Raw genomic sequence first — 98,845 nt, forward strand, 5'->3', positions numbered from 1 at the left:
AACAATTACGATACCAGAGTTTTCGCTTTTTTTATACCTATACATGGAAAAATATTCATTTTTATATTAACAACCCCAAGTTATGGTGATGAACCTATTAGAAGGAGGAATGAATACTTTTTTCCAGCACTTGTTTACTTGAAATCTATTTTATTCTTAATCAGCTAGAGAGGGGACATCTTATGAGAAAAAGGAAACGAAGAGTATACTCATTCATTTCTTACTTACTTGCTTTTACGATGACTTTTTCGACTCTCACTCCTTTTGCGGAGGCGGAGGAAAACACCCCTTCATCTGCTAACGTTCCTCAAGCAGAAACAACAGAAGGGGATGCGACCGTCACACCGAATGTGACAGAAAATGGTGGAGACAACCCTTCCACCACAGAGAATGTCGAACATACTGAGGACACCTCTACTTCTACTCCTGCCGAGACCTCTGAAGTAGAACCTGTGACCTCCTCGAATACAGAACAAGAGCCTGCCTCTTCTTATGCTCCTTATCCAAAAGAAAAGGAAGTAAAATCCCTTCGCACGGAGACGGCAAAGGTATATGAAAATTCGGATGGAACATATACCGCGGAAGTGTTCACGGAACCGATTCACTTCAAACAAAACGGCCAATGGGTCAACATTGATAATACATTGGTAGAAAATCAACAACAAGAATTGGAAAATAAAGCGAACCGGTTTAAAGTCAAATTTCCGAAAAAGCCAAAACAAAACGAACAAGCAAAACTATTTACCTACGAAATCGCTGGACATAAAGTGACAGTGGAATTGTCTGATGATTCTTCTACTAAACCAAAAGCGTATAAGGGAACCGTCGATGTAGCAGGGACGTTCAAAAAGAATCGTGCGCAATATAAACACCTCTACCCTGGCGTAACGTTTGACTATGTATTAGACGGCACGAAAGTAAAGGAAAATATCATTCTTGATTCCTATCAAGGGAAAAATACGTTTGAGTTTCATATCAAAGCGCAAGGATTAAAAGCCGAGAAAAAAGAGTCTGGAGTTATTGAATTTACAGATGTCAAAACAGGGAAGTTTTTATTTTACATCCAGCGTCCGTTTATGTATGATTCATCGAAGGAAGGCAATGTTTCGGAACAAGTGACTCAAGAGATTACTCCTGTCGATGATGGGTTTATCTTAACGGTCACGGCTGATGAGTCCTATTTAACCGATCCGAAGCGTGTGTATCCAGTCGTGATTGACCCGTGGATTGATGTGTTCCAAGCACAAGATACGTTTGTGGCGAGCGGAACGTCCAGCAATTACGGCAACTTAAATTACTTGTCGGTCGGGAAAGACCCGACACTTGGCAAAACGCGGACCTATCTAAAATGGACCTTGCCCCCGATCCCAAATGCAAAAGTCACAGGGGCAAGCGTTGGTGTGTACCAGTATGTTCCTAACTCCTCCACACCAGCCGGACCATCCATTTCCTTACATCAGGTCACAAGCGCATTTAACGCATCTATCATCAATTGGAGCACACAGCCAAGCTTTGATCCAACTCCGGTCTCCACCAAATCAGAAACAAAAGCCGGATATAACTATTTTGCTGTTTCGGAGTTACTACTATCAAGATGTACCGATTAACACGACGTTAGCGGACAAGACCTATACCGTAGCTGGATATATAAAAACGACAAATGTAACGGGGGCAGGAGCGCGAATTCGCGTTTATTTTAAGGATGTGAATAATCAGTATATCAAAGATCAAGCAGGGAATACGATTGTATACGGAAGTCCTTACGTGACAGGAACAAGAGACTGGATGCCAATTTCTTATTCCTTTACTGCCCCAAGTAATACCGCCTACATTCATATCGAATGTATCTTCACAGGAGCGGGAACAGCTTATTTTGATGGCATTCAGTTAGATCAAGGGGCTATCGTAACCGAGTACGCTTCGAATGAAAACGTCAGTATGGAAGCCGGAAGCGGAACGACGCTTGACAATTGGACATTAAATGCGTTTGGTACAGGGGATGGCAGAACGACCGAGCAGGCAAAAGCCGGACAATATTCGGTGAAAATCACTGGTTTAAGCAGTGCGAGTCGTTATGTCGGACAACAAGTGTCCATCAGCGGGAAAAAAGATGATCCGCTCACGTTATCCGGTTGGGCGTATGTGAAAAATCCAAATACTTCTGGCGAGTTTTCGTTGCAGCTATCGTTCGTCTATACGGATGGGACAACTGGAACGTTTACGATTCCGTTCAACAAAACATTAACGGATCAGTGGCAGTTTGTGAAAAAGACGTTCCGAGCGGCGAAAGATTTTAACCAAGCGAAAATTTATGGAGTCTATAACAACCAAGCCGGAACGGTGTATTTTGATAACATTAAACTCGAAGAAAAAGCTTCCACATCGACGACAACGTATAGTGCCGACGGAAACTTTGTCACTTCGGAAACCGATGAATTGAATCAAACCACGTCATACAGTTACGACGCAAATGGAAATCAAACATCGGTGACAACGCCAGGCGGACGAAACACGACGTACACTTATACTTATTTGGACCAACTGAAATCTGTTACACTTGTCGATCCATCCGGGCAACAAAGCATTACGACATCATATATGTACGATACGCAAGGAAACTTGAAAACACGGATCGATCCAAGAAATAACGTCACGACGTTCGATTATAACGCGATCAACTTGTTGACGCTGGAACAAGACCCATTAGGAAAATTCATTCGATACGATTATGATAATGCTGGAAACCTTCAAAAAGTGGAGCAAGGAAAAGGTACGACCGTTCTTGCGAAGCAGGAATTCAAATATGACAATAAGAATCAATTAACCGAAAAATGGGTCAACGGCCAGAAAGTCGCTTCGTATACGTACGATTATGCAGGAAACGTGACGAGCATTGATGCGAACGGCCAAACGTACTTGTACACTTATGACGCCTACAACCGCTTGAAAACGTCCCAAGAACCGAGCGGGTACCAGTTGCAAAACAACTACGTAACAGATGCGAACAGTCCATCGAATGGGTTGCGCAGTTCCTATGTGGAAACAACCGGTGGAAATTCGTATACAACGACATTTGGATACGACATCTTGCAGCGTTTATCGTTCATTCAAGTGCCGACGGGCCAAACGACTGAGTTTTACTACAATGAAAAAGGCCTGCCCATCCGTACAAGTTTGAAAAATAGTGCTAATACGTCTTCCTTCAATGTTTATTCATCCTATGATGATGGGGGGAGATTAGCCGCCCAGCGTGTTATCGGCGGCGACGCGTTGGATTTGACATACGGGTACGATGCGGATAGCAATATCGTGACGTACTTCGACGGCACCCATACACATACGTACACGTACGATTTCGCCAACCGTTTGAAGTCATGGACGTATCAAGGCAACACGGTTCAATACGACTATGACGCGTCCGGGAACTTGAAAAATCCGCACGGCAAGACGCTGACGTTTAATGCGGCCAACGAAATCGAAGGGTTCACATATGATGACGCCGGCAATCTTCTCGAGGACGACCGCTACCAATACACATGGGACGGAGAAGGACGCCTGCTTTCAGTCAAAGACGTAAACGGCAACATAATCGCCAGCTTCACGTATCGCCCAGATGGACTGAGAGAAACGAAAACGGTGAATGGCGTGACATACCATTATCACTATGACGGCTCGGACTTAATCCGCATCACAGGTGACAGCGGTCAAACGATATGGGCGTTCACATGGGCGAATGGCAAGCCAAACACGGTCACAAACCAAAACGGTAACACGTTCTACTATGTGACGAACTACCGCGGCGATGTTATCCGCATTGTCGACGAAAACGGAACGACGGTCGCGAATTATAGCTATGATCCGTGGGGAAAAGTGCTTTCGGTTTCGGAAAATGCGGCCGTGGCTGGACAGCCGCTAGGATATGCAGGATATTATTATGATAGGGAAACGAAGCTGCACTACCTACAGGCAAGGTATTACGATCCAGAGACGGCGAGGTTTCTTTCGAGAGATCCAGATCCGGGAGATTTAGATAATCCACTTTCACAAAATGCGTATATTTACACAGAAAATAATCCAGTTATGTACACTGATCCCAATGGTTATAGTAATAAATGGTATGATTTGGGGCAAGGCTGGAAGGCAAGAATTGATAGTGCGAAAGGCAGTACTCAAAAACATGTACACCTTTATGGACCAAAAGGCCAGCATTATTCTCAAAATGCAGACGGCTCTATTCACGATAAGCATAAAAATAGTAGTGGTGAGCCACCTAAATGGGTTAAAAAGGTGTTAAAGCAAAAAACAAAATGGGACTGGGATGCAAACGCTAAAAAATATGAAAAAAAACAAAAAGAAAAAAAAGCAAAGGATGCTGCCAAAAAAGCAGCAAAAGTTGGTGCAGCAGCTGGTGCAGGGTATATTGTATATAGAGGAGTAAGGATGGCGCCTTCTCTATTGCCACCATTATGGCCGACTTTGCCAGCCAACTTGGTTATACCATAAAAATTACATCAGCAAGGAGGAATATGTGGTGAAATATTACACTTTTGAGCTCTGGGGCGATCAATCCCCGGAGGCGGAGAAGCAATGGCTAAGGAACGATAAAGCCTATTATGAGAGGGTAAAATTTTTAAAAAAAAGAATATCTGATGAAGCGTATAAAATTCTCGTTGAAAAAGGATTTCATGACTATACTCTTAACGAATTTAAAGTGATTCAAGAAGGATATGATTTTAGAAAATGGAAAATAAAAGTTGAAATGGTCGTTACCAATGAAATAGAGACATGGAAAATAAAAGTTGAAAATGTAAAAAAAATATTTATTAATCATAATGGTACATCTGATGATACAGGATTTGATGATTGGGGATATGAGGAACTTCTTGATGTAGATGAAAGTACTTTGTCTTTTGAAATATTATTTGCCTCAGGTTCAACCATATTGTTGCATTTTCCTAATAATAATATTTTTGTAAAACAAATAAAGTAGTGCTATCTAGTCGAATTAGTTTTAGTGGATCTAGTCATTAACTAATCGCTAGGCAACTTGCTAGATTAAAAGATAGCTGCTTTGCAATCATATGAAATTGCCTTAAGAGAGCACATTTGCTCCTTCTTAAGGCTTTTTTTATAAATTTAAAGAAGAAATTGGATATATACATACAATGCAGAGAGCCAGATTGAAACGTATAATTGTAAATTAGCCCATTATTTTAGGCTGATTTTTTCAAATAATCGTGACGCAGGAAGATTAACGAGTTAGCATGTTGTCGGTATAGAAAATGCGTTGGATCTTCGCTATACATACGATGTGGATGGAAATATTGTAACGTGCTTTGATGGTGCAGATTCATATACGTACGATTTCGCCAACCGTTTGAAGTCATGGACGTATTAAGGCAATACGGTTCAATACGACTATGACGCGTCTGGGAACTTGAAAAATCCGCACAGCAAGACGCTGACGTTTAATGCGGCCAATGAAATCGAAGGGTTCACATATGATGACGCCGGGAACCTCCTTAAGGACGACCGCTACCAATACACATGGGACGGAGAAGGACGCCTGCTTTCAGTCAAAGACGTAAACGGCAACACGGTCGTCAGCTTCACGTATCGCCCAGATGGACTGAGAGAAACGAAAACGGTCATGGTGTCACGTACCATTATCACTATGATGGTCCGCACTTAATCCGCATCACAGATGACAGCGGTCAAACGATATGGGCGTTTACATGGGTGAATGGGAAACCGAACACGGTCACGAATTCAAATGGTGACACGTTCTATTATGTGACGAACTACCGCGGTGATGTCGTACGTATTGTCAATGAAAATGGCGCAACAGTAGCTTCCTACAGCTATGACCCATGGGGCAAAGTCCTGTCTGTTTCCGAAGATGCTGCGGTCGCTGGACAACCATTTGGGTATGCAGGGTATTATTATGATAAAGAAACCAAACTGTACTACCTCCAAGCGCGGTATTACGATCCGGAGACGGCGAGGTTTATTTCAAGGGATCCAGATCCAGGAGATAAAGATGATCCAATCACCCAAAACGGATATACGTATGCAAACAACAATCCGGTGATGATGGTGGATCCGGATGGGCACTGGGCTTGGTTGGCGATCAATGCGGCGTTTGCAGCTTATGATGGGTATAAGGCTTTTAAAAGAGGTGGTTGGAAGGCTGCGGCGATTGCGGCAGGTGTGGGGCTTGTTGGAGGAGCTGCATTTAAAGCATTTCGAGCAGCACAAGTAGCAAAGGGTCCCGCACGGTATTGGTATAAAGGTACCTTTAAAAATAGTATAGAATCGCTAGCATATCATCATAACAAACATGTGATTAGAAAAGGACGCTCCTATAGTCCAGAAAGATACACAAAACTAGCGAGAGCATTCTATCGTTCAAATAAACATTTGCGAGAAGAAGTGACACTATCTACAGGCAAAAAAGGATATAGGATTAAGAAAGGAAAGGTTGGAGGTTATTATACCAAAAGAGGGAAAATAGTGACATTTTGGCATAACGGTTGGAAACTCAAGAAAAAGTAGAAATATGAATATTATCATTTTTAACATAGTTAAAGAGAGAAAGAGGTGAACAATTTATGAAGGTTAATCACGATGTAATATTAGAGCTTGAAAAAATGAGTATATTATTAAACAATGATTTTCCCTTAGAAGATATAGAAAGAATTGAAGATACCATTCTTAAAGATAATGATAAATACTGTTTGACAGGGGACTTTGACAGCTTTTGTTCATTAATAAGTGGAAGTTTAAGTTATGTCCTTGCTCATAAAAAGATACCTAGGTATCAAAGAAAATTGTTGTATAAAGATTTTTTTGCTTTGTATCCTTATTACGAACCTTTAAGGAAACATTTAGAAAAATTCCCCCATTTTTCTGAAGAATTAAAAGTTCATGAAAGGGTTCGGGAATTACTTTTAGAAGTCGTTAAATCATACTAAGGTTTAATATTTCTATACTTTAATTTTTTCATTAATATTTGTTGAAATTTAAAGAATTTGAAAGAGGGTGTCCCAAAAATGATCATTTTTGGGACACCCTGTTTATTACCTGATCGCCCGTTATTACCACCCAGAGCATGGCGTGTTCCTTTCTTTGGATCCAGACCCAGGGGATGCGGATGATATCCTCACGCAGAACGGATATACGTATGCGAACAACAATCTGGTGATGTTGGTGGATCCGGATGGGCATTGGGTCTGGCTGGCCATCAATGCAGGGTTTGTGGTTTATGACTCGTATAGGTATACAAGTCAGGAAAAGGATGGAAAGGTGTCGCGGCTGCGGCGGCGTTCGGTTTTGTTGGGGGAGGCAAATTTAAACTTGTTAAAAATATCGGAAAACATGTTAAATATGTTAAGTATAAGAAAAGGAAAGCTGTTGCAGGTAAAATTACAGGTTACAGAAAACATGGGTTAGCTCAAGCTATGGCAAGAGATGGAGGAAGAGGAGTTTCTCCAAAGGCGATTTTAGATGCTGTAAGGAATCCAGTCAAAGTAGTTAAACAATCTGAAGGAAAAGTCAAGTATGTCGGGAAGTATGCAGTAGTAGTGCTAAACAAGCATGGTAAAGTTGTAACTACTTATGCCAAGGGGTCGAAAGGGATAAGGAGGAGATAGATAAATGTTGAACAAAATTAATAGTGAGATGTTGGATTTACTACGCCAATGTTTGGCAACCAATAGACCTGATCTTCTTTGGGTAGTAGATAGTGAAGAAATAGTTAGTATAGATGAACAACTAGGAAACGAACTAAGGGAGGCAGTAGCCGATGAACTTATAAGAATAGGTCTAAAAAACAACGATGAACCAAATGATCTAGGGAAGAAATTAGAAGAACTTATTGATCAGATAGGTAGATTATTTTTTTTAATTTAGATGATAATAGTAGAGACTTGGGAGAAGTACTATCTCCAAAGGCAATTTTTTTATTATTAAAACTTTGAACTTTTATTAAAATTAAATGAGGTGAAAGGTTTTACTACTTTGAAGCAGGAAACCTTCGCAAAAATGATAAATACATCTACGAGTGAGACGGAGAAGGCCGCCTGCTTACCGTCAAAGACTTAAACGGCAATACCATCGCCAGCTTCACGTACCATCCAGACGGCTTGCGGAAAACGAAAACGGTGAATGACGTCACGTACCATTACCACTATGACGGCTCGAACTTAATCCGTATCACCGATGATAACGGACAAACGGTGTGGGCGTTTACGTGGAATGATGGTGAACCTGTTAGCCTAACGAATCGAAATGGCGAAACATTCTTTTATATCACGAATCATCGCGGAGACGTTGTTCGAATTGTAGATGAAAACGGAACACCGGTAGCTTCATACAGTTATGATCCGTGGGGAAAACCTCTTTCTCCGGAGCCAACGGACGCTCGGATTGCAGGGTAGCCAATTCGCTATGCGGGATACGTATATGACGTTGAAACGCAATTGTATTATTTACAAGCAAGATATTATGATCCCGAAACAGCAAGGTTTCTTTCAAGAGACCCTGTCATTGGTACGGAAGATCTTCCGCTTACACAGAACCCGTACATTTACGCAGTAGATAATCCGGTGATGATGACCGACCCAGATGGTCAACATCCTTTAGTTGTTGCGGTCATTGTAGTGGGCGGACGTCAGGTTGTTATCTATTATGCGAAGAAGCAGATTAAGAAAAAAGCCTATAAGCTTGTTAGAAAGCAAGTTAAGAAGAAAGTTAAGGGTACGGGTAAAGTTAAGCTATTGCCTTCTTCTAAAGTACATGATGCAATAGGGAAACTTAACAGTAATCAGATAAAGCATATTATAAATGGAAGTAAAAAATCTAATCATCAATGGGAAAAACTTGTGCCTGATAAGAATTGGGGGAAAATAAAAGAAATTATCATCGATGTAATGCATAATGGTGCAGATATACCTTATAAATCTGTTTCTTCTAGAGTTAAAATGGTTAATGGACAATTGGTACAGGTGACATACAAAAAACTACCTGATGGAACAATAAGAATATCTGATGCGTGGGTGAAATAACTATGAAGGAAAAGATAAAGCAATTAATAACATCGGGTGATTTTCAAAAAGCAATAGAATATATTGAGAATGAAGATAGAAATATTTTAGAGCAAGTTGTTCTTGAATTAGGATTTGATGAAGAGAGTATAAGTGCTTATTCATTTGTCTGTTATTTGATAAATAATAATGAGACTGCATATTATCATTACTTAGCTTCAGAGTTATTAAGTACTGCATTGTGCCATTTACCAGACGCTTACGCAAGTGCATTATACCATGCTAAAAGAGCAGTTGAATTAAGCCCTGAAGATGTTAGCTTGAAAGAACATTTGTTGTTATTCCATGACATTCCAGAAAAGTTAATTAGTAAAGAAGAAGCTAAAGCAATTGCTCAAGAAATATTAAAGATAATGCCAAATAGCGAAGCTGCAAAAAATGTGTTACACAATGCATAAATTTAAAGACCTTGAAAGAGTATTATGACTCTTTCAAGGTCTTTTTTATAGGGTGTGTAGTGCCGAATAACTCCCTTTGTAGTACAACATATACAAATAACCCTTGAAACTCCTGCATGATAATTTTTAGAATTGCCTTGTACGCACAGGATGAGTTTGAAAAAGATGTCCAATTTTATAATTTTCATCAACAATAAACAGCTGAGAAATCATCAGTTATCGCCGTTTTTATCTCCAAAAACCTTACCTTTGTTTTCTCAGCGTTTAAAAAATTTTTTTCGAAACTTTTCTGCCTCTTATTCCGATTACTATAGCGAGAGAATTACTCTACCTCGATTAACTTCTGATCTAACACTTTACATATTTTTTTAATGTTGAGGGGTAGATTCTGTTTACTTGGTCTGAACAAAGATGGATGATGATGTTCGAGCGTAGCCCTGTAAGTCGAGCCAGTTCACGCTGAGAAATCCCACGTTCTTTACAGAATTTCTTTCAGTTTGATTTTAATTGGTATGATGCATCCCTTCCTCTGTTTGTATTACTTATACGATATATGAGAAAATTGTATCGGTAAAGGGATTGATTGTATTGGTTAAGCCGCCCAATACGAATGGGACGGAGAAGGAAGACTGCTTGCGGTAAAAGACTTAAGCGGAAACATAATCGCCAGCTTCACGTACCATCCAAACGGCTTGCGGAAAACGAAAACGGTGAATGACGTCACGTACCATTACCACTATGACGGCTCCGACTTAATCCGTATCACCGATGATAACGGACAAACGGTGTGGGCGTTTACGTGGAACGATGGTGAACCAGTTAGCCTAACAAATCGAAATGGCGAAACATTCTTTTATATCACGAATCATCGCGGAGACGTTGTCCGTATCGTGGATGAAAGTGGGACGACGGTAGCTTCATACAGTTATGATCCGTGGGGAAAATCTCTTTCTCCGGAACCAACGGACGCTCGGATTGTGGGACAGCCAATTCGCTATGCGGGATACGTATATGACATAGAAACACAGCTGTATTATTTACAGGCGAGATATTATGATCCAGAAACGGCGCGGTTTCTATCGAGGGATCCGGAAATTGGTCACGAAGATTTGCCGTTGACGCAAAATGCATATGTTTATGCAACAGATAACCCTATTATGTTCACGGATCCGGATGGGAATAATCCGTATTTAATTTATCTAGCTGTACAAATAGGTGGTAGGTTAGCTATTAAATATATTGCTAAAAAAGGTGCGAAGAAAGTTTTTAAGAAAGTCACTAAAAAACAGATTAAAAAGAGAGTTGCAGGAGCAAATACCTTAAAACCTGGACCGTATGCGAGCAAATCTATTAAAGCTAAAGGTAAAGGAAGAAAGTTTTCTAAAGCGGAACGTGATAAGATAGGATATAAGTTGTCACTCTTGTGGTTCTAAAAATCCTGGTACAAAGAGAGGGAATTTTATTCCAAACCATCAACCACCAAGTGCATTAGTAAGAGATGGGACACCACAAAGGCTATATTCACATTGTAAAACATGTAGTTCGATACAAGGTGGAACAATAAGTGCAATTAAGCGGAAAGGATGGAGTCCGTAATGGTATATAGAGGAATAACTATCAATAAGGATTCGAATTATATTATTACTCAAGGGTTGTCACAGGTGATGGGAAAAGAATTTAAAATTTCCACTCAACGCTGGACAAGCGAAGATTATTTACGTGTAATTAGATATTTAATCGATTATGTTTTGGACTATCAACCAATTATTAAAGGGGAACAAACGATTTCATATCACTCTTGGCTGTTAAAATTCAAACAAGTAACTAATTTATATTATGAGATTTGGGAAGCTAATAGTGAGGGAAATGGTTTCACTAAAGGGGTTGATTACTCTATAAAGGTTATTAAAGAGCAAGAAAACTTGTGCAAGCAATACGGAGTATCTCCGATTTTTCCAACTTTCAATCAAAATATTGTCATATCTAAGGGAGTTTATGAAGGTTTAGGGGTTGACGCTGTAAGATATCCTTCTCCCGAATATATGACTGGTTGGTGGATTACAACGGAGTTATATGATGACAATATTGATTCTTTAATGAATGTTCACTACTTTCATGTTGCTTTTAAAAGACCCGATTTAATTAAATATCTTGCCCTGCCTTATGGATTTAGATTCTATATAACAGAGCAAGAAAAAGAAATTTGGTTTGATAAAGAAGTGTTAGAAGAATGAGATGGAGAAAAACTTGAAATTCATGCAAATGAAAAAGGTTTGAGATACTTAAAAGAACAAATTGAAATACTTTTAGAACACAAACAAGGAATTCATTTGATGACACCAAGTTGGGGAGGAGAGGTGTTAACAGAAGAAAAGCAAGGAAAGGACAATACTCTAATACATCATGTGAAGATTTTTCACTGGGGCGATTAATTGTATCAAGCCTTGAGAAAGTATTTTCTTTCTCAAGGTTCTTTTTTATGAAGTGTAGTGCAGAATAAACTGCTAATTATACAACCTAAACACAACGAATAAGAGATGGATACAGCCCTGCCTACCAAGAAGATGAAATTAAAGCGTATTGTCGGGTACAAGAATACACTCTCTTAGATTAGGGTGCCAGGCACGTGTCGAAGTATTAGGAAGTTATCCATATTATGTGAATGAACCTCTCCCACCTACACGTTGTTTAGAGGTGGGAGATTTCTCGGTGAACATGTTGAATAAAAATCTTTGCGAACCAATCGTAAGGATTTTTAACTTATCTAAAACGCATAAGTCCAACGTCATCTACTCGCAAAAGAGATTTTGAAAGTTACTGCTAGACATTTATGCTTCTTTACGTCTTTACGATTCGATTAAAAAGCCTGCTTTTTTCAACGCATCGCAAGCAGCATCAAGCTTAGCGATGGAGTTGGCTTCTAATGTGTGAAGGTGTGTTCCATCGGTTAATTGCAGTAAATACGCTGATTTCGTTTCTTCAATTTTTTTAATAAACTGCTCGGCTTCTTGGCGGTTGCTTACCATAACAGAAGCGGTTAAATCGCCGTACACGGGGTGCTCAATTGTTACATCTTTTACAGTGACTCCGTGGTCGACAATTAATTGCAATTCTTCAAGTGTCTCTTCAGGAGTGTGATAGCAAGCAACGACCCGCGTATACGTTTGTTCTTGAGGTTGTGTCTGTAAATATAAATATCCTTGGCTTGTAGCGATAATTGGTTCGTTGCGGGCCTTCAGCAACGAAATATCCTGAACAATGACCTGCCTGCTTACATTTGTTTTCATAGCTAACTCTGCGCCTGTAAGGGGCTTTTGGCTTTCTTTCAGCCACTCTAAAATCAGCTGTCTTCTTTCCTCACCAAGAATTTTCTTCTCGTCTTTCATTCTTTTTCAGCACTCCTTTCTTTTGAAAATTGGCTGCAAATGTTCTTGAGCACAGAGATTACAGTTTCCATATCGTTTGCCGTTGTCCATTTGCCGAGAGAAATTCTAACAAATTGTTTTGCCACTTCATTGTTTTTTCCAATCGCGGTCATAGTCCTTGAGGGAGCTTGTTTGCCTACTTGACACGCGCTTCCAGTTAAAATCACACTTTTATGTCGATTGCATTCGAGCATCGTACAATAACTTTCAACGCTAGAAACAGCCACCCCGATAATGAACATTTCTTTGACATCTACATGTATTTTACCAAACGTTTGCACACAGTCACTATGAAATCGTACACGATGTTTTCGTAAAATTTGTCTCATCTTATAAATCAATTGAATTGTGCTGATTTCAGAATTCACATAGCGAATCGAAGCGAGAATGATTTTTGGCGCTATTGCTTTTTTCTAAACAAGACAGTGAAGAGGTAGAAAAAGGAGAAATTCATCGTCTAGAGGAGACAGAACTTTTTCTTGCGCCAGTCCTCATAATTTTTTATCATAAATTCATTTTTTGCATCATAAGTTGTGTTGAAGAATGATTGTGACAACTAGCCGAAGCTCAAATAGAACATATGGACTTTTTGTATAGGAGGGGAACCGAGTGAAAATCCATATTGTCCAAAAAGGGGATACCCTTTGGAAGATTGCACAAAAATACGGGGTCGATTTTGAACAATTAAAGAAAATGAATGCTCACTTAAGCAACCCGGATATGATTATGCCCGGCATGAAAATTAAAGTGCCATCCGAAGGGGTGCCTCTAAAAAAAGAGATACAAAAGAAGGAAGCGAATATAAATATTGCTCCAAAGAAAGAGATGCCAAAAAAGGAAGTACCAAAGCAGGAACACCCATTTGCCGAGCAGAAGCCGTTTATTTCCTTTGATATAGAGGCAGAAATGGTCACCGAGCCCACAAAAGAAAATGTGGTCCCTCAAATAAAAGAGAATATCGTTCCAACAAAAATAAAGGAAATACCGAAGGAAGAGCCGAAAGCTCCGATAGCGAAAATAGCTCCGAAGGACATACCGAAACCGATTGCGAAGGAAATTCCAAAAATGGATGATAAGGAAAATATAAAGACAATCGAAAAAGCGGTCCATGTTTCACCGCTCACTAATACGGTGGCGCCTTTTACGCCGCAAGTAAATGTAAATATGCCTAATGTCATGCCAAATATGCCAAATATACCAAACATTCCACAAAAACCGGCTAATATTTTGCCGGAAATTATGAAGCAGGAGCCGGACTTGGAAAGCCCGATGGAAGACAAAGACGTAAAGGAGCCAAGTATGGAGCAACCGCCGGAAATGCCGAAAATGCCATATATACCACCGCTGCCGCAAAATATTTTCGCCCAGCAGCCAATGCAGGTGCCACAACAGCCATGTGTGCCTGTCACTCCAGTCATGCCGGGATATGGATTTCACTATGAGCCGCCTGTAATGGCACCAACTGGTTATCAGCCAATGTATCCTAATCAGCCAGTGGCTATGCCGGGGATGGACGAAAGCGTGGGCGAATCAATCGAGTATATGCCGGAAATGCCAAATGTACCGCCGAATCTGGCTGAAGCGGACGTAAATAAGAAAGCGGTAGAGAATGTGTATCCAACAAGCCATATTCCACCGATGCCACAAGAAATTCCGGTTCAGATGCATCCGTATGCAAACTGCGTTCCAGTTACTCCGGTTATGCCCGGCTATGGCTTTCATGCACCGATTTATTACCAGCCTTATGTACCAGTGACTCCTTATAGTTATAGTCAATCAATGCCGCAAGCTTATCCAATGATGATGCAGCCAACACCAGGAATTTTTCCGGGACAGCAAGCAGCAATGCCGATGCAGCCAACGCCGGGAACTTTCCCGGGACAGCAAGCGCCAACATCAATGATGTATCATCCAGCGCAGGCACAAGCTCCATATTATCCAGTATCAAGTCCACCGTTTTTTATGATGCGGGAGCACGGAGAAAGCAGTGAGTATGAAAACTGGTGAGATGAGACAGTTCGAAAAGCAAAGTGTCAGACCTGACATATAGGACAATGCCTAAAAATACGATATACGATAGTTTGCACATGAGATCAGACTGGTATGAGCCAGCCTTCTTCCTTTTAAAAAAAGAATACGGATTCCAAGTAGAAAAAATTACTTTCATTAAACGGAATGTCTGGCTTATTGATACGACTGAAGGGATATACGTACTAAAAGGATATTCTTCTTTCAGGCAGGCAGCATTGCAAGTGATATTTATGAAGTCACTGAAACAAATGGAGTTTCAAGCTGTCCCTTGCTTAAGAACGAACACACTAAGGAGCGGAGTGGTTTATTTCCATTCCCTTTATTGGATTTTGCAAGACTATATCGCAACCCAAACTCCATTTTGTTTCACTTCTTTGCAAGACCGGAGCGATGGACTGAACTTGCTTGAACAGTATCATCATTATTCGGGGCGATTATTGGAACATCCATTTTTGTGCCTGTATTTGCCGCGTTACCAGCTTTATGAGAAATGGATTCAACGTTATGAAAGACTTCTTTATTTTTTGCCTTTTATAAGACGAAAAATACATGCCGAAAAAGTGGGGTTTATCTTATCTTCAGCACATCTTTCCTTAAAAAATTTAGCCCGTTTTTACCATTCATTCACCGAGGAAAACGACTCGATTATTCATGGTGATGTCGCTTCTCATAATTTTTTACGGACAGATGATAAGAAGCTTTATTTAATTGATTATGATTTGCTCGCTGTCGCACCAAAAAGCATTGATTATTTACAATATGCCAACCGAATTTTGCCGTTTTTGGAATGGTCATTTACTGAGTTGCAAAAATTGCCGCAAATAAACGAACAGCTCACGAAAAAATGGTTTTTAAGCGCGCTTATGTTTCCTGCCGATCTTTTGCGTGAATGGAATGCCGCACTGACAAAATATTCATCTGAATCCCGCTTTTTAATAAAAGCCGTCGAATATACGAATTCACAATTTGAAAGCCGCAAACAGTTTGTCGAAGAAATTTATCATATGGTAAGATAACATATATGTGATTTTTGGCGAAAGGGAGTTAGACGATGGAGCAAAAAATTGAAAAACTGATTGAATGGCTGCGTGAACAAGTAAAAGAAGCAGGATTAAACGGAGCGGTTGTCGGCATTAGCGGCGGCATTGATTCTGCGGTGGTAGCACATCTTATTAAGCGCGCTTTTCCTAATCATTCACTAGGGCTCATTATGCCTTGTAAAAGCAATCCGAAAGATAAAGAAGACGCTTTGAAAGTGGTTGAAAGCTGTGGAATCGATTATTATGTCATTGACTTAACGGAAACGCATCGTACGCTTTTCGGTGAAATTGAGCGCCAATTAAAAGAAAAAGGCGAATGGAATGAAAAAGCAGCGAAACTTGGTGATGCGAATACACGCGCGCGTCTTCGCATGACAACATTATATGCGGTTGCGAACAATTACGGATATGTCGTTGTCGGCACGGATAATGCGGCGGAATGGCATACAGGTTACTTTACAAAATACGGTGACGGCGGCGTTGATTTAGTTCCGCTTATTCACTTTACAAAAGGCGAAGTTCGTGAAATGGCGCGCATTCTTGGTGTTCCTGAAGAAATTATTACAAAGGCGCCAAGCGCAGGGCTTTGGGAAGGACAAACAGATGAAAACGAAATGGGTACAACCTATGAGATGATTGATAAATATTTAAAGGGAGAAGAAATTCCTGAGAAAGACCGTCAAATTATTGAACGGTTACATAACCGCTCCCACCATAAGCGCCGTCTTGCTGCGGCTCCACCGAAATTTTAACATGGGGAGTCCGCTAAAATATCCTAGATTTGCTTAGAAGTAGTACAGGCAGAAGAAGTTCATTTCTGCCGATAACTAACAGCCATAAACCCCTGTTTATTTGCCATGCTATAAAGTGAGGCTGACCTAATGGCAGCCTTGCGTCGAAGGCAAATAAGGGGGTTTTTCTGTTGAGAAAAGGAATGATGGCAGTCGGCGTACTTTGGTTAGCGGGCGGACTTTCAGCATGTGGCAGCTATGAAGGAGCGCTTGATGCCCGTTATGATGACAGTGCCCGTCCGATTGGATACGATACAACTGAAAACAATCGCGAAAATAACGGGAATGCCTACATCATGAACGATAATGATGGTCCGGTTACGGAATTTTTAGACAGAGGAGCACTGGATGGAAGAACGAACGTGAATCGCCGTGAGGATGCAAATCCGACTGTTCCTTATGCCGAGCGTGACCGTACATTTTTTGAACGCGATAACCGTTTCAAATATAATGACATCAATTATCACGGTCATTTAAACAGTATGAACGCAAAAACCCGTTCTTCTTATTACAACCGCTATAACGGTGAGCTGGCAGAAAAAATTTCTATGAAGGCTGCGAAGGTAGACGGTGTTTCTGACGCACGTGCACTTGTTTATCGCGATAGCGTACTGGTGGCGGTAAATACAACCGCTCGCGATACACAGCGCCTTGAAAATAAGGTAAAACAAGCGGTTGCTCCATACACGAAAAATAAAAAGGTGCGCGTCGTTTCGAATCCGAGCACATATCAACGTGTGCGTGTCATCGACAATAATATGCGCTACGGTCAACCATTTGAAGAAATTGAAAAGGATTTACAAACCATTTTTAATAACGGAGAAATAATCGAACGTCCGTTAAACCGCAGGTAGTCGCTGAGAAAGAACAGGGGAAATCTGCCTGTTCTTTCCCAGTTTTACATATAAAACTCTATTTTACCGTTTATCGTTTTTTTGATATAGTAGTATCGGAAATTTCGTTTGATGAGAGGGGAAATTTAGAATGGCTGGACATTCTAAGTGGAAAAATATTCAACGTCGGAAAAATGCACAAGATGCCAAGCGCGGTAAACTTTTTATGAAATTAGCGAAGGAAATATATGTAGCGGCAAAAACGGGCGGCGGTGATCCGAGCGCAAATCCAGGCCTCCGTCTCGTTATCGAAAAAGCAAAAGCAGCGAACATGCCAAACGAAAACATTGAGCGTGCCATTAAAAAGGCGACAGGTAATCAGGAGCATACAAACTACGAAGAAGTGAAATATGAAGGATACGGTCCTGGCGGTGTCGCTGTCATGGTGACATGCTTAACGGATAACAAAAACCGCACCGCTTCTAACGTACGGGTCGCTTTTTCGAAAAACGGCGGTAACTTAGGAGAAACAGGCTGTGTCTCTTATTTGTTTGACCGTAAAGGGCTTCTTGTCATCTCTCGCGAAGAACTTGACATCGATGAAGATGACATGCTTTTGCAGGCGATTGAAGCAGGTGCTGAGGAAATGGAAACAACAGATGAATCGTTTGAAATTTATACTGCTCCTGAAAACTTCGAGGAAGTGAAAAACAAGTTAGCGGAAAACGGATTTTCCTTTGTTACAGCAGAAATTACAATGATTCCGCAAACATATACAACGTTAACAGGCGACGATTTAACGAAAATGCTCAGACTCATCGACATGTTGGAAGATGATGATGACGTTCAGGAAGTCTACCATAATTTAGATGAGTCGGCGATTGAGTAAGAAGCCTTGATATATCAATGTTTTATGGCCTTATTTCTGCTGAATATGCACAAAAAACTTGACGGATGATGACATACATTCTAAAAATCATCATCTTGCGTTACGATATCCATCCAATGCATAAGAAATTGATTTTTTATGCAAAGGGTGGATTTTTTCATGTGATTAGATGATGTGCTTCAGAAGTTTTTTATCACATCCAAATCAAAAATTATACGGAATGGAACAAGGAATTGAAAGTTTTTTCTTAACGGCCTTTTTCCAGATTGAATATTGAGAAAAAGACCGAGTCTTAATTTATTCCTCATGGTCTGCTTGACAGGATTATGGAGCCCCCTTTTTGTTTTGAGCACAGCATCATTTGAAAAGAAACTTTGAGAAGAAAATCATCATTAATAGATTTTATCAAAATCAAAAAAATTCCATGATGTAAATTTTTTACACAAAATAAATACAAATAACTTTAGAGGGAGTAAAAGGGATGAATGCATGCCTCTATAAAAAGATTTTTTAATATTCGCTGCTAGGCATAATGGAAGAACAGCAATGAGAGCAGTTGAAGGAAAGTTTAGACAAATGGAAATAATATTTGTATACACCCCAAAACTATTTATACTAGATTGGACTAAAGGAATTAATGATTCAATAGAAATTGGATAAAACTTCTCTCATTGGTAAAAATAGAAACGAATAAATTTTTGCCTTGAGAGAGGTGAAGGTTCATGAAACGAATGTTTCAAATGTTTGCCGTTATCCTGTTCATATTGGCAGGAGAAACAAATGGTTTGGCGAAAGAGTCAAATGGAGTCAAAATGAATATCATTTTAGAGCGAATTTATTTAGATGGCGAAGTAAGCGAGGAAATAACGGAAGAAACAGTTGTTTCCATGAAAGACATATGGAAAAAATATAAAGGCTGGCAGCTTGTTGATATGGATGATGAACAAATCGTGTTTCAAAAGTCGGTCAATGACATTTCCGCACTTTCAAAAGCGAATGGATATTTCGGTTTAACGAAGGATGGTACGCTTTCCATTTTTGAAGGGAAACCGAATGAATCATCACGGGTTATCCAATCGTTTTTTCAAATCGATATCAAAAAGTTAGAGAGCCGCCAACGTGAACAATTGAAAAAAGGAATCCGTGTTGTTTCCAAAACGAGATATAAAGATATTATTGAAACATATCGGAACTTTGCGTTAATTCCTTAGAGGCTTATCAGTATAGATAAGTCTCTTTTCTTTAGTTATCAATCAGGCGGCAACATATTTAAATGCTGTGTATCTCGTTAAGCATATATGCTGCAAATTCAATTCAATCATTACTTATTCTCTAGATTGCTATGAGATATCCTGCTATATTTATTCAAGCATTCGATAAGTAAATGCAAATACCATAAAAAATGAATATAAAGAAGAATATACATTCGCAGTTTTATTCTTTTCTCGCTAATTATATGATACAATGTAAGGCAGTGAAGAAAAGGAGAGGGGTACTGTTTTGATTGAGTTTATTCGCGGCTATGTTGACTATGTCTGTCCCGAATATATTGTCATTGAAAATAACGGAATTGGGTATCAAATTTTGACACCAAATCCGTTTTCTTTTCGTAAAAGTAATGATACTATTGTCACTGTTTATACATACCAATATGTACGGGAAGATGTAATCGCTCTTTATGGATTTCATACTCGCGAGGAGCGGACGTTGTTTACGAAGCTTCTTCAAGTGTCGGGAATTGGCCCGAAAGGCGGCTTGGCGATTTTGGCGGCTGGAGAGCCGCGGCAGCTTGTCGAGGCGATTGAGGAGGAAAATGAAAAGTTTTTATGCAAGTTTCCCGGCGTCGGTAAAAAAACAGCAAGGCAAATGATTCTTGATTTAAAAGGGAAACTGCAGGATGTCATTCCGAGTGCATTTCCAAACCTTTTTACGCCAGAGGAGGAATATTCTGTTTCAGTGAACTCCAAAGCGTTGGAGGAAGCGGTTGAAGCATTAAAAGTGCTTGGCTATGCCGAACGGGAAATTCAGAAAGTGATGCCGGCGTTAATGAAGGAAAACTTGTCAACCGAGCAATATATTAAGCTGGCGCTGCAAAAATTATTAAAATAGGGGAGAAGCAGAATGGAAGAGCGTCTTGTTGCCAGTGACGCAAATAGCGAGGATATTTCGCTTGAATACAGTCTCCGCCCAAAGTTTTTAAGTGAATATATTGGACAAGATAAAGTAAAAGACAATTTAAAAGTATTTATTGAAGCGGCGAAACTGCGAGGAGAGACGCTTGATCACGTGCTGTTGTACGGGCCTCCGGGGCTCGGCAAAACGACATTAGCGGCGATTATTGCGAATGAAATGGGAGTCAATCTTCGTACAACTTCAGGTCCCGCTATTGAACGCCCTGGAGATTTAGCAGCGATTTTGACATCGTTGGAACCGGGAGATGTGTTATTTATTGACGAAATCCACCGGCTTCATCGTTCGGTGGAGGAAGTGCTGTATCCGGCGATGGAAGACTATTGCTTAGATATTGTGATTGGCAAAGGCCAGACAGCGCGCTCGGTGCGCATTGACCTTCCGCCATTTACACTTGTCGGGGCAACGACAAGAGCAGGAGCATTATCTGCGCCGCTTCGTGATCGCTTTGGTGTTTTAAGCCGTCTTGAGTATTATTTGCCGGCACAGCTTGCGCAAATTGTGAAACGAACGGCCGATATTCTCGATGTAGAAATTGAAGAGGAGGCCTCCTTTGAGATTGCCCGGCGCTCACGGGGGACACCGAGGATTGCGAACCGGCTTTTGCGCCGCGTCCGCGATTTTGCTCAAGTGCGCGGCGATGGCACAATCACGGTTGCTTTGGCGCAGGAAGCGTTACAGTTGCTTCAAGTAGACCGATTAGGTCTCGATCATATTGACCGAAAATTATTAAAAGGAATGATTGAAAAATTCCGCGGCGGTCCTGTCGGCTTGGATACGATTGCCGCGACAATCGGCGAAGAGGCACAGACGATTGAAGATGTATATGAACCGTATTTGCTGCAAATCGGCTTTTTACAGCGGACGCCGCGCGGGCGCGTGGTCACCAATTTAGTATACGAGCATTTTGGAATGGAGGTCCCAAAGTGATGAATAGCCTTCCAAAAATGATTATGACCATAGGAGTAGTATTAATTGTTATCGGTTTTGTCATGCAATTTATTAAGCTTGGCCGGCTTCCTGGAGATATTGTGATTAAAAAAGGAAACACAACCTTTTATTTTCCGATTGTTACTTCAATTTTGTTAAGCGTCGTTTTGTCCTTCATTTTTTATGTTCTTGGCCGGTTCCGTTAATTCAATAAAATAGAAACGGGTGAAGAAAAATATGAAAGTAGATTTATTTGATTTTTATTTGCCAGAGGAGTTAATCGCACAAACACCGCTTCCAGACCGGGAAGCATCAAGGCTGATGGTGCTTGATAAAAAAACGGGAAAAACAAAGCATGAAACGTTTCGGGCGATTTTATCGTATTTAAAAGAAGGAGATTGTCTCGTTTTAAATGATACACGCGTATTGCCGGCACGTCTTTATGGGGAAAAAGAAGATACAGGAGCAAAAATCGAAGTGCTCCTTCTAAAACAAACGGAAGGAGACCGGTGGGAGACACTGGTAAAGCCTGCAAAGCGCGTCAAGATAGGAACAACGGTTTCCTTCGGTGATGGAAGGCTTAAAGCAACGTGCATCGATACATTAGAGCACGGCGGACGAGTTTTAGAATTTGCCTACAATGGGGTTTTTTATGAGGTATTAGAGTCGCTCGGGGAAATGCCGCTTCCTCCTTACATAAAAGAGCAATTGGATGACCGTGAACGATATCAAACCGTATATGCCCGCGAGCGCGGTTCTGCGGCGGCGCCGACGGCCGGCCTTCACTTCACCGAACAGCTGCTTGATGATATTCGTGCAAAAGGTGTACATATCGCCTTTATTACGCTTCATGTCGGACTTGGAACGTTTCGCCCAATCAGCGTGGAAAATGTGGAAGAGCATGATATGCATGCGGAGTTTTATCAAATGACGGAAGGGACGGCGCGCCTTTTAAATGAAGTAAAGCAAAAAGGCGGGCGGATTATTGCTGTCGGTACAACCTCAACGCGGACTTTAGAAACGATTGCTTCCAAACATAACGGCACCTTTGTTGCCGAAAGCGGCTGGACGGATATTTTTATTTATCCGGGCTATGAGTTTAAAGCGATTGATGGCATGGTTACGAATTTTCATCTTCCGAAGTCCACATTAATCATGCTTGTCAGCGCGCTGGCCGGTCGGGAAAATGTGCTGCGCGCTTATGAAGAAGCAGTGAAAGAGCGGTACCGTTTTTTTAGTTTCGGTGATGCGATGTTAATCATTTAGAGGCTGCATAAGAAAGGAGTTATTCATTTGACACCGATTCGTTATGAGTTGATTAAAACGTGCAAACAAACAGGAGCGAGATTAGGAATTATCCATACGCCGCACGGCTCGTTTGAAACGCCCATGTTTATGCCGGTCGGCACGCTTGCCACGGTAAAAACGCTGTCTCCTGAAGAATTAAAAGAAATGGGAGCAGGCATTATTTTAAGCAACACCTACCATTTATGGCTTCGGCCTGGCCATGAAATCGTGAAAGAAGCGGGCGGCCTGCATCGGTTTATGAACTGGGACCGCGGCATTTTAACGGATTCGGGCGGCTTCCAAGTCTTCAGCTTAAGCGAGTTTCGCAAAATTGAAGAAGAAGGGGTTTATTTCCGGAATCATTTAAATGGGGATAAATTATTTTTATCACCTGAAAAAGCGATGGAAATTCAAAACGCTCTGGGCTCTGACATTATGATGGCGTTTGATGAATGCCCGCCATATCCGGCAACATACGAATATATGAAAAAGTCAGTCGAGCGGACAAGCCGTTGGGCAGAGCGCTGCTTAAAAGCTCATAAACGTCCAAACGAACAAGGACTATTTGGAATTGTTCAAGGCGGCGAATTTGAAGATTTGCGCAAACAAAGCGCGCAAGACTTAGTTTCTCTTGATTTCCCTGGTTATGCGGTTGGCGGTCTATCGGTGGGAGAGCCGAAAGATGTCATGAATAGGATTCTTGAGTTTACAACTCCGCTTTTGCCGGCAAACAAGCCGCGTTATTTAATGGGAGTTGGCTCACCGGATTCGCTCATTGACGGGGTGATTCGCGGCATTGATATGTTTGACTGCGTCTTGCCGACGCGCATTGGTCGAAATGGAACCGCGATGACAAGCGAAGGGCGAGTGGTTATAAAAAATGCGCAATATGCAAGAGATTTTACGCCGCTTGATCCAAACTGCGACTGTTACACATGCCGCAACTACACAAGAGCTTATATTCGTCATTTGATTAAATGTGATGAAACGTTCGGAATTCGTCTAACTTCTTATCATAACGTCTATTTTCTGATAAAATTGATGGAGCAAGTGAGACAAGCGATTCGCGAAGATCGTCTTGGCGATTTCCGTGAAGAATTTTTTGACCGTTATGGATTTAACAAGCCAAATGCAAAAAACTTTTAGAAAATTTGCTTTGAAAGGGGGGAAATAAATGCAAACGTTAATGAATATTCTACCGCTTCTTTTATTCTTTGCGATTTTTTATTTCTTGTTGATTCGTCCGCAGCAAAAACGCCAGCGTGCGATTCAACAAATGCAGGCGAACTTAAAAAAAGGCGACAAAGTCATTACAATTGGCGGCTTGCACGGCATTATCGATTCTGTTGATGAAGATAAAGTTGTCATTCGTGCTGGTGATGGTTCTCGTCTTACATTTGACCGTTCAGCAGTACGTGAAGTAGTTGCTGATAAATAATTGAAAAAGAGGCGGCTTCCCGAAAAGGCGGCCGACTCTTTTTATAATCACTGATTTCTTGAAACGCTTATATTCACACCAATGATTCCGCCGCACATGGCTGTAATAAGAAAGGCCAGATGATATAGCCATTGCTGGACGGTGAATAGCTTATCAACTCCTAAAAACTGAAACAAAAAGATGAGAAGGGTAAATAAGAGGCTTGTAAAGCCGCCGACTAACCAGCCTCTTTCTTTCCCTTTCCCTCCTGCGACAAATCCGCCGATAAAGACGGAAATGAGCGAACAAGTAAAAGCGACCCATGCAAATGTGGCCTCAGAAACATTTGTAAACTTCAAGATGAGCGACAGCACGAAGCTGACAATGAGGGCTGATACAAAAATGGTCGCCACTCCGTATAAAACCGCTTTTCCTAATCTTGCCATACCCGCTCCCCTTTCATGCAAAAAGCTGTCTTTACAAAAACATATTCTTATTAGGACACGTTTAGAAGCAGAAATTTGTTGTTTTTCATCGGAGGGAGCGAGATAAAAACGGACCGACTATTGGAATGCGTGAGACTTCTTCTTTTTTAATGAGCTTTAGCAGTAATAAGAAGAATAGATAGACAATCGTTGTGACCATGATGGCGAAAAGCGTTCTTACATTTAGCGAGGCGGCTGTCAGCACATGTTTAAACATCATATTTCCGGCTATTCCACATATCACTATGCTTATAAAAGCTTTTACATACTCTTTTATATACAATGAAAAAGAAATAACTTTTACGATGGTCGCAAAATGAAGCATTGTCACAAGAACGATTCCTGCCATAATAGCCAGCGCTGCTCCCATAATTCCGAGGCTTGGTCTTGTTGCCAGAACGAAAATAAAAACGGTTTTTACAACAGCGCCAATTAAGCTGTTCATCATTGCCGCTTTTGCTAAGTCAAGACCTTGCAGCACAGCCTGCAGCGGACCTTGAAAGTAGTAAAAGATGAAAAATGGTGCCATCACTTTAACAAAAATAGCGGCATTGCTTGAGCCGTACATGAACTGCATGAGCGGCTCGGCAAAGACGTATAGCACAACAACAGCCCATCCTCCTGTTACAAGCGACAGTCTCATCGCTTGTTGAAGACGGTGCTCAATCAGCCATGTTTGCTTGTTGGCAGCCGCTTCGCTAACCGCTGGAACAAGCGAAGTAGATAACGAATAAGTGATAAACGATGGCAGCATTAATAGCGGCAAGGCGTATCCTGTCAACTCGCCATACTGTTTTGTTGCTGAAGCAGTGGCGACTCCAGCGATCGCTAAGCTCTGTGCGACAACAATCGGCTCGAAAAACCAGGAAAGCGAACCAATTAAGCGGCTGCCGGTTGTCGGGAGAGCAATCCGCATTAAATCGAGAAATGTATCTTTTCCCGCTTTCACGCTTTTAAAAAATTGTTTTCTTACTTTAATGTGTTTTTTCAGCCGAAACATAAGCAATAAATAAATAAGCGAAGCAAGTTCGCCAATCACAGCGGAAAACATCGCTCCGGCTGCGGCATATTCGATTCCGTACGGCAATAGCGCTTTTGTAAAAACAGCAATCAAACTAATCCGCACCATTTGTTCAATAAGCTGTGAATAGGCGTATGGCTTCATTTGTTGTTTTCCTTGGAAATATCCCCGCAGCACAGAAGAGATAGCAACGATTGGAACAACCGGCGAAATAGCAAGAAGCGGATAGTATGTGCGCGAATCAGTAAACAACGTCTCTGACAAAACAGGAGCTAATGAAATCATCGCCGGGAAAAAAAACATGCTTAACGTTCCGGTAACTGTCAAAGAAACGACGAGAATTTTTTTCACTTTTTTTTGATCACCAACCGCTTCAGCCTCGGCCACCAGTTTTGAAATGGCAATTGGCAGCCCGATTTGCGTAATCGTAATAACTAAAACGAGTGTCGGAACAGCCATCATATATAAGCCAACGCCTTCTCCCCCAATCATGCGGGCGACGACAATTCGATTAATAAAGCCGAGAATTCTTGTGATGAGGCCTGTGATAATAAGAATGAGCGTCCCTTTTAAAAATTTGGACATACGGTTTCCCTACCTTCTCAAACAAGGTGATATTTTATACAATTAACTATATGCGGCTGGTATGAACAAGCATGACAAGTATTGTCGGGATGGAGGAGAGGCGGCAAATGGAAAAGGAGCAGATAAAAGCGTTGCGCGAGCAAGTAATGCCTGCTTTAGTATGTAAAAAAGAAGAATTTCAAATGCTTGGCTATGAACAAGTGACGATTGACGAGATATGGGATTGTTTATTTTATAAAAAATGGAAAAAACTAAAAGAGGAAAAAAAGTTGTTCGAAATCGTTAATGATATTCTTACACTCAGCGTAAACGAGTATATGACATATATCACTGTGCAATCTCATCAAGAAACAAATTGGTTCAATGATGACAATCTGGAAGCGCTGCAGGAACTGTTTTAGAATCGGAACATAAATTGACAGCGGGGGCAAACTGTTTCATAATGAGGTTATTGACAGAATTCTGGTTGTGTCAGCCAGATTTCTTTTATTGTATAAGGAGGATTTTTGCATGGTTAAACGAAGTCGCATCATTGCCTTTTTCTTGTTGCTGCTGCTTTTGGGCGGCACGATGGGGACAACGATTCAAGGGATTCTCAATAACATCAAACTCGGTTTGGACCTTCAAGGCGGGTTTGAAATTTTATATGAAGTAAAACCGGCAAACAAAGGGGACAAAATCGATAAAGAAGCTCTCGTTAGCACGGTTCAAGCTTTGAATAAACGCGTCAATGTGCTCGGGGTAAGTGAACCGAATATTCAAATTGAAGGAAAAGACCGCATTCGCGTGCAGCTTGCCGGGGTAAAAGATCAAAACAAGGCGCGTGAAATTCTGGCAACTCAGGCAAAATTGACGTTCCGCGATGTCAATGACAATGTTTTAATGGATGGAAGCGATCTCGTAGAAGGCGGAGCTAAGCAAACGTTCGATGAAAACGGGAAACCGAGTGTCGCAATCAAATTGAAGGATGCCGATAAATTTAGACAAGTGACGGAAAAGGTTTCACAAATGCCAAAGCCAAATAATTTGTTAGTGATTTGGCTTGACTTTGAAGAAGGCGTAGATTCTTATCAAAAGGAAGCCTTGAAAGAAAAACCAAAGTTTATTTCAGCCGCAAGAGTGGATCAAGTATTTGATCAAACAGATGTATCGATTGTCGGCAATTTTACCGTTGAAGAAGCGAAAGAACTTGCTGATTTGTTAAATGCAGGGGCATTGCCGGTTGAATTAAAAGAAGTTTATTCAACATCGGTCGGCGCTCAGTTTGGGGAAGATGCTCTGCAAAAAACAATCTTTGCAGGAATTGTCGGGGTTTCTGTTATTTTCTTATTTATGATTTTCTTCTACCGTTTACCGGGATTTATTGCTGTCATTACTTTAAGCATTTATATTTACTTAATTTTGCTTATCTTTGATTGGATGAACGGCGTGTTAACGCTGCCGGGTATTGCCGCCCTAATTTTAGGAGTCGGTATGGCAGTCGATGCTAATATCATTACATACGAACGGATTAAAGAAGAGATTAAGCTTGGCAGATCGATCATGTCGGCATACCGTGTCGGCAATAAGGGATCGTTTGCGACGATTTTTGACGCAAACATTACAACAATTATTGCCGGTGTTGTTTTATTTATATACGGGACAAGCTCTGTCAAAGGGTTTGCGACGATGTTGATTATTAGTATTTTGGCAAGCTTCATTACCGCTGTATACGGGACGCGGCTCTTGCTTGGCCTTCTCGTTCATAGCCGGGCGTTTAATAAAAAGCCGTGGTATTTTGGAGTGAAACAATCGGAGATTTTAGATATTGCCGAAACTGACGATGATACAGAAGTGCCGACGAAGTTTGATCGTCTTGATTTTGTAAAGCATAGCAAAAAATTCTTTATCTTTTCCGGTGTTTTAACAGTTATCGGGATTATTCTGCTATTGACGATGAAATTAAATCTTGGCATCGATTTTTCAAGTGGTACGCGCATAGAGGTATATAGCCAATCACCGCTTAACGCTGAAGAGCTGAAGGAAGAATTCAAAAAGTTTGATTTGGAACCGAAAGACATTGTGTTGTCAGGAAAAAATTCGGAAATTGGTGTTGCCCGCTTTATCGGGGTGTTAAACAAAAAAGAGATTTCTGACATAAAGGAACATTTTAAGCAGCTGTACGGCTCAGAGCCAAATGTGAGCACAGTTTCTCCAACAGTTGGAAAAGAATTGGCAAGAAATGCGTTTGTTGCTGTGTTAATATCGTCCATCGGTATTATTATTTACGTGACGATTCGCTTTGAAATATATATGGCGCTTGCGGCGATTATCGCTTTACTGCACGATGCGTTTCTTATTGTAACGTTCTTTAGCTTAATGCGCTTAGAAGTGGATTTGACATTTATTGCCGCTGTTTTAACGATTGTCGGTTACTCGATTAACGATACAATCGTTACATTTGACCGGATTCGTGATTTAATGAAAAAGCGGAAAGTAAAAACGGTCGATGATTTAAAATATATTGTGAATCGTGCGCTGCAACAAACGTTTACTCGCTCGATTAATACCGTCTTGACCGTCATTTTCACGGTTGTAGCCTTATTAATGTTCGGAAGTGAAGCCATTCGTAATTTCTCTCTAGCATTATTAGTCGGATTAATTTCCGGGGTCTACTCATCCCTATTCATCGCCGCACAGTTATGGCTCATTTGGAAAGGAAAGCAGTTGAAAAAAGGAAAGTTAAAGCGAAAAACAGAAAAAGATTTGGAACCGCAAGTATAAAGGGAAATTGCATCAGCGGGGGCTTCATCCCCGCTCATGTTAGTTGAACTTATCGGGTTTCTCAGCGTCTGTTATTTCCCGCCTGTAGAAGTGGGAGGTTTATGGACGATTAGAACGGGATAAAGCCGTGGTTTTTGCCGCGGCTTTTTTTATCGTAAACCACTGGGAAGCTCCTCGCTTCAACAACTTCAAACGATTAAGCGGGGAGGTCGAGATAGAGCATTATCAATTTGGACATTTGATTCATTGCTCCGCTTCTTTTCGTTTTGTATAATAGGAGAGTTGAGGTGTGGAAACGATGTTAACTTCGAAAACTCGCTGGGCTGTTAAAAGTCCTGATATAGAAAAAGTGAATAAAATTGCGGAAGCGTTAAATATTGCCCCGCTTGTTGCCGCGTTATTAGTGAACCGCGGTGTGGATACGGTTGAAGCGGCGGAGGCTTTTTTATATGTCGAAAAGCAGTCGTTTCATGACCCGTTTTTGCTCGATGGAATGGACCGTGCTGTCGAGCGGATTCACCAAGCGATTGCTGCGCAAGAAAAAATTCTTGTGTTTGGCGATTATGATGCCGATGGGGTTAGCAGCACGACGGTCATGGTGAGCGCTTTAAGAGAACTGGGTGCTTCTGTCGATTTTTATATTCCTAATCGTTTTACAGAAGGGTACGGCCCGAATGAACAAGCGTTCCGCTGGGCCAAAGAAGGCGGTTTTTCTCTGATTATTACAGTCGATACAGGAATTGCCGCACTGAATGAAGCGGAGTTAGCCCAACAGTTAGGAATGGATTTAATTATTACCGATCATCATGAGCCAGGACCAATATTGCCGGAGGCGTATGCGATTATTCATCCGAAAAAGCCGGGAAGCACGTATCCGTTTAAGGAACTTGCCGGAGTAGGCGTTGCCTTTAAAGTCGCCCATGCTCTTCTTGGCAGGGTGCCGTATCATTTATTAGATGTAGCTGTCATTGGAACGATTGCCGATCTTGTTCCGCTGCTGGGAGAAAACCGTCTGCTTGCTTCTTTAGGGCTGCGTGCGCTGCAAACAACAGAAAGAGTTGGCTTGAAAGCCTTGATTAAACAATGCGGTGTCAGCATGGACCAGTTAAATGAAGATACGGTCGGTTTTATGATTGGTCCCCGCATTAATGCAGCGGGAAGATTAGGAACGGCTGATCCCGCTGTTCATTTATTAATGACAGAAGATGAAGAAGAAGCCGAGATGCTCGCAGAAGAAATCGATGCATTAAATAAAGAACGGCAGCAGCTTGTCAATGAAATGGCGGAAGAGGCGATAAAAATCGTAGAAAGCCATTATCCGCCAAAGGACAATGCGGTGCTTGTCGTAGCGAAAGAAGGCTGGAATCCGGGAATTATCGGGATTGTGGCCTCGAGACTTGTCGAAGTTTTTTATCGTCCGACCATCGTATTAAGCATTGACAAGGAGAAAGGTCTTGCCAAAGGTTCAGCGCGAAGCATCCCTGGCTTTGATTTATTTGCCAGTTTATCGACATGCCGTGATATTTTACCGCATTTCGGCGGACATCCGATGGCCGCAGGGATGACGCTCAGCATCGAACATATTGACGAATTGCGAACGCGATTAAATTCATTAGCGAACGAGCTGTTAACCGAGGAAGATTTTACGCCGATTACGCAAGTGGATATAAAATGTTCGCTTGCTGATATTTCATTAAAAACGGTTGAGCAATTGCAAATGCTTGCTCCGTTTGGTATCGAAAATCCGAAGCCTAAAGTGTTGATTGAAGATGTCGCCATTCAAATGCTTCGCCGCGTCGGGGCTGCTCAGTCGCATTTAAAAGCAGTGTTTGAACAAGACGGAGCGACGATTGACAGCATCGGCTTTGGTTATGGTTATTTACAAGAAGAAATTGCTCCCCATTCTAAAGTTTCCATCGTTGGAGAGCTATCGATTAATGAGTGGAATCACTTCCGCAAGCCGCAGCTGTTGATTCATGATGTTTCGGTGAAAGAATGGCAGCTTTTTGATATCCGCGGCATGCGCCATATTCATTCTTTTCTTTTGTCGCTTCCGAAAGAAAAACGTATGCTGATTGCATTTCAGCAAGAAACAACGGAAGAATTGCCGCTGCGTGAATTAAAACAGGAAGTATGTTATATTGATTCATTGGAACATGCTAAAAAAGTCGAATTGAAAAATAAATATGCCGTCTTATTAGATTTGCCGCCGTCTTCGGAAATGATAAAAGTTTTATTAACTCCTAGTTTACCTGAACGAATTTATGCGTTATTCTATCAGAGGGAGAATCACTTTTTCAGCACGATGCCAACCCGCGATCATTTTAAATGGCTTTATCTGTTTTTAATGAAGCGGAGCCCATTTGATTTAGCAAGATATGGCGATGATTTGGCGCGATCGCGCGGATGGACAAAAGAAACGATTCACTTTATGGTGAAGGTGTTTTTAGAGCTCGGTTTTGTTACAATGGAAAATGGCATTGTCATGCTGACAAACAATCCGAATAAACGCGATTTAACGGAATCACCGACTTATTGTTTTAAGCAGGCTCAGCTTGAGCTTGAGAATATATTTTTATATTCATCTTACCAGCAATTAAAGCGCTGGTTTGATGAGATAAAAGGTTCGTTACATTATGAGGAGGCAAAAATCGATGGATTTAAAACAATACGTCACAATTGTACCTGATTTTCCAAAACCTGGTATTCAATTTAAAGATATTACGACGATTATGGATAAAGGTGAAGTGTATAAATATGCGACGGATCAAATCGTGCAGTATGCGCGGGAAAAAGAAATTGATATCGTCGTGGGACCGGAGGCGCGCGGCTTTATTATTGGCTGCCCGGTTGCCTATGCGCTTGGAGTGGGCTTTGCGCCTGTACGCAAAGAAGGAAAGCTTCCGCGCGAAGTCGTTCGCGTTGAATACGGTCTGGAATATGGAAAAGATGTGCTGACAATGCATAAAGATGCCATTAAACCGGGACAACGTGTTTTAATTACCGATGACTTATTGGCAACAGGCGGCACTATTGAAGCAACGATCAAGCTTGTTGAGCAATTAGGCGGAGTTGTCGCAGGGATTGCTTTCTTAATTGAGCTTACTTATTTAGAAGGACGCAAAAGATTAGAAGGCTATGATGTACTGGCGTTAATGCAATTTTAGTTGTTGAGGGCACTCTTAATGGGTGCTCTTTCTTATTTATCAATCCATTTCCTTTTTTTTGTGATTTACTGATTTTCTTTATGCTAGCTCTTTACATCTAAAAAAATTTTCATGATAATAGTGTCAATAATTATTTTTTTCGTACAATACGTACAATTGAACATAAAAGGTGATCATTTCATGGCCAATGAACAGGTGTTAACAGCAGAACAAGTAATTGAAAATGCAAGCCGTTATTTGTCTGCTAAAGATATTGAATTTATTCAGCGGGCATACGAATTTGCCAAGGAGGCTCACAAGGACCAATACCGAAAATCGGGTGAACCATACATTATTCATCCTATTCAAGTTGCCGGCATTTTAGTCGATTTAAAGATGGATCCAGCGACCATTGCAGCTGGGTTTTTGCATGATGTGGTCGAGGATACGGATGTTACGAAAGAAGATTTGCTCAAAGAGTTTGGCTCTGAAGTGTCCATGCTCGTTGATGGAGTAACAAAGTTGGGAAAAATTAAATATAAATCGCAGGAAGAACAACAGGCCGAAAATCATCGCAAAATGTTTGTAGCGATGGCACAGGATATTCGCGTCATTTTAATCAAGTTAGCGGACCGCCTTCACAATATGCGGACATTAAAGCATTTACCGCTTGAGAAGCAGCGGAGAATCGCAAATGAAACTTTGGAAATTTTCGCTCCGTTAGCGCACCGGCTTGGAATTTCGAAAATTAAGTGGGAGCTGGAAGATACCGCACTGCGCTATTTAAATCCGCAGCAATATTATCGAATCGTTAATTTAATGAAGAAAAAACGTGCGGAGCGTGAGCAATATCTTGAAGAAGTAATCCAAGAAGTTCGCGAGCGTTTAAATGAGGTGTCTATAAAAGGGGAAATTTCCGGGAGACCGAAACATATTTACAGCATTTATCGCAAAATGGTCATGCAAAATAAACAATTTAATGAGATTTATGATTTATTGGCGGTTCGCATCATTGTCAACAGCATAAAAGATTGTTATGCCGTACTCGGTATCATCCATACATGCTGGAAGCCGATGCCGGGCCGTTTTAAAGATTATATCGCCATGCCGAAGCCGAATATGTATCAATCGCTGCATACAACCGTCATTGGTCCGAAAGGTGAGCCTTTGGAAGTGCAAATTCGTACGTTTGAGATGCACCAAATCGCTGAATTCGGAATTGCTGCTCATTGGGCATATAAGGAAGGAAAAAGCGTAAAGCCGAACAGTTTTGAAGAGAAGCTTTCATGGTTCCGGGAAATTTTAGAATGGCAAAATGATATGACAAATGCCGAAGAGTTTATGGAAACGTTAAAGATGGATTTATTCTCGGATATGGTGTTTGTGTTTACGCCAAAAGGAGATGTCATTGAGCTTCCGTCCGGTTCGGTGCCGATTGATTTTGCCTACCGGATTCACTCCGAAATCGGCAACAAAACGATTGGTGCAAAAGTAAACGGAAAGATGGTGCCGCTTGATTATAAATTGAAAACCGGCGACATCGTTGAAATTTTAACTTCCAAACATTCTTATGGCCCGAGCCAAGACTGGTTGAAACTGGCGCAAACGTCCCATGCGAAAAATAAAATTCGTCAGTTTTTCAAAAAACAACGCCGTGAAGAAAATATCGAAAAAGGAAAAGAACTGGTCGAAAAGGAAATTAGAAACTTAGACTTTGATGTCAAAGAAGTGCTCACGCCGGAAAACGTCAAACGAGTGGCAGAAAAATTCAATTTCTCTAATGAGGAAGATATGTATGCCGCAGTTGGATATAACGGCATTACTGCTGCACAGATTGCTCATCGTTTAACAGAGAAATGGCGCAAACAGCGCGATTTAGAAGAGCAGCAAAAAAAATTGAAAGAAGCCGTTAACGAAGCGAAAAGCGTTTCACCAGGCAAAAAGCGCGATTATGGCGTGCGGGTGCAAGGAGTAGACAATTTATTAATCCGTTTATCCCGCTGCTGTAATCCTGTTCCGGGAGATGAAATTATCGGCTTCATTACGAAAGGAAGAGGTGTCTCTGTCCACCGTACGGATTGTCCAAACATTTCTTCGGAAGAGATGGCCGATCGCCTCATTCCTGTTGAATGGGAAAGCGATGCGAAAGCAAACCGCGAGTATAACGTGGAGATAGAAATATTCGGCTTTGACCGTCGCGGGCTGCTGAATGAAGTGCTTCAAGCGGTCAATGAAACGAAAACAGATATTTCGGCTGTTTCCGGCCGTTCCGATCACCGCAATAAAATTGCGACGATTCATATGGCGATATCGATTCATAACTTGAGCCATTTGCAAAAAGTAGTTGAACGAATTAAGCAAATTCCCGATATTTATTCCGTTCAGCGGGTAATGAATAATTAGAAAGGGTATGTCTGATGAGAATTGTTGTGCAACGTGCAAAAAACGCAAAAGTGATTGTCGAAGGTGAAACAGTAGGACAGATTGACTTTGGACTCATGCTGCTTGTCGGTGTCACTCATAGTGATACAAAAGAAGATGCAGCATTTGTGGCGGACAAAGTTGCCAATTTACGAATTTTTGAAGATGAATCCGGGAAAATGAATTTGTCCGTTTTAGATGTCGGAGGAGCGATTTTATCTGTATCGCAGTTTACGCTGTATGGAGACTGCCGCAAGGGAAGACGCCCGAATTTTATGGAAGCTGCCAAGCCTGATCATGCGCTAGAAATTTATCAAATTTTTAATGAAGAACTGCGGCAAAAAGGAATTAAAGTGGAGACCGGAAAATTCGGGGCAATGATGGACGTGCAATTTACAAATGATGGACCTGTGACACTAATTGTTGAAAGTAAACAAAAGGGCGAGTAACGAAACGGTTATTCGCCTTTTTGTTTGCTCGCAGCGATATTATTGGAAATCGTTTTTTAAACTTTCAACAATCGCATCTGTTACTTTTTCTTGATAATAAGGTGAAACAATGAGCTGTCCTTCCGTCGGATTGCTCAAATATCCGAGTTCTAATAAAACAGACGGCCGGTTGTTTTCGCGGAGAACATGAAAATCGCCAAAGCGAATTCCGCGCTGTTTCATATTGTCAATCGTTTTTAGCTGTGAATAAATCGATGCAGCGAGAGGATGATCCCGCTTGTTGTCATAATAGTAAACGGTGATGCCGTTTGCCGTTGCATCATGTGAACTGTCGTAATGAATGCTGATAAAAATGTCGGCTTCATGTTCGTGAGCGATTTTTACCCGGTTTGGCAAGGAAATGAATAAATCGTCATTTCTTGTTAAAATGACGTTTGCTCCGGCTTGTCCCAGTTTTTGCTGCAGCAATTTTGCTGTTTGCAGTGTTAATGTTTTTTCGAGCGTACCGTTTTTGCCGATGGTGCCGCTATCTTTTCCGCCATGTCCGGCATCGAGCACAATCGTTTTATTTTTGATCGAGCCGTTTTTTTTATTTACTGTCGAAACAACCCACTCTGCGATATAGCCGGATCGTTGAGCGGCAGGCTTAATATAATACCAGCTTCCTTCTTTACGAATGACGCGATACGTTTCACCGCGATTGGCTGTTGCAACGACAGGGGCGTCAAGCGATGGATTTTCTCGAATATTCGTTCGATTGTAGAGAACTTTAATATACGTATTTGCAGGATCTGGAGAAGTACGGTTTTGCAGTGAAATATATGTACTGGATACCCAGCCGGTCTGTTGATTTTCAAGAACGATTTTCAGCCAATTGTCTTGTTGCACGACGATATTTACATGATCGCCGCCATTCAGTTTCCGGATAATCTTTCCTTTTTCTGAAGGTTCCGCACGTACATTTAACTGATTCGTTGTGACGATTCCAATCAGATGTTTTTCCAGCGCAGTTTGTGGAGAAAGATAATCGGCAGAAACCCAGCCTGATAGGTTAGCTGAGTGGACTTTTGCCCAATTTTTTGTTTTTTCATATACCGCTACTGTCTGTCCTTGCTTTAAATAACCGATAACGGCATATTTTGTTCCTGGACCTGTGCGGACCCGAAGATAATCAACGGCTGAGACGGCTGTTTCTGTTGCGCTTGCTGAGCTGCTTGCATATGGCAGAGAAATCCATCCTGTTTCTTTCGCGTTTAGCCGAAGTTGAATCCAATCGTTTTTCTGTTCGATGACCGCATATGTTTCTCCTTTATTTACGCGTTTAATTACTTTGTAATGAAGTCCCGGGCCTTCGCGCACATTGAGATGAGCAACGGTGATGGTCGCCGTTCTTGTCTCGGCCCACACACTAGATACATGAATGGAGAAGAAAAGTAAGACAGCAAGAAAAACATATGTACCCTTTTTTATATCATCCACAGTTAAAAGTGGAGCCTCCTTTCTTGCAAATGAAAGCCCTAGTTTTTAAATTCGTTAAAAGTAAAAAAAATCCTTTTATTTTTAAAAATAACGGGAAAAATAAATAGAGAGTTTTTAAGCGAGAAAGGATGGGACGCGGTGAGAAACAGCGCAAAAGGGGAGTTTGCACAGGCGCGGGCAAGCGAATTGGTTCATATTGATTTTCATGAATTTATGAAACGGGAAGCAGATTTAACTGCATTTGAGCTTGCTTCAGAGTTTGGGTTAACTTTAAGAGAAGTCCAAAAGTTAAAAAAACAATTATATCGTTCTTAAATTGCTGCTGCATTCTTGACAAAATACGAGTTCATTCGTAAGATAAAAGAAAAATTCTTACATACAAAACCGATGATGGAGAAGAGTAGTTAAGAATACACATGAACAGAGAGGAAATGCCTTAGGCTGAAAGCATTTCTGCATGATGACTTAACGAACGAACACTCCGTAGGTTTCTCTTTGAACGAAAGTAATCTAGTAGAAGAGAACGCATTCCGGGCGTTAACGGATGAAGTGGAAGCACATGCGGCTTCAATTAGGGTGGCACCACGGGAATTTAGCTCTCGTCCCTATGTTTCATAGGGATGGGAGTTTTTTGCTTTTCCATTACATAAAACATAGAAACTAAACTTAGGAGGATTGAAGCATGGCGTTTCAAATTCCGAGAGGAACACAAGATATTCTGCCGGGTGAAGCAGAAAAGTGGCAGTATATCGAGCAAATGGCGCGCGATCTTTGCCGGCGTTACAACTATAAAGAAATTCGCACGCCGATTTTTGAGCATACGGAGTTGTTTTTGCGCGGTGTCGGCGATACGACCGATATCGTCCAGAAAGAGATGTATACATTTGAAGACCGCGGCGGCAGAAGTATAACGCTCCGTCCTGAAGGAACAGCTTCGGTTGTCCGTTCATTTGTTGAAAATAAAATGTACGGAGATCCGAACCAGCCGATTAAATTATATTATGTTGGACCGATGTTTCGCTATGAACGTCCACAGGCAGGAAGATTCCGCCAGTTCGTCCAATTCGGTGTCGAGGCGCTCGGAAGCAGCGATCCAGCGATTGATGCAGAAGTGATTTCCTTAGCGATGGAAATGTATCAAGCATTAGGATTGAAGAAGTTAAAGCTTGTTATTAATAGCTTGGGAGATAAAGAAAGCAGAATGGCCCATCGGGAAGCGCTTGTCAATCATTTTAAAGGGCGCATTCATGAATTTTGTGAAGACTGTCAAACACGATTGGAGAAAAACCCATTGCGCATTTTAGATTGCAAAAAAGACCGTGACCATGAGTTGATGGCAACAGCGCCTTCGATTATTGACTATTTAAATGATGAATCGCGTCATTATTTTGAAAAGGTTCAAATGTACTTAACAAAGTTAGGGGTAGAGTTTGAAGTAGATCCCCGCCTCGTCCGCGGCCTTGATTATTACAATCATACCGCTTTTGAAATTATGAGCAATGCGGAAGGATTTGGCGCGATTACAACATTGTGCGGCGGCGGCCGTTATAATGGATTAGTTCAGGAAATCGGCGGACCGGAAACGCCGGGAATCGGTTTTGCTTTCAGTATTGAACGATTACTGGCAGCGCTTGAAGCAGAAGGCATCTCGCTTCCAGTAGCGCAAGGGATTGATTGTTACGTTGTGGCGTTAGGGGAAAAAGCGAAAGATGAATCGGTTGTGCTCGTGGATAAGCTGCGAAAAGCGGGAATTGCAGCGGAGAAAGACTATCAAGACCGTAAAGTAAAAGCGCAATTTAAAGCAGCTGACCGTTTACAAGCAAAATATGTAGCCGTTATTGGAGAGGAAGAGCTGGAAAAGAATACGATAAACGTAAAAGAGATGGCTACGGGCGAACAAGTGGAAGTGGCGCTCGATTCATTTATCGAATATTTGCGGAAGAAATTGGTGTAAGGAGGAAGAAACATGTTTGGGCGAACGTACTATTGCGGTGAAGTGACGGAACAAGCAATTGGCGAAAAGGTAAATTTAAAAGGATGGGTGCAGAAGCGGCGCGATCTTGGAGGACTTATTTTCATCGATCTTCGTGATCGCACTGGTATTGTCCAAGTCGTATTTAGTCCGGAAGTATCAGAGGAAGCGTTAAAAATCGCAGAGACGGTGCGTGGAGAGTATGTTCTTGATGTAGAAGGGACTGTCGTTGCCCGTGAAGAAGGAACGATCAACCCAAATATCCCTACAGGCAAGATCGAGATTCAGGCTGAGCGTGTAACGATTATTAACGAGGCAAAAACACCGCCGTTTATGATTGATGATCGAACGGATGTATCTGAGGATGTGCGCCTTAAATATCGCTATTTAGACTTGCGCCGTCCCGTGATGTTTAACACGTTTAAACTGAGACATAAAGTAACAAAAGCGATTCGTGATTTTCTCGATGAAGAAGGATTTTTAGAAGTAGAAACACCGATTTTAACAAAAAGCACTCCGGAAGGTGCGCGCGACTATTTAGTGCCAAGCCGTGTTCATCCCGGTGAATTTTATGCGTTGCCGCAATCGCCGCAAATTTTTAAGCAATTATTAATGGTTGCCGGCTTTGAGCGTTATTATCAAATTGCGCGCTGTTTCCGCGACGAAGACTTGCGTGCCGACCGCCAGCCGGAGTTTACACAAATTGATATTGAAACATCGTTTATGAGCCAAGAAGACATTATGGCGATGGTAGAACGAATGATGGCACGTGTCATGAAAGTAGGAAAGGGAATGGATTTGCCAATTCCGTTCCCGAGAATGTCTTATGACGAAGCGATGAGCCGATATGGTTCTGACAAGCCGGATACCCGTTTTGCGATGGAGCTTGTAGACTTATCCGAACAAGTAAAAGGCTGCGGCTTTAAGGTGTTTGCAAGCGCGGTTGAAAACGGTGGACAAGTAAAGGCGATTAATGTAAAAGGAGCTGCAGATAAATATTCACGTAAAGACATTGACGGTTTAACGGAATTTGTTTCCCGTTACGGTGCAAAAGGACTTGCGTGGTTGAAAGTGGAAGAGGACGGCTTAAAAGGTCCGATTGCAAAATTCTTTACTGAAGAAGAGCATAAAGGCTTTAAGCAAGCATTAGATGCGGAAACAGGAGATTTATTGTTGTTTGTTGCCGATAAGAAAAGCGTTGTTGCCAATGCGCTTGGAGCATTGCGGTTAAAACTTGGCAAAGAGCTGCAGCTCATTGACGAAACGAAGTTTAACTTCCTTTGGATCACGGATTGGCCATTGCTGGAGTATGACGAGGAAGAAGGACGTTATTATGCAGCGCATCACCCGTTTACAATGCCTGTGCGCGAAGATTTACCGCTGTTGGAAACGGAACCTGACAAAGTCCGTGCACAAGCATATGACCTTGTTTTAAACGGATATGAACTTGGCGGTGGTTCATTGCGTATTTTTGAGCGCGCTGTGCAGGAAAAAATGTTTAAGGCTCTTGGATTTACCGAAGAAGAAGCGCGTGCGCAATTTGGCTTTTTATTAGAAGCGTTTGAATACGGAACACCGCCGCATGGTGGCATTGCCCTAGGACTTGACCGCCTTGTGATGCTGCTTGCCGGCCGTTCAAACCTTCGTGATACAATTGCTTTCCCGAAAACAGCAAGTGCAAGCTGCTTGTTGACAGAAGCGCCAAGTGCGGTTAACGAAGCACAGCTGGAGGAGTTGCATTTGTCATTAAATTTAGAAAAAAAAGAATAAAACTCTAATATTCCCTGCTTGAAATCGCTTTCCATTTATGCTATGATACGATCACAATAATTAGTCCTGATGTGTTCGTCGTATAACCTGTTGTTTTGACCGAACAATAAGTTATACGGGAGCCCGGGGTTTTCAAGCGGCGTACATGCCTCTGGCAGTGAGGACGTGCAAACCTTGAAACAGGGCACCCACCTGCCGAGCGCGGGTTCAAAACGAAGGCATCGCGACGGCACGATTGGGACTTATATGAGGAATGATTCCCCTATGTAAAGCTATGCTTTGCATAGGGGTTTTTTGCTATAAAAACCCGATTGAAATACTTATATTTATCGTGTAGTATAAATATCGGTTTTAAAAATGCTGAGTATGATAACGGAGGGTGCAGTTGTGTTACACCAATTTTCTCGCAACGAACTGGCCATTGGCAAGGAAGGTTTGGAAAAGCTGAAAAATACGACCGTCGCTGTATTAGGAATTGGCGGAGTCGGTTCATTTGCGGTTGAAGCATTGGCGCGTTCAGGTGTCGGCCGATTAGTGTTAGTTGACAAAGATGATGTCGATATTACGAATATTAACCGTCAGATTCATGCGCTTCTTTCCACGGTGGGCCGTCCGAAAGTCGATTTAATGAAAGAGCGCATCGCTGATATTAACCCTGAGTGTGAAGTGATTGCCTTAAAAATGTTTTATACGGAAGAAACATATGAACAATTTTTCAGCTACGGTCTTGATTTTGTGATTGATGCATCAGATACGATTACGTACAAAATTCACTTAATGAAAGAATGTTTAAAACGAAATATTCCGATTATTTCAAGTATGGGAGCGGCCAACAAAATGGATCCAACCCGTTTCCGCATTGCGGATATTTCAAAAACGCATACCGATCCAATCGCCAAAGTCATCCGTCAAAAATTGCGCAAGGAAGGAATTCGCAAAGGGATTCCAGTTGTGTTTTCTGATGAAAATCCAATTATTATTCGTGAAGATGTGCGAAAGAAAGTTGGGAATGATCAAGCGACAATAAGAAAAGCAAAGATGCCGCCGTCTTCCAATGCCTTTGTTCCATCGGTTGCAGGTTTGATTATGGCTTCCTATGTGGTGAGAGAAGTATTAAAGGATGTTAAAATTTACCGCGTTGGCGAGGAGTAAGAAGAGGCTGTCTCAAAGCCAAGGGTCAGACCCCACAGCACAATATATAGGGCTATAATATGGCATAAATGAACGATATATTGTGAAATGCATGTGAGGTCAGACCCTTATGGGACACCTTCTTTTTTATTACTGTGTTGCAACATGTTCCAAACTTCCGTTTTTGTCCATACAGAATATATGGGCCGGTTGTTGTGTTTCCATTTCTTCCATCAGCACCATTTTGCGGGCGCGATCCATAATTTTAATGAGTGCTTGGTAATCTTCTTGAATCGTCTCTTGTTGTTCCGTTAAATGGGAGAGTTTTTCCTCTAATTCTTTATTCCGCTGCTGCAGTTCGTCATTTTCCTTTTTAAGCCGGCCGTTTTCTTCTCTAAGTTTTTGAGACTGAATCTCTGTTTTATTTAACGATTGTAAAAAGGCAATACATTGCTCGAGTGTAATCGTATTTGGAGCAGGAAGAAGACAAGATGAATGTTGTTCTATTTGCTGAAGCTTCTTCGCAGTTTCTAATGCTCTTTTTCGTTCCTTTCTCTGTTTCTTTGCCAGTTCAATTGCCTCAACATATCTTTTTCTGATTTCTGCGTTCCAGCGAAAGCCGCAAGCTGCTGCTGTTCTATTAAGTTTATCTCCTACTTCCTCGAAAGCCTTCAGCTGAGTGCCGCCCTCACGAATGTAGCGCAGCACCGTCTCCGCCAATAATAAATCATCTTCATGCGTCCATGCATCTTGCCGTGTTTTCATTATGTCACTCCCTATCGAATCTTTTCAACAATGTTGGGAATAGGATAACCTAATTTAAAAGATTTTAAACTGGAATTAATGATGTAGAAGTCAGCGCGACATTCTTATTGCGAACTTTTAGCAATTCGTTTATATTCGTTGTAGCTGTATCAACCGTTCAGGCAGTATAACAAACTACCGAACGGTCGTAATATAGGTTTAGAAAAAAGGAAATCATGAATTTTTTAACATGCTCACCGAGAAGTCTCCCACCTCTAAGTGAAGTGTAGGTGGGAGAGGTTCATCAAGGTTTAGCTTAAAAAATGCGGTAGCTGTGTTTATTCTTTCCTTTCTACTTATTTCTTGGAGGATTATACTACTTTTCTTCCTTGAAGATAGATTTATTGCCGAATATCGAATTTCCGTAGCGTTTATCCGGGCGCCTCTCGGGAAGATTTGCCTTAGACTTTGTTGCGATGTTAATGAAATGTGATTTGTCATCGATAAAAAAGAAATTCATTTGGATAAGCTCGCACCATTTTTAACAGTTAGCTGCGATGATTCAAAGTTTAACAGACAAAGAAACTCCGCTGCTGACAGACGAAGTGATGAAAGACTACATCGATATCGGAAAAATGAGCAAGGAGAAGATTAGGAAACAAATCATTAGACAAATTGATGAAATGATTGAAAATTAGGAGATGAAAGTGACAAAAATCATGTTGTAAGTAGTTGATGTCGTTCATTCTTTAATTCAAGAAATGAGCAAGAGGTGCAAAAATTTATCGTGGAAGCATTATTGCTCTATCTGAAAAATTTGCAGCATAGTGGTTTAACTCGTTTTGTTAAAGCGCTAAAAGCAAAAGTGGAAGTTTATTTTACGAACTAAAAAGTTCTCTGACGTCAGAGAGCTTTTGCTTTTTCAGTGATAAAAAGGAGAGGTACGATTCATGTTGTTTGCAAGAGAACCTTTATCCGTAAGAATGAGACCGCGGAATATGGATGAAATCGTTGGTCAACAGCATATCATTGGTCCTGATACGTCTTTATATCGAATGATTAAAAACGGCCACGTGCCGTCGATGTTATTGTACGGCGAACCGGGGATTGGCAAAACATCGCTTGCTTATGCGATTGCTGGAACGGTTGAGCGGGAATTTTATGCGATTAATGCTACCGTTTCAGGAAAAAAAGAAATGGAAGAAATTGTAGCTCAGGCAGAGATGCTCGGAAATGTCATTTTGTTTATCGACGAAATTCATCGCTTTAATAAAGCGCAGCAAGATTATTTATTGCCGAATGTCGAAAAAGGCTTAATTACTTTAATTGGGGCAACAACCGAAAATCCTTTTCATGAAGTAAATCCGGCGATTAGAAGCCGCTGCGGTCAAATCAAGCAATTAAAAAGATTAACAAAAGAAGATATTATCACTCTTTTAAAGAGAGCGTTAACTGATAAGGAGAGAGGGCTAGGGGATATTCCCGTTCAAATCGATGAGCGCTTATTGGAAATCATCGCTTTATCGACAAACGGGGATGCCCGTTCGGCTTTAAATGTTTTAGAAGATGTTGTTTATGCCTCGGAGAAAAGAGACGGTCTCATTTATGTTGATGAGAAAACAGTGCTTGAATGTGTGGAAGGCAAAGGATTTCATCATGATAAAAATGGAGATGTGTATTATTCGCTTTTATCGGCTTTCCAAAAAAGCATCCGCGGCAGCGATGTCGATGCAGCGCTTTATTATTTGGCAAGACTTCTTGAAGGAGGAGACTTATCGGCGATATGCCGCCGGCTGGCCGTTATTGCCTATGAAGATATTGGTCTTGCGAATCCGATGATGGGAGTCAAGGTCATGGCGGCTATCGAAGCGGTGGAACGTCTTGGGCTGCCGGAAGCGAGAATTCCGCTTTCAGTTGTGACCATTGAATTATGCCTTTCCGCTAAGTCGAATTCTGCTTATAAAGCATTAGATAAGGCGATTGAAGATGTGCGAAATGGAAAAGCAGGGGAAATTCCTAGTTATTTAAAAGATGCACATTATCAAGGTGCAAAAGTGTTGGGGCATGGGAAAGGATATAAATATCCGCATGATTACCCGAACAGTTGGGTATATCAACAATATTTGCCGGATGAATTGTTAGGAGTGCAGTATTACGTACCGAAAGAGAGCGGTGAAGAGAAATATTTGGCAAAAGTGCACGGGCGTTTGGCAGAATTGAGGAGACAAGGAGCTGAAAAATAAAGAGATGAAGGTGACTTAAAATGAAGTTGCTAAAGATTTATGTTATAATGACATAGGTTTCTTATTTGACAAAGCTGTTTTGAGCTGTATATGGAGTGTTTATTTATATGACAGAAAATGACACCTCTTATAAATTTAGCGATCTTATGGTGCGGTGGGGAATATATTTTACCGGTTTGCTTGTTATGTGCTTTGGGATTGTGTTAATGATTAAAGCGAATTTAGGAAGCGCACCATGGGATGTATTGCATATTGGATTGTATCGTCAATTTGGATTAACGATCGGAACGTGGTCGATTATTGTTGGGTTGGCTGTGTTAACAGCGGCAGCGCTCATTTCAAGGCGTTTTCCACAAATAGGCGCCTTTGCAAACATGGTATTTGTCGGCTTGTTTATTGATTTGTATATGCTCATTCCTTGGATTCGCACACCAGATATGTTATGGTTAAAATTTATCATGTTTCTTTCTGGTATCGTCATCAACGGTTACGGAATGGGGCTGTATATTTCGGCAAAAATGGGGGCGGGTCCACGCGACAGTCTCATGCTTGCCTTAATGGAGTTGACTGGCTGGAAAGTGCAGTATATTCGGATCGGCATGGAAGTGCTTGTCCTCTTTATTGGTTGGCTGCTGGACGGGCCGGTTGCGATCGGCACATTCATTTTCAGCGTTGCGATTGGCTCTGTCGCTGGTATGGCCTTGCCGCAATGCCAATCTTTAGTTAACCGAATCTTGATGAGACAAGTTCCTATGAAAATGAACGGACTAAACAGGTAGGGGGAGTATCATGAAAATTTCAACAAAAGGCAGATATGGATTAACAATTATGATTGAACTGGCGAAAAAATATGGCGATCGCCCGATTTCATTAAAGTCGATTGCCAGGACGCATGATTTATCCGAGCATTATTTAGAACAACTTGTTTCACCGCTGCGAAATGCCGGTCTTGTGAAAAGCATTCGCGGCGCTTATGGCGGTTATGTATTAGCCGATCATCCAGCGAAAATTACGGCAGGAGATGTGATTCGTGTCCTTGAAGGGCCGATTAGCCCTGTTGAAGGATTGGAAGAAGAGGAACCGGCGAAACGAGAACTATGGATTCGCATCCGCGATGCCGTTCAAGAGGTGTTAGATAGCACAACCTTGGAAGATTTAGCGAAATACAGTAATGATGATAAAGATGCGTATATGTTTTATATTTAATCGTTGCAATAGAAAGGGGAATTTTGTTTGGAACGAATTTATTTAGATCATGCCGCTACGTCACCGATGCATCCCGATGTTGTCGAAACGATGGTACCGTTTATGACCGAGATTTTTGGGAATCCTTCAAGTATTCATTTCTTCGGCAGACAAAGCCGTCACGCCATTGATGAGGCGCGGGAAATGGTTGCCAAAAGCATCGGAGCAAAAGCGAACGAAATTATTTTTACGAGCGGCGGTACGGAAGCAGATAATCTTGCGTTAATTGGCACGGCAACGGCAAATCGCCAGAAGGGAAATCATATCATTACTTCATCCGTTGAGCATCATGCCGTTTTGCATACATGTCATTATCTTGAAAAACAAGGATTTGAAGTAACCTATCTTCCAGTGAACGAACAAGGAAAAATTTCGCTTGACGATTTGGGGAACGCTCTCCGTGATGATACAATCCTCGTTTCCATTATGTTTGGCAACAATGAGACAGGTGTGCTGCAGCCCATTAAAGAAATTGGTGAAATGTTAAAAGAGCATCAGGCATTCTTCCATACGGATGCTGTACAAGCTTACGGACTTATTCCGATCGATGTAAATGAGCTTCATATTGATTTGCTTTCTGTTTCCGCTCATAAAATCAATGGTCCAAAAGGTATTGGCTTTTTATATGCAAAGGAAACGGTAAAGCTCATTCCGCGTTTATATGGCGGCGAACAAGAACGAAAACGACGTGCGGGAACGGAAAATGTAGCGGGAATTGTCGGACTGGCGAAAGCGGTTGAAATTGCTCAAGCAACAATGAACAAGAAAGCAAGTATGTATCGTTCATTTAAAAAGAACATGCTGGAAATTTTTGAAAAGGAACGTATTCCGTACTTCGTGAACGGGGATGAAAACAATTCTCTTCCGCATGTGTTGAATGTCGCTTTTCCGGGAACGAACGTTGAGTCCATGCTTGTAAATTTGGATTTAGCCGGAATCGCTGCTTCAAGCGGCTCAGCCTGCACAGCGGGATCGATTGATCCGTCTCACGTTCTCGTTGCCATGTTTGGTAAAGAATCGGAACGAATCCGTTCTTCCGTCCGCTTCAGCTTCGGGCTTGGAAATACAGAAGAGCAAATCGAAAAAGCCGCTTATGAAACAGCAAAGATTGTCCGGAGGCTGACAAACAAATAAAATGGAGGTATAACCTTATGAACAAAGCACCAAAAGATACCCGCGTCGTCGTTGGAATGTCAGGCGGCGTCGATTCCTCCGTTGCGGCGCTTCTTTTAAAGCAGCAAGGATATGATGTGATCGGGATTTTTATGAAAAACTGGGATGATACAGACGAAAATGGAGTATGTACGGCAACAGAAGATTACAATGATGTTGTGCGTGTTTGCAATCAAATTGGCATTCCATATTACGCCGTGAATTTTGAAAAAGAATATTGGGATAAAGTGTTTACGTATTTCCTAGATGAATATAAAGCAGGCCGCACGCCGAATCCGGATGTCATGTGCAATAAAGAAATTAAATTTAAAGCGTTTTTAGAGCATGCGATGTCTCTCGGAGCGGATTATTTAGCGATGGGTCATTATGCCCGCGTAGAATACCGCGATGGCGAATATAAACTGCTGCGCGGCGTTGACCAAAACAAAGACCAGACCTATTTCTTAAATCAACTGGGACAAGAGCAGCTTTCAAAAATCATGTTTCCGATCGGAAATATGGAAAAAGCGAAAGTACGGGAAATCGCAAAAGAGGCAGGACTTGCCACAGCAACGAAAAAGGACAGCACCGGCATTTGTTTTATCGGCGAGCGCAACTTTAAAGAGTTCTTAAGCAACTATTTGCCGGCTCAGCCTGGAACGATGCAGACGTTAGACGGCGAAATAAAAGGAAAACATGATGGATTAATGTATTATACGATCGGACAGCGCCACGGTCTTGGAATCGGCGGAAATGGAGAACCATGGTTTGTTGTCGGCAAAAATCTGAAAGAAAATATTTTATATGTCGCACAAGGATTTGATAACGAATTGTTATATTCAGATGCCATTATTGCCACGAATGTCAACTGGATATCTGGCCGCATTCCAACTGAGCCGCTTGCATGTACGGCAAAATTCCGCTATCGCCAGCCGGATACAGGGGTAACCGTTCATGTCATTGATGAGAAGACTGTGAAAGTTGTGTTTGCTCAGCCGGTTCGTGCGGTGACACCTGGTCAAGCGGTTGTCTTTTACAACGGCGAGGAGTGCCTTGGCGGCGGAACGATTGATGAAGTGTTCCGTAATGGAGAAAAGCTCTGGTATGTTGGTTAATTTTTGTGAAAACCTCAACTCTTGGCTGAGTTGAGGTTTTATATATGTTAAACTAAAAAAGGGAGTTGAAGTGAAAAATGGAAGATAAAAACCGTTTAGGGATTCAATATATGCAGCAAGGAAACTATGAAGAAGCGGTAAAATGCTTTAATGAAGCGATTGAAGCAAATCCAAACGATCCGGTTGGCTACATTAACTTTGGAAATGTGTTGGCAGCTGTCGGCGAAGAAGAGAAGGCGCTCAAGTTTTTCCAGAAAGCAATCGAGCTTGATGAAAATGCAGCTGCTGCGTATTATAGCACAGGTTCCATTTATTATAACCGCGGGCAGTTTATGCAAGCGAAAGATATGTTTGAAAAAGCAATGAAAAAAGGCCTTAACGATGCCGATGTGTTTTTTATGCTAGGCATGTCGCTTATGTACTTGGAACAGCCAAAGCTTGCTCTTCCATATTTGCAGCGTGCTGCGGAATTAAATGAGAACGATGTGGAAGCGATTTTTCAGTTCGGACTTTGTTTAGCGCAGTTGGAGTTCGTTGATGAAGCGATGAAGCAATTTCATAAAACTATTGAGTTAGATGAAAATCATCCAGATGCTTATTATAATCTAGGAGTTGCTTATGCTTATAAAGATGACGTTCAGACAGCGCTAAGCATGTTTACAAAAGCGCTTGACATTCAGCCTGACCATTTGCTTGCCGGGCATGGAAAAAAGTTAATGGAAAAGGCACTAAAGCAACATTAATGGAAAAACGGGGGGAAAACTGGTGCAACAACAAGAGACTTTCGACTTCTCTGAAAAATCGTTTATTAAAGGAACGCATATTGCGACGATTTTTCATAATGAAAGTAATTTGTATTCCGTCGTTCGCATTCGAATTGATGAAACAAATGAACCTTTTGATGAAGCAGAAGTTGTTGTAACTGGATATTTCCCTCGGATGTATGAACATGACACTTATATATTTTACGGCGCATTTAAAGAACATCCGAAATTCGGCCGGCAATATGTCGTCCACCATTTTCGCAAAGACTTTCCGCAAACGAAGCAGGGAGTGATTCAATATTTATCGAGTGATTTGTTTAAGGGAATCGGTAAAAAAACGGCGGAAGCGATTGTCGAAACTCTAGGAGAAAACGCGATTTCTGTCATATTAGCAGATCCGGAAAGTTTACATAAAGTGCCGAAGCTTTCAAAGGCAAAGGCTCAGGAGCTGTATGAGGCGTTAAAAGAGCATCAAGGCTTAGAGCAGATTATGATTGCCCTTTCCCAATTTGGTTTTGGCCCGCAGCTGTCGATGAAAATTTATCAAGTGTACAAAGATGAAACACTCGACATCATTCAACAAAACCCATACCAACTCGTTGAGGACGTTGAAGGAATCGGATTTGGGCGTGCTGATGACTTAGGATACCAGCTGGGGATTTCGGGAAATCACCCTGATCGCATTCGTGCGGCTTGCTTATTTGTTCTTGAACGAGATTGTTTGCAGGAAGGACACGTTTATTTGACGAAAGAACAGCTGATGGTCAATGTCAAACTTTTGCTTGAAGCGAAACGGGACGAGGAGATCCCGGAAACAGCCATTTCTCAGCAATTATTAATGCTGACTGAAGAAGGGAAATTGATTGAGGAAGATGCCAAGTTTTATATTCCGTCGCTTTATTTTGCGGAAAAAGGGATTGTCACGAACATCAAACGGCTGTTACAGCAAACAGAATCGGTGACGGTTTTTCCTGAATCGGAATTTTTGCTGGCGCTCGGAAGGCTCGAGGAACGTCTTTCCGTTCAATATGCCCCTTTGCAAAAAGAAGCGATCCAAAAAGCGCTTGCTTCTCCCGTTTTTATTTTGACGGGTGGACCGGGCACAGGAAAAACGACCGTCATCAAAGGAATCGTAGAAATTTTTGCCGATTTGCATGGCGTTTCCCTCAATCCGAAAGACTATAATAAAGACAATCCGTTTCCCATTTTATTGACGGCGCCGACTGGGCGGGCGGCAAAACGAATGAGCGAATCGACAGGTTTGCCGGCGGTGACGATTCACCGTTTGCTCGGCTGGAATGGTGTAGAAGGTTTTGCGCATGATGAAGATGAACCGATTAACGGTAAGATGCTGATTGTCGATGAAATGTCGATGGTTGATACGTGGCTGGCGAACCAGCTTTTTAAATCGCTTCCTGATGGCATTCAAGTTATTCTTGTCGGCGATGAAGACCAGCTGCCATCGGTCGGACCGGGGCAAGTATTGAAAGATTTGCTGCAAACAGGCGTCATTCCGACCGTCCGCCTTACAGAAGTATACCGCCAGGCTGAGGGCTCCTCGATTATTGATTTAGCCCATCATATTAAAAACGGTACACTTCCCGTTGATATTGCCGCCCCGAAAGCGGACCGCTCCTTTATTAAATGCAACGCTTCACAGGTATTAGAAGTGGTCCGCCAAATTGCTGCCAATGCCAAAAGCAAAGGCTACAGCGCAAAAGATATTCAAGTGCTGGCTCCGATGTACCGCGGACCGGCAGGAATCGATAATTTAAATAAAATGCTTCAAGAGCTGTTTAATCCAAAGACCGAACAAAAACGCGAGCTTGTAGTTGGTGAGGTTGTCTACCGCGTTGGCGACAAAGTGCTGCAGCTTGTCAACCAGCCGGACCAGAACGTCTTTAATGGAGATATTGGCGAAATTGTCGCGGTTTTTTATGCAAAAGAAAATACCGAAAAGCAGGATCTCATTGTTGTGTCTTTTGATGGAAATGAAGTGACGTACACGCGCCAGGATTTAACGCAAATCACCCATGCCTATTGCTGTTCGATTCATAAATCACAAGGAAGCGAATTTCCGATTGTCATTGTGCCGATTGTTAAAAGCTATTACCGCATGCTGCGGCGCAACTTAATTTATACAGCGGTAACAAGAAGCAGACAATTTTTAATTTTATGCGGCGAGGAAGAGGCGCTGAAATTAGGAGTCGCCCGCTGCGATGACGGAGCCCGCCAAACGACATTGGCACATAAGCTGAGCGAAATCGTAAAACCGCTAGAAGAGGGAGAACTTCCGCTTGAAGATGCACATGTTGGCATGGAAAACGTTTCACCGTATGACTTTATGGACGAAAGCGCAACATAAAAATGTTCGGAAAGGTGGCGAAACTCTTTGCGAACATTTTCACTCATAAAAGGATTACCCGTTTATGAACGGGAAACGGGCAAAGTGCTTGGAAAAGTAAGTGATCTTTATTTTACGAATACGGGAAAAATCGAAGGGCTAATCATGGAGTGCAAAAAATTTTTTGGACGCCGTCGTTATATCCCGATGCCAGCCATTACAGCGATAGGAACAGACGGTGTGATCATTGCCGTTTCTTCTGCCATTAAGCATATAAATCTTTCCGGACAAAGCTACTCTCTTTATACGCACCGGGGGATTGCCGGCAAACCGGTCATTACTTCTGAAGGGGAAAAACTTGGGTTATTAGATGATGTATATTTTCATGAACATTTGGGCACAATCGAAGGATATGAGATAACAGAAGGTTTCTTTGCGGATATAACGGAAGGGAAAAAGCGGATTCAAACGGTCCCTATTACAGTCGGCGAAGAAGCGATTATCGTGAACACCATTGTTTAAGGAGAGTGGCCCCGGTGCTTAAGTGTCCAAATTGTCAAAGCAAAAACTTAGGAAAAATCGGCGTCAATCAGTATTATTGCTGGAATTGCTTTATTGAACTTTCCGTTTCTAATGGAATGATTTACACTCACCAGGTGGAAGAAGACGGTACTTTAAGCTCTCTCGATGATTTATTCGATGAAAATGATCGCACCATTCACTTTTAGGAGGGAAGCAGCATGAACCGTACCGTTACCTCTTTGTTGGCGCTTGGTTTAGGTGTTGCCGCCTATCAATATGCCCAGCGCAATAACTTTATGAACGGCAGAAAAATGAGAAAAATGGGAAGACGCTTGACAAAAGCGATTTTCTAGAGCATCATCAGCGGCTGACTTATTGCCTTTAAGTCAGCCGTTTTTCGGTGCTCGGGAACTGTCGAATGATTACACAAATGGAAGCTGTCCGAAACAGACTACACAACACAATATATAGGACGTGATATGTGATAAATATGCACTATATATTGTGAAACGAACGTGAGGTCAGCCCTTGACCGTTTTTTCTTTTTTCGCATAATTGCCGCTGATTCTCTCACACTAATAATGTGGGAGGGATATTTTTTGCGCGAACAACAGTTGTTGTCATTTGTCCGATTAGGGAAAATTCTATTAATGATTGTTATTGTTTACTTCATCATTCATCTTAAAGCGATTTGGCTGCCGATATTCGATTTATTGTTTACGGCCATCATTCCTTTTGCGATCGCCGGGTTTATTACCTATTTGCTGCACCCGCTTATTGAAAATATTCATGAACGCGGAATTCCGCGGGCTTTAGCGGTTTTAATCATTTACATTATTTTTTTTGGCGGCATTGGCTATGGACTGTATAAAGGGATTCCTTTATTCATTCAGCAATTAAAAGATTTAAGCGGCAGTTTACCGCAGCTGGCCGAAACATATCGGGACTGGACGAAGCAAATCCATAATGAAACTTCCGCGTGGCCGGAAGAGATTCATATGCGTGTCGAAACACTGTTGACGCAGGCTGAACAGTCCATTGGAAACTTGCTGACAAAGGTTTTAAACGGCTTAAAGGGCTTTATTAATTCAGCTATCGTCTTTGCTTTAATTCCTTTCATCGTCTTTTACATGTTAAAGGACATTGAGCAAATGAAGAAAGCGGTATGGTATATGACACCGAAACGCTGGCGTTCTCGCGGGCTGGCGTTTTTAAAGGATGTGGATGAATCGCTTGGCAATTATATTCGCGGACAGCTATTTGTTTGTTTAGTGATTGGGACAATGGCGACTGTTGCCTTATGGATGGCCGGAATGAAGTACCCGCTTTTGCTTGGCATGGTGATCGGGGCAACGAATATTATTCCCTATTTCGGGCCGGTTATTGGAGCGGTTCCTGCTGTGATTTTAGCGGCAACGATTTCGCTCAAGATGGTGGCGATTGTCGTTGTCATTATTTTTGGACTGCAATTTTTAGAAGGCAATATATTGTCTCCTTTTATCGTTGGAAAAAGCCTTCACATGCATCCGCTCGTCATTATGCTTGCTTTGTTTATTGGCGGAGAAATCGGCGGTGTAACAGGATTGATTTTAGCGGTTCCTGTAGCAGCTGTTTTAAAAGTTGCTTTATTACACGCCAAGGTGCATTTCCGCACGCATTGACAAAATAATCGTACTTGTCTATAATCTGAATGAAAATGTATACATAAACGCGATGAAGGATCGAGTATGTTACAGTCCATCTTAAAGCGCATTGGAGCGCACAGAGAGGAATTTCCGCGGCTGAAAGAAATTCCAGATGAAGGGTAACAGAACGCTAATCCAGAGCGCAGGCAAAAACTGCCGGGGAAGTCACGTTACGACTTTTGAGGTGATGAACGTTTTTACGTTCATAAACAGGGTGGTACCGCGAGCATAACTCTCGTCCCTGAGCAGGGATGAGAGTTTATTTTTTTAAATAAAGTAAAGGGGAGGAAAGAATATGAAAAAGCTGACGTCTGCGCAAGTTCGTCAAATGTTTCTTGACTTTTTTAAGGAAAAAGGTCATGCTGTTGAGCCAAGCGCGTCTTTAATTCCGGTTGATGATCCATCGCTATTATGGATTAACAGCGGCGTTGCAACGTTAAAAAAGTATTTTGACGGCCGCGTTATTCCAGACAACCCTCGCATTTGTAATGCACAAAAGTCGATTCGGACAAATGATATTGAAAATGTCGGTAAAACAGCGCGCCATCATACGTTCTTTGAAATGCTCGGCAATTTTTCGATCGGCGACTATTTTAAGCGGGAAGCGATTCATTGGGCATGGGAGTTTTTAACGAGCGATAAATGGATTGGTTTTGACCCAAACCGCTTATCTGTCACGATTCATCCTGAAGACGATGAGGCGTTTGAAATTTGGCATAAAGAAATCGGCATTCCAGAAGAACGCATTATTCGCTTGGAAGGCAACTTCTGGGATATTGGTGAAGGCCCAAGCGGACCGAATACAGAGATTTTCTATGACCGCGGCGAAGAATTCGGCAACGACCCGAACGATCCGGAATTATATCCAGGCGGGGAAAACGAGCGCTATTTAGAAGTATGGAACCTTGTGTTCTCGCAATTTAACCATAATCCAGACGGTACATATACGCCGCTGCCAAAGAAAAATATTGATACAGGCATGGGCTTGGAGCGCATGTGTTCTATTTTGCAAAACGTGCCAACGAACTTTGATACGGACCTTTTTATGCCGATTATTAAGGCAACAGAAGAAATTTCTGGCGAGAAATATCGCGTTGATGCCGAAAAAGATGTGGCGTTCAAAGTGATAGCCGACCATATTCGTACGGTGACATTTGCCATCGGTGATGGAGCATTGCCTTCCAATGAAGGCCGCGGTTATGTATTGCGCCGTTTGTTGCGCCGTGCAGTACGCTATGCGAAAAAATTAAACATTAACCGTCCGTTTATGTATGAGTTAGTTCCAGTTGTTGGCGAAATTATGGTTGATTACTATCCGGAAGTAAAAGAAAAAGCGGAGTTTATTCAAAAAGTGATTAAAAACGAAGAAGAACGTTTCCATGAAACGCTTCATGAAGGTCTTGCGATTTTAGCAAGCGTGATTCAAAAGGAAAAAGAACGAGGAAGCGATACAATCTCCGGTGAAGATGTGTTCCGATTATATGATACATACGGATTCCCGGTTGAATTAACGGAAGAGTATGCGGAAGAAGAAGGAATGAAAGTTGACCACGACGGCTTTGAAAAAGAAATGGAGCGTCAGCGTGAACGTGCCCGCGCCGCTCGTCAAGAAGTGGATTCGATGCAGGTACAAGGAGGCGTTCTTGGCGACATTCGAGTAGAAAGCCAATTCGTTGGTTACGATCAGCTTCGCACGGAGTCTGTTGTGGAAGTCATTGTGAAAAACGGCGAATTAGCTGATGAAGTCAGCGAAGGAGAAGAAGCGCAAATTATTCTCGATGTCACGCCATTCTATGCAGAAAGCGGCGGACAAATCGCTGACCAAGGCTGGATTGAAAACGATACAACGAAAGTGTATGTCAAAGACGTACAAAAAGCGCCAAACGGGCAGCATTTGCACTATGTAGTTGTCGAAAAAGGAACGCTTAAAAAAGGCGAAACATATACAGCGCATTTAAACGAACAGAAGCGTGCCAATATTATTAAAAACCATACAGCGACTCACCTTTTACATCAAGCATTAAAAGATGTGCTCGGCGTTCATGTTAACCAAGCCGGTTCTTTAGTGACTCCGGAGCGTTTACGTTTTGACTTCTCGCATTTCGGCCAAGTAAAACCGGAAGAATTAGAACAAATCGAAGCAATTGTTAATGATAAAATTTGGCGCAGTCTCGCTGTTGAAATTGATTATAAACCGCTTGAAGAAGCAAAAGCGATGGGAGCAATGGCGCTGTTTGGCGAAAAATACGGCGATATTGTCCGTGTCGTGAAAGTTGGCGACTACAGCTTGGAGCTTTGCGGCGGCTGCCATGTGCCAAATACGGCGGCAATTGGCTTGTTTAAAATTGTTTCCGAGTCGGGAATCGGAGCAGGTACGCGCCGCATTGAAGCAGTTACCGGGGAAGCAGCATATCGCTTAATGAATGAGCAAATTGCCTTATTGCAGGAAGCGGCACAAAAATTAAAAACAAATCCAAAAGATATTGTCGCCCGGATTGATGCGCTCATGAACGAAATCCGTGAATTGCAGCGCGAAAATGAATCATTAGCTGCCCGCTTAGGAAACATGGAAGCAGCGAACCTTGTGAGCAAAGTAAAAGAAATAAATGGTGTCAATGTGCTTGCGAGTAAAGTAAATGCAACAGATATGAATAACTTGCGCACAATGGTTGATGAATTAAAACAAAAATTAAGTTCCGCTGTCATCGTATTGGCATCCGTACAAGGAGAAAAAGTGAATCTCATTGCCGGCGTGACAAAAGATTTAGTTGGCAAAGGATATCATGCCGGTCAATTAATTAAAGAAGTAGCAACGCGATGCGGCGGCGGTGGCGGCGGCCGTCCGGATATGGCACAAGCGGGAGGAAAAGATCCGAATAAAGTGGACCAAGCTCTCCAATTCGTCGAAGAATGGGTAAAATCCGTTTTATAATTCACGAAGATGGTGTACAATGGATGTAAGATTGGATATGCCAGATTCTGCTGAATCTGAGAGCGAGGTGCGAAGCGATGAGCTCATTTGATAAAACGATGCAATTTAACTTCTCAGAGGAGCCGGTCGAAACAGACATTAAGGAAGTGCTTTTTACCGTGTATGAAGCGCTGCAGGAAAAAGGATATAACCCGATTAACCAAATTGTTGGATACTTATTATCTGGCGACCCAGCTTACATCCCGCGCCATAAAGATGCAAGAACGCTCATTCGAAAAATTGAACGGGATGAATTAATTGAAGAATTAGTGAAATCCTATTTACAAAAGTACCGAGAGGACTAAATATGCGCGTACTTGGTTTGGATTTGGGAACGAAAACACTAGGAGTCGCTATTAGTGATGAGCTTGGCTGGACAGCGCAAGGACTTGAAACAATAAAAATTGATGAAGAACAAGGACAGTTTGGTCTTAAGCGGCTTCGTGAGCTTATCGAAGAGTATCATGTCAAAGCGATCGTACTCGGCTTTCCGAAAAATATGAACGGAACGGTTGGGCCGCGCGGTGAAGCAAGTCAGCAATTTGCCGAAATCTTAAAACAAGAGTTTGGTCTTCCTGTGATTTTATGGGACGAGCGCCTTTCGACGATGGCAGCGGAACGGATGTTAATTGCCGCCGATGTCAGCAGAAAAAAGCGAAAGCAAGTCATTGATAAGATGGCGGCGGTGATGATTTTGCAGTCTTATCTTGATAGCAAAAATTAAATTGAGGTGAACATAATGGAACATGGAGATAAACATATTACAGTAGTCGATGAAAATGGAAATGAACAATTATGCGAGGTACTTTTTACATTCGAGTCTGAAGACTTTGGAAAATCATACGTTTTTTATTATCCAATCGGCGCGGAATATGATGAGGAGGAAGAAACAGAGATTCACGTTTCCGCTTTCATCCCGGGCGAAGGGGAAGAAGAAGGAGAGCTTCAGCCAATCGAAACAGAAGAAGAATGGGATATGATTGAAGAAGTTTGGAATACGTTCTGTGCTGAACAAGAAGAGGAAGAATAATTTAAGCAAAAAGGGTGACCGCCTGCTGACGGTCACCCTTTTTTAGGAAATGAGAGATTAAATCGCGAAAAATGTGAAAATTTGTAGTATAATATCACGAGTGAGAGGAGGCTTATGAGTTAAAATGGAAGATAAGTTTACTGAGCGGCAAAAAGACGCACAGCTTGTCAGGAAAATTGTATTGATTGTTTCTGCAGTGATGCTGCTTTGTTTGATGATTGCTGTAGGTGGAAGTTATTTATATATAAAGTCGGCATTACAACCAGTTGACCCTAAAGATAAAAAAGCGATTCATGTATCGGTTCCAATCGGTTCTTCTGTCAGCGAAATCGCAGCGATTTTAGAAGAAAAAGGAATTATTAAAGATGCAACGGTTTTTCGCTATTATGTGAAATTTAAAAATCATGCTGATTTCCAAGCTGGAGAATATAAACTCAATCGGGCGATGACGCTGGAAGAAATTATTGCTTCATTGAAAACAGGAAAAGTATCCAAAGAAACAAAATTGAAAATTACGATACCGGAAGGGAAGCAGTTGACACAAATCGCGGCAATCATTGCGAAAAAGACAGGTTACAAACAAGAGGAGTTTATGGCTAAGATGAATGACCGAAACTATATTAACCAACTGATCAAGAAATACCCATCGATTTTATCTGAGGAAATTTTTAATCAGCATATTCGTTATCCGCTTGAAGGGTATTTATTTCCGGCTACGTATTCATTCCACGAAGAGAAACCGTCCATGGAAACGATCATTGAAGCGATGCTCGATAAAACGGAAGAAGTCCTAATGAAATATGAAGTAGAAATGGGAGAAATGGAATTTACGCCGCATAAACTGTTAACGATGGCTTCGCTCATTGAGGAAGAAGCAACAGCAAAAACAGACCGCGAAAAAATTGCGAGCGTATTTTATAATCGCCTGCGGGTAGGCATGCCGCTGCAAACGGATCCAACGGTTCTTTATGCGCTCGGCAAGCATAAAGACCGCGTTTATTATAAAGATTTAAAAGTGAACTCGCCTTATAATACTTACATTCATAAAGGCTTGCCGCCCGGTCCGATTGCCAATGCCGGTGAAATGTCGATTCAGGCAGCATTAAAGCCGGCAAAAACGGATTATATGTATTTCCTTGCAACGCCAATGGGAGAAGTGATTTTTACAAAAACGTTAGAAGAACATAATCGCGAAAAAGCGAAGTATATTGGCAAACAGTAGAAAAGTGAGGAAATGACTAGAAAAGCGAAAAAAATTTCGCATTCTTATCTTATTTATGATAGTATATATAAAGTTATGAATCATTTTTTCACAAGAGTTCAGTTATTGGACTCTTATTTTTTCGAGGAGGAACTCGATTTGTTATCACCTGAGGTCACAAGCTATTTAGAAGCGCTTATTCCAAAACGTGAACGCGAAATAGAGGAAATCGAACAATACGCCAAAGAGCATAACGTTCCGATTATGGAGCTAGTCGGCATTGAAGCGATGCTGCAAATATTGAAATTAGTGCAGCCGGCAAAGATTTTGGAAATCGGTACAGCGATTGGCTATTCGGCGATTCGAATGGCTAAAGCGCTGCCAAATGCAAACATTGTGACATTAGAACGTGACAAAGAACGATATGAACGAGCGCTTTTCTATATAGAGAAAACGAACACGGCAAAACAAATTCATGTACTCTTTGGCGATGCGCTTCATCTGTATGAAGAAGTCGCCGATTATGGGCCTTTTGACGCTATGTTTATCGATGCGGCGAAAGGACAGTACCTTCGCTTTTTTGAAATGTATGAGCCGCTGCTAAGCAAGAACGGGATTATTATTACCGATAATGTGCTGTTTAAAGGCTTGGTTGCCCGCGCTGAACAAATTGAAACGAAGCGGCTTCGCAATTTAGTAAAGAAGATATGTGCGTATAATGAGTGGCTTATGGATCATCCGCGCTATGATACCGTAATTTTACCGGTTGGAGACGGAATGGCGATATCTAAAAAAAGAGGTGAATAAGGATGAAAAAACCAGAATTGCTTGTAACGCCAATCGATGTAGCGCACATTCGCGACTTGGCAGAAGCAGGTGCGGATGCCGTAATGATTGGTGAACAGCGCTATGGATTGCGCTTGGCGGGAGAATTTAAACGTGAAGATATTGTTGAAGCAGTAAAAGTTGCCCGCGAGCATAACATAAAAGTATATGTGGCAATGAATGCCATTTTCCATAATGATAAAGTGGACGAGTTAGGCGATTATGTAAAGTTTTTAGCGGATACGGGCGTAGATGCGATCGTGTTTGGAGATCCGGCTGTGTTAATGACCGTGCGTGAAGTCGCCCCGCATATGAAATTGCATTGGAACACAGAAACAACAGCAACAAACTGGTATGCGTGCAACTATTGGGGACGCAAAGGAGCAAAACGCGCCGTGCTTGCCCGCGAAATTAACATGGATGCGATCATTGAAATCAAGGAACATGCCGAAGTCGAAATCGAAGTGCAAGTTCACGGAATGACATGTATGTTCCAATCAAAGCGTTCGCTCATTGGCAACTATTTTGAATATCAAGGAAAAGTAATGGAAATTGAAAAACGCAAATATGACAAGGGAATGTTCCTTTACGATAAAGAGCGCGATAATAAATATCCGATTTTCGAAGACGAAAACGGAACGCATATTATGAGCCCGAATGATATTTGTATTATTGATGAATTGGAAGACATGATTGATGCCGAAATCGACAGCTTTAAAATTGACGGCATCTTGCATGAACGTGAATATATTACCGAAGTAACGAAAAAATACCGCCTAGCCATCGATTTATGCGCAGAAAACCGTGAAGAGTATCGAAAAGTAAAAGATCAATTGTTAGCGGAAATCGAAGCAATACAGCCAGTCCATCGTCCGTTAGATACAGGCTTCTTCTTTAAGGAGACGGTTTACTAAATCTTAAAGAAAAGGAGGAGAAAAATGATGATCGCAAAAAACGATAAAATTTCCGAAATTATTAACGGAAAGCGCGTCATTGTGAAAAAGCCCGAACTGCTTGCACCTGCAGGCAACTTAGAAAAGCTGAAAGTGGCGATTCTCTATGGCGCGGATGCTGTGTTTATCGGCGGCCAAGAGTATGGCCTTCGTTCCAATGCTGATAACTTTACATTGGAAGAAATCGCTGAAGGCGTGCGTTTTGCCAACAAATATGGCGCGAAAATTTATGTAACGACAAATATTTATGCCCATAACGAAAACATTCCAGGATTAGATAAATATTTAAAAGGGCTGGAAGAAGCCGGTGTTACCGGAATTATCGTTGCTGATCCGCTTATTATTGAAACAGCACGCCGCGTCGCACCGAAGCTGGAAGTACATTTAAGCACGCAGCAGTCGCTGACAAACTGGAAAGCGGTCCAGTTTTGGAAGGAAGAAGGATTGGAGCGCGTTGTATTAGCACGGGAAACAAGCGCGGAAGAAATTCGCGAAATTAAGGAGAAAGTCGATATTGAAATTGAAGCCTTTATTCATGGGGCGATGTGTATTGCTTATTCAGGCCGTTGTGTGTTAAGTAACCATATGACAGCCCGCGACTCCAACCGCGGCGGCTGCTGTCAGTCATGCCGTTGGGATTATGATTTATATAAATTAGATTCCGGGAAAGAAATCGCTTTGTTTGATGAGAATGACGCACCGTTTGCGATGAGTCCGAAAGACTTAAACTTAATTCAATCGATTCCGAAAATGATTGAATTAGGCATTGACAGTTTAAAAATCGAAGGACGGATGAAATCGATTCACTATGTGGCAACGGTTGTCAGCGTATACCGTAAAGTCATCGATGCATATTGCGCCGACCCTGACAATTTCGTCATTAAAAAAGAATGGCTTGAGGAACTTGACAAATGTGCCAATCGTGATACGGCACCGGCCTTCTTTGAAGGAGTGCCTGGTTATAAAGAACAAATGTTTGGTGTTCATAGCAAGAAAACCACTTATGATTTTGCCGGGCTTGTGTTAGATTACGACAAGGAAACAAAAATGGTGACGCTGCAGCAGCGCAATTTCTTTAAACCTGGCGATGAAGTGGAATTTTTCGGCCCGCAAATTGACAACTTTACTCAAGTTATTGAGAAAATTTGGGACGAAGATGGAAATGAGTTAGATGCAGCGCGTCATCCGCTGCAAATTGTGAAATTTAAAGTGGACAAAGAAGTCTTCCCGTACAACATGATGAGAAAGGGGCATTAAGATTAGCATGGGGAAGAAACCGGTTGTCATCGGAGTCGCCGGCGGCTCCGGCTCGGGGAAAACGAGCGTAGCAAAAGCGATTTATGAACATTTTCAAGGACATTCCATTTTAATGCTCGAGCAAGATTATTATTATAAAGACCAAAGTCATTTGCCATTTGAAGAGCGGTTAAAGACGAACTACGATCATCCGCTTGCTTTTGATAATGACCTGCTTATTGAGCATCTTGAAAAACTGCTTAATTATGAACCGATTGAAAAACCGGTATACGATTACACTTTGCATACCCGTTCAGATGAAGTGATTTATGTCGAACCGAAAGATGTGATCATCTTAGAAGGAATTCTCGTATTAGAAGATGAACGGTTACGCAATTTAATGGATATTAAAGTATATGTGGATACAGATGCAGATATCCGCATCATTCGCCGTTTGCTCCGCGATATTAAAGAGCGCGGCCGCACGCTTGAGTCAGTGATTGAACAATATGTTTCTGTTGTTCGGCCGATGCATAACCAATTCATTGAGCCGACGAAGCGGTATGCCGACATTATTATTCCGGAAGGCGGGCATAATCATGTCGCGATTGATTTAATGGTTACAAAAATTCGCACAATTCTTGAACAAAAAGCAATTTTGTAATAACATAACATAAATATAAAATATATTTCCAGCTTTGATATGTTAACCGTACGAACAACCGTTTTCGTTGTTCGTACATTTTACATATATCGAAAAACTAAAGGAGTGAAGGAATATGGCAGTAGAAAAAGAGTACCCGATGACGAAAGCGGGAAAGGAAAAGTTAGAACAAGAACTGGAATATTTAAAAACGGTAAAACGCAAGGAAGTAGTTGAGCGCATTAAAATTGCTCGCAGCTTTGGCGACCTTTCTGAAAACTCTGAGTATGATGCGGCAAAAGATGAACAGGCATTTGTCGAGTCGCGCATTCAAATGCTTGAAAATATGATTCGTAACGCAAAAATTATTGAAGAAGATACAGAAAATCCACATGTTGTTACATTGGGCAAATCTGTAACCTTTATTGAATTGCCTGACGGTGAAGAAGAAACGTATACAATCGTTGGAAGCGCGGAAGCCGATCCGTTCGAAGGAAAAATTTCAAACGACTCTCCAATTGCAAAATCCCTTCTTGGAAAACAAATTGGCGATGAAGTAACAGTACAAACGCCTGGCGGCGAAATGCTTGTAAAAATTGTAGCGGTAAAATAGGTTTTAAATGGCGGCACCTCGTCGAAAATGAAGACGAGGTGTTTTTTATGTTAACGAAAAGAGTCTGGCTCATTTTATTTACCATTCAACTCGGTATCGCTTTATTAATTGGAAGAATTGTACAAATCCAACTTGTCAGCACGGAGTCTTTTTCGAAAGAGAATGTGAATCTCATTGAAGCAAGCGTCGCGCAAAGAACGCAGGAAATGGTGCTTGATGATGGCCGTGGAGCATTTGTTGACCGAAATGGCAAACCGTTGACGCATGAATACACTCCAACTTTAGTTTTATTTCCATTTTTAAAAAAAATGAATTGGCCGATTGAAAAACTAGCTGCGATCATAAATGTTTCTGAAAATGTGATCCAGCAAGCATTACAAGAACAGAACAAACCATTTATTTTTATGATAAATCATGAGCCTTTGCAATTAACGGAGAGGCAAGTGAAGAAGATTAATCAGCTGCGTATTCCCGGGGTATTTGCCGTAAAAAAGCAATATCCGCTCGAAAAGACATATGCAGGACATTTGATCGGATTAGTAAGAGAAAATCCTGAATTGTTACGGTCGCGTTATCCTGATAAAACTCATTTATCTCCGAAGACGAAAATCGGTATTTCCGGATTGCAAGGGGCGTTTGATGAGTTTTTAATTCCCGATGGCGAAACGCGTCTGTTATATCATGTCGATGGTGACGGAGGGCCTTTATTCGGGCTTCAGGTGAAGTATGATGAGCCGGCGAATCCATTTTACCCTGTTTCCGTTCAAACGACGATTGATCGTGATTTACAAAAAATTGCCCAAGATGTGATAAAGAAACATCGTCTTAAAAAAGGCGGACTTGTCTTATTGGATATTGAAACAAATAACATTTTAGCGATGGTTAGCGTTCCGGAAATGAATTCAGAAAACCCTTACGGAGATTATGGCGCCGACAATCACATGATACTTCCGCAAATTCCCGGCTCGATTTTTAAAACGGTGATCGCCGCGGCAGCCATCGAGCAAGATCTCGTCTCTCCTTATCGAACGTTTGACTGCAGTAAAGCAATCGATGGAAAACCTGAAGAAAACCGCGACTATGGAATGCTTCATTTTGTTGATAGTTTTGCCTTAAGCTGCAACAATACATTTGGAACGTTAGGAAAAGAGCTTGTTGAGCAAGATAAAAAAATCATCGAGGAATATGCACGGAAACTTGGATTATATCCACTAGTCGGTTGGGAAGGAAATGTTTATCATTTTGAAAATTTTAAACAGTTGCCGGAAGAAAAAAAGGGAATCATTTGGCATGATGATAAGGACAAATATGTTCCGCTGGCGGTAGCCCAGACAGCCATTGGACAAAAAGATGTTCGTGTTTCACCGCTGGCGGTAGCTAATATGATGGCAACGATTGCGAGAAAGGGGAAAGCAAAGAAAGTGCGGGCAGTAAACAAAATTCTTTATAAAAATGGAACAACATTTATTTCTTTTCCTGAACAGAAATTTTCAAATGAAACGATTTCATACGATACGGCTCTAACATTACAGAAATTATTGAAAAGCGTCGTGACTCATGAAAAAGGTACAGGAAGAAGGTTTCAAACGCTGCCTTATGAGGTTGCGGGGAAATCTGGAACCGCAGAAACAGGAAAAATAACGGCTCATGATGAAGAACTTATTAATAAGTGGTTTGCAGGCTTCTTCCCTGCTGATTCGCCTAAATATTCACTTGTTGTCGTAGAATTAGAACAAACAAGCAATCAAGCTGTGACCAATGACGTCTTTTACGATGTTGTCAAGAGGATATATGAGTTCGATGAACAACATTCGTAAATGAATAAATAGGACATAAATATGGAATTGCTGCGAAATAGTTTATAAGGAGAGATACAAATGATAAAATAGAAACCGATTTAAAAAAAGGAGGTATGTTGTTGGCAAAGCAAAAAACATCTTTCCAAGGAGCCCGCTATGAGCAACGGGCAAAACGAAGAAAAGTAAACCGCATTTTAAATACATTAATTGGTTTCGTATTCGCTCTCATTCTCTTTTTTGGCTGGCAATTAATCTTTTCTAATGGTAATGAACGAGAGGCGGCGAACGATTCCGCAGATGTGAAAAAAGAAGAAACAGTCGAACAAGAGGAAATAGAGAATAAAGAAAGCGTAAACGTCGAATTCAATGACAATGCAGAAAACGGAAATAAAGAAGAAAAAGAAGAAGTAGTAGAGGATGAGAACGAAGAAGTAACGGTCATTGAAGGAGATCCGAATTCAAATATTATTCAAGAAATTGTCAATCCATCATGGCAGCCGATTGGTACAACGCAATCAGAGCCGCACGTAACCACCTTTGATAAAAACTCTGTTGACTGGAAAGAGATGATTGATGCGATCAGCTATGCCACCCGCTTATCGCCATCGGAAATGATCGTTTGGTTTATCGGCAACAATGGGCCGAACAAAGCGGTCGCGACCATTTCCACGAAGGATAAAAAGCAGCATTATAAAGTGTACATTGAATGGGTGGAGCAGCAAGGGTGGAAGCCGACGAAAGTGCAGCAATTACGAAATAGAGAGTAGAGGCAAGTCTAAGTGTCTGACCTCATTATCGATCACGGACTGCTCAAACGTGTGTATGATCGATTAGAATGGAGAGGTCTGACACTTTGCTTTAGCCTCTTACTTTTTTGCTTTAAAGTGAACGACTGCGCTGTAAAAACGTTCTCCGTTTGGTCCGACATGCATTTGATGAGAAACGTGATGAACTTCCAGCAAAATCGCTTTATTATGTTCAATTTGTTCATTAATTTTTTTCTCTAACGTTTTAATGTCAGCGGCTTCAAAAAATTCAATTTTATCTTCGATGATATCCAGTGTAAAATTCATTGTACTTCCCCTCGCTTTTTGTCGTTTTACAAGCAAAGTGTAGCAAATTTACTGCCTGAATTCCAATAGAGAAAAGAGGAACCAATTGAATAAATTTAAAACTTATGATACATTGAGAACAGATTTATTATTAATTCATACTATATCTATACGAATTATCATATTTATGGAGTGAGACATCATGGGAAGAGAATTTCTTGAGTTGTTTGAAACATGGGCAAATTCGTATGATGAGTCCGTTGGGGGGCATGACGAGCAATATCGCGAAGTGTTTGAAGGATATGAAGCGATTTTAAATACAGTCGTAAACAAGTCAGGAAATGTCGTATTGGAGTTTGGTGTCGGCACCGGGAATTTAACAAAAAAACTTCTTGATGCCGGAAAAACAGTGTACGGCATCGAACCTTCAAAAGCGATGAGGAAAAAAGCATTCGAAAAACTAGGGGGAAGCGTGTCGATTCATGACGGCGATTTTTTACGATTTCCTGTTCCAAAAGAGCCGGTTGATACCATTGTCAGCACATATGCGTTTCACCATTTAACAGATGAAGAAAAGGCGCAGGCCATCGAAGCCTATGGAAAGTTGCTTCGTAAAGGTGGTAAAATAGTGTTTGCTGATACGGCGTTTGCAACCGATGAGGCGTTCCGGCAGACGATTGATGAAGCGCTTGAGCGCGGATTCCATGACCTTGCGGAGGATTTGCAAAGAGAGTATTATACAACGCTCGATGCGCTTGAGCGCATGTTTAAAGCGGGTGGTTTTTCTATTGAGTTTACCCGCTTAAATAAATTCGTCTGGTTAATGGAGGCTGTAAAACAGTAGGAAAGAGGTAGAGGAAATGAAAATTGCAATTATTGGCGCAATGGAAGAGGAAGTAACCATTTTACGCGAACAAATCGCGAACCGCGAAGACACAGTGATCGCGAATTCCGAGTTTTACACAGGAACGATTAACGATGTGGATGTTGTTTTGTTAAAGTCAGGAATTGGAAAAGTGAATGCCGCCATGTCAACGGCGATTTTGCTTGAGCGCTTTAAGCCGGATTATGTCATTAACACGGGTTCTGCGGGCGGATTTTTACAAACATTAAATGTCGGTGATATCGTTATTTCTACGGAAGTTGCTCATCACGATGTCGATGTAACCGCATTTGGCTATGAATATGGTCAAGTGCCAGGGATGCCGGCGCGTTACACAGCAGATAAGAAATTGGTAGAAGCGGCAGAGAAAAGTGCGCAACAAATTACAAATATTCAAGTCGTGAAAGGACTTATCGCAACAGGAGACTCGTTTATGAGCGATCCGGCGCGTGTCGAGTTTGTGCGCACGAAATTTGCCGACTTATATGCAGTAGAAATGGAAGCGGCGGCGATTGCGCAAGTTTGTACGCAATTTAACGTACCGTTTGTTATTATTCGTGCATTGTCGGATATCGCCGGGAAAGAGTCAAACATTTCCTTCGAGCAGTTTTTGCACAAAGCGGCGCTTCATTCCTCCAATTTAGTGTTATCGATGTTAACCAAATTGAAGAACTAATATCCTGTTAAAGAGGCTGACCGGAAAGCCAAGTGTCAGACTACGCAGCATCATCATATTCGATAAATGGAGAAATTTGCGGGGGCAGACACTGGTCGGTCAGCCCCTTTCCATGTACACCTATAAGGAGTGACATCATGAAAGTATATAAAAATGTTCATGAATTAGTCGGACATACACCAGTTGTTGAAATTACGCAGTTTCCGTTACCGGATGGAGTGCACTTGTTCGCTAAACTTGAATATTTTAATCCGGGCGGCAGCATTAAAGACCGCTTAGGCCAGGAATTGTTACGCGATGCGTTCGAGACAGGAAAATTAAAAGAAGGCGGTACGATTATTGAGCCAACAGCGGGAAATACGGGAATCGGCTTAGCCTTGGCGGCCATCGGCAAAAATGTGAACGTTATTTTTTGCGTTCCGGAAAAATTCAGCGTTGAAAAGCAGGAGCTAATGAAAGCGCTGGGAGCGAAGGTTATCAATACACCGACGAGTGAAGGAATGAAAGGCGCTATCAAGAAGGCGCAAGAATTATTAAAAGAAATTCCGGATTCCTATTGTCCGCAGCAATTTGCCAATCCAGCTAATCCGCGCACATATTACAAGACGCTTGGACCTGAGCTTTGGGAACAGCTCGACGGACAGATTGACATTTTTGTCGCTGGAGCGGGAACAGGCGGCACATTTATGGGAACGGCGCAATTTTTAAAAGAAAAGAACTCAAAAATTAAAACGGTTATCGTTGAACCGGAGGGCTCGATTTTAAACGGCGGCGAGCCGGGACCGCATAAAACGGAAGGGATCGGCATGGAGTTTCTTCCGGAATATATGGATACAAGCTACTTCGATGCGATTCACACGATATATGATGAAGACGCTTTCAAACGGGTAAAAGAGCTGGCGGCAAAAGAAGGATTGCTTGTCGGCAGTTCTTCCGGCGCAGCGTTTCATGCGGCGCTCATTGAAGCGGAAAAAGCAGAACCGGGAACCAATATTGTTGTGATTTTCCCGGATAGCAGCGAACGCTATTTAAGCAAAAAAATTTATGAAGGTGGGATTTAATCATGAGACGCAAGACGAAATTAATTCACGGCGGCATTTCCGGAGACCCGCATACAGGGGCTGTTTCCGTGCCGATTTATCAAGTAAGCACATACAAGCAGGAAGGAGTCGGCGGCCATAAAGGATATGAATATTCGCGCACAGGAAATCCAACGCGCCATGCGCTTGAACAATTGATTAAAGACCTCGAAGAAGGATATGCAGGATTTGCGTTCGGCTCAGGAATGGCGGCGATTACAGCGGTTATGATGCTATTGAACAGCGGAGATCATGTCATTTTGACAGATGATGTATACGGCGGCACATACCGCGTTATGACGAAAGTGTTAAACCGCTTGGGAATCGAATCAACGTTTGTCGACACAAGTGATTTAACAAACATTGAAAAAAATATGAAGCCAAACACAAAAGCGATTTACATTGAAACGCCAACAAACCCGCTTTTAAAAATTACCGATATTCAAGAGACGGCGGAACTCGCGAAAAAACACGGCTTACTAACGATTGTTGACAATACATTCAGCACACCATACTGGCAAACACCGATTGCGCTTGGCGCTGATATCGTTGTTCACAGCGCAACAAAATATTTAGGCGGCCATAGCGATGTCGTTGCCGGTCTTGTTGTCGTGAATTCCGAACAACTGGCGAAAGACTTGCATTTTATTCAAAATTCAACAGGTGCGATTCTCGGTCCGCACGATTCATGGCTGTTAATGCGCGGAATGAAGACGCTTGGAATCCGCATGGAAGAGCACGAACAAAATACAAGAAAAATCGTCGAATTCCTTGTGAATCATCCAGCGGTGAAAAAAGTGTATTATCCCGGGTTAGAAACGCATCCAAATCATGAAATTGCGAAAAAGCAAGCGCGCGGCTTCGGCGGTATGGTTTCTTTTGATGTCGGCAGCGCCGAAAAAGCAGACCGCCTGTTAAACAGCGTAAAATATTTTACGCTTGCAGAAAGCTTAGGAGCTGTGGAAAGTTTAATTTCCCTTCCGGCGAAAATGACGCATGCTTCGATTCCGAAAGAGCGCCGCGAAGAGCTTGGCATTACGGACGGATTAGTGCGCATTTCGGTTGGATTGGAAGATGTAGAAGACCTAATTGAAGATTTAACACAAGCGTTAAATGGTTAAAATTACAATCCCCTGTTTTCCACCATATATGTTACAGTTAAGAATGGAAAGTGGGGGAATGCGATGCAGCACGAACAAAAGCAATGGAAAGAAAAAGCAGCCGACTATCAAACGTATGCAATGGTGTTACTGGCATTTAGCGTCTTTTTCTATATCGGTCTGTTCATTCCGGCTGACCAATCAATGATGGCGCTGGAAAAGAAACCGTTTTTGCTTGGCCTGATTATCATTTTCTTAATCGGCGCTTTTTACTTTTACAAAAAAGCGGTCAAATATATTCGCCTATTGCGCGAATTGGACCAATAACCCTATCCGTTGAACTGTCACGGATAGGGTTATCTATTATTTGGCTGCCTTGAAAATAAGTGATAGGGCCTATATGGACAATACCGCTTATTTTAATGCATCGTTGTGCCCCAAAATGGCATGAGTCTCTCTGTTAAAATTCATTGTTGATTTTATGAAGGTACAAAAATTAACGCTGCAACAACAAACCGCAGTTCTGAAACGAAGAATACAGCGAATTTCAAGATAACAAGTTTGCCGACAACAACGAAATTCCTACAATAGTCATGTTATATAGGCTAATAAAAGTATATAAATGCAGTCCGACATAAGTCTCAACAGCTCTTTTGCCTAACTTAAACGTCTTATTTATGTCTGTTTTTTCAGTCTGAAATTAGTATTAGGTACTAATATTCCGTAATTGCTCTCTTAAAAAGTCGATAAAAATACGAGCTTCCTTTGTCTCTATTTTTGTGACTAAATAGGTGGATGATTTAGGCGGAGTAATTAATGTTGGGGCAATCTCAATGATTTTTTTCTGTTTTATTTCTTCTTTTACCATTGTTAATGGTAAATAGGATACTCCAAGCCCTTCTTCAATAAACCGCTTTGTTACCTCTACTTGATTCACTCTCATTGTTCGAACGGTTGGATAGTGTTTTTTTATTTCGAACAATAGACTTTCCCAATAATCAGGGTGGTTATGAGTGAGCAGTCTATATTTACGCAACATTGTTTCTTCATCGAGTATACTGTTTCCTTTTTCATTAGGTCCGACTAATGTGACAGATTCTTCATATAGAACTACACTATTTACATTCGTTTGAACCGGTCTCATTTTTGTTAACCCAAGATCCGCCCTTCCTGCGCTTATTTCCTCTCCTATTTCGTAAGACTTAACGACATTGATAATCATTTCAATATCTGAATGGTTATTAATAAAACGGCGCAATAGCGAAGGTAAAATGGATGATGCCAGTTGTGGCGCGATAGCTATGACTAATTTATGACTGTACCCCTGCTTCCATGATTCAAACTCCTCTATCCCATTTTCATACTTCGACATCATTTCTCGTGCATAAGGAAGAAATTTATAACCTGCCGGTGTGAGACTGACCTTTCTTCCGTGCCTCTTAAACAATTGAATTTGCAGATTTTCTTCAAGCTTTTGTATATGTTTTGTAACAGCTGGCTGAGTAAGAAACAGTTCCTCTGCGGCTTGCCGGAAATTTTCATATTTAGCTGCAATCAGAAACGTCTTGAGCCATTTTAAATCCATACATGTATGCCTCCCGTTTTTTAATAACTAATTGTTATTAAATACTTTATTTTTAGTTAATTTCAATTATAAACATTATTCTGTATAATCCAATTAACAAAGGTATTAAAGGGGGAGTTAACAAATGCCTTGCAATGACTCAAGAGACTGCATTGCGGAAAAGTTTAATGAGAATGCAGCACAATATGATCGTCAAAGAAGAAAATTAATTCCGTGTTTTAATGATTTTTACTCTATTCCTGTGTCAGTGATGAACACTGCGAAAACAGTACCAGCGATACTTGATATGGGAGCAGGGACTGGATTATTTACTTCTTTTATTTTAGAAAAGTATCCCAGAGCGAATATTACCTTGATCGATATTTCGGAGAAAATGATGGAAATCGCCAAGAAACGGTTCGCCAACTATCCAAATGTAAATTATATTGTAGATGACTATACAAAGCATGAATTTAATACAAAGTTTGATATGATTGTTTCGTCATTATCGATACACCATCTGACTGATGATGAAAAGAAGAGTTTATATCGACGTGTTTATTCTTTATTAAATGAAGATGGATTATTTCTAAATGCAGATCAAGTGCTCGGGCACACTCCTTTTATTGATGCACTTTACAAAAACGATTGGCAAAATAAGATTGAAAATAGTGGTTTAACGCGGGAAGAAATCGATTCTGCCTACGAACGGACGAAGCTGGATAAAATGTCTACTTTACACGACCAGTTAAACTGGTTAAAGGAAAGCGGGTTCGAGGACGTTGACTGTATTTATAAATATTTTAATTTTGTTGTATTGTTTGGAAGGAAAATCAATCGACTGGTTTAGAAGTTATGCAAAAGGTGAAAGAACATCCATGATTGCTTGTTCTTCACCTTTGGTTTTTATTTTGGCATCATTCTTTAACAGAAACATTATTTGCAAAATATAAAATGTATTAATTTTTTCACAAACGACAAAGCTTAAGCATCTTGTTTTCATAAATTGTTCACATCCCGTGCCATCCATTCGTTCATTCCCGATGTAAAATAAAAGTAAAGAAGCATAAGGGAGGAAAACGGGATGTTCGCAATGGTGATGGGGCTTATTATTACAGCAACAATTGGTCTAATTATTGGCACAGAAGTCAGCGTGGCAGCAGAAAAATAAAGAAAAAGGGGCAGTCACTAAAACGATTGCTCCTTTTTCTTTATTCTCCGTTTTTCTTTTTCGCTTCGATAAAGCTCATTGAACAGAGACATAGCTTCTGAAAACATTTCCCACTGCAAATCAACCGGCTAATCATTACTTTTTTCATGTTTATCGAGAATGCTGGTTTTGTTTTTTCTAAAGATTCTATCTCAATGATATACAAGTTTTTGTCGTCGACCCCCAATCGTGCAGAAATCCCGGGGGATCGACGACAATTTGCTTTTGAAAGAAAAGGGGAGAAAAGAGAAAGAAATAAATGAAAAAGAAAGCATTGATAAAATATTCCATCTGCATTAAAATGGAAACAACATGATTTTCATTTTTATTAAAACGCTATTATATCAGCTTTTTTGGGGGTTTTTATCTTAACTATGAGGAATTGAAACTACGCGGCTTCCCGGGCTGTACCTTTTGGAAAATAGTTTTTATCTTAACTATGAGGAATTGAAACTGTGAACGGACATCATCGTGTGTCCAACCTTCCACTAGTTTTTATCTTAACTATGAGGAATTGAAACCTAACACGACGGCAATTGAACCATTTTCCACTTCGCGTTTTTATCTTAACTATGAGGAATTGAAACTGCCAGCGCAATGGTCTTTGTGTTCGTGTGTAATCGTTTTTATCTTAACTATGAGGAATTGAAACAACAATGGACAAAATCATCGGGAATACCATTTGCGCTACGTTTTTATCTTAACTATGAGGAATTGAAACCTATTCCGTTCGAAACAAGCTCACAGAACTAAATGCAGGTTTTTATCTTAACTATGAGGAATTGAAACTTCAACAAGGAAACGATTGAACGCAGAAATGCGGGTTTTTATCTTAACTATGAGGAATTGAAACTTGCGGTTGCTCTACGCTAACAAGCGTAAGAGCACAGTTTTTATCTTAACTATGAGGAATTGAAACCGGTGACATCGTATCCAGTTGGTGGGGCGCTTGGGATGAGTTTTTATCTTAACTATGAGGAATTGAAACAAATATATGAACAACGGAAATTCCGCCAGGAAAAGAAGTTTTTATCTTAACTATGAGGAATTGAAACATTTTCAATGTCACGTAGCACAAGGTCGTGACGTTGTTTTTATCTTAACTATGAGGAATTGAAACAGAATCTTCTTCCTTGGTAATCCTGCCTTGGTGAGAGTTTTTATCTTAACTATGAGGAATTGAAACTTCTGACGACTATATAGATTCTTCAAGAATTGCAAAGTTTTTATCTTAACTATGAGGAATTGAAACGGTAATAGTTTAGCTAATTTTTCAGCCGCTTCTTTGTTTTTATCTTAACTATGAGGAATTGAAACACTCGCGGTACAGACGGATGACACCCTGCGCACCCAGTTTTTATCTTAACTATGAGGAATTGAAACATAGGTGAGAATATGAAACGTATTTCTATCATTTTTTTGTTTTTATCTTAACTATGAGGAATTGAAACCTTAACAAATTTGATGTGTGTATCTAAATAAAATCAGGTTTTTATCTTAACTATGAGGAATTGAAACTCAGTTTTTCGCCAATACGGTACAATGGACGCCGCGTTTTTATCTTAACTATGAGGAATTGAAACGAGTAATACCCGGCTAATATTTGCGTAAATCTTTAAAGGTTTTTATCTTAACTATGAGGAATTGAAACTTTAGTTTGACATATGGCGAATTAATGATAAAAGCGGTTTTTATCTTAACTATGAGGAATTGAAACTCTCGATACATCTATAGAATTAAATGAACTTGGAAAGTTTTTATCTTAACTATGAGGAATTGAAACTAAACATTCCAGAAGAAGAGATAAACGATTTTTACGAAAGTTTTTATCTTAACTATGAGGAATTGAAACAAGGAGGCTGAATAATGGTGATTCTCCACCAAAAAGGTTTTTATCTTAACTATGAGGAATTGAAACTCTCGTGTTCTGTAAAGTCTGCTAATTGCATTAGCGTTTTTATCTTAACTATGAGGAATTGAAACATGAGAAAAAAGCGGAGTATGAGCTGATGAGATGGGAGTTTTTATCTTAACTATGAGGAATTGAAACCTCTTCGGATAATGTCTCCTGCTGACCCTTGGATTGGCGTTTTTATCTTAACTATGAGGAATTGAAACCCATTCGATACAAACATTCACTTCTATTTATTTTTTGTTTTTATCTTAACTATGAGGAATTGAAACCTCGTTCCAAAGAGTTCGATCAATTGTTTTACGGTTTGTTTTTATCTTAACTATGAGGAATTGAAACGCAAAGGCTTGTGCTGTATCAATTTGGTCTGTCGAAGTTTTTATCTTAACTATGAGGAATTGAAACTTGCGGACTTCCGTTTCAATTTTCTTTTTCATTTCTTCCGTTTTTATCTTAACTATGAGGAATTGAAACGTTCTTCTAACAATATGTTTTCTATATTGTTATATGTTTTTATCTTAACTATGAGGAATTGAAACTCGCTTTAATCCGCTTCATAATAAACGCTTCACGAAGTTTTTATCTTAACTATGAGGAATTGAAACAGTAAGATTTTCCTTGTGGAACGCCCTGATATTCATGTTTTTATCTTAACTATGAGGAATTGAAACTGTGTTTGTGCCCATTCTTCAATAGATAGTACAGGAAGTTTTTATCTTAACTATGAGGAATTGAAACGAATTGCCAGTTTCATTCTTTTTCCTCCTCCTTTTCAGTTTTTATCTTAACTATGAGGAATTGAAACAATCTTCGAGACGATCTTCTAACCATTTCAAAGCAGTTTTTATCTTAACTATGAGGAATTGAAACTCGTTTCTTGCTCTACTTCTTTTGCTTGTGTCTGCGTTTTTATCTTAACTATGAGGAATTGAAACGAACAATTAGAAAATGAACAAGGATGGTTATCGCCGTTTTTATCTTAACTATGAGGAATTGAAACTAAAATTCTTCTCTTCCCTCTGGTGTAATGTCCTCGTTTTTATCTTAACTATGAGGAATTGAAACGGCATGAATTCGAACTGATAGCCACCATCTTTAAGTTTTTATCTTAACTATGAGGAATTGAAACCGCCAACTCGATGCTCTTCAAAGAATGGAAGTGAAAAAGTTTTTATCTTAACTATGAGGAATTGAAACAAAATATCGCGGATCCGAACACCGATCCGAAGAAGCCAAGTTTTTATCTTAACTATGAGGAATTGAAACATGAAACCAAAGGGAGCAGTTCTTTCTGCTCCCGAGGTTTTTATCTTAACTATGAGGAATTGAAACTCGCAAGGGCTTTTTATCCCCTGCTTCCGGAGGTTGTTTTTATCTTAACTATGAGGAATTGAAACAGGAAAAGGGATACGAGGTATATGCGGAAGTAGAATTGCGTTTTTATCTTAACTATGAGGAATTGAAACCTATATCCGACCAAGACATTTACACAGGAGGCTCATACGTTTTTATCTTAACTATGAGGAATTGAAACTCAAATAGATAATCTAAATATTCAAATAAAAATAAGTTTTTATCTTAACTATGAGGAATTGAAACGTTCTTCACAAAAAAACAACAAAAAAACAACAAGGAGAGTTTTTATCTTAACTATGAGGAATTGAAACTTTGACCAACTTCTTGTTCAAACTGAATTCGATTGACTGGTTTTTATCTTAACTATGAGGAATTGAAACTGTGATTTCCTGCTGTATCGTGTAGATGATGGCCGCTCGGTTTTTATCTTAACTATGAGGAATTGAAACTTTCTTGAGCTGTTATAAATGTACGGTGTTTTTCCGTTTTTATCTTAACTATGAGGAATTGAAACGTATAATAAGAATATGGTGAGTGTCAAGGGTATTTGTAGTTTTTATCTTAACTATGAGGAATTGAAACTGTTTTAGTTAGATTTTTAGTGTTTTATCCTGTTCAGTTTTTATCTTAACTATGAGGAATTGAAACAAGCTTGCGCAGAAGAAATAAGAAAAAACAGAAAAGCGTTTTTATCTTAACTATTGATGTTAGTCTAAAAAGTGGACACAGAGAACAGAGAGATTATAATAAACTTAATTACAATCGGTTCGAGGTGTCCAATCATGAAAAAGAGAACATTTGATCAAGAATACAAGATTCAAGCCGTTGAGTTATGCTTGGAGGGGGACAAGTCCATCGCCCGAGTGGCAAAAGAATTAGGTTTGGCATACAACACTCTTCACCGTTGGGTCAAAGAATACAAAGAAAGCAATGGCACAAGCTTTGTAGGTTCAGGAAACATCAAGCCACAAAATCAAGAAATCATCGAGCTACGCCGTCGCAATCAAGAGCTGGAAGAGGAATTAGCGATCTTAAAAAAGGCGTTAGGCATCTTCACCAGAAACCAGAAGTAATTTACGCGTTCATTTTTCAACATCGAAATGAATTTCGCGTGGTGAAGATGTGCCAAGTTCTCGGTGTTTCTAAAAGTGGGTATTATGCATGGCTGAAACGCCCAAAAAGCAACCAAAAAGAGAAAAAAGAACAACTGACCCAACAGATTCGGAACGAGTATCTCAAGTCACGCAAGATTTACGGAAGTCCGAAAATTACGCAAGAACTACGCAAACAAGGAATTCGTGTGTCTCAAAAGACAGTCGCTCGTATCATGAGCGAAGAAGGATTGAGATCAATTACGGTGCTTAAATACAAGGCAACGACCAATAGTAATCACCCTTACAACGTGTATGCGAATCTGTTGGAACAGAACTTCCAAGCAACGGCTCCAAATGAAGTATGGATGGCCGATATCACGTACATTCCTACTGATGAAGGATGGTTATATTTAGCGAGCATCATGGATTTATATACACGAAAGATCGTAGGTTGGTATATCGATACACGAATGACGAAAGAGTTCGTCATCAAAGCCTTACAACGAGCGTTAAACAACGAGAAACCAACAGGAAGAGTGATTCACCACTCGGATCGTGGAAGCCAGTATGCGTCTAATGATTATCAACAACTGTTACAAGAGCATCATTTCCAAGTCAGTATGTCGAGACGTGGGAACTGTTACGACAACGCTTGTATGGAGTCGTTTCATAGCTTAATCAAGAAAGAATGCATCTATCCAAATCGATTCCGTACGCGAAAAGAAGCGAAACAAGCCATTTTTGAGTACATCGAATGCTTCTACAACCGCAAGAGAAGTTATTCATCTCTTGAATATGTATCGCCATGTGAATTTGAGGCTGCTTACTACGCTAACCAGAGAAAAGTAGCTGCTTAAGTTCAGCTATTTCTCTCTGTTTAACGTGTCCATTTTCTTGACATAACACCACTATGAGGAATTGAAACAAATGCTTTTAAAATAATGATGTTTCGCAGTAGACACGTTTTTATCTTAACTATGAGGAATCGAAGAGATGTTGGATATTTAGACGGCAAAGTTTGCAAGGGGGTAAACAGAAGGTTTCGAGCGTTTGGGCGGTGTTTATAATGAGAATAGTTATCAGTGCTGTGCGGATGGGAAAAATGAAATTCCGAGAATACATGCAGTCCTTTTTTCTACTTAGGATTTTCTCCTTTGATTCTTTCCGGATATAATGAAATCGCCGCTGCGGTTTGAAAAGTTTTTCAATCTTCTGTCATGAGCCGCACAGCGGCAGTTGGGGAAAAACGAAAAGCGTCTAATGGACTCAACTTGATTCATTATCCCACATTTGGATTAAATCTCTGCGGACAAGAGGCGCTCTAAAAAAACCGCTTTCCCTAAGCTGTTCATGAGAATCCTTTACCTATCATGAGATATAAGATTAAAACAGGAAGCAGTGTTGCAATAGTTCCGAATATCATCCAGAGCAATGATGCTCGGCGGTACTCTTCCGTGTTGAACTCATTTTCCGCCGTTTGAGCGCTGAGCCGTATCATCTTGCGCTGTAAGGGGATCAGCACCCCTGCCCAAAGAATTCCTGTCAATACAAACAATACGAATGACAAGGTCAGCCAATTGAACCCCGAAATGAGATACCCCGCCCGAACGGCCATCCAAACACCGGATGTGATGATGAGCAGCAGTCCCGGAATCGTGAAAACGAAATCGGCAAGCATGACGTTTTTTGCTGCACTGTGGATTAATTCAAGATTCCCTGTTTGATCTGCCCGTACTTTCCAAAAAGCAGTAATGATAATGTTGCCTAAAAAAAGGACAACTCCGACAACATGCAAAAATAACAGAAACTCCATATGTCGACCCCTACCTTTCTTCCTTTGGCTGAAGCATGCTAGACATCAGCTCAGCAAAATCCTTGTTATGAAAGAAATAGCTATTTGAATCAATGGCGCTGCGCATTCGCAGACCAAATGAAATGAGCATAAACAATTCTGCTGTTTTGTCGGCATCGATGAACTGTGGGATTACCCCTGCCTCTTGTCCAGCAACTATCCACAATTTGGACATGTGGACGGCTTGTTCATAATACTGTTGAAGTATTTTCTTAACAACAGGCTGATCGCTTTTTCCGAGAAGATACATTAGTACTTGATTGCCGGGATCTTTCGGATTTTCCAGATCCGACAATCGGGCGGTGATTTCATGCATTGGCTCTTCAAATGATTTTCTTTGCGAAGCCGTATTGAAAAAACGCTGGTTGATTTCTCCCAGCCTTTCTTTCAACACCCAGCTGAAAAGCTCGTCTTTGCTGTTTACATAATGGAAAATGGCACCTTTAGACAAGCCGGAGCGTTCCATAATGTCATTGAGTGTCGTATTGGTGCACCCTTTTTCACCAATCAAATCTTTCACAGCATCCAGCAGCAATCGTTTCGTTTGTTCCCGTTTTTGTTTCCGCTTCATCATGTTTCCTCCCAATGTTATTTATAATCAATTATAAAAACCGACTGTCGGTTTGTAAATAGGGTTCATTCATATTTTGATTTAGATAGAAATGTATGTTTTTAGATGAATGAAGTGTGGGATATCGTTCGACATCGGGCTGACTGTTTGCAGCTTGTTTTTCTATTTTCTATCGTTACTTGATAGGGAAGACAACATGACGATGTTGACATTCACACAAAATTCATTGAACAAAAAAGGAATTTTTCTTTGAGTGTAGAATATGGGAATTATAATCGGGAAATGGGGAATTTTGTCTCGGAAAGAACTTTTGGCTGTTAGATATTTCGATATATAATTAACGTGAAATGTGGTAAAGGATAGAAAGATTTCTCAATATTAATAAATATTGTTTAGAATAAAGCAGATATTTTTAACGGCTCTAAAAAATTGAAACAGAAGATCGAAAGGGGAATTTTCATGGATGTAGAGCTTTTTACTGTCAGTTCTAATCCGCTGTCTGTTTATATTGATGATTGAGATGATCTTCATGGCAAGATATTTAATATGCACAACATAAAAAATAGTGCATTTGTTCTATAATATTTATGCTGATGATAGGACGGTTTATAAGATGATTGTTGAAAATGGTATGGTTTTCATTCCTGATGTACAAATGAAATGGTATTTAAGGAAATACGTATCGAAATTAAAGAGTATGGATGACTCATGCGATCATTCCATTTTTGACAAATTGTTCTATCTATCAGATAGAGAAGCGATAATTTCAAAAAGATCTATTGCTGAGTATGAAAGAATTGTTCAAAAACTTGGGGAGGTCGTTCAAGGGGAAAGATGCAAATCGTATTTAAATACTGCTTTATTTTATGATTTACAAATATTGAAGTATAGAAGTAATCGCTAAAAAGTCTGATTGAAAAATGACAGCTTGGAATCCAACTGTATTCCATACTAAAAGAAAGAGATGTTTTTCTCTTTTTAGAAGATTTTTTTGTCATGTGAATTACTCAAAGAAACTTATTATATCAAGGAGCATTCAAAATTATTATTTAAGATGGTGAAACTATGAATAAAAACCCTAATTTTCAATACGTCGAAAAAGCCTTAATCAAAATATTAATGAATCGTTTTTCAGCGTTTCTTCCTCAAGATGATTTACGTAAAATTAAAGAGTGTTTAAGTATGTCGAACTTCTCATATGACTTAATAGAGGATACAAGCTTATTTGAATTAATTGAAGAGGGAACAGGTCGATTCCCTTCACCATTACGCTCTATTTTTAGTCAATTATCTCTTTCCCATGAGAAACCTATCCCATCTTATTATGCTCCAATGCCATTACACGAACCTTTTATGACACCGAGTGAAGTTCCACCAAGTCTGAACACCCTAGAGAATTACTGGAAAACAATTGCGAAAGAGTTTTGTCGATTTTGGTCTAATTGCCCTGATGATGCTCAAGTTCGTATTAGTTACTTTCTTTATTGGGCAGATCAATGGCTCTCGAATATACCAGTAGGGAGTAAAAAGGAATCAGTCCCATTATCTGTATATATTCGTTTAGTTGCATCCATAGCATCTGTTATTCAAAAAGGTGAACATTTGACTTTATTAATGGGTGATATCTCAGGCATCCAGCGTTATTTATTTGATATTTCCAGAATAGGTGGTGGAAGTGTCGCAAAACTTCTTCGTGCTAGAAGCTTCTCATTAGGACTTATTGCAGACGCTGCCGCTTACGATTTACTTGAACGTTTAGGTTTACCAGTATGGAACTTAGTTTTATCAGCAGGTGGTGTTTTTTATCTACTTGCACCAAAAGGCATTGATACATTTATAGAGCAATGGAAAAAAGAAATCAATCAAAATCTTTATGAAAAATATCACGGTACCATTGTTCTTCACACAAGTAAAACTGAGGTCTCTCTTCATCATCTAGAAAATGACTTTCCTTCTTGCTTAACGAACCTTTTTCAACAAATAAGAAAATCGAAGAGTCGTAGCTTTGAAGAAATATTGATTCAAGATGGAAAATGGAATGAAGATGTTTTTATCCATCCTGTTAATACAACAGAAGAGTTTTGCAAAAGTTGTCGTCGTTACCCAGCTGATGCTGGGAATAAGGAGAGGATCTGTAAGTATTGTCAAGAAGATGAAAAAATAGGAAAGTTAATTCCTAAAACAAAGTATATTGTTTTTCATCAAAGAAATGGAGATATATCCATATTTCCAAATGTATCTGTTTCTCTAATACAGGAAGAAGAGGACATTCCAGCCGACTCAAAATGGATAGTCATTATAAATCAACACCCAATTCCTCAAAAAGGAGTTCCTATTCAACAACGCTGGATGACTAACTATATTCCTACAGCTCCAAAAGGAGGTTGTAACCATTGCAAGGAACAAGGTTTGTTCACAGAAGAGGGAACACCTTTAAGTTTTAATTGTCTAGCTTCACTAGCAAAAGGAAAAGAAAGAATAGCATATTTAAAGGCTGATGTTGACCGGCTCGGAATGCTCTTCTCATTCGGATTAAGAAACAAAGATGAACGCTATACATTGGATGAAATAATGACTCTAAGCCGTTACTTAGAACGATTTTTTGCCGGTCATGTGAACGAGATGCTTGAAAAAAAATATCGAAACATCTACACCGTTTTTTCAGGCGGGGATGATTTGTTCCTAATTGGTCCATGGAACGAAGTTATTGAGTTTGTGAAAGAAATTCATCAACAGTTCGTTACGTATGTAGGTGGAAATACGGATGTAACGCTTTCAGCAGGAATAGAAATCGTCCGTTCGAGAATACCGTTACCACATGTAACAAAAATGGTAGAAGAACAGCTCGAGTTCGCGAAAGAAAAACCGGGTTACAACCGAAAACTTGAAGGAAGAAATCAAATAGCTATCCGACGTAAACCGGTTGAATGGGGAGATTTTGAAAAGATTCTTAGCGAAGCTAAAAGATTAGGAAAATGGTGTCTTAAAGGGTGTATTTCATCGTCGTTTTTACACAAGCTGTATTACTTTGCTAATATGTACCAATCGCTACAAAAAGGACAAGGGAGTGCTTTTAAACTAGTTCCATTATTAAATGACCAAATCCAAAGGAATATTACAGGAACATTCGAAAACAAGCAACAAGAGATCGAAAATTGGTTTTCCCAATTACTACAAATAGATGTAGCCGAAGTCCGATGGAAATGGGCACATATGAAGCTCATTTTAGAGGTAGCACAACTTTATCGAGAAAGCGAGGAGGAAGACTCATATGGAAATCAAAACATATCTTAATACAGGTTATTTCGATGAGTCAGGAAATTATAAAAGAGAAATATACATTGACTGGGCAAAAGCGATCGCATCCAAACTTAAACAAGATAAGATGACAAGTGCTTCCATCCGCCGCTTTTATGGTCGTGTACGCGCCTTATCGACAATGTTCAGAGATGAAGAAACATTTCAAAGAAATAAACACGAACTACAAAAATTAATTCCTCTTGTTTACTATTCATTGCAACGCGATCAAGCAAATGTTCCAGAATCTTTTAAAGACTTTCTGGAAGTAAATGTGCGGCTTGCGGAACAAAGTTTGAAAGATTTTAAAGCGTTTGTTGATCATTTTCAATCGGTAGTTGCCTTTTTTCCAAAAGAAGATCAAAAAGGAAGAAACTAATACAGAAAGGAGAAATGATACATGAAATTAAATAAATTCATTCAAGTGCAAGCTATTATGAAATGTGAAACGGGGTTACGTATCGGCGGATCTAATGAGTCGATTGAAATTGGCGGAGTAGACAACCCAATTATTCGAGATCCAATCAGTGGATTACCATACGTTCCAGGTTCTTCACTAAAGGGAAAAATGCGTTCTCTTTTAGAATCGATATACGGTCGGTTTGAAACAAAAGAAGGAAAAAGAGTAGAGAGGAGAAATGGACAACCGTGTGGATGTGCTGCACGCTTTTGCACTGTATGTAAAGTATTTGGCCCACACAAAAATCCACGACATCATCTAGGACCTTCTCGTTTAATTGTTCGCGATGCTCACCTTACAAAAGAATGGGAAGAAAAGTTGTCACAACTTCAACTAGAAAAAGGGCTGAATCTTGCTGATTATAAATGGGAAAATACAATTGATCGCATTAAAATGAGCGCTACACCAAGAGGACTTGAGCGAGTGCCTGCTGGGACTGAATTTACAGTGGAGTTCGTTTTAAAAGTATATGACGGTGACGACGAACAAGAAATGATTGAATTTTTTGCTCACGGATTAAAGCTACTAGAACATGATTATTTAGGGGGATCTGGAAGCAGAGGATATGGAAAAGTTTCTTTCAATTTTATTAAAAAGCTTCAAAAAGATGCAAAAACATTGAGAGAATTAGAGCTTGTTTAAGGATGTGAGTGTTTTGCAAATTTATGAAATAACCGTTCGCTTGCAAAGCCCGTTCCTTACACCATGGCATGCTGATACCATTTTTGGGCATTTAGCGTGGGTTTACAAAGAGTTAAATGGAGAAGAATCGTTTGAGGATTGGCTCCTTCTTTTTAAGGAGGGAAGACCGCCGTTTATACTTTCGGATGCATGGATAAAAGGGTTATACCCTAAACCAATGATTCCGCCACCAGAAAGAGCAGCGCATACATTTGAGGAACAACTTGAACAAGCAAAAAAAGGTAAAATGCTCAAAAAAGTTAAGTATTTTACGGAAAATATGTTTTTAAAAGTCATTACCGGTAATTACGAAACTATACTTCATGAAGAACACGAAAGAGACTTATTAGTAGATTATAAGCGTAGTGTATCTCTGCATAACACCATTGACCGCGAACTAGGGCACTCTCTTCAAGAAAACGGGGTTTATGAACTGGAGTCAATGTACCTTCAAGACTTTCAATTACTTTCAATATTTGTAAGAGCAGAAAGCGAAAGTGTTATTAAGGAGCTCTTACATCTTTTTGAAATAGTATCAGTAGAGGGATTTGGAAAGAAAAAAAGCATTGGGTTCGGCCGTTTCTCTATACTTGGAATGAAACAACGTTCAGACTTAGATACGGCGCAATCTGGCGGGGATGCGGTTTTGTGGCTTAGCCATGGAGTTCCTAAAAAATTAGATCCCGTCAGCGGATGGTACCAAATCGAAACAAAATACGGGAAGGTTGGAAATACATATTCTTTAGGAAACACCCCATTTAAAAAACCGTTTACCCGAATTAAACCAGGTGCCGTTTTTCGTGTAGACAAGCCATTTCCTTTTTATGGACGGATGGTCGAAAATATACATCCATATTTACACGAAGTTGTTCAATATGGATACGCATTTGCCATTCCTATTAAACTGCCAAAATATATAAAAAAGGAGAAAAGCTCGATATGAAAATACTGCTTAGTTTCGTTGGAAATAGAGATCCTTTGGCGAACGATGGCACAGAGGGAGCGATAGTTGCTGCTTTTAAGGCATTACAACCGGATTGGGTGTATTTATTTCCAACGGTGAAAAGTCCAACAAGTAAAAGTGATACAGAAGAAAATGCGGAGGAAACAAAAGAGTATATTCTTGGTTTAGCAAAAGAAATGGGAAAAGAGGTTCATATCTCCATAATCCCTATTCAAGTAATGAATCCAACAGATGTGCAAGAAATTATTGAAGAAATGCGTCAAATCATTCGTAAAATTGTTCAAGAAACGAGTCGTGAACATGTAGAGTACCTTGTTTCAATTTCTTCTGGTACTCCTCAAATGCAAATGTGTTGGGCGTTACTCGTTTTTTCACGCATCATTCAAGGGAAATTGTATCAAGTTGTCGCTCCCCAATTTGCTGAGGAGAAAGAGCGAGTAAAGGAAGTAAATATAGCTTATTTAGAAGAAGAAAATATACTTAGACAGATTCAGGATTTACTAAATAAATATCAATTTTCTACAGCTGCAGATCGCCTTTCTTATTTAGCGAAAGAAGTAACACAATATGGAAGTCGGCAAAAGCTTGCGGAAACTTTAACACATCTAGTACAGGGATATATGTATTGGGACATGCTTCGGTATGAAGACGCTTATAATAAATTAAAGGAAGTAAAGGCATCGATTAAAAGAGAGTTTATTGAATTGGAACCGATAGTAGATGAACAGCTCAAAGTGTTGGGTTCTTTACGTGAGATTTATGAAGTTGTGACTGAGGATGGTCAATACAGTAGTAAGTTAGACATTGGGTTAATTTTAGTAGATTTATATCATAATATGCTGCGTCGTTATGTAGAAGGAAATTATGCGGATGCACTTGCTCGCTTCTGGAGAATTTATGAAGAAGGGTTATTTTATGTTTTAAGAAGAATCGGCGTAAATCCCAAAAATCTTAATAAAAGTTCAAAAGAAGACTATAAAGCAGTAGCCATGAAGCACTCATCTAATGGACAATTAACATTAAGTTCAGCAGCTAAAGTTTTAAAAGAAATCAACCTACAATATGTGAGAGAGATGGATCAAATTGTAGTTGAAGTAGCAGGCAAAAAGAAACAATCGCTATCCAACAATTTAGAATATCTTCGCAAGTTACGAAATAGTTCTTATGCGGCTCATGGATTATTACCAGTTAAGGCAGATGATGCAGAATTGGCAGTGAAATCCGCTGAACATTTTTTACACTTCATTTTACAAAAGCATAATATGCAATCAAAAAGTTACTTAGATTTCTATCCTTTCGATCGGTCTTTCTATGGCAGTAAGTTAAATAAAGTGTTAAGTTCTTCATAAGATATCTCTGCAAATTCAATGCGATTTGTGCACCAGAAAGAAGGTAGATTTTTATATGAGAATTACGTTGAAGTTGAAACCTTCAACTTCAGAAATATCATTGCCTCTTCATTATCAATCAACTGTTCAAGGCATGTTATATCACTCAATGCGGTCGCAATATTTGTCCGATTTCATCCATAACAAAGGGTATCAAAAAGAAAAACGGACATTCAAATTGTTTACGTTTAGCCGATTGCTTGGAAAACATGAATTGCAAATAGATAAAAAGCAAATTGTATTTTACGATGAAGTCACTTGTCACATCGGGACCGCTATTACTGAAATGGGAAAAGAGTTAATCGATCGCTTCACAAATCAAACCGAACTGGAATTAGGGAACAATCGATGTTTAATCCAAGGTATTGAAGTTGAAAACAAAAAAGTTGAACGAGAAGAAGTCATCATTGAAATGCTTTCACCAATAACTGTTTATTCTACTTATTCCTCTTTAGATGGCAAAAGAAAAACACACTATTTTCAACCGTTGGATCCTATGTTCTCCCAATTGGTTGAAAGAAATTTTGTGAATAAATACGAAGCGGCTTATCATCAAAAACCACTATCACGATTAATCATCGAGCCGCTGGAAGTAACTCGTAAAGATAAAGTGGTTACTAAATTTAAAGATTTTTACGTTACGGCTTGGTTAGGAAGATATCGTTTGAAATCATCTCCAGAGTATTTGACGTTTTTATATAATACTGGTTTGGGTGGACGGAACTCCCAAGGGTTTGGCATGTTCCGCATTATTGATTAAAACGTTTCAACTGTCGTCACTCTCCAATCACACAAAAGTGCTTAGGGGATTGACGACATTTTCTTTTTTCAGTTTACAATCCTCTTGGTATTGTGGTTTTTTAGAGTTTATAGGTTTATAAATTAACTTTAAAACAAAAGTTTATTGACTGAGACAATAAATTAAACTAGAATAAATTTATATTGGCCAAGACAATTTTTCCCTAGGGATGTGGTTCATTGATTGGATTGGAGTATATTTTAAGCTTATACAATATGCAGCATATTGAGCTTGCGGAAAGGTTAGGAATAAAAAAACAAAATATTAATTTATGGATTAAACGAAAGCAAAACATTCCTAAAAAATATTTGCCCATTTTAAAAGAAATGTTTGGAATTGAAGAAGAATATTTCACTAAAGAATTAACAGAAGTTGAAAAATTAGAAATCCAAAAAGAAAAGCTAAAGCGGGATTTAAAGCCGGTCATTAAAAATTATGAACAGCAATTTATGATTGGTGATATGAACGATATTATTGAAGTGCCGATATACGATAAAGATGAAATCAACGCGATTGAGCGGAGCATTGAAAAAGCGAAATTAGTATCAAAGTTTAAACAAGCAATTGAAATCGTTGATGATCACCCATATTTAGATACGTTTAAATTAATCGTGGAGCTATTGGAAAAAGCGCAGCACGAACCAATTTTACATAAAACGGTTGAAGCATTGGCACATTATTGTGAAGTTTTACCGGATTGGGTTTCTTCCGGTCCGGAGCAGGACGAATTCGAGAGTGAACTGTTTGAAGTTTTTGATGATCATAATTTTTAGAAAGGGAGAAAATACAAATGGCAACAGCAAACATCGGCTTCGAAGAAACACTATGGAAAGCAGCGGATAAATTAAGAGGCAGTATGGACTCAAGCGAGTATAAACACGTTGTGCTTGGTCTTATTTTCTTGAAATACATCTCTGATAAATTCGAAGCAAAATATAATGAGCTTGTCGAAGAAGGAGAAGGCTTTGAAGAAGACCGCGATGAATATACAGCGGAAAATATATTTTGGGTTCCGAAAAAGGCAAGATGGAGTTTCATTAAAGACCACGCGAAAGATCCAAAAATCGGACAATATATCGATGAAGCGATGATTGAGATTGAAAAAGAAAATCCAAGCTTAAGAGGGGTTTTAGATAAGCGATATGCACGCCCTGAATTAGATAAGCGGCGTCTCGGCGAGCTAATTGATTTAATCTCGACGATTAAATTGCATGATAAAGATGAAAAAGACTTGCTTGGAAGAGTATATGAATACTTCCTTGGCAAGTTTGCCAGTGCGGAAGGAAAGGGAGGCGGAGAATTCTATACTCCGACAAGCGTCGTTAAAACATTAGTCGAAATGATTGAACCGTATAAAGGAAGAATTTACGACCCGTGCTGCGGCAGCGGCGGGATGTTTGTGCAAAGCGAAAAGTTCGTCGAAGAGCATCAAGGGAAAGTGAGCGATCTTTCCATTTATGGACAGGAACTAAACTCAACGACTTGGAAACTTTGCAAAATGAACCTTGCGATTCGCGGGCTGGATGGCAACATCGGCGAACATCATGCCGACACATTCCACGATGACCTGCACAAAACATTAAAGGCAGACTACATTTTAGCCAACCCTCCTTTTAACGTCAGCGATTGGGGCGGCGACAAATTAACCGATGACGTTCGCTGGAAATACGGCATCCCGCCTGCAAGCAACGCAAACTACGCGTGGCTGCAGCATATCATCTACCATTTGGCGCCAAATGGGGTTGCGGGGGTTGTTCTTGCGAATGGTTCATTAAGTTCCAACACGTCGAATGAGGGCGAAATTAGAAAGAACTTGTTAGAAGCGGATTTAGTCGACGCAATTGTCGCTCTTCCAGATAAGCTGTTTTACTCAACAGGTATCCCTGTCTGCCTATGGATTTTAAACCGCAATAAAAAAGACAATCCGAAATTTAGAAGCAGGGAAAAAGAAATTTTATTTATTGATGCGAGAAATCTTGGAGTGATGGTAGACCGGACACATCGGGAATTAACGGATGAAGATATTAAGAAAATAGCGGAAACGTATCATAACTGGAGAAATATAAACGGTCAGTATGAAGATATAAAAGGCTTTTGCAAGTCGGCAACATTAGACGAAGTACGTGAGCATGAATATGTATTAACACCGGGTAGATATGTTGGGATCGTTGATATGGAAAACGATGATGTTCCTTTTGAAGAAAAAATGGCGGCCTTGACGAGTGAACTAAGTGAGTTATTTGCAAAATCAAGGCGTCTAGAGGATGAGATTAGAAAGAATCTGAGGATGATTGGATATGGTCTGTGAAAGCTGGAAAACTTATAGGTTAGATGAAGTATATGAATTTAGCTCTGGTTTATCCAAAAAAAGAGAAGAGTTTGGATTCGGTTATGATTTTTTAACTTTTAAAGATGTATTTAACAATTATTTTGTACCAAATGAACTATCAGAACTTGTTAATTCAACAGATAAAGAAAGAGAAAAATACTCGATAAAAAAAGGAGATGTCTTCTTAACAAGGACAAGTGAAAAACAAGATGAACTAGGTATGAGCTCTGTTGCTTTAAAAGATTATCCGAATGCGACATTTAATGGATTCACAAAAAGATTAAGGCCCAAAAATAATGTTGAAATACTGCCAGAATATGCTGGCTTCTACTTTAGGTCTCCACAGTTTAGAAGCCAAGTTAATAGTATGTCATCAATGACCACTAGAGCAAGTTTAAATAATTCTATGCTAGCTTCATTAAAAATCGTACTACCTTCAATAAAAGAACAAGAGAAAATAGCTAATATATTGCTATCTCTACACAAAAAAATAGAAACTAATAATGAAATTAACACAAAACTCGAAGAAATGGCACAAGCTATTTTTAAACATTGGTTTGTTGATTTTGAATTTCCGAATGAAAATGGCGAGCCTTATAAATCAAGTGGCGGAGAAATGGTTGAAAGTGAGATAGGGATGATTCCAAAAGGATGGAAAATACAAGGTTTGGATGAAATTGCTGATTTTTTAAATGGATTAGCGATGCAGAAATTTAGACCACAAGAAGATGAAAAATGGCTACCAGTGTTGAAAATTAGAGAGTTAAGACAAGGATTTACTGATAATAATAGTGATAAATGTTCAGAAAATATCGAAAGGAAATATATTGTTGATGACGGTGATATTATTTTTTCATGGTCTGGCAGCTTATTAGTAGATATATGGTGTGGTGGTAAATGTGGATTAAATCAGCATTTGTTTAAAGTAACATCCAAAAACAACGAAAAGTGGTTTTATTATCATTGGATTCGAATTCATTTAGAACGGTTTATAAGGATTGCTGAAAGTAAAGCAACTACAATGGGGCATATAAAAAGAAAAGATTTATCAGATGCTAAGGTTTTAATACCATCAGAAGACATCTACCTTAAAGCAAACAAAATATTCAAGCCTATATTTGAAAAAATAGTAAATATAAAAGTTGAATCAAAGAAACTTAGGGAAATAAGGGACATTCTACTCCCAAAACTCATGTCAGGCGAAATCCGTGTGCCTTTAGAATCGTAAGGCGCTGTTTTAATGAAGTTGGAAATACGGTAGCCAAGCTTGAGGAAAAGAATTCTAGCAGGAACAAGAACAAGCGGCAAATCATTCACAGTGCGGAACCCAAGATTGCACAACTCTAAGAGCTATTCAGACAATCGTTATTGGGGAGAGGATAGGTGTGAGTTTGTTGGAGAATTTTACAGAAGATAAGTTAGAAGAAGCGGCGATTGAAATCCTTCGGGAATTGGGGTATGAGTATGCTTTCGGGCCGGACATTTCATGCGACGGCGGGTATCCTGAAAGAAAAGATTATAGAGAAGTCATCCTCGAACAGCGTGTAAAAGATGCGTTATTTAAAATCAACCGGGACCTCCCTGAAGAAGCTTTAGAAGAAGCGTATCGCAAAATCATTACGTTTAACAGTCCTATATTAGAAGAGAACAACCGTTATTTTCACCGCTTGCTCGTTGATGGGATTGAAGTAACTTTTCGCGAGAACGGCGAAATAAGAACAAAGAAAGCGTACATTGTTGATTTTCATCATCCTGAAAATAATGAGTTTTTAGCAGTTAATCAATTTACTGTCATTGAAAAAGAAGAGAGACGGCCTGATTTAGTTATATTCATTAACGGCATACCTTTAGTAGTTGTGGAATTGAAATCGGCCAGCGATGAAAAGGTCGGCATTGAAAATGCGTATACGCAAATTCAAACATATAAAAGAGATATACCATCATTTTTTTACTATAACGCATTTTGTATTTTATCCGACGGGATTAATGCTAAAGCAGGAACGATTACTTCTGATTATGAGAGATTTATGAATTGGCGCACGATGGATGGCGAGACGATTGAGCCTCTCCATGTTCCGCAATACGAAGTAATGTTCCGTGGAATGCTGGCGAAAGAACGGCTGCTTGACATTATTGAAAACTTCATTTTTTTTCAAGAAGTGAAAGAAGAGGAAAAAGATGCAGAGGGAAAGAAAATCGGCGAAAAAAAGACAATTATTAAAATTCTTGCGGCTTATCATCAATATTTTGCCGTGAAAAAAGCAGTCGAAAAAACGAAAGAAGCCGTCAGCGAAAAAGGAGACAGAAAAATCGGTGTCATTTGGCATACACAAGGTTCGGGAAAAAGTTTTACAATGGTTTTTTATACAGCACAATTAGTAAAGCAATTAAATAATCCGACGATTGTTGTTATTACAGATCGAAATGATTTAGATGACCAGTTGTACAGCACATTTGCAAAATCAGAAGAAATTTTACGGCAAACTCCGAAACAAGCGCATGTTCGAAGATTAACAGACGAGCAGAAAAAGAAACAAGCGAAAGAAAAGGCAAAAGAGATAAATGGGCTGTATGATTTGTTAAACGGCAGAGAATCAGGAGGAATCATTTTTACAACGATTCAAAAATTTATGCCTGAAGAAGGTGAAATGCCTGTTTTAACAGAGCGAAGAAATGTCATCATTATTGCTGATGAAGCGCATCGCAGTCAATATGGGCTCGAAGCGAAGACAAATACGAAAACGGGAGAAGTAAAGTATGGCTTTGCCAAATATGTGCGAGATGCCCTCCCTAATGCTTCTTTTATTGGCTTTACCGGAACACCGATCGAGCTGGAAGACAAGTCAACTCCAGCGGTATTTGGAAATTATATCGATATATATGACATGACAAGAGCGGTAGAAGATGAGGCAACGGTTAAAATTTATTACGAGAATCGAATTATTAAACTGGAAACAGATGATGAAGAACTAAAGAAAATTGATGATGAGTTTGAGGAAATCACTGAAGGGCAGGAACAAACTGAAAAAGAAAAATATAAATCAAAGTGGTCACGTCTTGAAGCGGTTGTCGGTTCGCCTAATCGTTTGAAAAAGCTTGCTAAAGATATCGTCGAGCATTTTGAAGAAAAAGCGAAGACGATTGACGGCAAAGCGATGATTGTTTGTATGAGCCGAAGAATATGTGTCGACCTTTATGACGAAATCGTCAAGCTAAGACCAGAATGGCACAGTGATGATGTAAACAAAGGAAAAATTAAAGTCGTGATTACGGGCAGCGCCGGCGATGAAGACAAACTTCAACCACATATTGGCGGCAAGCAGAGAAGAGATATATTGGCGAAACGAATGAAAGATAACAGCGATGAACTTAAGATTGTCATTGTGCGTGATATGTGGCTCACAGGCTTTGATGTTCCGTCGATGCATACGATGTATATTGATAAGCCGATGCAAGGGCACAATCTCATGCAGGCCATCGCAAGGGTCAATCGAGTCTTTAAAGATAAACCGGGGGGAGTAGTTGTTGACTATTTAGGCATTCTTGAAAGCTTAAAGAGGGCGTTGCGTCAATATACAGACAGTGATAAGAAAAATACAGGCATTGATACTTCCGCAGCGGTTGCCGTTATGATGGAGAAGCTGGAAGTTTTAAGAGGAATGATGCACGGGTTTGACTATACAGATTATATGGGAACTTCCCAAGCGGCCAGAATTCGGGCGATTACAGGCGGAATGAACTTTATTTTAGGCAAGCCGGAAAAAGAGCAGAAAGATTTTAAGCAGTTTGCGGTCGAATTAGCCAAAGCCCATTCGCTGTGCGCGGCAACTGAGGAAGGGAAAAAATATGCGCTGGAAGTCAGTTATTTTAAAGCCGTAAAGGCAAGTTTAACAAAGCTTGACATAAAAGGACCGCCAAAGAAATCGAAAAAAGAAATTGAAGCGCGCGTTCAACAAATGCTCGAACGTTCTATCATATCTGAAGAAGTCATCGATGTATTTGATGCATTAGGAATAAAGAGACCTGATATTTCCATCTTGTCAGAGGAGTTCCTGCAAGAAGTAAAAGAGTTAAAGTATAAAAACCTTGCCGTTGAAATGTTGCGAAAGCTTTTGGAAGGCAATATTAAGTCAATGGAAAAAAGAAACTTAGTAAAGTCCGAAAAATTTTCCGAAAAGCTCAAAAAAGCTCTTAACAAATACAAAAACCAAGCGATTACGAACGCAGAAGTGATCGAAGAGTTAATTCAAATGGCAAAAGAAATGAAACGAGCAAGAGAGCAGGAAAAAGATTTAGGCTTAACTGAAGATGAAATTGCCTTTTACGACGCTTTAACGGCTGATGAAGCGGTAAAAGAGTTCATGACGGATGAAACATTAAAGAAAATTGCCCAGGAGCTTACAAGCTCAATCAGGGCCAATATCACCATTGACTGGAGCATTAGAAAAAGTGCCCAAGCTGGAATGCGGCGGATTATTAAACGGCTTCTTAAAAAATACGATTATCCGCCAAAGCAAGCAAAACATGCATTAGATATCGTAATGCGGCAGGCAGAGTTAATGTGCGGCCATGTAAGTGTCGAAGATATCGTATACGACCGGGCCGCTGAGAGCAGGGAAGATTATACAGTTTAAAGACTTGATTTTCATCGACTGTTTGTTAAATGGGTTATCTGATTCTCTCCGAATCAACAAAAGGGTGGCGAAAGGAATTAAGAAGTCGGGAACGAAAACATATAAATAATGAACGAACTGCATGGATGAAACCGCACCATCGATCAAGCATTAGTGGTGCGGTTTTTTGTTGAGATAAGTGGATGATTTCTTGTGGACAGTTTGCATAAACATTTGAGCGTTAAAGGCAGAGAAGTGGTGATTATTAAATAAACTTATGAAACTTCAAATCATGAAGAGGCTATACCGGAACGCTGCTGTTGTACAACTGCTTGCCGATAGCTGTTGGACGATCGGGCTCGTTCATCCTGTCAGATAAACTTGTATATCTGTTGACTTAAGTAAATATCTAATGGTATTTTATATATTGAAATCTCATGGACTGGTATTATATTTGGTATCATTTTCAACGTTTATGCATATAATAAATTTAGGAGAGATAACCTTGTCTAAGATAAGGAAGAGATTCGAAAGGATACTTATCAATCCCAATGATATAAAATGGGATGAACTTAGAACGATTGCAGAACATTATGGTTTAACAGTTAAACCGCCGAGTAGAGGAAGTCACTACAAAGTTTATTATGAAAATGATACAGAAAATACCATGGTAACTGTCCCGGTCCATCATAACAGAGTAAAACCAGTTTATGTTAAAAGGATTATCTCGCTCATTGAACAAAATACAAGTGAGGAGGATTCATTATAAATACTATGAGTGCTATAGAATATTATATGGGGTTAGCATATAAGATTCATTTAGAACCTATTTCAGAAGAAGATGGCGGGGGATGGTTAGCTACAATTCCAGAGTTAAAAGGTTGTATGTCAGATGGTGAGACTCCAGAAGAAGCGATAAAAAATTTAGAGGATGCAAAATTTGAATGGTTAACAGAAGCGATTGAAAGGGGAATAACTATTCCTGTTCCATCTAAACAGCCTGATGATGAAGAATATAGCGGAAAGTTTACGTTAAGATTACCGAAAAGTATGCACAAACAGCTAGCGCAAGAAGCCAAACAAGAAGGTGTTAGTCTTAACCAGTATATTTTACATTTACTTTCATACAATAGCGGTCAAAAAAATACGATTAATAGATTACTGAAAGAAATAGAAAATTACAAAAAAAATTAGCAAAGCAATCAATGTGGCGAGAATTATCTTCTACAAGAGAAGCGTTGGTGTAAGTACTTGTAGTTATATATCGATGGAGGATGATTTCGTTGCCTTCCTCATCCTGACCAATTGGGCGTGAAGGGAGACATCTTTTTTTGTTTTTTTTAAGGAACGAAGATGCATCAATATTTCGTTTTCAATACATCGGGCCGCATAGGTGGCAAGTTTTGTTAATAGCTTTCAATCGCCTTAATAAGGCCAATCGTACAGATGAAAATTAAATATTCCTTATCTTCTCCGGTGTTTTCAAATGTTTTGATATTGTAAGAAAAGTACAGCGTAAAATTATTATCTATTCAGCAGGGCTTTTACTCGAAGAAAAATGTAACAGCTTTTGGAGAGGTTCTGTTATCATTGGCTGTTGATTTTTCACCCATCTTATCATAAGGTGACTGTTTTTATACTTAGTCAACTATCAATAAAGTTCTATAGACTGTTATGCTTATTGAACAATCGAATTCCGTTACTTGAATCAGGGAATTTCTTTTTTAAGACATTTTACCTAACTGTGTTTTATATTCGTTTACCAGTTTTTCAATACTTCTTAAATTTCCTCTACCTAGTTTTCCATAATAATCTGTATGTTGCTCGACTGCTTTCAAAGCTATTCGTAATTGATCTACACCATAATCTTTATATATATTCTCTAAATAGTAACGAGTAGCTTCGGTATTAATCGTTCGGGTATATTTTTTGCCTTGCATCATCGAACAAAATGCTTCAATATAATGATAAGCACTGCCTTGGTGCATTCCAATTTCTCTATAGAGACTATTAGCAGCAGATGTTTTATCGATTTTTTTATGGTAGACTTTTTTTGCGTAATCATAACTTTTTTCGATCATTTCTCTGGTTATTTTCATAGATATCCCCTCCCTATTTTATGGAATCATTTCTCTTGCTTTCTAAAGTATAGCACATTTAGATGCAGTTGCGGTTTAGCAAATTTTCAGATTGACATCATATTTAAACATATACGGTTATTAATAGTTGCAACGTATTAAATATGGATTTTTTTCTTTATAAGAGTACCAAAATTAAGGTTAATTTTGATGACGGCTGGTTAAACAGAAAAATGAGTAATCACTGTGAACGATTGTTTCCTTATTTTACATAGTTGTTTTTATTCCGCTTTTCTTTTTCGTTTCGATAAAATTCGGAAGCATTTTTATCAGTGCTCGCTTTTCAATCAGTTAGACGTAGCTTCTTTGAAATGCCAAGTTCTTTGGCGGTTTCCCGATGCAAATCAAGGTCAAACCGTCTGATAATCACTTTTTTTCATGCTCATCGAGAATGCTGATTTTGTTTACCTTCTCCTTCTAAAGCTTCTATCTCAATGATATACAAGTTTTTGTCGTCGACCTCCAATCGTGCAGAAATCCCGGGGGATCGACGACAATTTGCTTTTGAAAGAAAAAGGGAGAAAAGAGAAGGAAATAAATGAAAAAGAAAGCATTGATAAAATATTCCATTTGCATTAAAATGAAAATAACATGATTTCCATTTTTATTAAAACGCTACTATATCAGCGATTTCTTGGGTTTTTATCTTAACTATGAGGAATTGAAACCCTCTAGTTACTCGAATTCCGGAAATCGCCTAAGTGAGTTTTTATCTTAACTATGAGGAATTGAAACTATACAACATTCGACAAATTTTTTGGTTGTTTTGTGTTTTTATCTTAACTATGAGGAATTGAAACTTAAAACTTCTAAATATGTTTCAGTCATGAAATCAGTTTTTATCTTAACTATGAGGAATTGAAACTGTGGAAGACTCTTGGGGAATTGCGGTGTGGCATTTGTTTTTATCTTAACTATGAGGAATTGAAACTTTCACCTGTTTAACGTCGCGACCGAATCGAGCGAGAAGTTTTTATCTTAACTATGAGGAATTGAAACTCCTCGTCAAGAGGCTCAAGCTGTTGTCCCAGCTGCGTTTTTATCTTAACTATGAGGAATTGAAACATGAAACGGTAAAGGTCTTCATCTTCCCAAAGTGTGTTTTTATCTTAACTATGAGGAATTGAAACCTCTTACGAGCGCCGGTATTACATCAGCACTTGGATTCAGTTTTTATCTTAACTATGAGGAATTGAAACTTTTGTTCCGATTGGGCAAATGATGTCTATTACTGCGTTTTTATCTTAACTATGAGGAATTGAAACTTCGGCGATTTTTCGAATTGCACCGAGATTTTCAGTGAGGTTTTTATCTTAACTATGAGGAATTGAAACTTTTCACAAATTCCAGAGGACAGTCGGTGGAGCTGAAAGTTTTTATCTTAACTATGAGGAATTGAAACACACTCAAAAAATTTCTAGAAAAAACAAAACAATAATCGTTTTTATCTTAACTATGAGGAATTGAAACTCGTGATTTGTTGAAGTGATTTTTTCACCTTCAACGTTTTTATCTTAACTATGAGGAATTGAAACATAGATATTTATAAAAAAGGAATAGCCGAGAAATTTTTGTTTTTATCTTAACTATGAGGAATTGAAACATCGGAAAATTCGCAATGACATGCTTGCCCTTCGAGGTTTTTATCTTAACTATGAGGAATTGAAACTTGTGCATTTCATCAACAATTTTCTTTTTCATTTCTGTTTTTATCTTAACTATGAGGAATTGAAACCTGCTTGATATTGTTTTAATTGTTCGGAAACCGTGTTTTTATCTTAACTATGAGGAATTGAAACAATCCCGAAGTAAAGTTACCGATATTCACTTTATTAAGTTTTTATCTTAACTATGAGGAATTGAAACTGAGCAGAACTTTGCTCGCCAAATCCTACAATTTCGTTTTTATCTTAACTATGAGGAATTGAAACAGAATCGCTATTTTTTTCATTCTTTTTCCTCCTCCTTTGTTTTTATCTTAACTATGAGGAATTGAAACTGGGAGTTGTTGGAGTCGTTGGAACCTTGACTGCAGCTGTGTTTTTATCTTAACTATGAGGAATTGAAACTATCTTTACTCAACGCTTCATCCTCAAAGATTGAAGAGTTTTTATCTTAACTATGAGGAATTGAAACTCCAGCATGACGACCACTATCCCGCTGGATTCGCGAACGTTTTTATCTTAACTATGAGGAATTGAAACGAGGACTTCGAAGGAATTCCCCACTATCCGAGGCACTTGTTTTTATCTTAACTATGAGGAATTGAAACCAGCACACAAGCTAACGAATAAAGGAAAAGTATTCGTTTTTATCTTAACTATGAGGAATTGAAACTGAAAGATAATAACGGGCAATTTTTATGGCAACCGGGTTTTTATCTTAACTATGAGGAATTGAAACGTGATCCGAAAACGAAGTTAATACAGTATGACGCGCGTTTTTATCTTAACTATGAGGAATTGAAACTGTATGGTGTTTCGTTGTGTCCCTCTTTTCGTTTGTGTTTTTATCTTAACTATGAGGAATTGAAACCGGTTTTTGGTTGTTTGTTTTCTTCGTTCATTTAGGTTTTTATCTTAACTATGAGGAATTGAAACAAAAATACGCCGCCAAAAAAGTTGGTATAAAAGTGTTTTTATCTTAACTATGAGGAATTGAAACTAATTATAATCAGAAAGAGGAAATAAAGTTAATAAATGTTTTTATCTTAACTATGAGGAATTGAAACGTGACTTTCAATATTGGGACGAACAAGAAAAAGTGGCGAGTTTTTATCTTAACTATGAGGAATTGAAACTAACGTCAATGAAAACATCCATGCAGACCCCTCCATCGTTTTTATCTTAACTATGAGGAATTGAAACTTGTGGTTTTTGGTTTAAATACTCCAGTTAATTTTCGTTTTTATCTTAACTATGAGGAATTGAAACAACGGATCGGCAGCAACCGCGGAGCCGGTTTTAGATAGTTTTTATCTTAACTATGAGGAATTGAAACAAAACGGTTATCAATATAAACAAATTGATCGTATCAGTTTTTATCTTAACTATGAGGAATTGAAACAAAAATTAAACGATCGCATTAGCCAATTGTAAACTAGCACATTATTTCAGAATCCCTTTTTCAAATTATTTCAGGCGGATTCGGAAATAATGTGCAAAATTTTTGCGGATTGTTCCGGA

Annotated in this window: 91 protein-coding genes, 1 other RNA gene, 3 pseudogenes, 2 CRISPR repeat arrays and 2 other annotated features; of the genes and pseudogenes, 81 read left to right on the forward strand and 14 right to left on the reverse strand. The window is 40.1% G+C overall.

Features of this window, described 5'->3' with window-relative positions:
• The first annotated feature begins 182 nt into the window (after positions 1-182).
• The 11 genes and pseudogenes from B0I26_RS18095 (at position 183) to B0I26_RS12840 (ending at position 9,502) form a co-directional block, all read left to right on the forward strand.
• Positions 183-1,607 (forward strand): DNRLRE domain-containing protein, encoded by a 1,425-nt coding sequence (locus B0I26_RS18095; protein ID WP_146612809.1) that lies wholly within the window; start codon positions 183-185, stop codon positions 1,605-1,607.
• Positions 1,567-4,503, forward strand: a complete 2,937-nt coding sequence (locus tag B0I26_RS12795) for an RHS repeat-associated core domain-containing protein (protein WP_146612810.1) — start codon at positions 1,567-1,569, stop codon at positions 4,501-4,503. Before B0I26_RS18095 ends, B0I26_RS12795 begins: the two co-directional genes overlap by 41 nt.
• Positions 4,504-4,531: 28 nt before the next feature.
• The gene (locus tag B0I26_RS12800) at positions 4,532-4,990 is read left to right on the forward strand and encodes a hypothetical protein (protein WP_111645823.1); all 459 of its coding nucleotides are present in this window, start codon (positions 4,532-4,534) and stop codon (positions 4,988-4,990) included.
• Between the two features lie 557 nt (positions 4,991-5,547).
• Positions 5,548-6,555, forward strand: coding sequence for an RHS repeat-associated core domain-containing protein (locus tag B0I26_RS12810; protein WP_409991435.1), 1,008 nt, complete (start codon positions 5,548-5,550; stop codon positions 6,553-6,555).
• Between the two features lie 56 nt (positions 6,556-6,611).
• Positions 6,612-6,974, forward strand: coding sequence for a YxiJ-like family protein (locus B0I26_RS12815; RefSeq protein WP_111645825.1), 363 nt, complete (start codon positions 6,612-6,614; stop codon positions 6,972-6,974).
• Between the two features lie 100 nt (positions 6,975-7,074).
• Positions 7,075-7,359 (forward strand): annotated as a pseudogene (locus B0I26_RS19020) (RHS repeat-associated core domain-containing protein); the annotation flags it as partial.
• 101 nt (positions 7,360-7,460) lie between these two features.
• Positions 7,461-7,652: a hypothetical protein gene (locus B0I26_RS18660; protein WP_245934791.1), complete on the forward strand. Its 192-nt coding sequence runs from the start codon at positions 7,461-7,463 to the stop codon at positions 7,650-7,652.
• Positions 7,653-7,656: 4 nt separating this feature from the next.
• The gene (locus B0I26_RS12825; RefSeq protein ID WP_111645826.1) at positions 7,657-7,911 is read left to right on the forward strand and encodes a hypothetical protein; all 255 of its coding nucleotides are present in this window, start codon (positions 7,657-7,659) and stop codon (positions 7,909-7,911) included.
• Positions 7,912-8,162: 251 nt separating this feature from the next.
• Entirely contained in the window at positions 8,163-8,438 is a 276-nt protein-coding gene (locus B0I26_RS12830) for a hypothetical protein (protein ID WP_111645827.1), read from the forward strand.
• A gap of 3 nt (positions 8,439-8,441) precedes the next feature.
• Entirely contained in the window at positions 8,442-9,065 is a 624-nt protein-coding gene (locus B0I26_RS12835) for a polymorphic toxin type 35 domain-containing protein (protein WP_281268709.1), read from the forward strand.
• Between the two features lie 2 nt (positions 9,066-9,067).
• Entirely contained in the window at positions 9,068-9,502 is a 435-nt protein-coding gene (locus tag B0I26_RS12840) for a hypothetical protein (RefSeq protein ID WP_111645829.1), read from the forward strand.
• A gap of 322 nt (positions 9,503-9,824) precedes the next feature.
• Here the strand turns inward: B0I26_RS12840 and B0I26_RS19025 are convergent.
• Positions 9,825-10,016: pseudogene (locus B0I26_RS19025) on the reverse strand (helix-turn-helix domain-containing protein).
• Between the two features lie 196 nt (positions 10,017-10,212).
• On the opposite strand from B0I26_RS19025, the gene B0I26_RS18875 reads away from it, so the two are divergent.
• The 3 genes from B0I26_RS18875 to B0I26_RS18880 all read left to right on the forward strand — a co-directional run bounded on the left by B0I26_RS18875 (position 10,213) and on the right by B0I26_RS18880 (position 11,934).
• Positions 10,213-10,935, forward strand: coding sequence for an RHS repeat-associated core domain-containing protein (locus B0I26_RS18875; RefSeq protein WP_146612811.1), 723 nt, complete (start codon positions 10,213-10,215; stop codon positions 10,933-10,935).
• A gap of 162 nt (positions 10,936-11,097) precedes the next feature.
• Positions 11,098-11,736 (forward strand): immunity protein Imm33 domain-containing protein, encoded by a 639-nt coding sequence (locus B0I26_RS18475; RefSeq protein ID WP_220084982.1) that lies wholly within the window; start codon positions 11,098-11,100, stop codon positions 11,734-11,736.
• Between the two features lie 18 nt (positions 11,737-11,754).
• On the forward strand, positions 11,755-11,934 hold the full coding sequence (locus B0I26_RS18880; protein ID WP_111645830.1) for an Imm32 family immunity protein: 180 nt from the start codon (positions 11,755-11,757) through the stop codon (positions 11,932-11,934).
• Between the two features lie 414 nt (positions 11,935-12,348).
• Here the strand turns inward: B0I26_RS18880 and B0I26_RS12875 are convergent, their stop codons facing one another.
• Positions 12,349-12,888: a transcription repressor NadR gene (locus tag B0I26_RS12875; protein ID WP_111645831.1), complete on the reverse strand. Its 540-nt coding sequence runs from the start codon at positions 12,886-12,888 to the stop codon at positions 12,349-12,351.
• On the reverse strand, positions 12,885-13,331 hold the full coding sequence (locus tag B0I26_RS12880) for a PLP-dependent aminotransferase family protein (RefSeq protein ID WP_111645832.1): 447 nt from the start codon (positions 13,329-13,331) through the stop codon (positions 12,885-12,887). The genes B0I26_RS12875 and B0I26_RS12880 overlap by 4 nt, the downstream gene beginning before the upstream one ends.
• A 205-nt stretch (positions 13,332-13,536) precedes the next feature.
• On the opposite strand from B0I26_RS12880, the gene safA reads away from it, so the two are divergent.
• The 12 genes from safA (at position 13,537) to yajC (ending at position 24,356) form a co-directional block, all read left to right on the forward strand.
• Positions 13,537-14,934 (forward strand): SafA/ExsA family spore coat assembly protein, encoded by a 1,398-nt coding sequence (gene safA / locus B0I26_RS12885; protein ID WP_111645833.1) that lies wholly within the window; start codon positions 13,537-13,539, stop codon positions 14,932-14,934.
• 80 nt (positions 14,935-15,014) lie between these two features.
• Positions 15,015-15,974, forward strand: coding sequence for an aminoglycoside phosphotransferase (locus B0I26_RS12890; RefSeq protein ID WP_111645834.1), 960 nt, complete (start codon positions 15,015-15,017; stop codon positions 15,972-15,974).
• Between the two features lie 35 nt (positions 15,975-16,009).
• Positions 16,010-16,750 (forward strand): NAD(+) synthase, encoded by a 741-nt coding sequence (gene nadE / locus B0I26_RS12895; RefSeq protein ID WP_111645835.1) that lies wholly within the window; start codon positions 16,010-16,012, stop codon positions 16,748-16,750.
• Positions 16,751-16,920: 170 nt separating this feature from the next.
• Positions 16,921-17,643, forward strand: coding sequence for a YhcN/YlaJ family sporulation lipoprotein (locus B0I26_RS12900; protein WP_245934793.1), 723 nt, complete (start codon positions 16,921-16,923; stop codon positions 17,641-17,643).
• A 130-nt stretch (positions 17,644-17,773) separates the two neighbouring features.
• Complete coding sequence (locus B0I26_RS12905) at positions 17,774-18,511, forward strand: YebC/PmpR family DNA-binding transcriptional regulator (RefSeq protein ID WP_111645836.1); 738 nt, start codon at positions 17,774-17,776, stop codon at positions 18,509-18,511.
• 722 nt (positions 18,512-19,233) lie between these two features.
• Positions 19,234-19,722, forward strand: a complete 489-nt coding sequence (locus B0I26_RS12910) for an intercompartmental signaling factor BofC (RefSeq protein ID WP_409991436.1) — start codon at positions 19,234-19,236, stop codon at positions 19,720-19,722.
• A gap of 289 nt (positions 19,723-20,011) precedes the next feature.
• The gene (gene ruvA / locus B0I26_RS12915; RefSeq protein WP_111645837.1) at positions 20,012-20,620 is read left to right on the forward strand and encodes a Holliday junction branch migration protein RuvA; all 609 of its coding nucleotides are present in this window, start codon (positions 20,012-20,014) and stop codon (positions 20,618-20,620) included.
• Between the two features lie 12 nt (positions 20,621-20,632).
• Complete coding sequence (gene ruvB / locus B0I26_RS12920) at positions 20,633-21,631, forward strand: Holliday junction branch migration DNA helicase RuvB (RefSeq protein WP_111645838.1); 999 nt, start codon at positions 20,633-20,635, stop codon at positions 21,629-21,631.
• Positions 21,631-21,837 carry a DUF2905 domain-containing protein gene (locus B0I26_RS12925; RefSeq protein WP_111645839.1) on the forward strand — a complete coding sequence of 69 codons (207 nt, stop codon included), beginning with the start codon at positions 21,631-21,633 and terminating at the stop codon, positions 21,835-21,837. The genes ruvB and B0I26_RS12925 overlap by 1 nt, the downstream gene beginning before the upstream one ends.
• 31 nt (positions 21,838-21,868) lie before the next feature.
• Positions 21,869-22,897, forward strand: a complete 1,029-nt coding sequence (gene queA, locus B0I26_RS12930) for a tRNA preQ1(34) S-adenosylmethionine ribosyltransferase-isomerase QueA (RefSeq protein ID WP_111645840.1) — start codon at positions 21,869-21,871, stop codon at positions 22,895-22,897.
• Between the two features lie 27 nt (positions 22,898-22,924).
• Complete coding sequence (gene tgt / locus B0I26_RS12935; protein ID WP_111645841.1) at positions 22,925-24,064, forward strand: tRNA guanosine(34) transglycosylase Tgt; 1,140 nt, start codon at positions 22,925-22,927, stop codon at positions 24,062-24,064.
• 28 nt (positions 24,065-24,092) lie between these two features.
• On the forward strand, positions 24,093-24,356 hold the full coding sequence (gene yajC / locus B0I26_RS12940; protein ID WP_111645842.1) for a preprotein translocase subunit YajC: 264 nt from the start codon (positions 24,093-24,095) through the stop codon (positions 24,354-24,356).
• A gap of 47 nt (positions 24,357-24,403) precedes the next feature.
• Here yajC and B0I26_RS12945 read toward each other — a convergent pair whose 3' ends face one another.
• Both B0I26_RS12945 and spoVB read right to left on the reverse strand, forming a co-directional pair.
• Entirely contained in the window at positions 24,404-24,781 is a 378-nt protein-coding gene (locus B0I26_RS12945; RefSeq protein ID WP_111645843.1) for a TIGR04086 family membrane protein, read from the reverse strand.
• An 85-nt stretch (positions 24,782-24,866) separates the two neighbouring features.
• Positions 24,867-26,426 carry a stage V sporulation protein B gene (gene spoVB / locus B0I26_RS12950; protein WP_111645844.1) on the reverse strand — a complete coding sequence of 520 codons (1,560 nt, stop codon included), beginning with the start codon at positions 26,424-26,426 and terminating at the stop codon, positions 24,867-24,869.
• A 107-nt stretch (positions 26,427-26,533) separates the two neighbouring features.
• Between spoVB and B0I26_RS12955 the strand changes: the two genes are divergently transcribed.
• The 6 genes from B0I26_RS12955 to dtd all read left to right on the forward strand — a co-directional run bounded on the left by B0I26_RS12955 (position 26,534) and on the right by dtd (position 35,205).
• On the forward strand, positions 26,534-26,827 hold the full coding sequence (locus B0I26_RS12955; protein ID WP_111645845.1) for a post-transcriptional regulator: 294 nt from the start codon (positions 26,534-26,536) through the stop codon (positions 26,825-26,827).
• A gap of 109 nt (positions 26,828-26,936) precedes the next feature.
• Positions 26,937-29,189 (forward strand): protein translocase subunit SecDF, encoded by a 2,253-nt coding sequence (secDF, locus tag B0I26_RS12960; RefSeq protein WP_111645846.1) that lies wholly within the window; start codon positions 26,937-26,939, stop codon positions 29,187-29,189.
• Positions 29,190-29,487: 298 nt separating this feature from the next.
• Positions 29,488-31,878: a single-stranded-DNA-specific exonuclease RecJ gene (gene recJ, locus B0I26_RS12965; protein ID WP_111645906.1), complete on the forward strand. Its 2,391-nt coding sequence runs from the start codon at positions 29,488-29,490 to the stop codon at positions 31,876-31,878.
• Positions 31,844-32,356 (forward strand): adenine phosphoribosyltransferase, encoded by a 513-nt coding sequence (locus B0I26_RS12970; RefSeq protein WP_111645847.1) that lies wholly within the window; start codon positions 31,844-31,846, stop codon positions 32,354-32,356. The genes recJ and B0I26_RS12970 overlap by 35 nt, the downstream gene beginning before the upstream one ends.
• Before the next feature lie 180 nt (positions 32,357-32,536).
• On the forward strand, positions 32,537-34,738 hold the full coding sequence (locus tag B0I26_RS12975; protein WP_111645848.1) for a RelA/SpoT family protein: 2,202 nt from the start codon (positions 32,537-32,539) through the stop codon (positions 34,736-34,738).
• A 14-nt stretch (positions 34,739-34,752) separates the two neighbouring features.
• On the forward strand, positions 34,753-35,205 hold the full coding sequence (gene dtd, locus B0I26_RS12980; RefSeq protein ID WP_111645849.1) for a D-aminoacyl-tRNA deacylase: 453 nt from the start codon (positions 34,753-34,755) through the stop codon (positions 35,203-35,205).
• A gap of 39 nt (positions 35,206-35,244) precedes the next feature.
• Here dtd and B0I26_RS12985 read toward each other — a convergent pair whose 3' ends face one another.
• Positions 35,245-36,684, reverse strand: coding sequence for an N-acetylmuramoyl-L-alanine amidase (locus B0I26_RS12985; RefSeq protein WP_111645850.1), 1,440 nt, complete (start codon positions 36,682-36,684; stop codon positions 35,245-35,247).
• A 138-nt stretch (positions 36,685-36,822) separates the two neighbouring features.
• Between B0I26_RS12985 and B0I26_RS18370 the strand changes: the two genes are divergently transcribed.
• The 5 genes from B0I26_RS18370 to B0I26_RS13005 all read left to right on the forward strand — a co-directional run bounded on the left by B0I26_RS18370 (position 36,823) and on the right by B0I26_RS13005 (position 41,578).
• Positions 36,823-36,999, forward strand: a complete 177-nt coding sequence (locus B0I26_RS18370; RefSeq protein ID WP_181502898.1) for a hypothetical protein — start codon at positions 36,823-36,825, stop codon at positions 36,997-36,999.
• 63 nt (positions 37,000-37,062) lie between these two features.
• Positions 37,063-37,294, forward strand: a binding site (T-box leader).
• 72 nt (positions 37,295-37,366) lie between these two features.
• Positions 37,367-38,638: a histidine--tRNA ligase gene (hisS, locus tag B0I26_RS12990; RefSeq protein ID WP_111645851.1), complete on the forward strand. Its 1,272-nt coding sequence runs from the start codon at positions 37,367-37,369 to the stop codon at positions 38,636-38,638.
• Positions 38,639-38,650: 12 nt separating this feature from the next.
• The gene (gene aspS, locus B0I26_RS12995; protein WP_111645852.1) at positions 38,651-40,426 is read left to right on the forward strand and encodes an aspartate--tRNA ligase; all 1,776 of its coding nucleotides are present in this window, start codon (positions 38,651-38,653) and stop codon (positions 40,424-40,426) included.
• 60 nt (positions 40,427-40,486) lie between these two features.
• Positions 40,487-40,672, forward strand: a non-coding RNA gene (ssrS, locus tag B0I26_RS13000) — 6S RNA.
• 141 nt (positions 40,673-40,813) lie between these two features.
• Positions 40,814-41,578, forward strand: a complete 765-nt coding sequence (locus B0I26_RS13005) for a tRNA threonylcarbamoyladenosine dehydratase (RefSeq protein ID WP_111645853.1) — start codon at positions 40,814-40,816, stop codon at positions 41,576-41,578.
• Between the two features lie 129 nt (positions 41,579-41,707).
• Here the strand turns inward: B0I26_RS13005 and B0I26_RS13010 are convergent, their stop codons facing one another.
• On the reverse strand, positions 41,708-42,322 hold the full coding sequence (locus B0I26_RS13010) for an RsfA family transcriptional regulator (protein WP_111645854.1): 615 nt from the start codon (positions 42,320-42,322) through the stop codon (positions 41,708-41,710).
• Positions 42,323-42,858: 536 nt separating this feature from the next.
• Between B0I26_RS13010 and B0I26_RS18375 the strand changes: the two genes are divergently transcribed.
• The 24 genes from B0I26_RS18375 (at position 42,859) to B0I26_RS13125 (ending at position 65,409) form a co-directional block, all read left to right on the forward strand.
• Positions 42,859-42,999, forward strand: coding sequence for a hypothetical protein (locus tag B0I26_RS18375; protein ID WP_181502899.1), 141 nt, complete (start codon positions 42,859-42,861; stop codon positions 42,997-42,999).
• 252 nt (positions 43,000-43,251) lie between these two features.
• Positions 43,252-44,544, forward strand: a complete 1,293-nt coding sequence (locus B0I26_RS13015; protein ID WP_111645855.1) for a replication-associated recombination protein A — start codon at positions 43,252-43,254, stop codon at positions 44,542-44,544.
• A 107-nt stretch (positions 44,545-44,651) separates the two neighbouring features.
• Positions 44,652-45,323 carry a YczE/YyaS/YitT family protein gene (locus B0I26_RS13020; RefSeq protein WP_111645856.1) on the forward strand — a complete coding sequence of 224 codons (672 nt, stop codon included), beginning with the start codon at positions 44,652-44,654 and terminating at the stop codon, positions 45,321-45,323.
• 10 nt (positions 45,324-45,333) lie between these two features.
• Complete coding sequence (gene cymR / locus B0I26_RS13025) at positions 45,334-45,750, forward strand: cysteine metabolism transcriptional regulator CymR (RefSeq protein WP_111645857.1); 417 nt, start codon at positions 45,334-45,336, stop codon at positions 45,748-45,750.
• 27 nt (positions 45,751-45,777) lie between these two features.
• Positions 45,778-46,923: a cysteine desulfurase family protein gene (locus B0I26_RS13030; RefSeq protein ID WP_111645858.1), complete on the forward strand. Its 1,146-nt coding sequence runs from the start codon at positions 45,778-45,780 to the stop codon at positions 46,921-46,923.
• 17 nt (positions 46,924-46,940) lie between these two features.
• Complete coding sequence (mnmA, locus tag B0I26_RS13035) at positions 46,941-48,056, forward strand: tRNA 2-thiouridine(34) synthase MnmA (protein ID WP_111645859.1); 1,116 nt, start codon at positions 46,941-46,943, stop codon at positions 48,054-48,056.
• Positions 48,057-48,133: 77 nt separating this feature from the next.
• A complete protein-coding gene (locus tag B0I26_RS13040; protein ID WP_111645860.1) occupies positions 48,134-48,799 on the forward strand; it encodes a tetratricopeptide repeat protein in 666 nt (221 codons plus the stop codon).
• Between the two features lie 22 nt (positions 48,800-48,821).
• Positions 48,822-51,185 (forward strand): SF1B family DNA helicase RecD2, encoded by a 2,364-nt coding sequence (recD2, locus tag B0I26_RS13045; protein WP_111645861.1) that lies wholly within the window; start codon positions 48,822-48,824, stop codon positions 51,183-51,185.
• A gap of 27 nt (positions 51,186-51,212) precedes the next feature.
• Entirely contained in the window at positions 51,213-51,686 is a 474-nt protein-coding gene (locus tag B0I26_RS13050; protein ID WP_111645862.1) for a PRC-barrel domain-containing protein, read from the forward strand.
• A 14-nt stretch (positions 51,687-51,700) separates the two neighbouring features.
• Positions 51,701-51,892 (forward strand): hypothetical protein, encoded by a 192-nt coding sequence (locus B0I26_RS13055; protein WP_111645863.1) that lies wholly within the window; start codon positions 51,701-51,703, stop codon positions 51,890-51,892.
• 12 nt (positions 51,893-51,904) lie between these two features.
• On the forward strand, positions 51,905-52,039 hold the full coding sequence (locus B0I26_RS13060) for a YrzQ family protein (protein WP_111645864.1): 135 nt from the start codon (positions 51,905-51,907) through the stop codon (positions 52,037-52,039).
• A gap of 246 nt (positions 52,040-52,285) precedes the next feature.
• A complete protein-coding gene (locus B0I26_RS13065; RefSeq protein ID WP_111645865.1) occupies positions 52,286-53,347 on the forward strand; it encodes an AI-2E family transporter in 1,062 nt (353 codons plus the stop codon).
• A 43-nt stretch (positions 53,348-53,390) separates the two neighbouring features.
• Positions 53,391-53,617 (forward strand) — a binding site (T-box leader).
• A 49-nt stretch (positions 53,618-53,666) separates the two neighbouring features.
• On the forward strand, positions 53,667-56,303 hold the full coding sequence (gene alaS, locus B0I26_RS13070) for an alanine--tRNA ligase (RefSeq protein WP_111645866.1): 2,637 nt from the start codon (positions 53,667-53,669) through the stop codon (positions 56,301-56,303).
• Between the two features lie 77 nt (positions 56,304-56,380).
• The gene (locus B0I26_RS13075; protein ID WP_111645867.1) at positions 56,381-56,647 is read left to right on the forward strand and encodes an IreB family regulatory phosphoprotein; all 267 of its coding nucleotides are present in this window, start codon (positions 56,381-56,383) and stop codon (positions 56,645-56,647) included.
• Between the two features lie 2 nt (positions 56,648-56,649).
• The gene (ruvX, locus tag B0I26_RS13080) at positions 56,650-57,066 is read left to right on the forward strand and encodes a Holliday junction resolvase RuvX (protein WP_111645868.1); all 417 of its coding nucleotides are present in this window, start codon (positions 56,650-56,652) and stop codon (positions 57,064-57,066) included.
• A 15-nt stretch (positions 57,067-57,081) separates the two neighbouring features.
• Positions 57,082-57,372: a DUF1292 domain-containing protein gene (locus B0I26_RS13085; RefSeq protein WP_111645869.1), complete on the forward strand. Its 291-nt coding sequence runs from the start codon at positions 57,082-57,084 to the stop codon at positions 57,370-57,372.
• Positions 57,373-57,496: 124 nt separating this feature from the next.
• Positions 57,497-58,594, forward strand: coding sequence for an endolytic transglycosylase MltG (mltG, locus tag B0I26_RS13090; RefSeq protein WP_111645870.1), 1,098 nt, complete (start codon positions 57,497-57,499; stop codon positions 58,592-58,594).
• 138 nt (positions 58,595-58,732) lie between these two features.
• Positions 58,733-59,380, forward strand: coding sequence for an O-methyltransferase (locus tag B0I26_RS13095; protein ID WP_111645871.1), 648 nt, complete (start codon positions 58,733-58,735; stop codon positions 59,378-59,380).
• A 2-nt stretch (positions 59,381-59,382) separates the two neighbouring features.
• A complete protein-coding gene (locus B0I26_RS13100; protein ID WP_111645872.1) occupies positions 59,383-60,312 on the forward strand; it encodes a peptidase U32 family protein in 930 nt (309 codons plus the stop codon).
• A 27-nt stretch (positions 60,313-60,339) separates the two neighbouring features.
• Entirely contained in the window at positions 60,340-61,608 is a 1,269-nt protein-coding gene (locus B0I26_RS13105) for a peptidase U32 family protein (protein ID WP_111645907.1), read from the forward strand.
• 7 nt (positions 61,609-61,615) lie between these two features.
• Positions 61,616-62,251 carry a uridine kinase gene (udk, locus tag B0I26_RS13110; protein WP_111645873.1) on the forward strand — a complete coding sequence of 212 codons (636 nt, stop codon included), beginning with the start codon at positions 61,616-61,618 and terminating at the stop codon, positions 62,249-62,251.
• 115 nt (positions 62,252-62,366) lie between these two features.
• Positions 62,367-62,843, forward strand: coding sequence for a transcription elongation factor GreA (gene greA, locus B0I26_RS13115; RefSeq protein ID WP_111645874.1), 477 nt, complete (start codon positions 62,367-62,369; stop codon positions 62,841-62,843).
• 47 nt (positions 62,844-62,890) lie between these two features.
• Positions 62,891-64,660, forward strand: a complete 1,770-nt coding sequence (locus tag B0I26_RS13120) for a peptidoglycan D,D-transpeptidase FtsI family protein (RefSeq protein WP_111645875.1) — start codon at positions 62,891-62,893, stop codon at positions 64,658-64,660.
• Positions 64,661-64,761: 101 nt separating this feature from the next.
• Positions 64,762-65,409, forward strand: coding sequence for a YrrS family protein (locus B0I26_RS13125; protein WP_245934794.1), 648 nt, complete (start codon positions 64,762-64,764; stop codon positions 65,407-65,409).
• 99 nt (positions 65,410-65,508) lie between these two features.
• On the opposite strand, the gene B0I26_RS13130 is transcribed toward B0I26_RS13125, so the two are convergent.
• Positions 65,509-65,715: a YrzA family protein gene (locus tag B0I26_RS13130; RefSeq protein ID WP_111645877.1), complete on the reverse strand. Its 207-nt coding sequence runs from the start codon at positions 65,713-65,715 to the stop codon at positions 65,509-65,511.
• A gap of 181 nt (positions 65,716-65,896) precedes the next feature.
• Between B0I26_RS13130 and B0I26_RS13135 the strand changes: the two genes are divergently transcribed.
• The 5 genes from B0I26_RS13135 to B0I26_RS13155 all read left to right on the forward strand — a co-directional run bounded on the left by B0I26_RS13135 (position 65,897) and on the right by B0I26_RS13155 (position 69,759).
• A complete protein-coding gene (locus tag B0I26_RS13135) occupies positions 65,897-66,538 on the forward strand; it encodes a class I SAM-dependent methyltransferase (protein ID WP_111645878.1) in 642 nt (213 codons plus the stop codon).
• 16 nt (positions 66,539-66,554) lie between these two features.
• The gene (gene mtnN / locus B0I26_RS13140) at positions 66,555-67,253 is read left to right on the forward strand and encodes a 5'-methylthioadenosine/S-adenosylhomocysteine nucleosidase (RefSeq protein ID WP_111645879.1); all 699 of its coding nucleotides are present in this window, start codon (positions 66,555-66,557) and stop codon (positions 67,251-67,253) included.
• A 137-nt stretch (positions 67,254-67,390) separates the two neighbouring features.
• Positions 67,391-68,314 (forward strand): PLP-dependent cysteine synthase family protein, encoded by a 924-nt coding sequence (locus B0I26_RS13145; protein ID WP_111645880.1) that lies wholly within the window; start codon positions 67,391-67,393, stop codon positions 68,312-68,314.
• 2 nt (positions 68,315-68,316) lie between these two features.
• On the forward strand, positions 68,317-69,453 hold the full coding sequence (locus B0I26_RS13150) for a bifunctional cystathionine gamma-lyase/homocysteine desulfhydrase (protein WP_111645881.1): 1,137 nt from the start codon (positions 68,317-68,319) through the stop codon (positions 69,451-69,453).
• Between the two features lie 63 nt (positions 69,454-69,516).
• Positions 69,517-69,759: a YrhC family protein gene (locus tag B0I26_RS13155; protein ID WP_111645882.1), complete on the forward strand. Its 243-nt coding sequence runs from the start codon at positions 69,517-69,519 to the stop codon at positions 69,757-69,759.
• Between the two features lie 379 nt (positions 69,760-70,138).
• On the opposite strand, the gene B0I26_RS13160 is transcribed toward B0I26_RS13155, so the two are convergent.
• Entirely contained in the window at positions 70,139-71,017 is an 879-nt protein-coding gene (locus tag B0I26_RS13160) for a LysR family transcriptional regulator (protein ID WP_111645883.1), read from the reverse strand.
• Positions 71,018-71,141: 124 nt separating this feature from the next.
• On the opposite strand from B0I26_RS13160, the gene B0I26_RS13165 reads away from it, so the two are divergent.
• Entirely contained in the window at positions 71,142-71,846 is a 705-nt protein-coding gene (locus tag B0I26_RS13165; protein WP_111645884.1) for a class I SAM-dependent methyltransferase, read from the forward strand.
• A gap of 3 nt (positions 71,847-71,849) precedes the next feature.
• Here B0I26_RS13165 and B0I26_RS18380 read toward each other — a convergent pair whose 3' ends face one another.
• Entirely contained in the window at positions 71,850-72,026 is a 177-nt protein-coding gene (locus tag B0I26_RS18380) for a hypothetical protein (RefSeq protein WP_181502900.1), read from the reverse strand.
• Positions 72,027-72,565: 539 nt separating this feature from the next.
• A CRISPR array of direct repeats spans positions 72,566-76,122; the repeat unit is 30 nt; unit sequence GTTTTTATCTTAACTATGAGGAATTGAAAC.
• Positions 76,123-76,256: 134 nt separating this feature from the next.
• On the opposite strand from B0I26_RS18380, the gene B0I26_RS13170 reads away from it, so the two are divergent.
• Positions 76,257-77,425, forward strand: a protein-coding gene (locus B0I26_RS13170; RefSeq protein ID WP_111645885.1) for an IS3 family transposase whose coding sequence is annotated in 2 segments (ribosomal slippage) — positions 76,257-76,524 and positions 76,524-77,425 — 1,170 coding nt in all. Because the reading frame shifts where the segments join, the coding sequence is not laid out codon by codon here.
• Positions 77,426-77,916: 491 nt separating this feature from the next.
• On the opposite strand, the gene B0I26_RS13175 is transcribed toward B0I26_RS13170, so the two are convergent.
• Complete coding sequence (locus B0I26_RS13175) at positions 77,917-78,381, reverse strand: DUF2269 family protein (RefSeq protein WP_111645886.1); 465 nt, start codon at positions 78,379-78,381, stop codon at positions 77,917-77,919.
• Between the two features lie 10 nt (positions 78,382-78,391).
• A complete protein-coding gene (locus tag B0I26_RS13180) occupies positions 78,392-78,991 on the reverse strand; it encodes a TetR/AcrR family transcriptional regulator (protein ID WP_111645887.1) in 600 nt (199 codons plus the stop codon).
• A 613-nt stretch (positions 78,992-79,604) separates the two neighbouring features.
• Here B0I26_RS13180 and B0I26_RS13185 point away from each other — a divergent pair.
• The 13 genes from B0I26_RS13185 to B0I26_RS13245 all read left to right on the forward strand — a co-directional run bounded on the left by B0I26_RS13185 (position 79,605) and on the right by B0I26_RS13245 (position 94,716).
• On the forward strand, positions 79,605-79,895 hold the full coding sequence (locus tag B0I26_RS13185) for a hypothetical protein (RefSeq protein WP_111645888.1): 291 nt from the start codon (positions 79,605-79,607) through the stop codon (positions 79,893-79,895).
• 161 nt (positions 79,896-80,056) lie between these two features.
• Entirely contained in the window at positions 80,057-82,285 is a 2,229-nt protein-coding gene (cas10, locus tag B0I26_RS13190) for a type III-A CRISPR-associated protein Cas10/Csm1 (RefSeq protein ID WP_111645889.1), read from the forward strand.
• The gene (gene csm2, locus B0I26_RS13195; protein ID WP_111645890.1) at positions 82,263-82,667 is read left to right on the forward strand and encodes a type III-A CRISPR-associated protein Csm2; all 405 of its coding nucleotides are present in this window, start codon (positions 82,263-82,265) and stop codon (positions 82,665-82,667) included. Before cas10 ends, csm2 begins: the two co-directional genes overlap by 23 nt.
• A 21-nt stretch (positions 82,668-82,688) precedes the next feature.
• On the forward strand, positions 82,689-83,390 hold the full coding sequence (gene csm3, locus B0I26_RS13200; protein WP_111645891.1) for a type III-A CRISPR-associated RAMP protein Csm3: 702 nt from the start codon (positions 82,689-82,691) through the stop codon (positions 83,388-83,390).
• 13 nt (positions 83,391-83,403) lie between these two features.
• A complete protein-coding gene (csm4, locus tag B0I26_RS13205) occupies positions 83,404-84,372 on the forward strand; it encodes a type III-A CRISPR-associated RAMP protein Csm4 (protein WP_146612812.1) in 969 nt (322 codons plus the stop codon).
• Positions 84,369-85,742, forward strand: coding sequence for an RNA repair transcriptional activator RtcR family protein (locus B0I26_RS13210; protein WP_111645893.1), 1,374 nt, complete (start codon positions 84,369-84,371; stop codon positions 85,740-85,742). The genes csm4 and B0I26_RS13210 overlap by 4 nt, the downstream gene beginning before the upstream one ends.
• A gap of 55 nt (positions 85,743-85,797) precedes the next feature.
• Entirely contained in the window at positions 85,798-86,541 is a 744-nt protein-coding gene (cas6, locus tag B0I26_RS13215) for a CRISPR-associated endoribonuclease Cas6 (RefSeq protein WP_111645894.1), read from the forward strand.
• 218 nt (positions 86,542-86,759) lie between these two features.
• Positions 86,760-87,353 (forward strand): helix-turn-helix domain-containing protein, encoded by a 594-nt coding sequence (locus B0I26_RS13220; RefSeq protein WP_111645895.1) that lies wholly within the window; start codon positions 86,760-86,762, stop codon positions 87,351-87,353.
• Between the two features lie 17 nt (positions 87,354-87,370).
• Positions 87,371-88,888 carry a class I SAM-dependent DNA methyltransferase gene (locus B0I26_RS13225; protein ID WP_111645896.1) on the forward strand — a complete coding sequence of 506 codons (1,518 nt, stop codon included), beginning with the start codon at positions 87,371-87,373 and terminating at the stop codon, positions 88,886-88,888.
• Complete coding sequence (locus tag B0I26_RS13230; protein WP_111645897.1) at positions 88,878-90,137, forward strand: restriction endonuclease subunit S; 1,260 nt, start codon at positions 88,878-88,880, stop codon at positions 90,135-90,137. Before B0I26_RS13225 ends, B0I26_RS13230 begins: the two co-directional genes overlap by 11 nt.
• A gap of 157 nt (positions 90,138-90,294) precedes the next feature.
• Positions 90,295-93,543: a type I restriction endonuclease subunit R gene (locus B0I26_RS13235; RefSeq protein WP_111645898.1), complete on the forward strand. Its 3,249-nt coding sequence runs from the start codon at positions 90,295-90,297 to the stop codon at positions 93,541-93,543.
• A 484-nt stretch (positions 93,544-94,027) separates the two neighbouring features.
• Positions 94,028-94,291, forward strand: a complete 264-nt coding sequence (locus B0I26_RS13240) for a type II toxin-antitoxin system HicA family toxin (RefSeq protein ID WP_181502901.1) — start codon at positions 94,028-94,030, stop codon at positions 94,289-94,291.
• 5 nt (positions 94,292-94,296) lie between these two features.
• Positions 94,297-94,716 (forward strand): type II toxin-antitoxin system HicB family antitoxin, encoded by a 420-nt coding sequence (locus B0I26_RS13245; RefSeq protein WP_111645900.1) that lies wholly within the window; start codon positions 94,297-94,299, stop codon positions 94,714-94,716.
• 76 nt (positions 94,717-94,792) lie between these two features.
• On the opposite strand, the pseudogene B0I26_RS13250 reads toward B0I26_RS13245, so the two are convergent.
• A pseudogene (locus B0I26_RS13250) lies at positions 94,793-95,015 on the reverse strand (sigma factor); the annotation flags it as partial.
• Between the two features lie 231 nt (positions 95,016-95,246).
• Positions 95,247-95,621 carry a hypothetical protein gene (locus B0I26_RS13255; protein WP_111645901.1) on the reverse strand — a complete coding sequence of 125 codons (375 nt, stop codon included), beginning with the start codon at positions 95,619-95,621 and terminating at the stop codon, positions 95,247-95,249.
• Positions 95,622-96,298: 677 nt separating this feature from the next.
• A CRISPR array of direct repeats spans positions 96,299-98,726; the repeat unit is 30 nt; unit sequence GTTTTTATCTTAACTATGAGGAATTGAAAC.
• The last annotated feature ends 119 nt before the right edge of the window (positions 98,727-98,845 follow it).

The sequence above is a fragment of the Paranoxybacillus vitaminiphilus genome (assembly GCF_003259935.1).
GTDB classification, from domain to species: Bacteria; Bacillota; Bacilli; order Bacillales; family Anoxybacillaceae; genus Paranoxybacillus; species Paranoxybacillus vitaminiphilus.

What these genes read in the sequence shown, in the direction of transcription:
- B0I26_RS18095 (WP_146612809.1), top strand. Translation starts at nt 183, where the DNA reads ATGAGAAAAAGGAAACGAAGAGTATACTCATTCATTTCTTACTTACTT.
- B0I26_RS12810 (WP_409991435.1), top strand. Translation starts at nt 5,548, where the DNA reads ATGGGACGGAGAAGGACGCCTGCTTTCAGTCAAAGACGTAAACGGCAA.
- B0I26_RS12815 (WP_111645825.1), top strand. Translation starts at nt 6,612, where the DNA reads ATGAAGGTTAATCACGATGTAATATTAGAGCTTGAAAAAATGAGTATA.
- B0I26_RS18660 (WP_245934791.1), top strand. Translation starts at nt 7,461, where the DNA reads ATGGCAAGAGATGGAGGAAGAGGAGTTTCTCCAAAGGCGATTTTAGAT.
- B0I26_RS12825 (WP_111645826.1), top strand. Translation starts at nt 7,657, where the DNA reads ATGTTGAACAAAATTAATAGTGAGATGTTGGATTTACTACGCCAATGT.
- B0I26_RS12840 (WP_111645829.1), top strand. Translation starts at nt 9,068, where the DNA reads ATGAAGGAAAAGATAAAGCAATTAATAACATCGGGTGATTTTCAAAAA.
- B0I26_RS18475 (WP_220084982.1), top strand. Translation starts at nt 11,098, where the DNA reads ATGGTATATAGAGGAATAACTATCAATAAGGATTCGAATTATATTATT.
- B0I26_RS12875 (WP_111645831.1), bottom strand. Translation starts at nt 12,888, where the DNA reads ATGAAAGACGAGAAGAAAATTCTTGGTGAGGAAAGAAGACAGCTGATT.
- B0I26_RS12890 (WP_111645834.1), top strand. Translation starts at nt 15,015, where the DNA reads ATGAGATCAGACTGGTATGAGCCAGCCTTCTTCCTTTTAAAAAAAGAA.
- nadE (WP_111645835.1), top strand. Translation starts at nt 16,010, where the DNA reads ATGGAGCAAAAAATTGAAAAACTGATTGAATGGCTGCGTGAACAAGTA.
- B0I26_RS12905 (WP_111645836.1), top strand. Translation starts at nt 17,774, where the DNA reads ATGGCTGGACATTCTAAGTGGAAAAATATTCAACGTCGGAAAAATGCA.
- B0I26_RS12910 (WP_409991436.1), top strand. Translation starts at nt 19,234, where the DNA reads ATGAAACGAATGTTTCAAATGTTTGCCGTTATCCTGTTCATATTGGCA.
- ruvB (WP_111645838.1), top strand. Translation starts at nt 20,633, where the DNA reads ATGGAAGAGCGTCTTGTTGCCAGTGACGCAAATAGCGAGGATATTTCG.
- B0I26_RS12925 (WP_111645839.1), top strand. Translation starts at nt 21,631, where the DNA reads ATGAATAGCCTTCCAAAAATGATTATGACCATAGGAGTAGTATTAATT.
- queA (WP_111645840.1), top strand. Translation starts at nt 21,869, where the DNA reads ATGAAAGTAGATTTATTTGATTTTTATTTGCCAGAGGAGTTAATCGCA.
- yajC (WP_111645842.1), top strand. Translation starts at nt 24,093, where the DNA reads ATGCAAACGTTAATGAATATTCTACCGCTTCTTTTATTCTTTGCGATT.
- B0I26_RS12945 (WP_111645843.1), bottom strand. Translation starts at nt 24,781, where the DNA reads ATGGCAAGATTAGGAAAAGCGGTTTTATACGGAGTGGCGACCATTTTT.
- spoVB (WP_111645844.1), bottom strand. Translation starts at nt 26,426, where the DNA reads ATGTCCAAATTTTTAAAAGGGACGCTCATTCTTATTATCACAGGCCTC.
- B0I26_RS12955 (WP_111645845.1), top strand. Translation starts at nt 26,534, where the DNA reads ATGGAAAAGGAGCAGATAAAAGCGTTGCGCGAGCAAGTAATGCCTGCT.
- secDF (WP_111645846.1), top strand. Translation starts at nt 26,937, where the DNA reads ATGGTTAAACGAAGTCGCATCATTGCCTTTTTCTTGTTGCTGCTGCTT.
- recJ (WP_111645906.1), top strand. Translation starts at nt 29,488, where the DNA reads ATGTTAACTTCGAAAACTCGCTGGGCTGTTAAAAGTCCTGATATAGAA.
- B0I26_RS12970 (WP_111645847.1), top strand. Translation starts at nt 31,844, where the DNA reads ATGGATTTAAAACAATACGTCACAATTGTACCTGATTTTCCAAAACCT.
- B0I26_RS12975 (WP_111645848.1), top strand. Translation starts at nt 32,537, where the DNA reads ATGGCCAATGAACAGGTGTTAACAGCAGAACAAGTAATTGAAAATGCA.
- dtd (WP_111645849.1), top strand. Translation starts at nt 34,753, where the DNA reads ATGAGAATTGTTGTGCAACGTGCAAAAAACGCAAAAGTGATTGTCGAA.
- hisS (WP_111645851.1), top strand. Translation starts at nt 37,367, where the DNA reads ATGGCGTTTCAAATTCCGAGAGGAACACAAGATATTCTGCCGGGTGAA.
- aspS (WP_111645852.1), top strand. Translation starts at nt 38,651, where the DNA reads ATGTTTGGGCGAACGTACTATTGCGGTGAAGTGACGGAACAAGCAATT.
- B0I26_RS13010 (WP_111645854.1), bottom strand. Translation starts at nt 42,322, where the DNA reads ATGAAAACACGGCAAGATGCATGGACGCATGAAGATGATTTATTATTG.
- B0I26_RS18375 (WP_181502899.1), top strand. Translation starts at nt 42,859, where the DNA reads ATGATTCAAAGTTTAACAGACAAAGAAACTCCGCTGCTGACAGACGAA.
- B0I26_RS13015 (WP_111645855.1), top strand. Translation starts at nt 43,252, where the DNA reads ATGTTGTTTGCAAGAGAACCTTTATCCGTAAGAATGAGACCGCGGAAT.
- B0I26_RS13020 (WP_111645856.1), top strand. Translation starts at nt 44,652, where the DNA reads ATGACAGAAAATGACACCTCTTATAAATTTAGCGATCTTATGGTGCGG.
- cymR (WP_111645857.1), top strand. Translation starts at nt 45,334, where the DNA reads ATGAAAATTTCAACAAAAGGCAGATATGGATTAACAATTATGATTGAA.
- mnmA (WP_111645859.1), top strand. Translation starts at nt 46,941, where the DNA reads ATGAACAAAGCACCAAAAGATACCCGCGTCGTCGTTGGAATGTCAGGC.
- B0I26_RS13040 (WP_111645860.1), top strand. Translation starts at nt 48,134, where the DNA reads ATGGAAGATAAAAACCGTTTAGGGATTCAATATATGCAGCAAGGAAAC.
- B0I26_RS13060 (WP_111645864.1), top strand. Translation starts at nt 51,905, where the DNA reads ATGAACCGTACCGTTACCTCTTTGTTGGCGCTTGGTTTAGGTGTTGCC.
- alaS (WP_111645866.1), top strand. Translation starts at nt 53,667, where the DNA reads ATGAAAAAGCTGACGTCTGCGCAAGTTCGTCAAATGTTTCTTGACTTT.
- B0I26_RS13075 (WP_111645867.1), top strand. Translation starts at nt 56,381, where the DNA reads ATGAGCTCATTTGATAAAACGATGCAATTTAACTTCTCAGAGGAGCCG.
- ruvX (WP_111645868.1), top strand. Translation starts at nt 56,650, where the DNA reads ATGCGCGTACTTGGTTTGGATTTGGGAACGAAAACACTAGGAGTCGCT.
- B0I26_RS13085 (WP_111645869.1), top strand. Translation starts at nt 57,082, where the DNA reads ATGGAACATGGAGATAAACATATTACAGTAGTCGATGAAAATGGAAAT.
- mltG (WP_111645870.1), top strand. Translation starts at nt 57,497, where the DNA reads ATGGAAGATAAGTTTACTGAGCGGCAAAAAGACGCACAGCTTGTCAGG.
- B0I26_RS13100 (WP_111645872.1), top strand. Translation starts at nt 59,383, where the DNA reads ATGAAAAAACCAGAATTGCTTGTAACGCCAATCGATGTAGCGCACATT.
- B0I26_RS13105 (WP_111645907.1), top strand. Translation starts at nt 60,340, where the DNA reads ATGATCGCAAAAAACGATAAAATTTCCGAAATTATTAACGGAAAGCGC.
- udk (WP_111645873.1), top strand. Translation starts at nt 61,616, where the DNA reads ATGGGGAAGAAACCGGTTGTCATCGGAGTCGCCGGCGGCTCCGGCTCG.
- greA (WP_111645874.1), top strand. Translation starts at nt 62,367, where the DNA reads ATGGCAGTAGAAAAAGAGTACCCGATGACGAAAGCGGGAAAGGAAAAG.
- B0I26_RS13120 (WP_111645875.1), top strand. Translation starts at nt 62,891, where the DNA reads ATGTTAACGAAAAGAGTCTGGCTCATTTTATTTACCATTCAACTCGGT.
- B0I26_RS13130 (WP_111645877.1), bottom strand. Translation starts at nt 65,715, where the DNA reads ATGAATTTTACACTGGATATCATCGAAGATAAAATTGAATTTTTTGAA.
- B0I26_RS13135 (WP_111645878.1), top strand. Translation starts at nt 65,897, where the DNA reads ATGGGAAGAGAATTTCTTGAGTTGTTTGAAACATGGGCAAATTCGTAT.
- mtnN (WP_111645879.1), top strand. Translation starts at nt 66,555, where the DNA reads ATGAAAATTGCAATTATTGGCGCAATGGAAGAGGAAGTAACCATTTTA.
- B0I26_RS13145 (WP_111645880.1), top strand. Translation starts at nt 67,391, where the DNA reads ATGAAAGTATATAAAAATGTTCATGAATTAGTCGGACATACACCAGTT.
- B0I26_RS13150 (WP_111645881.1), top strand. Translation starts at nt 68,317, where the DNA reads ATGAGACGCAAGACGAAATTAATTCACGGCGGCATTTCCGGAGACCCG.
- B0I26_RS13155 (WP_111645882.1), top strand. Translation starts at nt 69,517, where the DNA reads ATGCAGCACGAACAAAAGCAATGGAAAGAAAAAGCAGCCGACTATCAA.
- B0I26_RS13160 (WP_111645883.1), bottom strand. Translation starts at nt 71,017, where the DNA reads ATGGATTTAAAATGGCTCAAGACGTTTCTGATTGCAGCTAAATATGAA.
- B0I26_RS13165 (WP_111645884.1), top strand. Translation starts at nt 71,142, where the DNA reads ATGCCTTGCAATGACTCAAGAGACTGCATTGCGGAAAAGTTTAATGAG.
- B0I26_RS18380 (WP_181502900.1), bottom strand. Translation starts at nt 72,026, where the DNA reads ATGGATGGCACGGGATGTGAACAATTTATGAAAACAAGATGCTTAAGC.
- B0I26_RS13175 (WP_111645886.1), bottom strand. Translation starts at nt 78,381, where the DNA reads ATGGAGTTTCTGTTATTTTTGCATGTTGTCGGAGTTGTCCTTTTTTTA.
- B0I26_RS13180 (WP_111645887.1), bottom strand. Translation starts at nt 78,991, where the DNA reads ATGAAGCGGAAACAAAAACGGGAACAAACGAAACGATTGCTGCTGGAT.
- B0I26_RS13185 (WP_111645888.1), top strand. Translation starts at nt 79,605, where the DNA reads ATGATTGTTGAAAATGGTATGGTTTTCATTCCTGATGTACAAATGAAA.
- cas10 (WP_111645889.1), top strand. Translation starts at nt 80,057, where the DNA reads ATGAATAAAAACCCTAATTTTCAATACGTCGAAAAAGCCTTAATCAAA.
- csm2 (WP_111645890.1), top strand. Translation starts at nt 82,263, where the DNA reads ATGGAAATCAAAACATATCTTAATACAGGTTATTTCGATGAGTCAGGA.
- csm3 (WP_111645891.1), top strand. Translation starts at nt 82,689, where the DNA reads ATGAAATTAAATAAATTCATTCAAGTGCAAGCTATTATGAAATGTGAA.
- B0I26_RS13210 (WP_111645893.1), top strand. Translation starts at nt 84,369, where the DNA reads ATGAAAATACTGCTTAGTTTCGTTGGAAATAGAGATCCTTTGGCGAAC.
- cas6 (WP_111645894.1), top strand. Translation starts at nt 85,798, where the DNA reads ATGAGAATTACGTTGAAGTTGAAACCTTCAACTTCAGAAATATCATTG.
- B0I26_RS13225 (WP_111645896.1), top strand. Translation starts at nt 87,371, where the DNA reads ATGGCAACAGCAAACATCGGCTTCGAAGAAACACTATGGAAAGCAGCG.
- B0I26_RS13230 (WP_111645897.1), top strand. Translation starts at nt 88,878, where the DNA reads ATGGTCTGTGAAAGCTGGAAAACTTATAGGTTAGATGAAGTATATGAA.
- B0I26_RS13245 (WP_111645900.1), top strand. Translation starts at nt 94,297, where the DNA reads ATGAGTGCTATAGAATATTATATGGGGTTAGCATATAAGATTCATTTA.
- B0I26_RS13255 (WP_111645901.1), bottom strand. Translation starts at nt 95,621, where the DNA reads ATGAAAATAACCAGAGAAATGATCGAAAAAAGTTATGATTACGCAAAA.